The 114546-nt window shown below is 60.0% G+C and carries 114 protein-coding genes and 5 tRNA genes (1 of these 119 only partly in view); 35 read left to right on the top strand and 84 right to left on the bottom strand.

Features of this window, described 5'->3' with window-relative positions:
* From alr to coaA, 3 genes are all read right to left on the bottom strand, one after another.
* Positions 1-405, bottom strand: the beginning of a protein-coding gene (gene alr, locus HED64_RS06275; RefSeq protein ID WP_342590676.1) for an alanine racemase. Its footprint begins 711 nt before the window's first position; only the first 405 of its 1116 coding nucleotides appear in the window; its start codon is at positions 403-405; its stop codon lies beyond the left edge, outside the window.
* A 240-nt stretch (positions 406-645) separates the two neighbouring features.
* Positions 646-1044 carry a large conductance mechanosensitive channel protein MscL gene (mscL, locus tag HED64_RS06270; protein ID WP_168151231.1) on the bottom strand — a complete coding sequence of 133 codons (399 nt, stop codon included), beginning with the start codon at positions 1042-1044 and terminating at the stop codon, positions 646-648.
* Positions 1045-1138: 94 nt separating this feature from the next.
* The gene (coaA, locus tag HED64_RS06265; protein ID WP_168151230.1) at positions 1139-2098 is read right to left on the bottom strand and encodes a type I pantothenate kinase; all 960 of its coding nucleotides are present in this window, start codon (positions 2096-2098) and stop codon (positions 1139-1141) included.
* 148 nt (positions 2099-2246) lie between these two features.
* On the opposite strand from coaA, the gene glmS reads away from it, so the two are divergent.
* Complete coding sequence (gene glmS / locus HED64_RS06260) at positions 2247-4118, top strand: glutamine--fructose-6-phosphate transaminase (isomerizing) (RefSeq protein WP_168151229.1); 1872 nt, start codon at positions 2247-2249, stop codon at positions 4116-4118.
* 78 nt (positions 4119-4196) lie between these two features.
* Here glmS and HED64_RS06255 read toward each other — a convergent pair whose 3' ends face one another.
* The gene (locus tag HED64_RS06255; RefSeq protein ID WP_168151228.1) at positions 4197-4778 is read right to left on the bottom strand and encodes a mycothiol transferase; all 582 of its coding nucleotides are present in this window, start codon (positions 4776-4778) and stop codon (positions 4197-4199) included.
* A gap of 110 nt (positions 4779-4888) precedes the next feature.
* On the opposite strand from HED64_RS06255, the gene HED64_RS06250 reads away from it, so the two are divergent.
* A complete protein-coding gene (locus HED64_RS06250; RefSeq protein ID WP_168151227.1) occupies positions 4889-5239 on the top strand; it encodes a holo-ACP synthase in 351 nt (116 codons plus the stop codon).
* Entirely contained in the window at positions 5199-6848 is a 1650-nt protein-coding gene (locus tag HED64_RS06245; RefSeq protein WP_168151226.1) for an NAD(P)H-hydrate dehydratase, read from the top strand. Before HED64_RS06250 ends, HED64_RS06245 begins: the two co-directional genes overlap by 41 nt.
* 103 nt (positions 6849-6951) lie before the next feature.
* Here the strand turns inward: HED64_RS06245 and HED64_RS06240 are convergent, their stop codons facing one another.
* The 4 genes from HED64_RS06240 to rplM all read right to left on the bottom strand — a co-directional run bounded on the left by HED64_RS06240 (position 6952) and on the right by rplM (position 10943).
* Positions 6952-8295, bottom strand: coding sequence for a UDP-glucose dehydrogenase family protein (locus HED64_RS06240; protein WP_168151225.1), 1344 nt, complete (start codon positions 8293-8295; stop codon positions 6952-6954).
* 140 nt (positions 8296-8435) lie between these two features.
* The gene (gene glmM / locus HED64_RS06235) at positions 8436-9782 is read right to left on the bottom strand and encodes a phosphoglucosamine mutase (RefSeq protein ID WP_168151224.1); all 1347 of its coding nucleotides are present in this window, start codon (positions 9780-9782) and stop codon (positions 8436-8438) included.
* 180 nt (positions 9783-9962) lie between these two features.
* Positions 9963-10463, bottom strand: a complete 501-nt coding sequence (gene rpsI, locus HED64_RS06230; RefSeq protein ID WP_168151223.1) for a 30S ribosomal protein S9 — start codon at positions 10461-10463, stop codon at positions 9963-9965.
* 36 nt (positions 10464-10499) lie between these two features.
* The gene (gene rplM, locus HED64_RS06225; protein ID WP_132358632.1) at positions 10500-10943 is read right to left on the bottom strand and encodes a 50S ribosomal protein L13; all 444 of its coding nucleotides are present in this window, start codon (positions 10941-10943) and stop codon (positions 10500-10502) included.
* A gap of 469 nt (positions 10944-11412) precedes the next feature.
* Between rplM and HED64_RS06220 the strand changes: the two genes are divergently transcribed.
* Positions 11413-12237 carry a GDSL-type esterase/lipase family protein gene (locus HED64_RS06220; protein ID WP_168151222.1) on the top strand — a complete coding sequence of 275 codons (825 nt, stop codon included), beginning with the start codon at positions 11413-11415 and terminating at the stop codon, positions 12235-12237.
* An 82-nt stretch (positions 12238-12319) separates the two neighbouring features.
* Here the strand turns inward: HED64_RS06220 and HED64_RS06215 are convergent, their stop codons facing one another.
* The 37 genes from HED64_RS06215 to rpsL all read right to left on the bottom strand — a co-directional run bounded on the left by HED64_RS06215 (position 12320) and on the right by rpsL (position 40265).
* The gene (locus HED64_RS06215; protein ID WP_425351790.1) at positions 12320-13204 is read right to left on the bottom strand and encodes a tRNA pseudouridine synthase A; all 885 of its coding nucleotides are present in this window, start codon (positions 13202-13204) and stop codon (positions 12320-12322) included.
* Positions 13205-13445: 241 nt separating this feature from the next.
* Positions 13446-13958, bottom strand: coding sequence for a 50S ribosomal protein L17 (gene rplQ, locus HED64_RS06210; RefSeq protein ID WP_132358637.1), 513 nt, complete (start codon positions 13956-13958; stop codon positions 13446-13448).
* A 95-nt stretch (positions 13959-14053) separates the two neighbouring features.
* Positions 14054-15061, bottom strand: a complete 1008-nt coding sequence (locus HED64_RS06205) for a DNA-directed RNA polymerase subunit alpha (RefSeq protein ID WP_132358639.1) — start codon at positions 15059-15061, stop codon at positions 14054-14056.
* 171 nt (positions 15062-15232) lie between these two features.
* A complete protein-coding gene (rpsK, locus tag HED64_RS06200) occupies positions 15233-15634 on the bottom strand; it encodes a 30S ribosomal protein S11 (RefSeq protein WP_132358640.1) in 402 nt (133 codons plus the stop codon).
* A gap of 42 nt (positions 15635-15676) precedes the next feature.
* Entirely contained in the window at positions 15677-16051 is a 375-nt protein-coding gene (gene rpsM, locus HED64_RS06195) for a 30S ribosomal protein S13 (RefSeq protein WP_132358642.1), read from the bottom strand.
* 148 nt (positions 16052-16199) lie between these two features.
* Positions 16200-16313, bottom strand: coding sequence for a 50S ribosomal protein L36 (rpmJ, locus tag HED64_RS06190; RefSeq protein ID WP_071894985.1), 114 nt, complete (start codon positions 16311-16313; stop codon positions 16200-16202).
* 84 nt (positions 16314-16397) lie between these two features.
* Positions 16398-16619: a translation initiation factor IF-1 gene (gene infA / locus HED64_RS06185; protein WP_068731548.1), complete on the bottom strand. Its 222-nt coding sequence runs from the start codon at positions 16617-16619 to the stop codon at positions 16398-16400.
* A 233-nt stretch (positions 16620-16852) separates the two neighbouring features.
* Entirely contained in the window at positions 16853-17683 is an 831-nt protein-coding gene (gene map, locus HED64_RS06180; protein ID WP_168151220.1) for a type I methionyl aminopeptidase, read from the bottom strand.
* A 109-nt stretch (positions 17684-17792) separates the two neighbouring features.
* Positions 17793-18365 carry an adenylate kinase gene (locus tag HED64_RS06175; protein WP_132358646.1) on the bottom strand — a complete coding sequence of 191 codons (573 nt, stop codon included), beginning with the start codon at positions 18363-18365 and terminating at the stop codon, positions 17793-17795.
* Positions 18362-19666, bottom strand: coding sequence for a preprotein translocase subunit SecY (gene secY, locus HED64_RS06170; RefSeq protein ID WP_168151219.1), 1305 nt, complete (start codon positions 19664-19666; stop codon positions 18362-18364). The genes HED64_RS06175 and secY overlap by 4 nt, the downstream gene beginning before the upstream one ends.
* Before the next feature lie 287 nt (positions 19667-19953).
* Positions 19954-20409, bottom strand: coding sequence for a 50S ribosomal protein L15 (rplO, locus tag HED64_RS06165; protein WP_132358650.1), 456 nt, complete (start codon positions 20407-20409; stop codon positions 19954-19956).
* A 2-nt stretch (positions 20410-20411) separates the two neighbouring features.
* Positions 20412-20618: a 50S ribosomal protein L30 gene (gene rpmD / locus HED64_RS06160; protein ID WP_132358652.1), complete on the bottom strand. Its 207-nt coding sequence runs from the start codon at positions 20616-20618 to the stop codon at positions 20412-20414.
* 2 nt (positions 20619-20620) lie between these two features.
* Positions 20621-21328 (bottom strand): 30S ribosomal protein S5, encoded by a 708-nt coding sequence (gene rpsE / locus HED64_RS06155; RefSeq protein ID WP_132358654.1) that lies wholly within the window; start codon positions 21326-21328, stop codon positions 20621-20623.
* Positions 21325-21696 (bottom strand): 50S ribosomal protein L18, encoded by a 372-nt coding sequence (rplR, locus tag HED64_RS06150; RefSeq protein WP_168151218.1) that lies wholly within the window; start codon positions 21694-21696, stop codon positions 21325-21327. Before rplR ends, rpsE begins: the two co-directional genes overlap by 4 nt.
* Positions 21697-21698: 2 nt before the next feature.
* Complete coding sequence (rplF, locus tag HED64_RS06145; protein WP_168151217.1) at positions 21699-22235, bottom strand: 50S ribosomal protein L6; 537 nt, start codon at positions 22233-22235, stop codon at positions 21699-21701.
* A gap of 21 nt (positions 22236-22256) precedes the next feature.
* Positions 22257-22655 (bottom strand): 30S ribosomal protein S8, encoded by a 399-nt coding sequence (gene rpsH, locus HED64_RS06140; RefSeq protein ID WP_007271041.1) that lies wholly within the window; start codon positions 22653-22655, stop codon positions 22257-22259.
* A gap of 62 nt (positions 22656-22717) precedes the next feature.
* The gene (gene rplE / locus HED64_RS06135) at positions 22718-23287 is read right to left on the bottom strand and encodes a 50S ribosomal protein L5 (RefSeq protein ID WP_132358660.1); all 570 of its coding nucleotides are present in this window, start codon (positions 23285-23287) and stop codon (positions 22718-22720) included.
* Positions 23287-23631, bottom strand: a complete 345-nt coding sequence (gene rplX / locus HED64_RS06130; protein WP_132358662.1) for a 50S ribosomal protein L24 — start codon at positions 23629-23631, stop codon at positions 23287-23289. Before rplX ends, rplE begins: the two co-directional genes overlap by 1 nt.
* 2 nt (positions 23632-23633) lie before the next feature.
* The gene (gene rplN, locus HED64_RS06125) at positions 23634-24002 is read right to left on the bottom strand and encodes a 50S ribosomal protein L14 (protein WP_071212943.1); all 369 of its coding nucleotides are present in this window, start codon (positions 24000-24002) and stop codon (positions 23634-23636) included.
* A 359-nt stretch (positions 24003-24361) separates the two neighbouring features.
* On the bottom strand, positions 24362-25324 hold the full coding sequence (locus HED64_RS06120; protein WP_168151216.1) for an endonuclease/exonuclease/phosphatase family protein: 963 nt from the start codon (positions 25322-25324) through the stop codon (positions 24362-24364).
* Positions 25325-25507: 183 nt separating this feature from the next.
* The gene (gene rpsQ / locus HED64_RS06115) at positions 25508-25795 is read right to left on the bottom strand and encodes a 30S ribosomal protein S17 (protein WP_113762234.1); all 288 of its coding nucleotides are present in this window, start codon (positions 25793-25795) and stop codon (positions 25508-25510) included.
* Positions 25795-26064 (bottom strand): 50S ribosomal protein L29, encoded by a 270-nt coding sequence (rpmC, locus tag HED64_RS06110; protein ID WP_132358668.1) that lies wholly within the window; start codon positions 26062-26064, stop codon positions 25795-25797. Before rpmC ends, rpsQ begins: the two co-directional genes overlap by 1 nt.
* Positions 26065-26066: 2 nt before the next feature.
* Positions 26067-26483 (bottom strand): 50S ribosomal protein L16, encoded by a 417-nt coding sequence (rplP, locus tag HED64_RS06105; protein WP_132358670.1) that lies wholly within the window; start codon positions 26481-26483, stop codon positions 26067-26069.
* Positions 26484-27314: a 30S ribosomal protein S3 gene (gene rpsC / locus HED64_RS06100; protein ID WP_132358672.1), complete on the bottom strand. Its 831-nt coding sequence runs from the start codon at positions 27312-27314 to the stop codon at positions 26484-26486. It lies immediately after the preceding gene.
* Between the two features lie 2 nt (positions 27315-27316).
* Positions 27317-27679 (bottom strand): 50S ribosomal protein L22, encoded by a 363-nt coding sequence (gene rplV / locus HED64_RS06095; RefSeq protein WP_168151215.1) that lies wholly within the window; start codon positions 27677-27679, stop codon positions 27317-27319.
* Positions 27680-27736: 57 nt separating this feature from the next.
* Entirely contained in the window at positions 27737-28018 is a 282-nt protein-coding gene (rpsS, locus tag HED64_RS06090; protein WP_068731512.1) for a 30S ribosomal protein S19, read from the bottom strand.
* 12 nt (positions 28019-28030) lie between these two features.
* Positions 28031-28870, bottom strand: a complete 840-nt coding sequence (rplB, locus tag HED64_RS06085) for a 50S ribosomal protein L2 (protein ID WP_132358674.1) — start codon at positions 28868-28870, stop codon at positions 28031-28033.
* 30 nt (positions 28871-28900) lie between these two features.
* Positions 28901-29203: a 50S ribosomal protein L23 gene (gene rplW, locus HED64_RS06080; RefSeq protein ID WP_007271029.1), complete on the bottom strand. Its 303-nt coding sequence runs from the start codon at positions 29201-29203 to the stop codon at positions 28901-28903.
* The gene (gene rplD / locus HED64_RS06075; RefSeq protein WP_132358676.1) at positions 29200-29802 is read right to left on the bottom strand and encodes a 50S ribosomal protein L4; all 603 of its coding nucleotides are present in this window, start codon (positions 29800-29802) and stop codon (positions 29200-29202) included. Before rplD ends, rplW begins: the two co-directional genes overlap by 4 nt.
* 4 nt (positions 29803-29806) lie before the next feature.
* On the bottom strand, positions 29807-30457 hold the full coding sequence (gene rplC, locus HED64_RS06070; protein WP_132358678.1) for a 50S ribosomal protein L3: 651 nt from the start codon (positions 30455-30457) through the stop codon (positions 29807-29809).
* A gap of 20 nt (positions 30458-30477) precedes the next feature.
* Positions 30478-30786: a 30S ribosomal protein S10 gene (gene rpsJ / locus HED64_RS06065; protein ID WP_003803825.1), complete on the bottom strand. Its 309-nt coding sequence runs from the start codon at positions 30784-30786 to the stop codon at positions 30478-30480.
* A gap of 577 nt (positions 30787-31363) precedes the next feature.
* On the bottom strand, positions 31364-31492 hold the full coding sequence (locus HED64_RS20030; RefSeq protein ID WP_281069207.1) for a hypothetical protein: 129 nt from the start codon (positions 31490-31492) through the stop codon (positions 31364-31366).
* A gap of 82 nt (positions 31493-31574) precedes the next feature.
* Positions 31575-35582 carry a hypothetical protein gene (locus HED64_RS06060; protein WP_168151214.1) on the bottom strand — a complete coding sequence of 1336 codons (4008 nt, stop codon included), beginning with the start codon at positions 35580-35582 and terminating at the stop codon, positions 31575-31577.
* 213 nt (positions 35583-35795) lie between these two features.
* Positions 35796-36986: an elongation factor Tu gene (tuf, locus tag HED64_RS06055; protein WP_132358690.1), complete on the bottom strand. Its 1191-nt coding sequence runs from the start codon at positions 36984-36986 to the stop codon at positions 35796-35798.
* Between the two features lie 238 nt (positions 36987-37224).
* A complete protein-coding gene (gene fusA / locus HED64_RS06050) occupies positions 37225-39339 on the bottom strand; it encodes an elongation factor G (RefSeq protein WP_168151213.1) in 2115 nt (704 codons plus the stop codon).
* A gap of 81 nt (positions 39340-39420) precedes the next feature.
* Complete coding sequence (gene rpsG / locus HED64_RS06045) at positions 39421-39891, bottom strand: 30S ribosomal protein S7 (protein WP_132358694.1); 471 nt, start codon at positions 39889-39891, stop codon at positions 39421-39423.
* On the bottom strand, positions 39891-40265 hold the full coding sequence (rpsL, locus tag HED64_RS06040) for a 30S ribosomal protein S12 (RefSeq protein ID WP_068731493.1): 375 nt from the start codon (positions 40263-40265) through the stop codon (positions 39891-39893). The genes rpsG and rpsL overlap by 1 nt, the downstream gene beginning before the upstream one ends.
* A gap of 516 nt (positions 40266-40781) precedes the next feature.
* Between rpsL and HED64_RS06035 the strand changes: the two genes are divergently transcribed.
* Positions 40782-42533, top strand: coding sequence for an HNH endonuclease signature motif containing protein (locus HED64_RS06035; RefSeq protein ID WP_168151212.1), 1752 nt, complete (start codon positions 40782-40784; stop codon positions 42531-42533).
* A 379-nt stretch (positions 42534-42912) separates the two neighbouring features.
* Here HED64_RS06035 and HED64_RS06030 read toward each other — a convergent pair whose 3' ends face one another.
* Together HED64_RS06030 and rpoB are read right to left on the bottom strand one after the other, a co-directional pair.
* Positions 42913-46806, bottom strand: a complete 3894-nt coding sequence (locus HED64_RS06030; protein ID WP_168151211.1) for a DNA-directed RNA polymerase subunit beta' — start codon at positions 46804-46806, stop codon at positions 42913-42915.
* 189 nt (positions 46807-46995) lie between these two features.
* Positions 46996-50502: a DNA-directed RNA polymerase subunit beta gene (gene rpoB / locus HED64_RS06025; protein ID WP_168151210.1), complete on the bottom strand. Its 3507-nt coding sequence runs from the start codon at positions 50500-50502 to the stop codon at positions 46996-46998.
* A gap of 494 nt (positions 50503-50996) precedes the next feature.
* On the opposite strand from rpoB, the gene HED64_RS06020 reads away from it, so the two are divergent.
* The gene (locus HED64_RS06020) at positions 50997-51488 is read left to right on the top strand and encodes an aminoacyl-tRNA deacylase (RefSeq protein ID WP_168151209.1); all 492 of its coding nucleotides are present in this window, start codon (positions 50997-50999) and stop codon (positions 51486-51488) included.
* Here HED64_RS06020 and HED64_RS06015 read toward each other — a convergent pair.
* The 8 genes from HED64_RS06015 to HED64_RS05980 all read right to left on the bottom strand — a co-directional run bounded on the left by HED64_RS06015 (position 51463) and on the right by HED64_RS05980 (position 57846).
* Positions 51463-52656 carry an acyltransferase family protein gene (locus HED64_RS06015; RefSeq protein ID WP_168151208.1) on the bottom strand — a complete coding sequence of 398 codons (1194 nt, stop codon included), beginning with the start codon at positions 52654-52656 and terminating at the stop codon, positions 51463-51465. The two genes, HED64_RS06020 and HED64_RS06015, sit on opposite strands and share 26 nt — an antisense overlap.
* Positions 52657-52848: 192 nt before the next feature.
* Positions 52849-53220, bottom strand: a complete 372-nt coding sequence (gene rplL / locus HED64_RS06010) for a 50S ribosomal protein L7/L12 (protein ID WP_168151207.1) — start codon at positions 53218-53220, stop codon at positions 52849-52851.
* A gap of 68 nt (positions 53221-53288) precedes the next feature.
* Complete coding sequence (gene rplJ / locus HED64_RS06005) at positions 53289-53843, bottom strand: 50S ribosomal protein L10 (RefSeq protein WP_132358706.1); 555 nt, start codon at positions 53841-53843, stop codon at positions 53289-53291.
* Between the two features lie 1302 nt (positions 53844-55145).
* Positions 55146-55853 (bottom strand): 50S ribosomal protein L1, encoded by a 708-nt coding sequence (gene rplA, locus HED64_RS06000; RefSeq protein ID WP_132358708.1) that lies wholly within the window; start codon positions 55851-55853, stop codon positions 55146-55148.
* A gap of 160 nt (positions 55854-56013) precedes the next feature.
* Positions 56014-56445 carry a 50S ribosomal protein L11 gene (gene rplK, locus HED64_RS05995; protein WP_132358710.1) on the bottom strand — a complete coding sequence of 144 codons (432 nt, stop codon included), beginning with the start codon at positions 56443-56445 and terminating at the stop codon, positions 56014-56016.
* 132 nt (positions 56446-56577) lie between these two features.
* Positions 56578-57333: a transcription termination/antitermination protein NusG gene (gene nusG, locus HED64_RS05990; RefSeq protein ID WP_168151206.1), complete on the bottom strand. Its 756-nt coding sequence runs from the start codon at positions 57331-57333 to the stop codon at positions 56578-56580.
* A 57-nt stretch (positions 57334-57390) separates the two neighbouring features.
* Positions 57391-57657 (bottom strand): preprotein translocase subunit SecE, encoded by a 267-nt coding sequence (gene secE / locus HED64_RS05985; protein WP_132358714.1) that lies wholly within the window; start codon positions 57655-57657, stop codon positions 57391-57393.
* A 116-nt stretch (positions 57658-57773) separates the two neighbouring features.
* Positions 57774-57846 (bottom strand) — tRNA-Trp (locus tag HED64_RS05980).
* A gap of 173 nt (positions 57847-58019) precedes the next feature.
* Here HED64_RS05980 and HED64_RS05975 point away from each other — a divergent pair.
* Together HED64_RS05975 and HED64_RS05970 are read left to right on the top strand one after the other, a co-directional pair.
* Positions 58020-58598, top strand: a complete 579-nt coding sequence (locus HED64_RS05975) for a hypothetical protein (RefSeq protein ID WP_168151205.1) — start codon at positions 58020-58022, stop codon at positions 58596-58598.
* Positions 58599-58738: 140 nt separating this feature from the next.
* Positions 58739-59938 (top strand): pyridoxal phosphate-dependent aminotransferase, encoded by a 1200-nt coding sequence (locus tag HED64_RS05970; RefSeq protein ID WP_168151204.1) that lies wholly within the window; start codon positions 58739-58741, stop codon positions 59936-59938.
* A gap of 81 nt (positions 59939-60019) precedes the next feature.
* On the opposite strand, the gene HED64_RS05965 is transcribed toward HED64_RS05970, so the two are convergent.
* The gene (locus tag HED64_RS05965) at positions 60020-60694 is read right to left on the bottom strand and encodes a LuxR C-terminal-related transcriptional regulator (protein ID WP_168151203.1); all 675 of its coding nucleotides are present in this window, start codon (positions 60692-60694) and stop codon (positions 60020-60022) included.
* Positions 60681-61958, bottom strand: a complete 1278-nt coding sequence (locus tag HED64_RS05960; protein WP_168151202.1) for an ATP-binding protein — start codon at positions 61956-61958, stop codon at positions 60681-60683. Before HED64_RS05960 ends, HED64_RS05965 begins: the two co-directional genes overlap by 14 nt.
* Before the next feature lie 126 nt (positions 61959-62084).
* On the opposite strand from HED64_RS05960, the gene HED64_RS05955 reads away from it, so the two are divergent.
* From HED64_RS05955 to HED64_RS05935, 5 genes are all read left to right on the top strand, one after another.
* Positions 62085-63410 carry a PspC domain-containing protein gene (locus HED64_RS05955; RefSeq protein WP_168151201.1) on the top strand — a complete coding sequence of 442 codons (1326 nt, stop codon included), beginning with the start codon at positions 62085-62087 and terminating at the stop codon, positions 63408-63410.
* Complete coding sequence (locus HED64_RS05950) at positions 63407-63634, top strand: hypothetical protein (protein ID WP_168151200.1); 228 nt, start codon at positions 63407-63409, stop codon at positions 63632-63634. Before HED64_RS05955 ends, HED64_RS05950 begins: the two co-directional genes overlap by 4 nt.
* A gap of 99 nt (positions 63635-63733) precedes the next feature.
* On the top strand, positions 63734-63982 hold the full coding sequence (locus HED64_RS05945; protein ID WP_132358724.1) for a PspC domain-containing protein: 249 nt from the start codon (positions 63734-63736) through the stop codon (positions 63980-63982).
* A gap of 275 nt (positions 63983-64257) precedes the next feature.
* A complete protein-coding gene (locus tag HED64_RS05940; protein ID WP_168151199.1) occupies positions 64258-65286 on the top strand; it encodes a 6-phosphofructokinase in 1029 nt (342 codons plus the stop codon).
* A 67-nt stretch (positions 65287-65353) separates the two neighbouring features.
* Entirely contained in the window at positions 65354-66082 is a 729-nt protein-coding gene (locus HED64_RS05935) for a GNAT family N-acetyltransferase (protein WP_168151198.1), read from the top strand.
* Between the two features lie 80 nt (positions 66083-66162).
* Here the strand turns inward: HED64_RS05935 and ygfZ are convergent, their stop codons facing one another.
* From ygfZ to HED64_RS05920, 3 genes are all read right to left on the bottom strand, one after another.
* Positions 66163-67233 (bottom strand): CAF17-like 4Fe-4S cluster assembly/insertion protein YgfZ, encoded by a 1071-nt coding sequence (ygfZ, locus tag HED64_RS05930; RefSeq protein WP_210149332.1) that lies wholly within the window; start codon positions 67231-67233, stop codon positions 66163-66165.
* A gap of 3 nt (positions 67234-67236) precedes the next feature.
* Complete coding sequence (locus tag HED64_RS05925) at positions 67237-67836, bottom strand: heme-binding beta-barrel domain-containing protein (RefSeq protein WP_168151197.1); 600 nt, start codon at positions 67834-67836, stop codon at positions 67237-67239.
* A 231-nt stretch (positions 67837-68067) separates the two neighbouring features.
* Entirely contained in the window at positions 68068-68805 is a 738-nt protein-coding gene (locus HED64_RS05920; protein ID WP_168151196.1) for a hypothetical protein, read from the bottom strand.
* A 246-nt stretch (positions 68806-69051) separates the two neighbouring features.
* Between HED64_RS05920 and HED64_RS05915 the strand changes: the two genes are divergently transcribed.
* The 12 genes from HED64_RS05915 to asd all read left to right on the top strand — a co-directional run bounded on the left by HED64_RS05915 (position 69052) and on the right by asd (position 80429).
* Positions 69052-69750, top strand: coding sequence for a winged helix-turn-helix transcriptional regulator (locus tag HED64_RS05915; RefSeq protein ID WP_132361059.1), 699 nt, complete (start codon positions 69052-69054; stop codon positions 69748-69750).
* A gap of 26 nt (positions 69751-69776) precedes the next feature.
* Positions 69777-70745: a mycothiol synthase gene (gene mshD, locus HED64_RS05910; protein ID WP_168151195.1), complete on the top strand. Its 969-nt coding sequence runs from the start codon at positions 69777-69779 to the stop codon at positions 70743-70745.
* A gap of 83 nt (positions 70746-70828) precedes the next feature.
* Positions 70829-73042, top strand: a complete 2214-nt coding sequence (locus HED64_RS05905) for an RNA degradosome polyphosphate kinase (protein WP_168151194.1) — start codon at positions 70829-70831, stop codon at positions 73040-73042.
* A 4-nt stretch (positions 73043-73046) separates the two neighbouring features.
* Positions 73047-74012, top strand: coding sequence for an NUDIX hydrolase (locus HED64_RS05900; protein WP_168151193.1), 966 nt, complete (start codon positions 73047-73049; stop codon positions 74010-74012).
* Between the two features lie 85 nt (positions 74013-74097).
* Positions 74098-74421 carry a GNAT family N-acetyltransferase gene (locus tag HED64_RS05895; RefSeq protein WP_168151192.1) on the top strand — a complete coding sequence of 108 codons (324 nt, stop codon included), beginning with the start codon at positions 74098-74100 and terminating at the stop codon, positions 74419-74421.
* A 103-nt stretch (positions 74422-74524) separates the two neighbouring features.
* The gene (locus tag HED64_RS05890) at positions 74525-76357 is read left to right on the top strand and encodes a hypothetical protein (protein WP_168151191.1); all 1833 of its coding nucleotides are present in this window, start codon (positions 74525-74527) and stop codon (positions 76355-76357) included.
* Entirely contained in the window at positions 76354-76734 is a 381-nt protein-coding gene (locus tag HED64_RS05885) for a GntR family transcriptional regulator (protein ID WP_168151190.1), read from the top strand. Before HED64_RS05890 ends, HED64_RS05885 begins: the two co-directional genes overlap by 4 nt.
* Positions 76735-77149: 415 nt before the next feature.
* Positions 77150-77953: a thymidylate synthase gene (locus tag HED64_RS05880; RefSeq protein WP_168151189.1), complete on the top strand. Its 804-nt coding sequence runs from the start codon at positions 77150-77152 to the stop codon at positions 77951-77953.
* A gap of 59 nt (positions 77954-78012) precedes the next feature.
* On the top strand, positions 78013-78522 hold the full coding sequence (locus HED64_RS05875) for a dihydrofolate reductase (protein WP_425351789.1): 510 nt from the start codon (positions 78013-78015) through the stop codon (positions 78520-78522).
* Positions 78519-78764, top strand: a complete 246-nt coding sequence (locus HED64_RS05870) for an NF038396 family protein (protein WP_210149330.1) — start codon at positions 78519-78521, stop codon at positions 78762-78764. Before HED64_RS05875 ends, HED64_RS05870 begins: the two co-directional genes overlap by 4 nt.
* Before the next feature lie 14 nt (positions 78765-78778).
* On the top strand, positions 78779-79252 hold the full coding sequence (locus HED64_RS05865; protein ID WP_168151187.1) for a hypothetical protein: 474 nt from the start codon (positions 78779-78781) through the stop codon (positions 79250-79252).
* 58 nt (positions 79253-79310) lie between these two features.
* Positions 79311-80429 (top strand): aspartate-semialdehyde dehydrogenase, encoded by a 1119-nt coding sequence (asd, locus tag HED64_RS05860; protein WP_168151186.1) that lies wholly within the window; start codon positions 79311-79313, stop codon positions 80427-80429.
* A 171-nt stretch (positions 80430-80600) separates the two neighbouring features.
* On the opposite strand, the gene HED64_RS05855 is transcribed toward asd, so the two are convergent.
* The 8 genes from HED64_RS05855 to HED64_RS05820 form a co-directional block, all read right to left on the bottom strand.
* Positions 80601-81740, bottom strand: a complete 1140-nt coding sequence (locus HED64_RS05855) for a winged helix DNA-binding domain-containing protein (RefSeq protein WP_168151185.1) — start codon at positions 81738-81740, stop codon at positions 80601-80603.
* Positions 81741-81759: 19 nt separating this feature from the next.
* Positions 81760-82836: a UDP-N-acetylmuramate dehydrogenase gene (locus tag HED64_RS05850; RefSeq protein WP_168151184.1), complete on the bottom strand. Its 1077-nt coding sequence runs from the start codon at positions 82834-82836 to the stop codon at positions 81760-81762.
* Between the two features lie 12 nt (positions 82837-82848).
* On the bottom strand, positions 82849-84015 hold the full coding sequence (locus HED64_RS05845; protein WP_168151183.1) for an MFS transporter: 1167 nt from the start codon (positions 84013-84015) through the stop codon (positions 82849-82851).
* Positions 84016-84056: 41 nt separating this feature from the next.
* The gene (locus HED64_RS05840; protein ID WP_168151182.1) at positions 84057-84497 is read right to left on the bottom strand and encodes a MaoC family dehydratase; all 441 of its coding nucleotides are present in this window, start codon (positions 84495-84497) and stop codon (positions 84057-84059) included.
* Positions 84497-84946, bottom strand: a complete 450-nt coding sequence (locus HED64_RS05835; protein ID WP_168151181.1) for an FAS1-like dehydratase domain-containing protein — start codon at positions 84944-84946, stop codon at positions 84497-84499. The genes HED64_RS05840 and HED64_RS05835 overlap by 1 nt, the downstream gene beginning before the upstream one ends.
* Positions 84947-85035: 89 nt before the next feature.
* Complete coding sequence (locus tag HED64_RS05830) at positions 85036-85320, bottom strand: hypothetical protein (protein ID WP_168151180.1); 285 nt, start codon at positions 85318-85320, stop codon at positions 85036-85038.
* Positions 85321-85353: 33 nt separating this feature from the next.
* Positions 85354-86289, bottom strand: coding sequence for a DUF2797 domain-containing protein (locus tag HED64_RS05825; RefSeq protein ID WP_168151179.1), 936 nt, complete (start codon positions 86287-86289; stop codon positions 85354-85356).
* Positions 86290-87297, bottom strand: coding sequence for a MinD/ParA family ATP-binding protein (locus HED64_RS05820; RefSeq protein WP_168151178.1), 1008 nt, complete (start codon positions 87295-87297; stop codon positions 86290-86292).
* On the opposite strand from HED64_RS05820, the gene HED64_RS20025 reads away from it, so the two are divergent.
* Positions 87290-88015, top strand: a complete 726-nt coding sequence (locus HED64_RS20025) for a hypothetical protein (protein ID WP_210149328.1) — start codon at positions 87290-87292, stop codon at positions 88013-88015. The genes HED64_RS05820 and HED64_RS20025 overlap by 8 nt on opposite strands.
* Before the next feature lie 732 nt (positions 88016-88747).
* Positions 88748-89377 carry a DedA family protein gene (locus HED64_RS05810; RefSeq protein WP_245325781.1) on the top strand — a complete coding sequence of 210 codons (630 nt, stop codon included), beginning with the start codon at positions 88748-88750 and terminating at the stop codon, positions 89375-89377.
* Positions 89378-89448: 71 nt separating this feature from the next.
* Here HED64_RS05810 and HED64_RS05805 read toward each other — a convergent pair.
* The 6 genes from HED64_RS05805 to HED64_RS05780 all read right to left on the bottom strand — a co-directional run bounded on the left by HED64_RS05805 (position 89449) and on the right by HED64_RS05780 (position 94415).
* Positions 89449-89520, bottom strand: a tRNA-Thr gene (locus tag HED64_RS05805).
* Positions 89521-89668: 148 nt separating this feature from the next.
* Complete coding sequence (locus HED64_RS05800) at positions 89669-90370, bottom strand: VTT domain-containing protein (protein ID WP_342590675.1); 702 nt, start codon at positions 90368-90370, stop codon at positions 89669-89671.
* 164 nt (positions 90371-90534) lie between these two features.
* Positions 90535-90608: transfer RNA gene (locus HED64_RS05795), tRNA-Met, on the bottom strand.
* A 72-nt stretch (positions 90609-90680) separates the two neighbouring features.
* Positions 90681-90752 (bottom strand) — tRNA-Thr (locus HED64_RS05790).
* A 587-nt stretch (positions 90753-91339) separates the two neighbouring features.
* A complete protein-coding gene (locus HED64_RS05785) occupies positions 91340-93382 on the bottom strand; it encodes a DEAD/DEAH box helicase (RefSeq protein ID WP_168151449.1) in 2043 nt (680 codons plus the stop codon).
* A 349-nt stretch (positions 93383-93731) separates the two neighbouring features.
* Positions 93732-94415: an MOSC domain-containing protein gene (locus HED64_RS05780; RefSeq protein ID WP_168151177.1), complete on the bottom strand. Its 684-nt coding sequence runs from the start codon at positions 94413-94415 to the stop codon at positions 93732-93734.
* 175 nt (positions 94416-94590) lie between these two features.
* Here HED64_RS05780 and HED64_RS05775 point away from each other — a divergent pair, with 175 nt between their 5' ends.
* Positions 94591-95028, top strand: a complete 438-nt coding sequence (locus HED64_RS05775; protein ID WP_168151176.1) for a hypothetical protein — start codon at positions 94591-94593, stop codon at positions 95026-95028.
* Positions 95029-95137: 109 nt separating this feature from the next.
* On the opposite strand, the gene HED64_RS05770 is transcribed toward HED64_RS05775, so the two are convergent.
* Both HED64_RS05770 and HED64_RS05765 read right to left on the bottom strand, forming a co-directional pair.
* A complete protein-coding gene (locus HED64_RS05770) occupies positions 95138-96295 on the bottom strand; it encodes a cystathionine gamma-synthase (RefSeq protein WP_168151175.1) in 1158 nt (385 codons plus the stop codon).
* 17 nt (positions 96296-96312) lie between these two features.
* Positions 96313-97689 carry a cystathionine beta-synthase gene (locus HED64_RS05765; RefSeq protein WP_168151174.1) on the bottom strand — a complete coding sequence of 459 codons (1377 nt, stop codon included), beginning with the start codon at positions 97687-97689 and terminating at the stop codon, positions 96313-96315.
* A 96-nt stretch (positions 97690-97785) separates the two neighbouring features.
* Between HED64_RS05765 and HED64_RS05760 the strand changes: the two genes are divergently transcribed.
* The gene (locus HED64_RS05760; RefSeq protein ID WP_168151173.1) at positions 97786-98778 is read left to right on the top strand and encodes a DNA-3-methyladenine glycosylase family protein; all 993 of its coding nucleotides are present in this window, start codon (positions 97786-97788) and stop codon (positions 98776-98778) included.
* 10 nt (positions 98779-98788) lie between these two features.
* On the opposite strand, the gene HED64_RS05755 is transcribed toward HED64_RS05760, so the two are convergent.
* Complete coding sequence (locus tag HED64_RS05755; protein ID WP_132358782.1) at positions 98789-99160, bottom strand: thioredoxin family protein; 372 nt, start codon at positions 99158-99160, stop codon at positions 98789-98791.
* Between the two features lie 340 nt (positions 99161-99500).
* Between HED64_RS05755 and HED64_RS05750 the strand changes: the two genes are divergently transcribed.
* Entirely contained in the window at positions 99501-99914 is a 414-nt protein-coding gene (locus tag HED64_RS05750; protein ID WP_168151172.1) for a hypothetical protein, read from the top strand.
* Positions 99915-100059: 145 nt separating this feature from the next.
* On the opposite strand, the gene HED64_RS05745 is transcribed toward HED64_RS05750, so the two are convergent.
* Positions 100060-100141 (bottom strand) — tRNA-Tyr (locus tag HED64_RS05745).
* A gap of 159 nt (positions 100142-100300) precedes the next feature.
* On the opposite strand from HED64_RS05745, the gene HED64_RS05740 reads away from it, so the two are divergent.
* Complete coding sequence (locus HED64_RS05740; protein WP_132358786.1) at positions 100301-100789, top strand: YajQ family cyclic di-GMP-binding protein; 489 nt, start codon at positions 100301-100303, stop codon at positions 100787-100789.
* Positions 100790-101043: 254 nt separating this feature from the next.
* Here the strand turns inward: HED64_RS05740 and efeB are convergent, their stop codons facing one another.
* From efeB to HED64_RS05715, 5 genes are all read right to left on the bottom strand, one after another.
* Positions 101044-102333 carry an iron uptake transporter deferrochelatase/peroxidase subunit gene (gene efeB, locus HED64_RS05735; RefSeq protein ID WP_425351780.1) on the bottom strand — a complete coding sequence of 430 codons (1290 nt, stop codon included), beginning with the start codon at positions 102331-102333 and terminating at the stop codon, positions 101044-101046.
* Between the two features lie 15 nt (positions 102334-102348).
* On the bottom strand, positions 102349-103497 hold the full coding sequence (efeO, locus tag HED64_RS05730; protein WP_168151170.1) for an iron uptake system protein EfeO: 1149 nt from the start codon (positions 103495-103497) through the stop codon (positions 102349-102351).
* A 32-nt stretch (positions 103498-103529) separates the two neighbouring features.
* The gene (gene efeU / locus HED64_RS05725) at positions 103530-104381 is read right to left on the bottom strand and encodes an iron uptake transporter permease EfeU (RefSeq protein ID WP_168151169.1); all 852 of its coding nucleotides are present in this window, start codon (positions 104379-104381) and stop codon (positions 103530-103532) included.
* Positions 104382-104887: 506 nt separating this feature from the next.
* Positions 104888-105760: a zinc metalloprotease HtpX gene (gene htpX / locus HED64_RS05720; protein WP_168151168.1), complete on the bottom strand. Its 873-nt coding sequence runs from the start codon at positions 105758-105760 to the stop codon at positions 104888-104890.
* A 110-nt stretch (positions 105761-105870) separates the two neighbouring features.
* Positions 105871-107151: an MFS transporter gene (locus HED64_RS05715; protein WP_168151167.1), complete on the bottom strand. Its 1281-nt coding sequence runs from the start codon at positions 107149-107151 to the stop codon at positions 105871-105873.
* A gap of 69 nt (positions 107152-107220) precedes the next feature.
* Between HED64_RS05715 and HED64_RS05710 the strand changes: the two genes are divergently transcribed.
* Positions 107221-107649, top strand: a complete 429-nt coding sequence (locus HED64_RS05710; RefSeq protein ID WP_168151166.1) for a Fur family transcriptional regulator — start codon at positions 107221-107223, stop codon at positions 107647-107649.
* A gap of 57 nt (positions 107650-107706) precedes the next feature.
* The gene (locus HED64_RS05705; protein WP_168151165.1) at positions 107707-109203 is read left to right on the top strand and encodes a catalase; all 1497 of its coding nucleotides are present in this window, start codon (positions 107707-107709) and stop codon (positions 109201-109203) included.
* A gap of 174 nt (positions 109204-109377) precedes the next feature.
* Here HED64_RS05705 and HED64_RS05700 read toward each other — a convergent pair whose 3' ends face one another.
* Entirely contained in the window at positions 109378-110775 is a 1398-nt protein-coding gene (locus HED64_RS05700) for an FAD-dependent oxidoreductase (protein ID WP_168151164.1), read from the bottom strand.
* Positions 110776-111109: 334 nt separating this feature from the next.
* Here HED64_RS05700 and rarD point away from each other — a divergent pair, with 334 nt between their 5' ends.
* A complete protein-coding gene (gene rarD, locus HED64_RS05695) occupies positions 111110-112060 on the top strand; it encodes an EamA family transporter RarD (protein WP_168151163.1) in 951 nt (316 codons plus the stop codon).
* Between the two features lie 272 nt (positions 112061-112332).
* Positions 112333-114513, top strand: coding sequence for an RNA polymerase recycling motor ATPase HelR (gene helR, locus HED64_RS05690; RefSeq protein WP_168151162.1), 2181 nt, complete (start codon positions 112333-112335; stop codon positions 114511-114513).
* The last annotated feature ends 33 nt before the right edge of the window (positions 114514-114546 follow it).

Genomic DNA, 114546 nt, shown 5'->3' with positions numbered 1-114546 from the left:
TAATTCTTCCCACTGTGCCGCGGTGCTGCCGTTGCGTCCCAAGCCCGTATCAATTTTGAGATGAACTCGTGCCGGTTGGGCCGCTGCCTGTGCGGCATTGGCTACGTGGTCAAGTTCCCAACCAGAAACGGCCAAATCGATGTTGGCGGAGATGGCTTCCTCGAACGGGGTTCCATCGGTATGCAGCCATGCGAGCAGAGGTGCTTCTAGACCTGCTTCGCGTATTTTCAGTGCTTCGGTGACATGTGCGCAGCCTAGCCAGGAGGCACCAGCCTGGATTGCGGCCCGACTCACGGCAACGGCTCCGTGCCCGTAGCCATCGGCCTTGACCACCGCCATGACCGCTGCGGGAGCAACAAGTTCGCCCACCCGCTTCACGTTTTCCCGAACGTTGGCCAGGTCGATAACGGCTCGGCGTTCCCAGTGAGACTTCGTTGTCTCATCCGCGGTGGGATATGAATTTTCGGACTGGTGGGAAGTTTGTGCGCTCACGCATCCATCATCCCACTTTCAACGCGGAGCTTGATTCATTGGCACGCTGTCGGCAACCGAGCTGTCCGATCGGGTACACAAATGGCGATGCCCCGGTGCGCTGATCATGATGATCAGCGCACCGGGGCATCGCCGTGGTGGTTTGTAGATGGACTAGGAAGTTCGACTACGCAATTCGTCGCGAATTTCGGCCAGCAGTGCAAGCTGCGGGTCAACTTCCGCTTCCGGCTCTTCGACACCAAGACGGGCATCACGCATGTCGGCGAGGTGCTTCATCGGTACGACGACGAAGAAGTAGATTGCGGCAGCAACGAGAATAAAGTTCACCAGAACGGTCAGGAAGGCACCGATCTTGATGGCGACTCCGGAACCGATCGTGATAACCAGGAAGTTATCGAAGTTCGGCGAACCCACCAAGGCTGCGATCAATGGCATGAGAATGTTCTCAACCAAGGCGGTGATCACGGCGCCAAAAGCGGCACCAATGACGACGGCGACGGCAAGGTCAACGACGTTGCCTTTCATTATAAATTCTTTGAATCCCTTGAGCATGTGCCTAGCTTTGCACACAATGTCACTGGTCAACAGGTAATGCACCGGTATTTTTCAGTTTATTTGCTTACCATTCATCGTTCGTTTTGATCGATCAGATCTTGCGCAGCAACATGCGACGGATCGAGTGATCTCCCGATTTACTCAAAACGAGTTGCGCACGACCACGTGTGGGAATCACGTTTTCTCGCAAGTTTGGTTCGTTAATGCGCTTCCAGATACCGTGTGCGGTCTCCCGTGCTTCCTCATCACTGAGCGAGGCGTAGCGGTGGAAGTAAGACGCGGGATCCGAGAACGCTCCGGAACGAAGTCTCATGAAACGGCGGATGTACCACTCTTCGATGTCAGCGGTCCGCGCATCGACATACACCGAGAAATCGAAGAAGTCACTCAATGCCAGACCAGCTGTGCCATCAAGTCGTGCGCGGGCTGGCTGCAACACGTTCAGGCCTTCAACGATCAGCACCTGCGGGGATCGCACCACAACTTCTTTTCCGGGAACGATGTCGTAGCTCAGGTGCGAGTACCAAGGTGCACGAACCTCCGGGGCACCCGATTTGACCTCGGAGACAAAACGCAGCAATCGACGTCGATCGTAGGACTCCGGAAAACCCTTGCGGTGCATGATGCCGCGCTGCTCCAGATCCGCATTCGGATACAGGAAGCCGTCGGTGGTGATCAGCTGCACATCGGGGGTGTCGGGCCAGCGCCGCAATAGTTCCTGCAGCACGCGGGCAGTGGTGGATTTACCCACGGCCACCGAGCCAGCAACACCGATAACAAAGGGGGTGCGTCGCGTTGATTCACCAAGGAAGGTATTGGTGGCCTGATGCAGCGAGGCCGAGCCCTGAACGTAGAGGTTTAACAATCGTGAGAGTGGTAGATAAACCTCGCGCACCTCGGAAAGATTCAGTGTTTCACCGAGCCCACTGAGACGCATCAAGTCCGCTTCATCCAGGGGTTGCTTGATCTCATTCGACAATCGCGCCCACGTTTGGCGGTCCAATTCAACGAAGGGTGTTGCACTGTAGTCGACCGCTCGCTGTCCATTCACGCCTTGAATTGTGCCAACAACTGACCCGTAATCCCAAACTTCATGAATTAGCCATACCTTGTTGGCGTGGTTATACCCACATGTCTTTTTAAGCTATCAGCGGGGCAAATGCACCCGGTACATCCCGGGGCACGGTAATCTTTTCCTCATGTGTGGAATCGTTGGATACGTAGGTAATGCTGGCCGAGCAGCCAATCATGGTGCGCTCGATGTGATTCTTGAGGGCCTGCGACGCCTCGAGTATCGCGGATACGACTCGGCCGGACTTGCCGTAGTCACCGATGCGGGAATCAGTTCGCGCAAAAAGGCGGGCAAGCTCGTCAACCTCGTCGACTCGTTGGAAGCAGATGCTCTGCCGGCATCTCTGACCGGAATTGGCCACACTCGTTGGGCCACCCACGGCGGCCCAACCGATGGCAATGCCCACCCTCACCTGGCCGATGAAGGCAACCTCGCGTTGATTCACAACGGCATCATCGAAAACTTTGCCGAGCTCAAGGGCAAGCTGCGCGCCGACGGCGTCGAATTCCTTTCCGAAACTGACACCGAAGTTGCAGCAGCACTGCTCGGATCCGTCTACCGTGGCGAAGGCGCCGGTGACCTCACCCGTTCCATGGAGCTCACCGCCCGCCAGCTTGAGGGTGCCTTCACCCTGCTGGCCGTCCACGCCGAGCACCCCGGCGTCGTTGTCGCCGCCCGCCGTAACTCCCCGCTGGTATTGGGACTGGGCGACGGCGAGAACTTCTTGGGTTCCGATGTGTCGGGCTTCATCGACTTCACCCGCCGCGCCGTAGAACTGGGTCAGGACCAGATCGTCACGATCACGCCCGATTCCCACACCATCACCGACTTCGCTGGCAACCCGGCCGAAGGCAAAGAATTCACCGTTGATTGGGACGCTGCCAGCGCCGAAAAGGGTGGCTTTGGTTCCTTCATGGAGAAGGAAATCTTCGACCAGCCAGCCGCAGTTGCCGACACCCTGCTGGGTCGCTCGGACGCCTTCGGACGCCTGACCCTTGATGAACTGCGCATCTCCCCCGAGGAACTGGCAGCAGTCACGAAGATTGTTGTGCTCGCCTGCGGTACCTCCGCCTATGCGGGTTCGGTAGCCAAGTACGCCATCGAAAACTGGTGCCGTATCCCGGTCGAGGTCGAGTTGAGCCACGAATTCCGTTACCGCGATCCGATCGTGGATGCCAATACCCTGATCGTTTCCATCTCCCAGTCGGGCGAAACCATGGATACTCTCATGGCAGTGCGTTACGCCAAGGAGCAGGGCGCCAAGACTCTGGCCATCTGCAACACCAACGGCTCCACCATCCCGCGTGAATCCGATGCCGTGCTGTACACCCACGCCGGACCGGAAATTGCCGTCGCCTCCACCAAGGCGTTCCTGGCCCAGATCACCGCCACCTACCTGTTGGGTCTGTACCTGGCTCAGTTGCGTGGCAACCTGTTCTCCGGACAGATCAAGGACATCCTGGCCGATCTGGGTAAGATCCCTGCCAAGATCCAGGACATTCTGGACCGCAGCGAAGAGATCAAGTCGCTGGCACGCTCGATGAAGGACAACGAGTCGGTGCTCTTCCTGGGCCGCCACGTGGGCTACCCCGTCGCCATGGAAGGCGCGCTGAAGCTCAAGGAAATCGCTTACATCCACGCGGAAGGCTTTGCCGCTGGCGAGCTGAAGCACGGTCCGATCGCCCTGATCGAGCAGGATCTCCCGGTCTTCGTAGTGGTTCCATCACCGCGCGGCCGCGACTCGTTGCACTCCAAGGTGGTTTCCAACATCCAGGAAGTGCGCGCCCGTGGCGCCAAGACCTTGGTCATTGCGGAAGAAGGCGATGAGTCGGTTCGCGATTACGCTTCGTTCGTCTTCTACGTCCCGGAGACCCCGGTGCTGTTGATGCCGCTGCTGTCCACCGTTCCGTTGCAGCTCTTCGCCTGCGAACTGGCCTCGGCCAAGGGCCTTGACGTTGATCAGCCGCGTAACCTGGCCAAATCGGTCACCGTCGAGTAAATCAACGGTTCTTTCTTCGCGTCGTCACTGCGTGGTGCAGGAGCTTCCCCTTTGGGGCGGCACCTGCACCATCGGTGCTTAACGCCCGTTTTGGCTCAACGCGTCCTTGTGGATACCCTGCAGGAATTGTGCCTGCGCCAGGTGCGCCGTCACCTCACCTAAGATGCTGACCAAGCGTGTCAGGGCCGTCACCTCAGGGTTCCAGCGCCGATCAATGACCGTATCAAGGTCCTGCTCGGTGAGGCGGTCAAGGACGCTCATCGTCAGTTGATGGACGTCTTGGTGATAACCGAGCAGGTATTCACCGTCGTACATCCCGAAGTCCGCCACGGCGTCGATGCCCTGCCCATACCCAGTTTCCATTAACGGGTAGGACAGATTAAACGTGGTGGCCCAACCCTTTGAAACCCAACACTGCTCGAGTGATTGCTCCTGGCCCAGGCTCAGGGCCAGATGCGTGAAGTGGTCATCTTGAACTCGACTCAGGTGCCAGATCAGCCATGCCATCGAGTTGCTATTTTCACTGGCCCGGAATCGGAGCATTCGCGGTTCGGCCGCTTCCAAGAGTTCCTCCAGGCTTTCTTGTGCGCGAGAAAATCCGTCCCGCAGCAGGGCTATGGCTCGCGATTCGCCCTCGTTTGGCTGGTCTGTGCTGCCCATGATTCACGGTTCCTTCCACCGCCTACCGGGTGCAAGCGGTGCCAAGAAGCCTACGCCCCATTCATCGGGTGCGGATCGGGCGCTGCATCACGCCAGCTAAACTCGAAGGCATGATCGTGGGAATTGGTGTTGATGTTGTTCAGGTGTCGAGGTTCAAGGCGCAATTGGAGCGGACCCCCGCCCTCCTAGAACGGCTTTTTGTCCCGGATGAGCGCGATCTACACGTGCGCTCCCTCGCTGCACGTTTTGCGGCCAAGGAAGCCATCGCCAAGGCCCTTGGCGCACCGGCCGGTATGAACTGGCAACATTGCACCATCAAGAAGGACGCTGCGGGTGATCCGTATGTGGTCCTCGACGGTTCGGTTGCCGAGGCCGCCGAGGCCAAGGGCGTGGTGCACTGGCACCTGTCGATGAGTCACGATGGTGACCTGGCCACCGCCATGGTGGTTGCCGAACGATAAGAACACCTTGGTTCCGGCGCGAAGCGCCGCTGCTGACCTGCAAGAATTTGCGCTCACGGTTGGGTATTCTGAACGTATGATCCCCGTCTATGCAGGTTCCCACGTTCGAGATGCCGAGACCGCACAGCTCAAGGATGCAAACGACACCACATTGATGCGTCTGGCCGCCGATGCGCTGGCACATCAAGCCGTTTTGATGCTCAAGAGTGATGGCGGACGTCTCTACGGCGCCCGAGTGCTGGGACTGATCGGACCGGGAAACAACGGCGGGGATGGACTCTTTGCCCTGGCCGCACTGGCCAAGCGCGGGGTACGTGCCACTGCCGTACTGCTCGCCCCTCAGGCGCACGCTCAGGGCCTTGCCGCGCTCGTGCGCTCCGGAGGACGCACCACGACCGCCAAGCACCTAGACGAGCTCCTGGTGGATACCGACTTGGTTGTTGATGCCCTCTACGGCACCGGATTACGCCCCGGCGCCGAGCTACCGAAAATCCCGAGCCAGGTGCGGGTGCTGGCCGCCGATATCCCCAGCGGCGTGGATGCAAACACCGGAGCAGCAGCTCCCAGCGTGATTCGCGCGGATCGCACCGTATGCTTCGGCGCCCTGAAGACCGGTCTGGTGGTGGGCTCCGGGCACCTGGTCTCCGGAAGCATCCACATCACCGATGCCGGATTAACGGATCACCTGCCGAAACCCGATGCATGGGTGGTGCAGGGGGATGATCTAGAGCTTTTGTTGGATCGTGATCAGAGTTGGGCAGCGGCCGGCGCGCACAAGTATCAGCGTGGCGTGTTGGGGCTGCTGGCAGGATCCGCGAAATATCCCGGTGCTGCGGTACTCAGCGCCCGCGCCGCGGTCGCCAGCGGCCTCGGTCTGCTGCGCACCGTGGTCCCGGAGGCGGTCGCCACGGCACTGACCACACAGGTCCCCGAATCTGTCCCGCTGAACACCGAAGAGCTCACCGCCCTATTGGCGCGGAACCGCCGCAACGGACGTGCCGGAGCGACCCGCATTTCGGCCTGGGCCATCGGCCCGGGTCTTGTTGACAACGCCGAGACGCGTCAGTACCTGGACCAGATCCTCGAAGCCAACAATCCGTGTGTGCTTGATGCTGGTGCCCTGGCGATGCTGGAGCCGGGCGAACACCACCAATTACGCATTCTTACCCCGCATGCCGGGGAGCTGCACTCACTGCTGGCTAAGGCCGGCGTCCGGGTCAGCGCGACCGACATCGCCACCGACCCGATCCGCTGGGCCCGCTGGGCGGCGGTGGCCTATGACTGTGTCATCTTGCTGAAGGGTTCGGCCACCATTTGCACCGCGCCCGATGGCTACGCGCTCATCGTCCATGCCGCGACCCCGGATTTGGCCACGGCCGGCAGTGGGGACGTACTCACCGGGATCTTGGGCACGCTGCTCGCGGCTGCCACCTTCCCGTCGATGACCGGAGCCGACGAAGTGACCCAGAGTCACCGCCTGACCGAATTGGCCGCAGCGGGGGCGCTCATCCACGCGCATGCCGGTGCCCTGGCCGCGGCTGAGGGCACACTCAGTGCCGTAGATCTTCTGCAGGAACTCCCCCGCGCCGCTCGCCAGCTAGGACTCTAAGCTAGCGACGCGTTACGACAAGACAAGGCAAGGGGCCAGTTCCATGAACTGGCCCCTTGCCTTGTCTTGGGGTACTGCGGGGACTGGCTACTTAGCTCGTGTCCTAGAGCTGGCCGTCCAGCGGAGTGTAGTGCTGGCCCATGCCCACCAGTTCCCACCCGGCGGCTTCCCATCGAGAACGGTTGAGCACATTGCGCCCGTCGATGATCTTGCGCGCACCGACCAGGGGCTCCAGGTCCGCTGGCAGCAAGGTCTTGAACTCATCCCATTCGGTCAAGAGCAGGACCAGGTCCGCATTCTGCACCGCCGCGGCAAGATCCGGGGCGTAGTTCAGGCGCGGGAAGCGGGCGGCGGCGTTGGTATTGCCCTTAGGGTCGTACACCGACACCTCGGCTCCAGCGTTAAACAGCCGGACGGCGATATCCAGTGCCGGTGAATCGCGAACGTCATCGGAGTCCGGTTTGAAGGTGACACCCAGAACCGCAATCTGCGCCCCGGCCAGTTGGTCCTTGAGCATGGTCTGTGCCAGCCGCACCACGCGTTCGCGCCGGCGCAGGTTGATCTCATCGACTTCGGCCAGGAAGCCCATGGTGTGGGTCAGCCCGAGTTCGCTGGTGCGTGCCTGCAAGGCTCGGATGTCCTTGGGCAAGCAGCCACCGCCAAAGCCCACCCCGGCGTTGAGGAATTTTCGCCCGATGCGGGCATCGTAACCCAGTGCATCTGCCAGTACGGTGATGTCACCGCCGATGGTCTCGGTGACCTCGGCGAAGGAGTTGATAAAGGAGATCTTGGTGGCCAGGAACGCATTGGCAGCGACCTTCACCAGTTCGGCGGTTTCGAAGTCGGTGACGATCAGCGGCGTGTTGGCCTCGAGGGCTTGGGCGTAGATGACGCGCAGGGTCTCTTCGCTGTGCGCGTCGGTGCAGCCAATGACCAAACGGTCAGGGGACATGGTGTCCTTCACGGCGAAGCCCTCACGGAGGAACTCGGGGTTCCAGGCCAACGAAATCTGTGCGTCGGGGTGTGCGTGGGTGCCAATGATTGACTCAAGGCGCCGCGCTGTTCCCACCGGCACGGTTGACTTGCCCACGATCAGTGCCTTGCCCCTGATTCTGGTGGCCAGTTCGGTGACCGATGCATCAACAAAACGCATGTCGGCCCCGTGGCCGTCGGCGCGTTGCGGGGTTCCGACGCCGATGAAATGAACATCGGCCCAGGAAGCAACCTCGTCGTAGTCGGTCGTGAAGCGCAGCCGACCGGACTCAACGTGCTTTTCCAGCAACCGATCCAGACCGGGTTCATGGAAAGGCAATTTTCCGGCCGAAAGGGCTTTGATCTTGGCCGGATCAACGTCAACACCAATGACCTCAAAGCCCAATTCCGCCATGCAGGCAGCGTGTGTAACACCGAGGTAGCCGGTGCCCACCACCGAAATCTTTAAGCTCATAATCCCCGAGTACACCCTTCAAGAATGGTGGGGTCACGGCGTCGTGGCCGTAACCCTTAGGACAAACACCACCGAGTCTAGAAGCAGCTTCCGCTTGGCGCCGTTTCTAGACTCGGTGTGTTGTACAGCTGGTGTGGAATTTAGAGTGCGAGTTCTTGCGAAACAACTTCGGCCAGCGATGTGGCCAGGGCCTGCGCTACGTCGTGCGAGGTGGCTTCCACCATCACGCGAACCACCGGTTCGGTGCCCGAGGGGCGCAACAGTACGCGCCCGCTCTCACCCAGTGCTGCTTCGGCCGCGCCGATCGCGGAATTGAGCACCGCGTTCTGCGGTGCTGCAGCCTTGTTGACGCCCTTCACGTTGATCAGTACCTGTGGCAGCACGGTCATCGCGCTGGCAAGTTCTTTTAGCGTTTTGCCCGTCGCCTTGACGCGTGCGGCAATGAGCAGGCCCGTCAGAACGCCGTCGCCGGTGGTGGCGTGATCGGCAAAGATCACGTGGCCGGACTGTTCTCCACCGAGGTTGAAGGCGCCTTCGCGCATGCCCGCTAGAACGTAGCGGTCTCCGACGCCGGTTTCTTTGACGGTAACTCCTGCTTCACGCATCGCGATTTTCAAGCCTAGGTTACTCATCACCGTGGCGACCAAGGTGTTGTCCTTCAGGATGCCGCGTTCCTTCATGTCGGTGGCCATGATCGCCATGATCTGGTCACCGTCCACGATGTTTCCTTCGTGGTCAACGGCCAGGCAACGATCGGCGTCGCCGTCGTGGGCGATGCCTAGGTCGGCACCGTTATCCAACACTGCCGCCTGCAGACGTTCGAGGTGGGTGGATCCGTAGCCGTCGTTGATGTTGATTCCATCGGGCTCTGCGCCGATGACCACCAGCTGGGCACCGGCTGCGTTGAAGACCTCCGGTGAGCAACCGCTGGCCGCACCATGGGCGCAGTCAAGGACAATTTTCAGCCCCTCCAGACGGTTAGGCAACGCCTGCAACAGGTGCATCACGTACCTGTCCTCGGCATCGGCGAAGCGGGAAATTCGTCCCACATCACCACCGACCGGGCGGTATACGGGCTTCTCCAGCTGGGCCTCGATCGCATCCTCAAGAGCGTCGTCAAGCTTCTTGCCACCTCGGGCCAGGAACTTGATGCCGTTATCGGGTGCGGCGTTGTGCGAAGCCGAAATCATGACGCCAAAGTCGGCACCAAGATCCGCTACCAGGTATGCGGCTGCAGGGGTCGGCAAAGTGCCGGCGTCGTGGACGTCTACGCCCGAAGCCGCCAGCCCCGCCTCAATTGCAGCGGAAATAAAGTCGCCGCTGATCCGAGGATCTTTGGCCACCACCGCCACGGGCCTGCGCCCATCGTCTATTTGTTCATGACCCAATACCACCGCGGCGGCCTGTGAAAGCGCCATCGCCAGCTCGGGGGTCAGAAGTTCGTTTGCTTTTCCGCGGACACCATCGGTCCCAAATAACCTTGCCATCGTGTTCCATCATAGGGCCACAGACACAAACTTATGGGAAGTGTCGCCCTAATCAAGGCACTTTCACACAGTGATTTGCCATACCGTCTCCCAAACGACGCATCGGCCGTTAACGAGCGAAGGGCCCCGACACGAATGTCGAGACCCTTCGGTGCTGGGCAAAAGCCCAGCGCAAGCGATTTAGCGCTTGGAGAACTGCGAAGCCTTACGAGCCTTCTTGAGACCAGCCTTCTTACGCTCGATGACGCGAGCGTCACGAGTCAAGTAGCCGGCCTTCTTGAGGGCCGCACGGTTGTTGTCGCGGTCGATTTCGTTCAGCGAGCGAGCAATGCCCAAACGCAGTGCACCGGCCTGGCCCGAGGGGCCACCGCCGTGGATGCGAGCGATAACGTCGTAAGCGCCATCGAGTTCGAGCAGCTTGAACGGCTCGTTAACATCCTGCTGGTGCAGCTTGTTCGGGAAGTAGTTCTCCAGCGTGCGACCGTTCAAGGTCCACTGGCCGGTACCCGGAACGATGCGAACGCGGGCGATTGCCTGCTTGCGACGGCCAACGGCTGCGCCGGGCACGGTCAGTGCCGGACGTTCCTTGACAACAACGGCCTCGGCCGGTGCGGACTCCGAGGTGTACGAGGCCGGAGCTTCGGCCTCTGTTTCGATGATCTCTTCAGTGTTCTGAGCCACGATTATCTCCTAATGTCTTTTTCTCGGGGCCCAGCGCTACTGCGCGACCTGGGTGATTTCGAAGGCAGCCGGCTGCTGTGCAGCGTGCGGGTGCTCTGCACCGCGGTATACCTTCAACTTGGACAGCTGGTCTGCGGCCAGCGAGTTCTTCGGAAGCATGCCCTTGATGGCCTTCTCCACTGCCTGAACCGGGTTCTTTTCAAGAAGCTCGGCGTAGGTAACGGACTTCAGGCCGCCCGGGAAACCCGAGTGACGGTAAGCGCGCTTGTTTTCGAGCTTGGCGCCGGTGAGGGCAACCTTCTCGGCGTTGATGATGATGACGTGATCGCCCATGTCCATGTGGGGGGCGAAGGTAGCCTTGTGCTTGCCGCGCAGCAGGGTTGCGGCCTGGACGGCGAGGCGACCAAGTACAACGTCGGTGGCATCAATGATGTGCCACTGGCGGGTCTGGTCAGCCGGCTTTGGAGTGAACGTACGCACTGTAATTGCCTTTGTTTTATTGGTTACTGGTCAAGCACAGTTCCAAACAGGGGCTGTGAGATCCACTGTCGTCCGTGTGCTGTGTTCGATGCGCTGTAACCAGTTCGCCAGGTGAGGACTGAAAAGACCGGCCGTCCATGAATGTTCGCAATCCCAGCAGACCAGTGGCTCTGCAACTGAGCCGTCACGCGGAGAAGGTTGTGTCGAACAAAGGACACGCACAACAGCCCATAGTCTATCGGATTAACCCCGGCACTACCAAAGCGAGGACCGTGACCCTGCCAACAGATGACATTGAGGGGCCGGGCCGAGCACTAACCAACGGATAAGGGGTCAGCAAATTGGTCGGCATGAGTCCTTGAGGAGGGGATCTCGAGATCTTGTAACACCCTCCGCCTCTCTCCCCCAGAGAGCCCGGGTGGCGGTATCGCTAGACTGTGAATATTTTCGGTGGTCTACAGGGGGAATCGTGCACCAGAAGATCCGTGAGCCCCTCGGCTCGGGAACGACCAAGATCATCGGGGTAATCGTGCTGGCCGTGAGTGTGGTGCTGCTCGGTGTGTTCGTGATTGACAGCAACTCCCCCGGACCCACCGGAATGTTACACGCTGATGGTTCATCATCCCCCAGCTCCACCGACGCTCAACCACCTGCCACTAAGGACTCATCAAATCCCACGGTCGCATTCATCGGAGATTCCTACACCGCCGGAGCTGGCGCGTCGCCCGGACATACGTGGCCGGAAATTCTCGCGCTGAGCCGCGGGTGGGATTCGTATAGATCCTTTGCTCACGGCGGCACGGGGTATGCGACCTCCGTGAGGGAAAATGCCACTCGTGTGTGCGGACTTGATGCCTGCCCTAGTTACGTTGAGGTTCTTCCCGCCGTCATCGCTTACGCACCAACGCTGGTTATTGTCTCGGGCGGACGCAACGACACCGGAAAGACACTGGATCAGGTGGCGCTCGGTGCCAGCACCCTTTTTGATTCCTTGGTGCTGGCGCTACCAGAATCGAGCATCGTGGTCACGAGTCCGATCTGGGATGCTCGGCAACCGCCGGCAACGTTGGACGGAATCTCGCGCGTTGTTCGTCGGGCCGCCGAAAATTCGAACGTTTACTATCTGGATCTAGGTCAACCGTTTGCCGGTCGCCCGGCGCTCATCACCGGCGATCTGGTTCACCCCAATGATCAAGGTTATGAGCTGTTGTCCAATGCTGTTTCCCGCGGATTGAGTGAAGCAGGAGTCCCCGCAGCACCAAACGAATCAGAACTCGACAATGCTGAGGGTTAAGTTGCGCGAAACACCGCCGAGAAAACCAGCTTGCAGATGATCGTCGGCATCCGGCGTGTCCAGCAAGAGAAAGCCAAGATTTCTAACGGCTGCGCGGGGCTGATTGGGGTTGAACGGTACTCACGTCGTGGGGCTTGCGCCGGGTTCGAGTGAGTTCTGCGCGGCGGGCGATTTCATGCGCATCGTCGGGATACGCAATTTCTTCGAGAACTAGGGCCCGTGGCTCGGCCAAAATGATCCGCGAGTCGCGCACGGCCTCGGCGAGCCGGATGGCTACCCAGCCCGGGGCTTCACGACCGTCACCTACCTTAAGGCAGCCGCCGATCACGGCCCTGACCATATTGTGGCAAAAGGCGTCGGCTTTGAGGTGAGCGACGATGATGCCCTGAGCGTCACGCACAAATTCAAATTCCGTCAGCGTGCGGATCGTCGTGGCGTGTTCACGCGGTTTGCAAAAGGACAGAAAATCATGACGGCCCAGGAGGCTCGCGGCTTCCGCGTTCATCAGCTCGAGGTCGAGTTCTGCCTTGTGGAACATGGTGAAGGCCCGAGTCAACGGATCAAAGCGATCCGGACCGTCTGCGATGCGATAGGAATAGCGGCGCCACAACGCAGAAAAACGCGCATCAAATCCTGGTGGAGCAAGCCAAACGTCGTGGACCTGAATCGCTCCACCTTCACGGCTGAGCAGACCTCGCAGGCGGCGCAGCAGCGCCTGGCCCGGTTCAAGATCAGCACCGCGAGCAAGTGAAGCTACTTCAGTTTCCGTCAGATCCAAGTGCGCGATCTGGTTTCTGGCATGCACGCCGGCATCGGTGCGACCGGCAACGACAGTACGAATACTTCGCCGTAACATGAGGGCTAACCCGTCTTCCAGCACTGCCTGCACGGTGGGCAGCCCGGGCTGCAGCGCCCACCCGTTGTAAGCGGTTCCGTCGTAACCGAACCTCATGCACAGACGAATCATGGCAGGTTCGGTGGCGCTGCCCCGCGGCGCTAGGCCGGGATGCTGAACCTCGGTGGTGGAAGTATTCATCGTGCGATCCTCATTCGGTTACTGCCCGGACGATTAAGTCTATGGTTCCTCCCCCGCGCGTTGATACCGGAAAGACACGGGATTCGCTGGGGGAAATGTGAGCAGTTAAACCATTGGCCCGGTGCATAAGTGCACCGGGCCAATGATTCAGCTATAGCTGAAGAGACAAGGACTAAGCCTTGTTCTCCTCTGCTGCTTCGGTCTCTACGACCTCTGCGGTTTCGGTTGCTTCGGTCTCAACGACCTCTTCAACCGGAGCAGCCACTGCGGCAGCCTTTTCGGCTTCCTTCACAACGGCCTGCTTCGGGGAAACCGGCTCCATTACCAATTCGATAACAGCCATCGGAGCGTTGTCGCCCTTACGGTTGCCAATCTTGGTGATGCGAGTGTAGCCACCCGGGCGCTCGGCCATGAGCGGTGCGATGTTCTCGAACAGCTCGTGAACGATCGACTTGTTGGTGCGGCTGCGTGAGGCAATAACTGCCTGTACGCGGCGACGTGACGCCAGGTCTCCGCGCTTAGCGAAGGTGATCAGGCGTTCTGCGTGCGGACGAAGGCGCTTGGCCTTGGTCAGCGTGGTGGTGATGGATTTGTTCTCGAACAGCTGCGCGGACAGGTTCGCGAGCATCAAACGCTCGTGAGCTGCGCTGCCGCCGAGACGCGGACCCTTGGGAGGGGTAGGCATGGTGTTCTCCTAGTATGGTGGCCTTTGTGCCCGCTACCCGGGAAGGGTCCCGGGCACAAAGGTTTTAAGTTCTGTAGCTGGTGGAGTCCGAAGTCTTAGACTTCGTCGTCACCGTAAACGTCATCGTCGCCGATGGCTGCGGCACGTGCTGCAAGATCGAAGCCTGGAGGGGAATCCTTCAGAGCCAGACCCAAATCGATCAGCTTCGCCTTGACCTCATCAATGGACTTCGCACCGAAGTTACGAATGTCCATCAGGTCGGCCTCGGAGCGAGCTACGAGTTCACCCACGGAGTGGATGCCCTCACGCTTGAGGCAGTTGTACGAACGAACTGTCAATTCGAGGTCTTCAATCGGCAACGCCATGTCAGCGGCGAGGGCGGCGTCCGTCGGGGACGGGCCGATCTCGATGCCTTCAGCGGCGGTGTTCAGCTCACGTGCCAGGCCGAACAGTTCAACCAGGGTGGTGCCGGCGGATGCAACTGCATCGCGCGGAAGCATCGAATCCTTGGTCTCAACATCGACGATGAGCTTGTCAAAGTCGGTGCGCTGCTCAACACGGGTGGCCTCCACACGGAAGGTCACCTTCAGGACCGGCGAGTAAATCGAATCCACAGGGATGCGACCGATCTCAGCGTCCACGTTCTTGTTCTGCGCTGCAGAAACATAGCCGCGGCCACGTTCGATGGTCAGTTCCATGTCGAACTTGCCCTTCGCGTTCAAAGTCGCGATGTGCAGATCCGGATTGTGGAATTCAACGCCGGCCGGCGGGGTGATGTCGGCCGCGGTAACGACGCCAGGACCCTGCTTGCGCAGGTAGGCGACGACCGGTTCGTCATGTTCGGAGGAAACCGAGAGGTTCTTGATATTAAGAATCAGCTCGGTGACATCTTCCTTGACGCCGGCCACGGTGGTGAACTCGTGCAGTACTCCGTCGATCCGAACACTGGTGACAGCTGCACCAGGGATGGAGGACAGGAGGGTACGGCGAAGCGAGTTACCCAAGGTGTAACCGAAGCCAGGCTCCAGAGGTTCAATGACGAACCGGGAGCGATTCTCCGCTACGACTTCTTCGGTCAGGGTGGGGCGCTGTGCAATAAGCACTTACATTTCCTTTCAGCGCGCGTCCGCTATATGACGCAACACAGGGGGTGGAAACGACGTAAGCCTCGTCGGCGTTCGTCTGGTTCGGTCTGGCTTGCCGTGGCGATCATGCCGCCGCGCCCAACTCCCTTACGGAAGAAAGACGCGGCGGCAAGAAAGCCAGACAGTCAATTAGACGCGGCGACGCTTTGAGGGGCGGCAACCGTTGTGTGCGCTTGGGGAAACGTCCTGAATGGACCCAACCTCCAGGCCAGCGGCCTGCAGCGAGCGGATCGCGGTTTCGCGTCCCGAGCCCGGGCCCTTGACGAAAACGTCAACCTTGCGAAGTCCGTGCTCCTGTGCGCGCTTTGCAGCAGCCTCGGCGGCCATCTGTGCAGCGTACGGGGTGGACTTACGCGAACCCTTGAAGCCAACCTCGCCGGCCGAGGCCCACGAGATTACAGCACCATTGGGATCCGTGATGGAAATAATGGTGTTATTGAAGGTGCTCTTAATGTGCGCCTGGCCGAGCGGGATATTCTTTTTGTCCTTGCGACGCGGCTTGCGAACCGCTCCACGAGTCTTGGGGGGCATGCTTACTCCTACGAGAAATTTGGCTTAGTGACGCCGCTAGATTTAGCGGGTCTTCTTCTTACCGGCAACGGTGCGCTTCGGGCCCTTACGGGTACGTGCGTTCGTCTTGGTGCGCTGTCCGCGGACCGGCAGGCCCTTGCGGTGGCGAATGCCTTCGTAGGAGCCGATTTCAACCTTGCGGCGAATGTCAGCTGCCACTTCACGACGGAGGTCGCCCTCAACCTTGAAGCTTCCTTCAATGAAGTCACGCAGCTGAACCAGCTCAGCGTCGGTCAGATCCTTCACGCGAGTATCCGGGCTGATCCCGGTCTCGGCGATGGTCTGTTCTGCACGGGTCTTGCCCACGCCGTAGATGTAGGTGAGCGCAATGATCACGCGCTTTTCGCGCGGGATGTCTACGCCAGCTAGACGAGCCATATGCTGTCTACCTTTCGATATGCGGAGGTCTAAAACAGTACATTCCCGGTAATCCCGGTCCACGGCCTCCGTGCCGTGGGTATGCATCGCGCGGTGGATGCTGTACTGCCAATTTCATTACTACGCGCAGGGGTTCCCGTGAAGGGAATTAGCCCTGACGCTGCTTATGGCGTGGGTTTTCGCAGATCACCATGACTCGACCATTACGTCGAATCACCTTGCACTTATCGCAGATCGGCTTCACGCTAGGGTTAACCTTCACGGCTTACTCCTTTTGCGGTTGCGGTTTCAGTGGAGCGTAAATATCTTTGTCGCCCTTCCAAAAGGAAGGATGAACAAAAAGTCTTTACTTGTAGCGGTAAACGATACGTCCGCGGTTGAGGTCATACGGACTGAGCTCAACCACTACGCGATCCTCTGGGAGGATTCGAATGTAGTGCTGACGCATCTTTCCCGAGATAGTTGCAAGTACAACGTGCCCGTTGGGCAGCTCAACACGGAACATCGCGTTGGGCAGAGCCTCTGACACAGTGCCTTCTACCTCGATGACACCCTCTTTCTTGGCCATATCCTCCGCTAACTTTTGTTGTCGGCAACATTTTGTCACAGACAGATTTATGGACTTGGCTCTCATTCCGAGAAGCACCTTAAGCGTGAGCTTTTGGGCACCAAGGAACAGACAACCAACAGTCAAGCCTACGCGGTAGAGGGCTTAAAGGGAAATCCGTACGAGCAACTTGTTTTGTTAGGTTGCGCACAGTGTTTCACTCTGCCGCCGGCGCGCACGCCGAGGTAAAACGATTAGGCCTGAAGAGGACTGGGAACGACTCCGAAGGGCGCCAAACCGGCGACTCCCCCGTCGTGGGCGGTAAGGACCCAGATGCCACCCATGTGCACTGCCACGGTGTGTTCCCATTGCGATGCACGGGCGCCGTCAACCGTGACAACCGTCCAGTCGTCGGCCAAAACCTTCGTTTCGAGCCCGCCGCGCACCAGCATCGGTTCGATGGCCAGGCACATACCCGGCTTCACACGGGCACCACGGTGTCCCGTACGGTAGTTCAGCACATCCGGAGCCATATGCATCTCCGTGCCAATCCCGTGGCCCACGTAGTCCTCGAGGATGCCCAGGGGTGCGCCAGGCACACCGGAGACGTAGTCATCGATGGCGTCACCGATCTGGCCAACGAAGCGAGCCTCGGCCAGTGCAGCGATGCCGCGCCACATGGCTTCTTGGGTCACGTCAGAGAGTCGCTGATCTTCCGGTGCCGCGGTACCGAGAATGACGGTGCGTGCCGAGTCGGCGTGCCATCCTTCGATGACGGCTCCGCCGTCAATCTTCAGTACGTCGCCATCTTTCAGGACATAGTCGCTGGGGAAACCGTGGACAACCTCTTCATTAACCGAGGCGCAGATGGTGGCCGGGAAGCCGTGGTAACCCTTGAAGTTGCTGATGGCGCCGTGGCGTTCAAGCACGGCAGCGAACACCGAATCGATGTGGGCGGTGGTGACACCAATTTGAGCAGCGGCAACGGCCTCGTCCAAGGCCTCAGCCAGCACCAGACCGGCCGCTCGCATCTTCAGGATCTGGCCGTTGGTCTTGTATTCAATTTTTCGTTGGCCTAAAGCCATGGTGGTTGTCCCTTTCAAAAAGACGGTACTACTGGCCATTATCGCAAAAAACCGCGGGGATGATGGCACTGGTGTGCCTCTCCCCGCGGTTCATGCTGGCCGATGTGATCTAGACGTTCTGACCCAGCGCATCCATGACACGATTGGTGACTTCGTCGATTTCGCCGATGCCATCGACGAGGCGCACGATGCCGCGCTCCTGGTAGCGGTTGACGACCACTGCGGTTTCCTCGTGGTACAGCCCCAGACGGTGACGGATGACTTCTTCGTTGTCATCTGCACGGCCTTCGATTTCCGCACGCTTGAGCAACCGGGCGACGAGCTCGTCGTCATCGGCGGTCAGCTGCAGCACGGCGTCAAGCTCAACGCCGGCGTCGGCCAGAATCGAATCCAACTCGTCGACCTGTGCGCTGGTGCGCGGGTAGCCGTCCAGGAGGAAGCCGTCCTTGACGTCATCCTGAGCCAGACGGTCGCGGACCATCGAGTTGGTGACCGAGTCGGGAACGAAGTTCCCGGCGTCGATGTACTTCTTCGCCTCAACACCCAGCGGGGTGCCGCCCTTGACGTTGGCGCGGAAGATGTCGCCGGTGGAGATGGCCACAACATTGAGTCGTTCGGAAATGCGGTCCGCCTGAGTGCCTTTGCCGGCGCCGGGAGGTCCAATGATCAACAGTCTTGTCATCGCAGAAGTCCTTCGTAGTGTCGCTGCTGCATTTGTGCGTTGATTTGCTTGACAGTCTCAAGACCCACACCAACCATGATGAGGATCGAGGTGCCACCAAATGGGAAGTTCTGATCGGCGTTGATCAGCACAAAGGCGATCAACGGGATCAAAGCCACGAAGGCCAAGTAAATGGCTCCGGGGAAGGTGATGCGGCTCAGTACGTATTCGAGGTACTCGGCCGTGGGGCGTCCTGCGCGGATGCCCGGGATGAAGCCGCCGTACTGCTTCATGTTGTCGCTAACCTCAATGGGGTTAAACGTGATGGCAACGTAGAAGTAGGTGAAGCCGACGATCAGCAGGGCGTAGGCCACCATGTACAGCGGGGATGATCCGGAGAAGTGAGTCTGGATCCACAGCGCCCAATCGGGCAGTGTTCCATCGGACCGGGTATTGAATGAGACCAGCATGTTCGGCAATGCCAGCATGGAGGATGCGAAGATCACCGGGATCACGCCGGCCATGTTGACCTTGATCGGGATGTAGGTGGATGTGCCACCCACGGTACGGCGTCCGATCATGCGCTTGGCATATTGCACCGGAATGCGTCGCTGGGACTGCTCAACGAAGACCACCAGCGCGATGACCGCAAAGCCGATGAGGATGACGCCGATAAATACGCCCCATCCCTGAGAGGTAGCGATGGCGCCCATGGCCGAGGGGAACCCCGAGGCGATGGAGGTGAAGATCAACAGCGACATACCGTTGCCGACGCCACGTTCGGTGGCCAGCTCGCCCATCCACATGATCAGGCCGGTGCCTGCTGTGAGGGAGAGGATCATCAGGACGATGACCCAGATGCTGTCGTCGGGGACAACCGGTAGCTGGCAGGAGGGGAAAAGCATTCCGCTGCGGGCCAGAGAAACCAGCGTGGTTGCCTGGAGCAGACCAAGTGCAATGGTCAGGTACCGGGTGTACTGGGTCAGGATGGCCTGTCCCGACTGGCCTTCCTTGTGCAGCTCCTCGAAACGAGGGATCACCACGCGCAAGAGCTGGATGATGATCGACGCCGTGATGTACGGCATGATGCCCATGGCAAAGATGGAAACCTGCAACAGGGCACCGCCACTGAACAGGTTGACGAACTGATACAGTCCGCCGGCGGTATTTCCCGCGGCAAGACACTGCTGAACGTTTGAATAGTCCACACCGGGTGCGGGGATATACACACCGAGACGGTAGATCGCAATAATGGCGAGCGTGAACAACAACTTGCGTCGCAGGTCAGGCGTCCGGAATACCCGGGCAATGGCGCTGAACAAGCGTCCTCCTGATTGGTGGTGGCCGGGGGTACCCGGGGGGTTGACCTATCGATTCTAGCCCGTGGTGTGCGTTACTCACCAAATGCGCCGCGGCAAATGGTCTAAATAACGCCGAGTGATCGATATTTACAGCGGCCCAACACCCCGTGTTTCGCGGATTCCATGAAAGAATCCGCGACGAATACAAGAAGTTTACGCGGAAAGAAAAAGGGGTGTCCCCGGTGAATCCGCTAAGCGAATTCACCGGGTCCACCCCTTTTCACTAGATGATCAAAAGACCAACTAGCTTAGAGCTCTACTGCAGAACCGCCGGCTGCGACGATCTTTTCCGCTGCGGAGGATGAGAAGGCGTTGACCTTGACATCGACCTTGACGGTCAGTTCGCCGGAACCAAGGACCTTGACGGGCTCGTTCTTGCGAACTGCACCCTTCGCGATCAGTGCCTCAACGGTGACGTCGCCACCCTCGGGGAACAGTTCCGAGATCTTGTCCAGGTTTACAACCTGGAACTCGACGCGGAACGGGTTCTTGAAGCCGCGAAGCTTCGGAAGGCGCATGTGCAGCGGCAACTGGCCACCGGCGAAGCCGGCCTTGACCTGGTAGCGCGCCTTGGTGCCCTTCATACCGCGACCAGCGGTCTTACCCTTGGAACCTTCGCCACGACCCACACGAGTCTTGGCTTTCTTGGAACCTTCGGCTGGACGCAGGTGGTGTACCTTCAGTGCGTTTTCTTTTTCAGCCATGATTACTTCGCCTCCTCAACCTTTACGAGGTGCGGAACCGTGTTGATCATGCCAACGGTCACGGCATCGGCGGTACGGAACACGGTGTGTCCGATGCGCTTCAGGCCGAGCGAGCGAAGGGTATCGCGCTGGTTCTGCTTGCCACCAATGGTGGACTTGATCTGGGTGATTGCCAGCTTAGCGTCGCTAGGGACAAAGTTCTTCGCCACTATTACGCACCTGCCTTCTGGTTTTGGATGTTGCGAAGCATCTGAGGCGACACAACTTCGTCCAACGGCAGACCACGGCGGGCTGCAACTGCTGCAGGCTCTTCAAGAGCCTTCAGTGCTGCAACGGTGCCGCGAACAATGTTGATCTGGTTGGTCGAGCCCATGGACTTCGACAGAACATCTTGGATGCCAGCGCATTCCAGTACGGCGCGAACCGGACCGCCGGCGATAACGCCGGTACCCGGCGATGCCGGACGAAGCAGGACAACGCCTGCAGCGGCTTCACCCTGCACCAGGTGCGGGATGGTGGTGCCGATGCGCGGAACGCGGAAGAAGGACTTCTTGGCTTCTTCAACGCCCTTAGCGATTGCTGCCGGAACTTCCTTGGCCTTGCCGTAGCCGACGCCAACGAGACCGTTGCCATCGCCAACGACGACGAGAGCGGTGAAGCTGAAGCGACGACCACCCTTGACGACCTTGGATACGCGGTTGATAGCTACAACGCGCTCAAGGAACTTGTCCTTGTCTTCGTTGCGGCTGTCCTTCGAATCGCGGCCACGGCCACGACCCTCGCCACGTCCACGGCCTTCGCCGCCACGTCCACGGCCTTCGCCGCGAGCAGCGCCAGCCTTGTCAGCGGCAGGAGCAGCCGAGGCTGCCTCAGTAGCTTCAGACACCTGAGTTTCCTTCTTGTTAGTTGCTTCGCTCACAGTGCCAGCCCACCTTCGCGTGCACCATCAGCAACAGCAGCCACGCGACCGTGGTACCTGTTACCGCCGCGGTCGAAGACCACGGACTCGATGCCTGCAGCCTTGGCGCGCTCGGCAACGAGCTCACCAACGCGCTTAGCCTTGGCGGACTTGTCGCCGTCGAAGCCACGAAGATCGGCTTCCATCGTCGACGCGTAAGCAACGGTGATGCCCTTGCTGTCGTCAACGACCTGAACGAAGATGTGTCGTGCCGAGCGGTTGACGACCAGGCGCGGACGCACCTCGGTGCCGGTGATGCGCTTACGAACACGCAGGTGACGACGGCCGCGTGCGGCTGCCTTACTCTTACCCTTGATTCCGAGAGCCATGGTTACTTACCAGCCTTTCCGACCTTGCGGCGGATGATTTCGCCAGCGTACCGAACACCCTTGCCCTTGTACGGGTCAGGCTTGCGGAGGCTGCGGATGTTGGCGGAAACTTCGCCAACCTGCTGCTTGTTGATACCCGAAACGGTGATCTTGTTGTTACCCTCAACCGTGAAGGCAATGCCCTCAGGAGCGGAGACAACAACCGGGTGCGAGTAGCCAAGAGCGAACTCGAGGTTCGTGCCCTTCGCTGCAACGCGGTAACCGGTACCGTGGATTTCGAGCTTCTTTTCGTAGCCTGCGGTGACACCGATGATCATGTTTTCGATCAGGGTACGGGTCAAGCCGTGCAACGAACGCGAATCGCGCTCGTCGTTCGGGCGTGACACGGTCACAGTGTTCTCTTCGAGAGCAACAGTGATCGGGCTTGCTACGGTGATGTTCAGTTCGCCCTTGGCGCCCTTGACAGCGACAACGTCGCCATCAATCTTGAGCTCAACGCCGGCAGGAACAGTGATCGGAAGACGTCCAATACGTGACATGGTTTCTTTCTCCCTTTCCCGTTACCAGACGTAGGCGAGGACTTCCCCACCTACACCCTTCTTGGCTGCCTGGCGGTCAGTAAGCAGACCGGAGGACGTGGACAAGATTGCAATGCCGAGTCCACCAAGGACGTGCGGCAAGTTGGTGGACTTTGCGTATACACGCAGGCCCGGCTTTGAAATACGGCGAACGCCAGCGATTGAACGCTCGCGGCTCGGGCCGAACTTCAGGGTGATGGTCAGCTTTTTGCCGACCTCTGCTGCTTCCTCAACGAACGAGGCAATGTAGCCCTGTTCCTTCAGGATCTGGGCAACGCGTACCTTGAGCTTGCTCGACGGCATGGAAACCGTGTCGTGGTAAGCCGAGTTGGCGTTGCGCAGACGAGTCAGCATATCTGCGACAGGATCTGTCATTGTCATGTGGGCTTCTGCCCTTCCTCGCTACGGTTTCCGCGCAAGCGCGGACCTGTAACGTAGTTGATCTAGTTGGCGGTCTTGAACGGGAAGCCCAGTGCCTTAAGCAAGGCACGACCTTCGTCGTCGGTCTTCGCGGTGGTCACTACTGTGATGTCCATGCCGCGTACGCGGTCAATGGAATCAACATCGATTTCGTGGAACATGGACTGTTCCGTGAGACCGAAGGTGTAGTTGCCGTTGCCGTCGAACTGCTTCGGGCTCAGGCCACGGAAGTCACGGATACGCGGCAGAGCCAGCGTAACCAAACGGTCCACGAATTCCCACATGCGATCTCCGCGCAGAGTAGCGTGGGTACCAATCGGCATGCCTTCGCGCAGTTTGAACTGTGCGATCGACTTGCGTGCCTTGGTTACCAACGGCTTCTGGCCGGTGATGGCGGTGAGGTCGCGAACTGCGCCTTCGATGAGCTTGGAGTCTTTGGCGGCTTCGCCGACACCCATGTTCACAACTACCTTTACCAAGCCCGGAACCTGCATCGGGTTTGAGTAGTTGAATTCGCTCTTCAAGGTTTCGCGGATTTCGGCGTTGTACTTGGCCTTCAGGCGTGGCTGGATGTTCACAGCTGCTTCAGTCATTACAGTGCCTTTCCGGAAGACTTGGAGAAACGAACACGGACGGTCTTGGACACGCCGTTCTTCTCCACGGTTTCCTCGCGGAAGCCAACGCGAGTCGGCTTCTTGGTTTCCGGGTCAACGATCGCAACATTCGAGATGTGCATCGGGGCCTCAACGACCTCAATACCACCCGTCGTGGTGCCACGCTCGGTCTGACCAGCCTTGGTGTGCTTGGTGACGCGGTTAACGCCCTCAACAAGAACGCGCTGTGCTGCGGGGAAAACCTTCAGCACCTTGCCCTGCTTGTTGCGGTCGGAACCGGTGATGACCTGAACGAGGTCACCCTTCTTAATCTTTGCACCCATGGTTACAGTACCTCCGGAGCCAGGGAAACGATCTTCATGAACTTCTTATCGCGAAGTTCACGACCCACCGGACCGAAAATACGGGTACCGCGGGGCTCACCGTCAGCCTTAAGGATGACAGCTGCGTTCTCGTCGAACTTGATGTAAGAACCGTCGACGCGTCGACGTTCCTTCTTGGTGCGAACGATGACAGCCTTGACGACGTCACCCTTCTTTACGTTTCCGCCCGGGATTGCATCCTTGACGGTGGCGACGATTACGTCGCCGATGCCTGCATAGCGACGGCCAGAGCCACCGAGAACACGAATGGTAAGGATTTCCTTAGCACCGGTGTTGTCGGCAACCTTCAGTCGCGATTCCTGCTGAATCACTTTTTACTCCTGTCGTCTCGCTGGTTCTCCTAGGGAGCCTTGCGGAACGGATATGGTCCATCTCAGCTTCTGCTTACCCCCACCTCCAAACACAATGTTCACAACACACGAATGCGCAATAACATGATGCTGGGGAAGCAGGGCCGAGGCTTAGGCTCAGAGCTATGCCGCACAACCTTCTGGGCCCGTAAAAAACCCTCCGGCTGCACTATGCGTGATGCAGGAGGTGGATAGTCCCCATACATAACGCGCACAGAAAATAAAGTCTACCGCAAGAATGCGGGATCCCGAAACCCTGTGGTAGTGCCATGTTCGTGGTGCTTGGTCACATTTGGCCCAGAATCATGCGCATCACACGCTCAGCGACATACCGCTAGTCGGGCAACGATGCCGTGGTGATCCGTACCAGACACGTCGATTCGCGTCGCTTCAGTGGGGGCGAAACCTCGAACCAATATGTGGTCAATGCGCACCATGGCAGGAATGGCGATGTCGGCCGGCCAGGTGCCCGCGGGAAGCGGACCCAACAACGGCACCGCATCTTGAAAGTGGTCCGCCAGTTCCCTGAATTGTGGATGTGCGCGGGTGGCGTTGAAGTCCCCCGCCAGGATCAACGGGGTTGCGTCTTGGCGCAGTTGCCACGCATCAATGCCATGCAGCGTGGCGGCCCATGACGTGGCGCCATGTGTTGGAGGTATGGGGTGAATGCCGGCAATCCGAAGTGGGCCGAGATCGGGGTGCTGGATCAGCGCCACCGGTGCATCAAAGAGGGCACCCTCGACTTGGCTCACGGCATCTGGCTCTTGGCTCAGTGGGAACGTGGAGAGAATGACGGTATCAACGCTCCCGCCAAAAACTACGGACTCGGTTCGATAGCGATAGGCTCCGCGAACGAGTTCGGCCTTGAGTGCCTCGATCATGGGCTCGCTGGTTTCCACCAGAACGAGCACCGTGGGATCTGTCTTTCTGATGGCTTCGGCCAGGTCCCTGACCTCGGCGTTACCTCGTCCAGCATTCAGTGAGAGTACGCTGAGCTGCGCAGCGTCCGAACAGTCACGTGCCGGAGCCTGAGGCAACAGGGGTAGCAGCGCCAGGCCACCGAAGACTAACAAGATGGCAGCAGCGATAAAGGCCCGGCGCAGACACAAGATCAGGGACAACACCAGAGCACCAATAAGCAGTATGGGAAGCACCGCTTGCGCCATCGCAACGACGGGTGGGCTCACGACTCTCACGTGCGGCAGCATGGCCAGCGCGGCACCCAGAACTGCCACGAGGGCAAGGGCCGGGGTGCTTCGTGCTCCGCTCCGCCGACTTCTCATCTACTCCCCCGCCACACCGTGATAGTTTTCCGGTTCTCTGTGTCTCTGTCACAACCGAAACCTACACACTACCCCTGGGAACTCTCGCCAACGCAAAACACCCCCGGAGGCCGACTGGATAAATCCAGCGGTTCCGGGGGTGTTTTGTTTGGTTCACGTCAGAGTGAAAACCAGCGAAAGAGCTTACTTAGCCTTTTCGAGGATTTCCACGAGGCGCCAGCGCTTGTCAGCAGACAGCGGGCGGGTCTCGGCGATGAGAACGAGGTCGCCGATACCGGCGCTGTTCTCTTCGTCGTGAGCCTTGACGTTCTTGTTGCGACGCATGACCTTGCCGTAAAGGGCGTGCTTAACACGGTCCTCTACGTCAACGACGATGGTCTTCTGCATTTTGTCGGAAACCACGTAACCACGGAGGGTCTTGCGGTCGTTGCGCTCTGCAGCTGCATCCACGACGTTATCCTTCTCGCTCATTACTTGGCTTCCTTGCTCTTCTTGGTCTCTTCGACCGGCACTACAACCTCGGCACGAAGGCCAAGCTCGCGTTCGCGAAGAACGGTGTAGATACGAGCGATGTCACGCTTGACAGACTTCAAGTTGCCATGCGATTCAAGCTGACCGGTGGCCGACTGGAAACGGAGGTTGAACAACTCCTCCTTGGCCTTCTTGAGCTCCTCGACCAGACGGGCGTTATCAAAGCCGTCCAGTGCTTCGGTTGCTAGATCTTTAGATCCGATTGCCATTCCTATTCACCACCCTCACGACGCACAATGCGTGCCTTCAACGGCAGCTTGTGGATTGCAAGGCGCATTGCCTCGCGTGCTACCTCTTCACTAACACCGGAGATCTCAAAGAGAACTCGTCCCGGCTTGACGTTTGCGACCCACCATTCCGGAGAACCCTTACCGGAACCCATGCGGGTTTCGGCCGGCTTCTTCGTCAGCGGACGGTCAGGATAGATGTTAATCCAAACCTTGCCACCACGCTTGATGTGGCGGGTCATGGCGATACGAGCTGCCTCGATCTGGCGGTTGGTAACGTAGGCCGGTGTAAGGGCCTGGATACCATACTCACCGAAGGCTACCGTGGTACCGCCCGATGCTGCGCCACTCCGCTTGGGGTGGTGCTGCTTACGGTACTTTACGCGGCGTGGGATAAGCATTTAAGCCTGTCCTCCTTCTGCGGCTGCAACCGGAGCTGCCTCGGCAGCCGGAGCTGCTTCCGCTGCCGGTGCAGTGTTGCGGTCGTTACGACGACGGCGTTCGCCACCTTCGGGACGTCCAGCTGGACGTCCGCCCGGACGATCGCCGCGGCCACGGGCCGGAGCTGCTGCAGCCTGAGCTGCCAGTTCCTTCGAAGTTACGTCGCCCTTGTAGATCCAAACCTTCACGCCAATGCGGCCGAAGGTGGTCTTGGCTTCGAACTTGCCGTAGTCGATGTTCGCACGCAGGGTGTGCAACGGCACACGGCCTTCGCGGTAGAACTCCTTGCGGGACATTTCTGCACCGCCAAGACGACCGGAGCACTGAACGCGGATGCCCTTGGCACCAGCGCGCATTGCCGACTGCATAGCCTTCTTCATTGCGCGGCGGAAAGCCACACGTGAAGCAAGCTGCTCTGCAATACCCTGGGCAACAAGCTGAGCTTCGATCTCGGGGTTCTTGACCTCGAGGATGTTCAGCTGAACCTGCTTGCCGGTGAGCTTTTCGAGCTCGCCACGGATGCGATCGGCTTCGGCGCCGCGGCGACCGATAACGATGCCGGGACGTGCGGTGTGGATATCCACACGAACACGGTCACGGGTACGTTCGATCTCCACGCGAGCGATGCCGGCGCGTTCCATGCCAACAGTCATTAGTTCGCGGATACGGATGTCTTCTTTTACGAAGTCCTTGTATCGCTGACCGACCTTGGTGCTGTCGGCGAACCAGTGCGAAACATGGTCGGTAGTGATACCGAGTCGGAACCCATGCGGGTTAACCTTCTGTCCCATTGTTATTCCCCACCCTTCTTAGGGGTTGCGACGACCACAGTGATGTGGCTCGTGCGCTTCTTGATTTGGTATGCCCGACCCTGAGCACGCGGCTGGAACCGCTTCATGGTCGGACCCTCGTCAACAAACGCTTCGCTGATGAACAGCTCGTCTTCGTTGAACGCGACACCCTCGCGGTCTGCGGCGGCACGGGCGTTAGCCACTGCCGATGCTACAACCTTGAACACTGGCTCTGAAGCTGCCTGTGGGGCAAACTTCAGGATCGCCAGTGCTTCGTTCGTCTGCTTGCCACGAACAAGGTTGACGACGCGCCGGGCCTTCATAGGCGTCACGCGGATATGGCGCGCAATTGCCTTGGCTTCCATTGCTTTCCTTCTCTCGTCTCTCGAAGAAGTGCTAAGCACTCGCTGAACCCTTGCGGGTTAGCGGCGCTTGCCCTTCTTGTCGTCCTTCACGTGGCTGCGGAACGTCCGGGTCGGGCTAAACTCGCCGAGCTTGTGCCCGACCATCGACTCGGTTACAAACACGGGGATGTGCTTACGTCCGTCATGTACGGCGATCGTGTGCCCGAGCATGTCGGGGATGATCATCGAACGGCGGGACCACGTCTTAATGACGTTCTTGGTGCCCTTTTCGTTCTCAGCAGCGACCTTAACAAAAAGGTGCTGATCGACGAAGGGGCCTTTCTTCAGGCTGCGTGGCATGTTTCCAGGCTCCTATCGCTTGTTCTTGCCGGTACGGCGACGGCGGACAATCAACTTGTCGCTGTCCTTGTTCGGACGACGAGTGCGTCCTTCGCGCTTGCCGTTCGGGTTGACCGGGTGACGGCCACCGGACGTCTTGCCTTCGCCACCACCATGCGGGTGATCAACAGGGTTCATGGCAACGCCACGCACGGTCGGGCGTACGCCCTTCCAGCGCATACGGCCGGCCTTTCCCCAGTTGATGTTCGACTGCTCGGCGTTTCCGACCTCGCCGACGGTTGCGCGGCAGCGCACGTCAACGTTGCGGATTTCGCCGGACGGCAAACGCAGCTGAGCGAAGCGACCCTCACGGGCCACCAGCTGAACCGACGCACCTGCGGAACGAGCCATCTTGGCACCGCCACCGGGACGCAATTCCACGGCGTGGATAACAGTACCCACTGGAATGTTGCGCAACGGAAGGTTGTTGCCAGGCTTGATGTCGGCGTTAGCGCCGGCTTCAATGGCATCGCCCTGGGCGAGCTTGTTCGGTGCAATGATGTAACGCTTGGTTCCATCAATGTAGTGAAGAAGCGCAATGCGGGCAGTACGGTTCGGGTCATACTCGATGTGAGCGACCTTCGCCGGCACGCCGTCCTTGTCGTGACGACGGAAGTCGATCAGACGGTACTGGCGCTTGTGTCCGCCACCCTTGTGACGAGTGGTGATCTTACCGGTGTTGTTACGTCCGCCAGTTTTGTGCAACGGGCGAAGCAACGACTTTTCCGGAGTCGATCGCGTGATTTCTGCAAAGTCGGCTACGCTCGAGCCGCGAAGGCCCGGGGTAGTCGGCTTGTATTTACGGATTCCCATAGTTTAATTCCTCGTTAAAGTGGTCTCCGCTTAAGAAAGCGGACCGCCGAAGATGTCAATCGAGCCTTCCTTCAGGGAGACGATTGCACGCTTAGTAGCCTTGCGCGTCCCCCATCCGAATTTGGTGCGCTTGCGCTTGCCGGCACGATTGAGGGTGTTTACAGAATCAACCTTGACCGAGAAGATGGCTTCCACGGCGTTCTTGATTTCCGTCTTGTTTGAACGCGGGTCAACGAGGAAGGTGTACTTACCTTCGTCGATCAGACCGTAGCTCTTTTCCGAGACGACGGGTGCAATGACCACGTCGTGCGGAGCCTTGGAGAAGTCGCTCATTTGGCTTCCTCTTTCTGGACCAGGGCATCAAAAGCGGCCTTGGTGAAGACAACGTCGTCCGAAACCAGCACATCGTAAGTGTTGAGCTGATCTACGTACAGAACGTGTACTTCAGCGAGGTTGCGTGCCGAAAGGGCTGCAACATCGTTGGCGCGCTCGATGACTACGAGCAGGTTCTTGCGCTCGGAAAGAGCGCGCAGGGTAGCCATAGCTTCCTTGGTGGACGGCGCAGTGCCGGTAACCAGGGATTCAATGACGTGAACGCGGTTGTTGCGAGCGCGGTCAGACAGGGCGCCGCGCAATGCAGCAGCCTTCATCTTCTTGGGGGTGCGCTGGCTGTAATCGCGAGGTGTCGGTCCGTGGACAACGCCACCACCGGTCATGTGAGGAGCACGGATTGAACCCTGACGGGCGCGGCCGGTGCCCTTCTGTGCGAAAGGCTTACGACCGGCACCGGAAACTTCGGCGCGGTTCTTGACCTTGTGCGTACCCTGACGAGCAGCTGCGAGCTGGGCCACAACGACCTGGTGCAGCAGCGGAACGTTAGTCTGAACGTCGAAGATCTCCGAGGGGAGTTCTACGTTAAGTGCCTTAGACATTTAGTTATGCTCCCTTCACAGCGGTGCGTACGAGAACGACGCGTCCGCGGGCACCGGGAACGGCACCCTTGATCAGCAGGAGGTTCTTCTCTGCGTCCACAGCGTGAACCGTGAGGTTCTGCGTGGTGACGCGGTCAACACCCATACGACCAGCCATCTTCTGACCCTGGAACACGCGTCCCGGAGTCGAAGCGCCGCCGATGGAGCCCGGCTTACGGTGGTTCTTGTGAGCACCGTGCGATGCCGGAGCACCGTGGAAGCCGTGGCGCTTCATGACGCCAGCAAAGCCCTTACCCTTGGAAGTACCTACGACGTCGACCTTCTGGCCAGCGGCGAAGATTTCGACGGAGAGTTCCTGGCCTGCGGCGTAGGACTCGGCGTCTGCAGTGCGCAGCTCAACAACGTGGCGGCGCGGGGTAACCCCTGCTGCCTCGAAGTGGCCGGCGAGCGGCTTGGTGACCTTGCGCGGGTCGATCTGGCCGTAGCCGATCTGAACCGCGGTGTAGCCATCGCGCTCGGCGTTGCGCAGCTGAGTGACGACATTGCTGTCAGCCTGTACAACGGTTACAGGAATGAGATTGTTGTTTTCATCCCAAACCTGGGTCATGCCGAGCTTCGTGCCCAGCAGGCCCTTTACATTACGGGTTGCGGTCATAGTTTTCTCGCCACCTCCCCTTAGAGCTTGATTTCGATGTTGACATCCGCCGGCAGGTCGAGACGCATCAGCGAATCTACGGCCTTCGGGGTCGGATCGATGATGTCGATCAGACGCTTGTGCGTGCGCATTTCAAAGTGCTCACGGCTGTCTTTGTACTTGTGAGGCGAACGGATAACGCAGTAAACGTTCTTCTCCGTCGGCAGTGGCACTGGGCCAACTACGGTTGCGCCTGCGCGCGTTACCGTCTCAACGATCTTCCGGGCAGAAACGTCAATGACCTCGTGGTCATACGACTTCAGCCGGATGCGGATTTTTTGTCCCGCCATGGCTTGATGCCTCTTTCTAATTAGCACTCTCTGTACAGTTACTGTGCCCTACGGGCCCCTTACGGGACCGGCACGCCTCGCATCGAACTGAATCCGGATAAAATCCGGGTTCCTCAATCCGCCGAGGCCGACCCCCGCGGTCGGGCGTGTCGCTTTTGAAAGCGATACTAAACCTTATAAATCCTTGGGGGACATTGTTCGTGGTTTCAAAAAAATCTGTCGTACCGCTCCCTAGCCCCGGGCATTATCCCGAGTGAGACACGATCTCAGTTGAAAACCCTTACCCCGGTCTCGGTTTCCCGATCAGCAGGCATGAGCCATTGAAATTCTCACGAACAACTTGTCTAGTCTGGCAGGTTTCGGGCCAAAACACCAAATCACCTGTTTCCAGCAAATCTCCCGGCAGCGCGGCACTCCCCCGCGCCCCAGCCATCAGCTCATCCTGCGAGCGGGAAAATGCCGGGATTTCGGGCCTGATTTCTCGCGCGTTCTCAGACGAGCTGTACACAGGCTGCTTGTCCAGAACTCTTCGCGTGAGTAAAGCCACAGCTGCTGGGGCCGTGGTTGTTGATCGGGGCTACAGATCCTCCTGGTTGGAGCGTTTGATGTTCTTCGCCCGGTCAATCTCGTTGGAGAACTGTTTGCGCAGGCGCAAGATAACAACCACGACGACGACAACGATCAGCATAACTATCAAGAACTTCATGAGCCCAGCCTAGCGCCCCACACCGGAGAGGTCACGGCCCACCCGGGAAGAAGGAAATGCTCAGAGCCATCACCCAACGGGATTAGCGCTGATCCTCCGGCTTCCTTCCGGGATCCGTGGTCGTTGCCGGCGGGCTCTGCGGCAGGGGCGGATTTCCGTTGGGTTGTGGTGCCGGCCCGCTCGTATCTCCGCTGTTCCCCGAGGGACCCGGCTCCGTTGGCCTGGGGAGTTGGTTGCTCTGCACCTGCCATGGCATCGGAATCGGGGCGGCTTGCGGTTGCTGGAGGATGGGTTCGTTTTCTGGGGCTACTGCACTGCGGTTCATTTTGCCCAGACGCCACAGCGCCAAGACAATCAAGCCCACGGCGATAAGCAGGAGAAGCAGGAAGGTGTACCCACGCAAGAACCACAACACCGCCACGGCAATCCCAACAGCTCCCCAAATCGTAAAGATCTTGCGATTCGTCAGCAGCCCAAAAACGAGTAGTGCGGTGAATCCCATGAGCAGTATCAATTGCTGGCTCAGCGTCGAGGTGAGGAACGTTCCGACTCCGGTCAGCGATAGCAATAACGCGGCCGCTCCCATGATTAGGGTCCCGCGCTGCTCGCGTTTGCGTGAGAATTCGTAGCCAGCCAGTATCGCCAGAACTACAACCCAGTACGTGCAAGCGGTGAAAATGCTCGTTCCGTCAACGGCAACCCACCAACAGCGGTGGATGACCGCGGCTGCGACCAGAGCCGCAATCTCGTAGGCACTTTCGCGCCAGCGCAACGGCACCTCGAGTGCTGCCGCGGAGAAGACCGCCACCAGCACAGCCGTTCCCCCAGTAAACACGTAGGCCGATGAGTCGTGCGTCAGCCCAAGCAATCCGGACAGGGACAATCCCAGCAGTGCCGCGGCGAAAACTACGCGGCTATGAGCTGGGCTCCAGCCCTGCGTCCGCTTGGCCAGTTCACCGAATCGCGCGGGTTCTGATCCGAATCGACCGCCAACCACCGCAACGATGGACAAGATGATGACCGTTAAGACAAGAGCGAGCATGGTGTCCAAGGGTTCACTCCCCCGCTGCCCGGCCAATGAGCGTACCGCTTCGATTCCACTATGCGCGGCCCGAGCCACCAACGCCGAAGCACCAAGCATGAGCAAAGGAATCCCCCACGTGATGGCAAAGACAACTGCGCCCGCTGCACCAAGTACCCCGGCAACAATCTCCCACTCCGAGTCGAAACGGAAAGCAACACCCATCAATGCCACCCAGTACAAGAGTGCAACAGCAGCCCTGACCCACCGTTGAGCTCTTCCTCCCAGGCCACGGAGTTCAGCGACGATACAGCCGGCCAACAACACCGAAATCAGCGTCCCGGCAACACGTTGGCCCCATAGCGGGCTCGGTAGCCAGCCACCTGTCCGCAATGAATCACCCAGTGTCGGTGCTAATACCAAGCCCAAAAGCCCCAGGGCGCCTGGAATGGCAATGTAACGGTAAAGCTCGGTATTCTGCGACGTCGTGGCGAAAACGACGATGCAAAAGACCAGCAGGCAGAGGTTTTGAATGAGCAAACTGGCCTGATCAAGGCCACCGGCAATACCGCTGAGGTAGGTTAACGGCAAGAACAGCAGCACTGCGAGTGCAGCATACGTCAGCAGATGACCCGCGCCGAAAGACTTTGTCTCGTGGCGATGGCGGCTCATGATGGCGCGGGCAGATTGAGCCGAGGCAACGGTGAAGGCCAGCAGCGCGTACTGCCCATGAGAATCCATATCAAATCTGTCGGCAATATGCCATGCCGTCCCGGAGAAGAGCAGCTGCGCCAGGATCCCGTAGCCCACCCGGATACTGCGCGTTGTAGCGCTGATTGCTCTGGCTCCCACGTAAATGAGCCCGAGAGCCGCCACAATTTCCACCAGCCACGATGGTGAGTGGCCCGCGCTGATCCCCAGAGCGCCAGCCAAAGCCGTTAATCCGCCCAGGTGCACGAGTGTTGCAGAAACACCGCTCAGCTTTGCTTGCGGAGCTGAAGTTCGGAAGCCCAACACCATTGTCGTCCCTACCAAACCCACCACCAGTAAGAGCCACATCAGGATGATGTCCCATTGATAGCCGACCCACAGCACGGTACCGAAATTCGGCGTCGCACCGGCCAACGCGGCGACGGATGCACTGCTGTCGCTGGCCAACAATACGCGCAGCGACCACGTGATGAGGGAGGCGCCCAACAGTCCCCCGGCGAAGAACGAGGCTTCGCCCAGTACCGGCAACCCGGAACTATTAAGATTGTCATTTCCCGTAGTTCGCCGAGTGTGGTGGAGCAGCTGACGTACGGCATAAGCTACCTGGACCAGTAATGCCAGCCCAATGCCTACCAGTGTTGCCACATCAACAACCACATCGGGGAGCTGTTCGTTGATACTTCCGCCGGATAAGGACAGCGGAAGATGGGCCGACCGTGCGGGATTCAGCGACCATCCCGATGCCGCTAGGGAGAAGAACGCTCCCACGCCAGCTATAAAAAGCACTCGTGCTGCCCAGCCCAGCAGCAAGCTGTCCTTGGGCAACGCCGAACGTGACAGCCACCAGGTAGCCAGCAAAGCCCCCACGAAGATGAATGCCTGGCGGCCCAAGTTCCCGTTGCTGGGTTCGATGAGCACCAAAATCGCCGCACCCACGGGAATCCATCGGAAGTAACCACCCCGTTTGATCCCCACCACCAAACCGGTCACAACCAGCAACGCCAGCGCCCAGTTTAGGTCCAGTTCACCGCCTCCGCCAGTGATCCGCCAATCAGTCAGCAGACCTTCGGCACCCAAGAGGGTGCTGATGGCGGCGGTGCCGACCAGGATCCAGCTCTCGATGGTGACTCGCCGCTGGTGGACCCGGAGTTTGGACATGTAGCTGTGGCTCAGTTGGGCCAGTACCACCAGTTGGATCATCAGTGCCACTGCCAGAACCCTGAAGACGGTTGTTAATGGGACCTCGGCTGCGTGGAGGAATGCGGCAAGGGCAACCATTCCACTGAGCCGCGCGGCGGCGAGATGCCAGAAACGTTCGGCCGGTGGAACGGCAAAAAGCGCTACAACGTAGTAGGTGCAAGCTGCGGCAAAAAGCCAACCATAATCGCTGGCCCGAAGGACGGCTGCCGAACATAGTCCTGCACCTACGGTGGCGGGAACCAAGTATCGATGTGCCACGGTGAAGGACTGAAGATAAATATTCGAGACCCAACGCGGCTTCTTAAATCCGACCAGCGTGATAACGGTGGCCAGTAACATGCTGAAGAAGAAGTAGAAGATCAACCCGCGGTTGAGCACTGCCCCGCCGGAGTATGCGGTCGAAACGAGGAATGTGGTTGCAAGTCCCGCGACGACTCTGGACTGCAGCTTCCCTGCGGCGTAGACAAATGCGGCAGTGCCAATGATGGAGGTCACGAACCAGCTCGCACCGGGAGTTGTGGACAGAAGTACAAAATGCGCTAGGCCGGTCATGGGAATCAGGGCGAGGCCGGTGGCGGTGAATGCCGCAGCGGCCGGACGCAACCGTTCACTGCGCGCGTGCATGACGAGACCAACAACGTAGAATCCGGCCGCGACGATGGCCAAACCTACCACCTTGGCAGCGGCGGGTAGCGCCAGCGCGATAAACAAGGATGCGGCGGCAACGAGCAGAAGAGCCGCAACGTACAAGGTGATGTTGATATTTCGCAGGGCGCGCACGCGTGGGTCCACTGGCGCGGGAGGTGCTGGAGCCGGTGCTACCGCGGCCTGCGTCTGGCTCGCCCACGCGATAATGGGTACGCGTTGTTGCGTGGTGGGCTGAGCGATTGTTGGCTGTGCGACGGCAGCAGGATCAATCGCACTTGGCGGTGCAGCCGGTTGGCTCTCCCCCACCGGAGTCAGCAAATTGTTGGCTCCAGTAACTTCGGTTTGTACCCGAGAAGCTGCGTCAAAGCCTTGTTGCCAGGCCTGTGCCTGAGCTTTGCGAGCAGATTCGCCAAGGGCGGCTTGGAGTTTAACCGTGGCCCGGTGTCGGCCCAGATAGAATCCGACAACAAAAAGCCCAATCGCAACTACGACTAGTGCAAACTCGCCCATGGTTTCTTCTCTCCACCCCTTTTTACGCGTCAGCCGTCAGCGACGACAATACCCAGTGACCTAACCTTACCCCATTCAGGCTAATCGTTTGATAAAAGAAGTGGGCGAAACATGAGCCCGCTTGACGGCAACAAAAAAGGCCCTTGTTGCATCGTCGAAACGATGCAACAAGGGCCTTCTCTAGGCTGTTAGGCCAAAATCAGCGAAGTAAACTTACGCGGTGATCTTGGTGACCTTGCCTGAACCAACGGTGCGGCCGCCTTCGCGAATTGCGAAGCCGAGGCCCTCTTCCATGGCGATCGGCTGGATCAGCACGACAGACATTTCGGTGTTGTCGCCAGGCATAACCATTTCCGTGCCTTCCGGCAGGGTGATAACGCCGGTAACGTCCGTGGTGCGGAAGTAGAACTGCGGGCGGTAGTTCGAGTAGAACGGGTTGTGACGTCCGCCTTCATCCTTGGACAGGATGTAGACGTTAGCCTCAAAGTCGGTGTGCGGGGTAATGGAACCCGGCTTCACGATGACCTGACCACGCTCTACGTCTTCGCGCTTGATGCCGCGAAGAAGCAGACCACAGTTCTCGCCGGCCCATGCCTCGTCGAGCTGCTTGTGGAACATCTCGATACCGGTAACCGTGGTCTTCTGGACCGGGCGGATACCAACAATTTCGATTTCCGAGTTGATCTTCAGGGTTCCACGCTCGGCGCGGCCCGTAACAACGGTGCCACGACCGGTGATGGTGAAGACATCCTCAACCGGCATCAAGAACGGCTTGTCCTTGTCGCGGATCGGATCCGGAACGTGGTTATCCACGGCTTCCATGAGCTCTTCGATGGTCTTGACCCAAACCGGGTCGCCTTCGAGTGCCTTCAGGCCGGAAACGCGGACAACAGGTGCCTCGTCGCCGTCGAAGCCCTGCGAGGAAAGAAGTTCGCGAACTTCCATTTCCACAAGGTCAAGAAGCTCTTCGTCGTCAACCATGTCGGACTTGTTCAGTGCGACCAGCAGGTAGGGAACGCCAACCTGGCGGGCGAGCAGAACGTGCTCGCGGGTCTGAGCCATCGGGCCGTCAGTGGCGGCAACCACGAGGATTGCACCGTCCATCTGTGCAGCGCCGGTGATCATGTTCTTGATGTAGTCAGCGTGACCCGGTGCATCAACGTGCGCGTAGTGGCGCTTCTCGGTCTGGTACTCGACGTGAGAGATGTTGATGGTAATGCCGCGCTGGCGCTCTTCCGGTGCAGAGTCAATCTGCGAGAAGTCGCGCTGCTCGTTCAAATCCGGGTACTTGTCAGCAAGCACCTTCGAAATGGCGGCCGTCAACGTGGTCTTACCGTGGTCAACGTGACCGATGGTGCCGATGTTGACGTGCGGCTTGTTCCGCTCGAACTTTGCCTTTGCCACAGGTTCCTCCTAGAAACGATTACAGAAGACGTACCTCGTCCACACGGTTCGCGGACGAAACTTGTACAAGTCTACTGGGGGCTTAGTGAAATGTTAAAATCATGGTTAGCTGCGGGTTCCGGCAAAGGATCCGTTAGCTGGCCTGGCGGGGCCGGATTGAATTTCTTCGCACCGGCCCCAACCTGCGGCCCTTCACCCGAGAATCGGGTTTAGGGCCAATTTTTGGTCCTAAACGAGATTACTCGCCGCGGGACTTCTGGATGATCTCGTCGGCTACTGCCTTCGGGACCTCGGAGTAGCTGGAGAACGTCATCGAGTACACGGCACGGCCCTGAGTCTTCGAACGCAGGTCACCAATGTAACCGAACATTTCAGACAACGGAACCGTTGCACGAATAACCTTCACGCCTGCAGCGTCTTCCATCGAAGCGATGGAACCACGGCGGGAGTTCAAGTCACCAATGACATCGCCCATGTACTCCTCAGGAGTACGGACTTCGACATCCATAACCGGCTCAAGGATGATCGGCTGGGCGCGACGTGCGCCTTCCTTGAACACCTGTGAACCAGCAATCTTGAACGCCATTTCCGAGGAGTCAACGTCGTGGTAGGCACCATCAAGGAGGATAGCCTTCACGCCAACCATCGGGTAGCCGGCCAGGATACCGAACTGCATGGCGTCCTGGATACCAGCGTCAATCGACGGGATGTATTCGCGAGGAATACGGCCACCGGTAACGCTGTTCTTGAATTCGTAGATGACACCGTCAACAACTTCCAAGGGCTCGAACGAGACCTGGACCTTTGCGAACTGACCCGAACCACCGGTCTGCTTCTTGTGGGTGAAGTCAACCTTCTCCACAGACTTCTTGATGGTTTCGCGGTATGCAACCTGCGGCTTGCCAACGTTAGCTTCAACGCGGAATTCGCGACGCATGCGGTCCACCAGGATATCCAGGTGAAGCTCGCCCATGCCGCCAATTTCGGTCTGGCCAGTGTCTTCGTTGAGGGAGACGGTGAACGTCGGGTCCTCGGCCGAAAGCTTCTGGATAGCCGTTGAGAGCTTCTCCTGGTCACCCTTGGTCTTGGGCTCAATGGCCACGAAGATCACGGGATCAGGGAAGGACATCGACTCAAGAACGATCGGGTTTGCCGGATCGCACAAGGTATCACCGGTGGTGGTGTCCTTGAGGCCGATCACTGCGTAGATGTGGCCGGCGTGGACCTCGTCTACTGGCATTTCCTTATTGGCGTGCATCTGGAAGAGCTTGCCAATACGTTCTTTCTTCTGCTTCGTCGAGTTCAGCAGCTGAGTACCCGGAGTTGCCTTACCGGAGTACACGCGGATGAAGTTCAACTGACCGAAGAACGGGTGAGTTGCGATCTTGAAGGCCAGAGCCGAGAACGGCTCAGTCTCGTTCGGCTCGCGGCGAATCTCGATCTCTTCGTTCTTCGGATCGGTACCGATCGTCGCGCCAACATCCATAGGATTCGGCAGGAAGTCGATAACAGCATCCAGCATCGGCTGAACGCCACGGTTCTTGAAAGCAGAACCACAGAAGACCGGGTAGATCTCGGAGTTAACAACCATCTTACGAATGCCGGCCTTGAGCTCAGCAACGCTGATCTCTTCGCCTTCGAGGAACTTCTCCATGAGCTCGTCAGAGCCCTCGGCAACGTCCTCTACCAGCTTGGCGCGGTATTCCTCGGCCTTTTCCAGCATGTCTGCCGGAATTTCGCGAGTATCGTATGCTGCACCCATGGTGACGTCGCCCTTGGCGTCGCCTTCCCAAACGAGTGCCTTCATGGTCAGAAGGTCAACGACGCCGACGAAGTCGGACTCGGAACCGATCGGAAGCTGCATAACCAACGGCTTAGCACCAAGGCGCTTGATGATGGTGTCGACGGTGAAGTAGAAGTCTGCACCCATCTTGTCCATCTTGTTGACGAAGCAGATACGCGGAACGTTGTACTTGTCAGCCTGGCGCCAAACAGTCTCAGACTGCGGCTCCACGCCTTCCTTGCCATCGAACACAGCAACTGCACCATCGAGGACGCGCAGTGAGCGCTCAACCTCAACGGTGAAGTCAACGTGGCCCGGGGTGTCAATGATGTTGATCTGGTTTTTGTTCCAGAAGCAGGTCACGGCGGCAGACGTGATAGTAATGCCGCGCTCCTTTTCCTGCTCCATCCAGTCAGTCGTCGAGGCACCATCGTGCGTCTCGCCGAGCTTGTGGTTCACACCCGTGTAGAACAGGATGCGTTCCGTAGTAGTGGTCTTACCGGCGTCGATGTGAGCCATGATGCCGATATTGCGGACCTTATTAAGGTCGGTAAGCACTTCCTGTGCCACAATGTCTCCCTAAGTCGGTGATGCCCGAAACGCTGGTGGAACCGATCAAAGATCAATTCCACCAGCGAAACAGAACGCTTTTTACCAGCGGTAGTGGGCGAAGGCCTTGTTGGACTCTGCCATCTTGTGGGTATCTTCGCGACGCTTTACAGCAGCGCCAAGACCGTTGGAAGCGTCGAGGATCTCGTTCATGAGACGCTCGATCATGGTCTTCTCGCGGCGAGCCTTCGAGTAACCAACGAGCCAGCGAAGTGCAAGAGCGGTCGAACGACCGGGCTTGACCTCAACGGGAACCTGGTAAGTTGCGCCACCAACACGGCGGGAACGAACTTCGAGGGCCGGGCGGATGTTATCCATGGCCTTCTTCAAGGTAACCACCGGGTCAGCAGCGTTCTTGGCTGCAACACCTGCGAGTGCACCGTAAACGATACGCTCGGCTGTGGACTTCTTACCATCGACCAAAACCTTATTGATCAGCTGGGTAACAAGCGGGGAACCGTGTACCGGATCCGAAACGAGTGGGCGCGCGGGCGCCGGACCCTTACGAGGCATTACTTACCTTCCTTCTTGGCACCGTAGCGCGAGCGAGCTTGCTTACGGTTCTTCACACCCTGGGTATCGAGGGCACCACGTACGATCTTGTAGCGCACACCCGGAAGGTCCTTCACACGACCACCGCGAACGAGCACGATGGAGTGTTCCTGAAGGTTGTGACCAACACCAGGAATGTAAGCGGTAACTTCAACGCCACCGGCAAGGCGCACACGTGCGACCTTACGAAGTGCGGAGTTAGGCTTCTTCGGGGTCGTGGTGTACACACGGGTGCAAACGCCACGACGCATCGGGTTGCCCTTAAGGGCTGGGGCCTTGGTCTTTTTGACCTTCGGCGAGCGGCCCTTACGGACCAGCTGCTGAATAGTAGGCACTTTCGTGTCCTTCCATTGTCTAAGTTTGTCGGCACCACAATCGGACTCTAAAGTGCCAGATTATGGAGCTAGCTGCTTGCTTTACCGAACACCGGAACGAAAATGCTCTAGGCGTGCGAAAGTGTGGCATCTGTTGCGCAACCTACCCGCAACCCGGACCGTGTCCATTTGCCACACATGAAAAACAATTACCACTAGCTTAGCACGGCCTTCGCGCGGATCTGGACGGGTTGACGGCCTTGGCCTCCCGGTGCATTCGCACCTTCCGACCATCTAGTGAACGAATCCACGAGATTTACCGGGATTTAGGCACTTTTACCTGCATTGGCGAATCAGTGGTGCTTCTTGATGAAGGGCAGGTCACTTAATTTTGGCATCCGCGCCTCGCATCGTTCGGCACGAGTTCATACGTGGCTCACCTTCTGGGCGGTTCTCCTGCGTGAAAAGTTATCCACCATCCCGCGGCATGCTTCTGGGCGAAGTCCCTTATGGGGTCACGCTGGGTTTATGAATTCCATGGCGGCACTCACCACTGCCGGGCTGGCTGAATTACAGCAAGTCTTGGCACCGTCCATAGAGACCCCGGATGAGTCTATCTCCGAGGTACCTGTGGACGACAAGCTGCGTCTGCTTGCCTTACTGAATCCAGTCCTCAAGCGGTTAGTTGATGATATCGCCGCCGAACTTGGAAGTTCGGCCGTGCGGTCGCTACTTCTAGCAATGCTTGCCGAAGATTTATCGAGGACCACTGGACGTGCCCAGATTGTTGCTGCCGGCAAGGTAGACGATACCAATGCTCACACTATGACCCAGGAACCTCTAAGCGAACTTATTGAGCTCCATAACCATCTAGAAAATTTCATCGGTGGTGCCTCAACTCTGCCCACGGACCACTACCACTCCCCCAGCACAAAGATGCTTTTCCGAGATTCGCACGATCTACTCAAAGACCGCTTGCACCTCTCATACACGGCGGCCAAAAAACGACTTCTAACCCGAGACCTTCTTCTTCCACACGCAGGCTTTAACGGTGCACTCATTTCCCCTCGTTATAAGGAACTCGGAAGGGTATTCAACGACGGCACGGCCGATCCGCTGGAAGCCGCAGGTACCGCTCGGCGGCTCCTAGCCCTGCAACCGGGCATCGATGCCCAGCAGGACCCTGACTCGACAGCGGAACGCATTGAAAAACAGGTGGCCGATTCCCTGACTTCACGGAATCAGAGCGGCACCGGACAGTTGCTCAAGCTCATTTCTTCGCAGCTCGACGACACTGCCCTCGAACGCTCCGAGAAACAGATGGAGGACCATTTTGGCCTAGAGTTCAAAGGCAAGCGACCCCACGGGTTCATCTGGGAACTATGCACTGGGACATCCGGTCACGAATTACTCACAACATTCTCTGACGAGCTAAGCAACCCGCGGTCCAAATCCGGAAGCACATCCGAAGCCCAAGAAGCACTCGAGCAGCCGGCGCTTCCGGGGATGGACAGTTCCCCCCAGCTCTCCCCCGAACCGAATATCATCCCAGCTTGGGCAGTAAGCCCAGATATGCCGATGGATGAGCGACCCCGTGCCGAGTTCTCCGATCTGGGTCAGGTGCCACCGGCCGATATTCAAGGTACCCAGATCCCGATGCTTCCCGGTGAGACGTTGGCTGCGGCTCGATCGCGTTCCAAGGCCAGGAACTTACTTCAGGCATTCTTTGACGCCATTCGTTGCACCATGAACCGAGATCCGGATCCCACGGGAAATCTCCCTATGAAACCCAATATCGATTTGGTCGTGACCATTTCGTGGGATTCGCTGATTGGCAAGCTCAACGATCCGGGAATCTCCAATCACGGACATCTGGTGTCTGCTGGCTACGCTCGACGGCTGGCCTGCGTCGCCAACGTTCTCCCCGCGGTGCTCGGGACCGAATCGCAGCCCTTGGATCTGGGCCGAACCCAGCGTTTCTTCAGTCGGGCGCAACGCCGGGCCATGGCACTTCGGGACCGCGGATGCATCAACCCAGGTTGCACCATGGCCGCACACCGTTGCGAAGCGAACCATATCCAACCTTGGTACCTCGGCGGCAAGACAGATTTGTCCAATGGGGCCCTATTGTGTCCGATCTGCCATGCATCCTTCCACGCCGGACACTTCAAGATTGTCGTGCTCAAGTCGATCCCTTATGTTCTACAAGACAAGGTCCTTGACCCCGAACAACGACTCAGACGCAATTGGTTCTTTCACCCTCAAAGTGACTCCATCCACGTGTCCTAAGGCATCGGAACATAGCCTCCCAGCGGACTTCATCTAGACAACTTATCTACTAGAAACTTAAGCATCCATCCGCCGTGAACGCCCTGAAATCATGGGCATTGGCGCCCCTTTGATATCAACGGCGACTCTTAGTTCAATCGATTCCTTAGATGAGCAATCACCCAGTATCAGTGAGTGATCGTCCGTCGACATGGGTGCTGGATTTTTGGTTCATACTGCGTGTTCGGCTCTTCCGTACGCAGCCACCACATTACGAGCACAAAAAAGATCGGCCCGTGCCGCGTTTCCCGCATTCCTCTTTCGAGGTTGCGAGACGCTGCACGGGCCGATCTTGTTACGCGGTCTTCTCCCCGGTCAAGCCGGGGAGAAGAGTTACGCCTTAGCGGAAATCGTTGCCGAGATCGTAGTCATCCATGGCGATGGCGTGAAATTCCGGGCTGAGGCCCGGCTCCAAACCTTCGTAGTCCATGCCGGTGGAGAAGGCGGACTGACCGGTGAACAGCGAAGCCTTCGCTGCCTCGGTCGGTTCCACGTTGACCTGGGTGTAGCGATCAAGGCCGGTACCGGCCGGGATCAGCTTACCGATGATCACGTTTTCCTTCAGGCCGAGCAATGGATCGGACTTGCCTTCCATTGCAGCCTGAGTCAGGACACGCGTGGTCTCCTGGAAGGAAGCAGCCGAGAGCCATGAATCGGTAGCCAAGGAAGCCTTGGTAATACCCATCAATTCGTCACGACCTGAAGCCGGACGCTTACCTTCGGAAACAGCCTTGCGGTTGGCCGACTGGAAGCGTGCCTTGTCAGCAAGCTCGCCCGGCAGCAAGTCGGTTTCGCCCGACTCGATGACGGTGATGCGGCGAAGCATCTGGCGAACGATGACTTCCACGTGCTTATCGTGAATGCCAACACCCTGGGATTGGTACACTTCCTGGACTTCGCGGACGAGGAACTTCTGTGCCTCTCGCGGGCCAAGAACTCGCAGTACCTGCTTCGGGTCAATCGCACCGGCGACCAGCTGCTGGCCAACGATGACGGACTCGCCCTCAACAACCAACAGACGTGCACGACGCAAAATCGGGTAAGCGATTTCTTCGTCGCCGTTGTCCGGGGTGATCACGATGCGGAGCTGCTTTTCGCTGTCCTCGATCGTGACACGACCCGCAACCTCGGAGATCGGGGCAACACCCTTAGGTGTACGTGCCTCGAAGAGCTCCTGGATACGGGGCAGACCCTGGGTGATATCTTCCGCGGAAGCAGCACCACCGGTGTGGAAGGTACGCATGGTCAGCTGGGTACCGGGCTCACCAATGGACTGTGCGGCAATAATGCCCACTGCCTCACCGATGTCAACGGTCTTGCCGCTGGCCAAGGAACGACCGTAGCAAAGTGCACAGGTTCCAACGGCCGATTCACAGGTCAGCACGGAGCGAACCTTGATCTCGGTGACGCCGGCTGCGAACAGTTCGTCGATGAGCACGTCGCCCACGTCGGATCCACCCTCTGCCAACACGGTGCCCGAAGCATCGGTCACGTCAGTGGCCAAGGTGCGGGTGTACGCCGAGTTCTCAACGGTTTCGTGCATACGCACGGTACCGATTTCGTCGGTGTAAGCAATCGGCACGGTCAGACCGCGGTTAGTACCACAGTCCTGTTCGCGAACGATGACATCCTGCGAGACGTCCACCAGACGACGGGTCAAGTAACCCGAGTTGGCGGTCTTCAGCGCGGTATCAGCCAGGCCCTTACGGGCACCGTGAGTCGCGATGAAGTACTCGAGAACGGACAGGCCTTCACGGTAGGAAGACTTGATCGGACGCGGGATGATCTCACCCTTAGGGTTAGACACCAGACCACGGATACCGGCAATCTGGCGCAGCTGCAGCCAGTTACCACGAGCCTTTGAGGTCACCATTCGGTTAATGGTGTTCAGCTCTTCCATGCCGTTCTTCATGGCCTCGGCTACCTCATCGGTGGCCTTGGTCCAGATATCGATAAGGTCCTGACGACGCTCGGTGTCGGCGATCAGCCCCTTGTCGAACTGCGACTGCACACGACGTGCCTTCTCCTCGTACGGAGCAAGGATTGAAGCCTTGTCCATGTTCGAGGTGATGTCGGAAATGGCAACGGTGACGCCCGAGAAGGTCGCCCACTTGAAGCCCGCATCCTTCAGGTTATCCAGCGTTGCCGCCGTAACAACCTTCGGGTAGCGCTCTGCCAAGTCGTTGACGATCTCAGAGAGAGCATCCTTGCCTGCAACGCGCTCAACCCACGGGTAATCGGCCGGAAGGGTGTCGTTGAAGAGCACCTGTCCGAGCGACGTCGGGATGATAGCTTCTTCGCCCGCTACCCAACCTTCCGGTGCCGGCTGATCCTCGGACGGGACAAAGCCCGAGACGCGGATCTTAACCGGTGCGTTCAGGTGGAGTTCTCCGCGATCCATGGCCATGAAGGCCTCGGACGGAGTGGTGAACGCACGACCGGCGCCCGTCTCGTCCAGACGCTTAGTGGTCAAGTGGTGCAGACCGATGATCATATCCTGTGAAGGCAGAGCAACCGGGCGACCATCCGAAGGCTTCAGAATGTTGTTGCTCGAGAGCATCAAGATTCGGGCCTCGGCCTGAGCTTCGGGGCTCAGCGGCAGGTGAACTGCCATCTGGTCACCGTCGAAGTCAGCGTTGAAAGCGGCACAAACCAACGGGTGCAGCTGAAGGGCCTTACCTTCAACCAGCTGAGGTTCGAACGCCTGGATGCCCAAACGGTGCAGGGTAGGTGCACGGTTAAGCAACACGGGGTGCTCGGTGATGATCTCTTCGAGAACATCCCAAACCTGCGGGCGGTAACGCTCGACCATGCGCTTAGCGCTCTTGATGTTCTGTGCGTGGTTGAGGTCAACCAAGCGCTTCATCACGAACGGCTTGAAGAGCTCCAGAGCCATCTGCTTAGGCAGACCACACTGGTGCAGCTTCAGCTGCGGACCAACCACGATGACCGAACGGCCCGAGTAGTCAACACGCTTGCCGAGGAGGTTCTGGCGGAATCGTCCCTGCTTGCCCTTGAGCATGTCGCTCAGGGACTTCAATGGACGGTTACCCGGACCGGTTACCGGACGGCCACGACGACCGTTATCGAAGAGCGAGTCAACAGCTTCCTGCAGCATGCGCTTTTCGTTGTTCACGATGATTTCCGGCGCGCCCAAGTCCAACAAGCGCTTGAGGCGGTTGTTGCGGTTGATGACGCGACGGTACAGGTCGTTGAGGTCGGAGGTCGCAAAGCGGCCACCGTCGAGCTGAACCATCGGGCGCAGTTCCGGCGGGATCACTGGAACGGCATCCAAGACCATGCCCAACGGGGAGTTGGTCGTGGTCAGGAACGCGTTAACAACCTTGAGGCGCTTCAGGGCACGCGTCTTGCGCTGGCCCTTACCGTTCTCAATGATGTCGCGCAGGATCTCGGCTTCTGCTTCCATGTCGAAGCCCTGAAGGCGCTTCTTGATGGCTTCGGCGCCCATGGAGCCCTCGAAGTACAGTCCGTAACGTTCGCGCAGCGAACGGAACAGGCCTTCGTCTCCCTCAAGGTCAGCGACCTTGAGGTTCTTGAAGCGGTCCCAGACCTGGTCAAGGCGTTCGATGTCGGCGTCGGCGCGCTTACGCACCTGAGCCATCGTCTTATCGGCCAGGTCGCGGGTCTTCTTCTTTTCCGCTGCCTTGGCACCTGCGGCCTCGAGGCCAGCAAGCTGGTCCTCGAGTTCACGGGCAATCGCGGCAATGTCGGAGTCGCGGGTGTCAACGAGCTGCTTGCGTTCCAGATCGTGCTGGGCCTGGAGGTTCGGCAGTTCTGCGTGACGGCGCTCTTCATCAACGGAAGTGACCATGTAGGCAGCGAAGTAAATGATCTTTTCAAGATCCTTCGGTGCCAGGTCAAGCAGGTAACCCAAGCGCGAGGGAACGCCCTTGAAGTACCAGATGTGGGTCACGGGAGCGGCAAGCTCGATGTGGCCCATGCGTTCGCGTCGTACCTTGGCACGGGTAACTTCGACGCCACAGCGTTCGCAAATGATGCCCTTGAAACGCACGCGCTTGTACTTACCGCAGTTACATTCCCAGTCACGAGTCGGACCGAAGATCTTTTCGCAGAAAAGACCGTCCTTTTCCGGCTTTAGGGTGCGGTAGTTGATGGTTTCGGGCTTCTTTACCTCGCCGTAGCTCCACCCGCGGATCTCTTCCGCTGTTGCCAGGCCGATGCGCATGAGTCCGAATGAGGATTCGCTGGACATATGGTCCTTATCTCTCTTCTAAGTTCTCTGAAGTCTAAATTGGTGAGGTGTTCGTTGAACCCGTAGGTTCAACGCTCACCGTGGGTCTGGAAGATATCCAGCTCCGCAATCGTGTCTTGGCGGCCGGAGGAGCGCTGCGCTGGTGTTGCCACCGTCACCGCTCCCCCAACCACAAGGCACATATTGGAACTAAACCTCTTCGACGGAGTTCGGTTCCGACCGGGAAAGGTCGATACCGAGTTCTTCCGCTGCCCGGAAGACTTCTTCGTCCGAGTCTCGCATTTCGATGGTCTGACCGTCGGTTCCGAGGACCTCGACGTTCAAGCACAACGACTGCATTTCCTTGATCAGAACCTTGAACGATTCCGGAACGCCAGGTTCCGGGATGTTCTCGCCCTTGACGATTGCTTCGTAGACCTTCACGCGACCGTGAATATCATCCGACTTAATCGTGAGCAGTTCCTGCAAGGTGTAAGCGGCACCGTAGGCCTCCAGGGCCCACACTTCCATCTCACCAAAGCGCTGGCCACCGAACTGTGCCTTACCACCCAGCGGCTGCTGCGTGATCATGGAGTACGGACCGGTCGAGCGTGCGTGGATCTTGTCGTCCACCAGGTGGTGAAGCTTCAAGATGTACATGTAACCAACGGATACCGGATCCGGGAAAGGCTGACCGGAGCGGCCGTCAAACAGACGAGCCTTACCGGAGTTGCCGATCAGACGAACGCCGTCGCGGGTCACGTTGGTGTGATCCAACAGGCCGCGGACTTCGTCTTCCGACGCGCCATCGAATACCGGGGAGGAGACCAGCGTGGAAGGAGATTCGCGCGGTAGATCCGGCAGGTTCTTCACCCAAGCCGGTTCGCCCTCGATCTTCCAACCCTGCTTGGCTGCCCAACCGAGGTGGATTTCCAGAACCTGGCCGACGTTCATTCGACCCGGAACACCCAAGGGGTTCAGGACGATGTCAACCGGAGTTCCATCTTCCAGGAACGGCATATCTTCGATCGGCAGGATCTTGGAAATGACGCCCTTGTTACCGTGACGGCCAGCGAGCTTGTCACCATTGGTGATCTTGCGCTTCTGGGCCACGTAAACGCGAACCAGCTGGTTCACGCCCGGAGGCAGGTCATCGTCGTTGTCGCGATCGAAGATGCGAACACCAATGACCACGCCGGACTCGCCGTGCGGCACCTTCAAGGAGGTGTCACGCACTTCGCGGGACTTCTCACCGAAGATGGCGCGCAGCAGGCGCTCTTCCGGAGTCAGCTCGGTCTCGCCCTTAGGCGTGACACGGCCAACGAGGATGTCGCCAGCTTCAACCTCGGCACCGATGTGGATGATGCCGCGCTCGTCGAGCTGCGCCAGGATCTCTTCGGATACGTTCGGGATGTCGCGGGTGATTTCCTCGGCACCAAGCTTGGTGTCGCGGGCATCAACTTCGTGCTCTTCGATGTGAATCGAGGTCAGCACATCGTCGGAGACCATGCGCTGGGAGAGGATGATCGCATCCTCGAAGTTGTGACCCTGCCAAGACATGAAGGCAACCAACAGGTTCTTACCCAGGGCGAGCTCGCCCTTGTCGGTGGAGGGACCATCGGCGATGATCGAGTTGTAGTCAACTCGGTCGCCTTCGGAAACCATCACGCGCTGGTTGTATGCGTTGCCCTGGTTAGAGCGCGCAAACTTCATGATCGGGTAGGCCGATTCGGTGCCATCATCGTTCATGACGGTGACGAGGTCAGCCGACACCTCGGAGACAACGCCTCCGGTGGATGCGATAACCGAGTCGCCGGCGTCAACAGCCGCGAACTTCTCCATACCGGTACCCACGAATGGGGACTCAGAGGCCAGCAACGGCACAGCCTGACGCTGCATGTTGGCACCCATGAGTGCGCGGTTAGCATCGTCGTGCTCGAGGAACGGAATCAGGGCGGTTGCCACAGACACCATCTGGCGCGGGGAAACGTCCATGTAGGCGATCTCGTTGGGCTCAACGATGACGGGCTCGCCGCCACCACCCTTTTCACGAACGAGTACGCCGTCTTCGATGAAGTGACCATCTTCGCTCAACGGCGCGTTGGCCTGTGCGATGAAGTGGTCAAGCTCGTCGTCAGCGGTCAGGTAATCGATCTGACCGGTGACCCGACCATCAACGACCTGGCGGTACGGAGTTTCGATGAAGCCGAAGGCGTTGATGCGACCGTAGGTAGCCAACGAACCGATCAGACCAATGTTCGGGCCTTCAGGGGTTTCAATCGGGCACATACGTCCGTAGTGGGACGGGTGAACGTCTCGAACTTCCATGCCTGCACGGTCACGGGACAGACCACCCGGGCCCAGCGCGGAAAGACGACGCTTGTGCGTCAGACCGGCGAGCGGGTTGTTCTGGTCCATGAACTGCGAGAGCTGGGAGGTACCGAAGAACTCCTTGATCGCCGCAACAACCGGACGGATGTTGATCAGCGTCTGCGGAGTGATGGCCTCGACGTCCTGGGTGGTCATGCGTTCACGCACAACACGCTCCATGCGGGAAAGACCCGTACGGACCTGGTTCTCGATCAATTCGCCAACGGCGCGGATGCGACGGTTGCCGAAGTGGTCGATGTCATCGACACTCACGGTCAAAGCGACAGGCTTGCCGTCGCGGATACCCGGGGTGTTCTTCTCGCCGGCGTGCAGCGCGACAAGGAACTTGATCATCGCAACAATGTCGTCGATGTTCAGGACCGATGCGTCGGGGCTGTTCAGCGGGGTGTCAACACCGAGCTTGCGGTTGATCTTGTAACGACCAACCTTTGCCAGGTCGTAGCGCTTGGCCTCGAAGTAGAGGTTCTTGAGCAACGCCTGAGCAGCATCGACCGTCGGCGGCTCGCCCGGGCGAAGCTTGCGGTAGATATCCAGGAGGGCTTCTTCCTGGGTATCGGTGGTGTCCTTCTCAAGGGTGGCGCGGATCGAGTCGTACTGTCCGAACTCCTCGAGGATGCGACCTTCGGTCCAGCCAAGAGCCTTGAGCAGAACCGTAACCGACTGCTTGCGCTTACGGTCAAGGCGAACGCCGACCTGATCACGCTTGTCGATTTCAAGTTCAAACCAAGCACCACGCGACGGGATGATCTTCGCGGTGAAGATGTCCTTGTCACTGGTCTTGTCTGGGGTGCGCTCGAAGTAAGCGCCCGGGGAACGAACGAGCTGGGACACCACGACACGCTCGGTGCCGTTGATGATGAAGGTGCCCTTGTCGGTCATCAGCGGGAAGTCGCCCATGAACACGGTCTGCTGCTTGATTTCGCCCGTGTTGTTGTTCATGAACTCGGCCTTAACGTACAACGGAGCCGCGTACGTAGCGTCGCGGTCCTTGCACTCGGCCATGGTGTACTTCGGGTCAGCAAATTCAGGCTCAGAGAAGCTCAGGGACATAGTCTCCTGGAAGTCTTCAATGGGGGAGATCTCTTCAAAGATCTCGGCAAGGCCCGAAGTGCTGGCTACACTGGTGTCACCAATGGTCTGGGCGTAGGCCAGACGGTTCTTCCAGCGCTCATTGCCGATGAGCCAATCAAAGCTCTCGGTCTGCAGCGCCAAGAGGTTTGGAACGTCCAGTGGTTCGTGAATCTTTGCAAAAGAAAGTCGGCCAGCATATTCCGCGGTGCGGGCCGAACTAGCGGTTTGGTTGTTAGAGGTGCTCGAGGCGACCAAGATGGATCCTTCCACAGACCGTCAGGTTTCCGGCGTCGTCTCTCTGCGAAGAGTTTCACTGTTCACAGCACCGCTGAGCAGGCCTACCGCTATATGAAGGCCGGAGATGAAAAGAGAAGACGCAAATCTCAACGTTACACCATCGGACCTACCATGTCTACCGTCCGGCATGCAACCCAGCAGCCCAGGCCCAGTTTTTGCTGAGATTTACATCACGCGCAAGTTTGTGGGGGGTGCTGGTGCAGACCAGAGGCACTAGCCTAGAAACACTCAACTTGGCCTCGCGTGTTCCCAGAAAGTGAGTATCTGAACGTGTACTTATCCAGAGACAACACGGCAATTTCTCATGCACCTAGAGCTGCCCTATCCCCCGCTATCGGAATCTGTGCACGAGATTCCCGGCCACGCCACCCATTACGGGTCCACGCCGCGGCGGGCACCAATGGGCACAATGCTGACGGTATTTCGCACGTGAGATTTGGGGCCTAATCGCCATGGACATCATCTTGCCGCCTGGGGTCGAACGCATGAAACTCGATGCCGCACAGCGCGGTCTTGACATCGAGGTGGTGACTCGGGGCCCGGCTTCGAGTCTCACGGAGGCTGCGGCTCTCTTGGGGATTCTTCCTGAAAAGATCGTGAAATCCTTGGTCGTAAAACACAAGGACGGCAGTTTTCTCTTTGTCCTGATTCCCGGTGACCGCGTGATCTCGTGGCCCAAACTTCGCGCGCTGCTGGGGGTCAATAAGTTGTCCCTGCCACACGCCGACGTCGCGTACACGGCCACAGGGTATGAACGCGGCACCATCACGCCGCTGGGCTCAACAACGCAGTGGCCCGTTTATGCAGATCTAGGCATCGACGGCGGTCAAATCTGCCTCGGCGCCGGCGCCCATGGCCACTCAGCATTCGTGGATTCAACGAAGTTGATCCACGCATTGAAGGCAACCCTGGCAGATATTAGCGACCCAGAACCGGCTCGTTAGATTTCTTCAGATCCCTGATTTTCGATCCAACACGGCTCAGCGCGTTGGTGGTGGCCGTTGCAAGTGGTTTAGCCAGTGGACGTTCGATGAAGCGTTGAATCAGGTACGCGGCAGCAAATACCGTAGCGATCACCAGCGGGAGCGTGACGTACTTTCCGAGTACCGGATTCAAATGGTCAATCAGCCACCATCCCCATACCTGGTGCAGGAGGTAGACGGGGTAGGTAAGGGAGCCCAAGAGCGCCAGAAACTTCCACTGGATGTTGCGTAGTGGGCTCAGTGTCAGAAGTGCGATGACGGTGAACAACCCCACCACAATGACCCAGTAGTTCCACGCAGGAATGTCGTATCCGACCAGTTCCATGGCCTCTACTGGGCCCTTCAATCCAGTGAAATAGGCGGCGATCCCGACGTTCATGACCAGCAGGGACCAGCGAAGAATGCTGTGACCGAATCGGTAGATGAGGAAGATCAGGATTCCGCCACAAAACAGCGGCGCGTAGTCACTCATCAGGTCCGTTGCGACCTGGGCATTACCGCCGAGATGGGCTGCCAGTCCAAGGACTGACCAGGTAGCGGCAAGAATGGTGATCCCACGAATGGTCAACAGGCGCAGAACCATAAGAACGAGAATGAGCAGATAGAAACGCATTTCCACCCAGAGCGTCCAGTAAACGCCGTCAATATGTCGCAGCTCCATGGCTGGGTGGAACATGGTCAGGTTGGCCAGCAGTTCTTTCACCCCTAGCCCCGCACCCACCTGCGGCCACATGACTATTACCAGATATCCAGTGGCCAGCACCGCTACCCAATAGGCAGGATATAGACGACCTATACGGGATCCCACGAATCTTCCGGCACCCTTACCGTAGGCGGAGAGCAGGATGACGAATCCGCTGATAATGAAAAAGAGCTGGACGCCCATGTTCCCATACACGCTGATTCTCGATAGTACCGGCCATGCATCCTTGGCCTCGGGGGTCCCCCAATATCCGTGGTGCCATGCGGTGTAGTGGAAAAGGAGCACCAACAATGCTGCTGCAAAACGTAACGCATCAAGTAGCCCCAGCCGCGGCGCCTTCTTGGCGACAACTGGGTGATCTACCGGGTTTGAGATCCGGTCGGTTTCATGTACGGCTTCAAGTACCGCCGTGCCATTTCCCGCCATGCATTGACCCTAACCATTTTCGCGTTCGTTATCTATCCGTTATCTACGATAGCAAGGAACATTGGTTAAGTTCAGTCGGGAGGCGATAAGTCATGAAACACACAGCAAATCACAGGTTTGAAATCAAAGTTAAAAGACCGCTGGCCCGCAAAACCAAACGGTTTTGCGGGCCAGCGGCTAAGAAGCGAAGAGTTACTTGACAGTAACGGTAGCGCCGGCAGCCTCGAGGGCTTCCTTTGCCTTCTCTGCGGCTTCCTTGGTGGCGCCTTCCAGGACAGCCTTAGGAGCCGAATCAACGACCTCCTTGGCTTCCTTCAGACCCAACGAAGTCAGGGCGCGAACTTCCTTGATAACTGCGATCTTCTTGTCGCCGGCTGCTTCGAGGATAACGTCGAATTCAGTCTGCTCTTCGGCTTCAGCGGCACCAGCGGCCGGGCCGGCAACTGCAACAGCAGCTGCGGAGACGTCGAAGGTCTCCTCGAAGGTCTTTACGAACTCGGAGAGTTCGATGATGGTCATTTCCTTGAAGGCTTCCAAGAGCTCTTCGGTGGACAGCTTAGCCATGATGGGCAGCCTTTCCGTCGGCGGCACTTACGCGCCGCAAGTTACTTGAGTGAGGGGTTGAAGAAAGCTTAGGCTTCTTCGGTGGCGGCTTCGGCAGCAGGTGCCTCGGCCTCGGCAGGTGCTTCAGCAGCGCCACCGTTTGCTTCTTCGAGCTTGACGCGCAGTGCTTCGATGGTGCGGACAGCGGCGGATGCCGGAGCCTGCAGCACACCGGCAACACGTGCCAGCTGGAACTCACGGGATTCAAGGGCAGCCAGGGCGGCAACCTCGGTTGCGTCAAGGGCCTTGCCCTCGAAGTAACCGGTCTTGATGATGAGCTGCTTGTTGTCCTTAGCGAAATCCGTGAGGCTCTTAGCGGCAGCAACTGCGTCGCCCTTAATAAAGGCGATTGCAGTCGGGCCAGCAAGCTGGCCTTCGAATGCTTCGATGCCGGCTTCCTTTGCTGCGAGACCAGTCAAGGTGTTCTTCACAACCGCGTACTTGGTATCTGCACCAAGTGAGCGGCGAAGCTGCTTGAGCTGCGCAACAGTAAGCCCACGGTATTCGGTCAGGACAGCGGCGGTCGACTCCTTGAAGTCGGCGGTGATTTCCTCTACTGCGGAAACCTTAGTCGGCGTTGCCATAACACTCCTTCCGGGGTATAGATCTGATAACCAGTCGATCCAGCCCGGCCAGGAGTACTGACATAAAAAACGCCCCATGCAGATGCACGGGGCGGAAAGCACGCAAATACTTGCGAGAAATTCACTTCGTTCACCTGCGCAGGTCGTCCTTTGTGGGACTTTCAGAGTCTCACCGCATAAGCAGTAATTCTCGACCGACGGTCTTCGGTATTCACAAGCCTAGCAGTGTGCCAGCGACGGAACAAATCGGTGAGAGGTGTTCCGCGTTACCCCTCACGGACCTAATTGTTAAAAGCGGTAGGCCCCTCGGGTTCCGCAACTTGGGGGATAGCGGAAGGGAGGAGCCTACCTGTGCAGCAATGCAACTTGGGGGAACGCATTGCTGCGGTAATGTGCTCGGGGCGGGGCTTGGGGTCTCCGCCATGGAGCACATGGTGAACGAATCACCCGTCACGATCAAATCGTGACGAATCAACTCTATCATTCAAGGGCATACGCACAATCACCTCGGCGGAAAGCATGGACATCGATGACAGGGAAGAAGCCACACGCCGTTGCGACTATCCAAAGGCGAGGCTTCTCGAAGCCTCACCACTCCCCCGGCACCAAGCGAGCGCACGGGCTATTCAGGAAGTCTTTCGGGAAATTGTGCCGCCCCTGGTGATACTTCGAACCAACAGGTCAACCCCGCCATTCTAGGGCGCCGGCACGTAGGTGGTCCGTGACGGCCGATGAAGATCTTCGCCGTGGCTGGCACTGGCCGATACGAGACCGCTGGCCAGCTCAGATTCACGACGATCACGTCCTGAAGGAACCTGCCAGGGCTAGGAATCTCACGACCGCTGACCTCGTTCCGAGGTTTGGTCATGACCAGCACGGCCGAGCGCCCAATCAGCCCGCTGCTTTAGATTCGAGTTAGGTCTCACTGGAATTCGCAGGTCCACCGCCAGCATGGCCGACCTGCGAGGCGCCGATGGCCAACGCTCAGCGTCACGGTGCGACGTTAGGCGGTGCATTGGCACGATGCACCGTGGAGGCGGACGCACGGTGGAGGCTATGGGCGGTAGCAGTGCCTCATGGAGCTACTTGGAGCGCTACAGCAACGGAACGTGTAGCTCGTGGTGGTGCGCAACCAGCCGGCGAACCAGCCGGGCTAAGGGATACGGCCAGCGAACGCGTGGGACATGTCGGGCACACGAGTCAGGACCCGCGAATTGACTCCGATTCGGTGGTTAAACGACCGAACCCGGTACCAATCCCCCAAAAGGAGGTTGGTACCGGGTTCGAAACGATGAGGCGTTATTATGCCTCGGAAAGAACGCGGGTTACGTTCGAATCGACCGGGATGCCCGGGCCGAAGGTGGAAGCAACGGTAGCCTTGGAGATGTAGCGGCCCTTGGAAGAGGAAGGCTTCAAACGAAGCACCTCGTCCAGTGCTGCTGCGTAGTTCTCTGCGAGCTTCTGAGCATCGAAAGAAACCTTGCCGATGATGAAGTGCAGGTTCGAGTGTTTGTCGACGCGGAAGTCGATCTTGCCACCCTTGATCTCGTTGACGGCCTTGGCGACATCCATGGTCACGGTACCGGTCTTCGGGTTCGGCATCAGGTTACGAGGACCCAAGACCTTACCCAAACGGCCAACCTTGCCCATGAGGTCAGGGGTAGCAACTGCTGCGTCGAAGTCGGTCCAGCCGCCAGCGATCTTAGCGATCAGGTCGTCCGAGCCAACGAAGTCGGCGCCGGCTGCGATTGCAGCTTCTGCCTTTTCGCCGTTTGCGAAGACAACCACGCGGGCGGTCTTGCCGGTGCCGTGCGGAAGGATTACGGTACCGCGAACCATCTGATCGGCCTTGCGGGGATCAACGCTGAGGCGGAATGCAACCTCAACGGTCTCGTCAGCCTTCGAGAAGGCGATCTCCTTGGCCAGGGCAACTGCCTCGGCCGGAGCGTAGAACTTGTCTTCTTCGATCTTAGCCGCGGCGGCTACGAATGCTTTACTGCGCTTTGCCATCTGCTTTTTCTCCTTATGCAGTCGTGGTCATCATTGGATCGCGCTGGACCCTGCCACTTGCGATGAGGGGCACCGGATGATTCCGGATGATTCCACATCGTCTTCTTTGTCATGGGGTTGCGTTACTAGAAAACTAGCGACGCGGGTGTAAAAGGCGGAATTAGCCTTCTACGGTGATGCCCATCGAGCGGGCGGTGCCGGCGATGATCAAGGCTGCAGCCTTGATGTCGTTGGCGTTAAGATCTTCCATCTTCACAGCGGCGATCTCTTCGGCCTGAGCCTGAGTCAGCTTGGCAACCTTGACGGTGTGCGGGGTAGCTGAACCCTTGGTGACGCCTGCAGCCTTTTTGATGAGCTCGGCTGCCGGAGGAGTCTTGGTGACGAAGGTGAAGGAACGGTCTTCGTAGACAGTAATTTCAACCGGAACCACGTTGCCGCGCTGCGACTCGGTGGCGGCGTTGTACGCCTTGCAGAATTCCATGATGTTGACGCCGTGCTGACCAAGCGCCGGACCAATCGGCGGTGCCGGGTTGGCGGCGCCTGCCTGGATCTGCAGCTTGATGAGTCCGGTGACCTTTTTCTTGGGGGCCATGTCGGGTCCTTCTTCTATTGCGTGGCCCCGTTGCACAGGAGCGTGCCTCGGGGGGTTGATCGCCGTGGCGCGGCGATCAGAACCGTGTCATACCCCGGTAAAGCATCCGGGGATAGGCACGAAGTTTAAATGTTACGCGATCTTGGTGACCTGGCTGAACGACAGGGTCACGGGGGTCTCACGTTCGAAGATCGACACCAGAACGACCATCGTGGAGGATTCGAGCTTGATCTCGCTGATCGTTGCCGGCAGCGTTTCAAACGGACCGTCGTTGACGATGACGGATTCGCCAACCTCAAAGTCGACGTTGACCTCGGTGATCGGGGCGCGGCCCGCCTTCGAGTGCTCGCCTTCTTCTTCGGTCACGATGGTGTGAGCCAGCATCGAGAAGACTTCCTCGAGGCGCAGCGGATCCGGGTTGTGAGCGTTGCCCACGAAGCCGGTAACACCCGGAGTGTGTCGAACGGCACCCCACGAGGCGTCGGTCAGTTCCATACGGACCAGAACGTAGCCGGGGATACGAACACGGCGCACGATCTTGCGTGTGGTGTTCTTGATTTCCACAACTTCTTCCATGGGGACCTGAATTTCATAAATGAATTCGTCCATGCCCAGGGTCTGGATGCGGGTTTCAAGGTTGACCTTGACGCGGTTTTCGTAACCTGCGTAAGAGTGGATGACGTACCAGTCGCCGGGCTGACGGCGAAGCTGCGTACGGAATTCTTCGATGGGATCCACGGCCGGGGTTTCCTCGGCTGCTTCAACCTCGGGAGCCTGCTCGGCGTCCTCGGAAACGACGGAATCGATCGACACCTCTTCGGTATCAACCTCTACGGCCTGGCCTTCGAGATTCTCGGTGGCCTGCGGTTCGAGTTCCTGCTCGGACACTGCGGTTCCTGCTTTCTGTTACTGGTTCACCAGAAGTTTGGGGCGAATGCTCGCGCGTTACTGTTCGGGCGAATTGGTGAAGATCAAAATCGATCCGTTGCCGAACACGAAGTCCAGAGCGGAAATGATCACCATCATCAACACCACGAAGCCGATGACAACCAACGTGTAGTTGACTAGCTCGCTGCGGGTCGGGGTGACGACCTTCTTCAGTTCAGAAATCATCTGTCGGAAGAAGAGAGCAAGACCCGCAAAGAAACCGGCCTTGGACGGCTTCTTATTGTGTCCAGCGCCATGCGAATCGCTCGCAGTCGTTTCGGTCACGGTTCCTCGTTTCAGATTATCCCACTTGAAACAGCCACGGTGTGCTGCAGCCGTATTGACCACAACACACCGTGACGTGAATATTCGCCGAGCAACCGTAGATGATTGCTACTGCGCAGGGCAGACAGGACTCGAACCTGCAACCTGCGGTTTTGGAGACCGCTGCGCTACCAATTGCGCCACTACCCTTCGAGCGAGATGCTCGTGAACCACTAAAATCCTTATCGGACTTGGTGATCCAGATGTTTTCCAACACCGAGGAACAAGTCTACTCAAAGAATGTGCTGATTGTCGAACCGAGGTGTTCAAGCACGAAATCTCGGTCTTTTTTACTGCCTCGTACTCACTGTTAGGTTGAGTACATGCTCCCCACCAAACCACAGGCCCTCGGCCCTGGCCAGTCCATTGCCCTGGTTATTTTTGTCTTTGCGGGCGGTTCGGTGCTTGATGCGATCTTGAGGATCACCGCCCGCTATTCCAGCGCAGAGGCACTATTGCCGCATCTGCTATTGGCCGCCGTCCCGCTGCTGATCGCCGCCGGTCTGTGGGTGGCTCTGCGCGGACGCAAGGAACTGCGCGGGATCATGGTCCTGCAATTGTTACTGGCGGCGAGCGTGTCGGTGATCTCCTTCCGATCTGCCCTTCCTCTGTCCTGGTACCTGGGCATCGGACTGATCATCTGGGCCATGCGCCTGAGTACCAACCTGCTGATGTGGGTGGGAACCAGCCTGCTGGTGCTCACCGCCGGGGCCCAATTCGGCATGATCGCCTATGACGGAGTGCTGTTCCTTCCCTTTGTCATCACCCCGGTGGTATTCCTGATGTCCGCAGCCTATTTCCAGTGGCACCAGGTGAAAAACCAGCAACCCGAACGCGATTCAGCGCTCACGGCGGCCAACGAGCTACATCGCTCGCGCTATGGCAAGGAAATCGGCCAGTAGCCTCCGTCGCTGACTCCGCGCCGGGCCCCTTCATACTCCCGGCTGTTACAACCATTAATCGCGCTGCCACCTCGCTGCCGACTAAGCTGAGTCCATACGTATTTCCACCACCTTTCCTCATCCCTTCAGGAAGCGACGACATGGCACGCATTTCCCGACGTATCGGGTCCATTGCAGAATCCGCAACTCTGGCCGTAGACGCCAAGGCCAAGGCACTGAAGGCGGCGGGGCGTCCCGTCATCGGCTTTGGTGCCGGTGAGCCGGATTTCCCCACCCCCGATTACATCGTTGAGGCAGCAGTTGCCGCGGCCCGTAACCCCAAGTACCACCGCTACTCCCCCGCGGCCGGACTGCCGGAGCTACGTGCCGCCATTGCCGAAAAAACCATGCGTGACTCTGGTTACCAGCTTGATGCGTCCCAGGTGATGGTGACCAATGGTGGCAAGCAGGCCGTATACAACGCGTTTGCCACGCTGCTGGATCCGGGAGACGAAGTCATTCTGCCGGCCCCGTACTGGACCACCTACCCGGAGGCCATCCGTTTGGCCGGCGGCGTGCCCGTTGAGGTATTTGCCGGGCCGGAGCAGGGTTACAAGGTCACCATCGAGCAGCTTGAGGCCGCGGTAACCCCGAAGTCCAAGGTGTTGCTCTTTGTTTCGCCGTCAAACCCGACCGGTGCGGTGTACTCGCCCGAGCAGGTTGCAGAGATTGGCCGCTGGGCAGCATCGAAGGACCTCTGGGTTATTACCGATGAGATTTACGAGCACCTGACCTATGACGACGCGGTCTTCACGTCGATCGCCACGGCAGCACCGGAGCTGGGCGACAAGGTCATCATCCTGAACGGTGTGGCGAAGACCTACGCCATGACCGGCTGGCGCGTGGGATGGATGGCCGGGCCACTTGATGTCATCAAGGCCGCCACCAACCTGCAGTCACATGCCACCTCGAACGTCTCGAACGTCTCGCAGATCGCAGCTCTGGCCGCCGTCTCTGGTCCGTTGGACGCCGTGGCGCAGATGCGCACCGCCTTTGACCGTCGTCGCAAGGCCATGGTTTCGGCCCTGAACGCCATCGACGGAGTGAATTGCCCGGTGCCCGAGGGTGCTTTTTACGCCTACTCGGATGTCCGCGGCCTGCTCGGTCGCGAAATCCGTGGCATCGTTCCGGCCACCAGTGCCGAGCTTGCCGCGCTGATCCTGGAACAGGCCGAGGTTGCGGTGGTCCCGGGTGAGGCCTTCGGCCCCTCCGGCTACATCCGCATGTCCTACGCACTCGGTGACGAAGATCTAGCCGAGGGTGTGGGCCGACTGGCAGCACTGCTGGGCGAAGCCAAGTAGTTTCGGCACCCAAGGTCGGTATGGCTGCCTCCATTGATGGAGGCAGCCACACCGACCTTTTTGTTACCCGGGGGCTGGGGCTCAGAGGATCCGGCGGTCCACTGCCCAACGGGTGAGTTCGTGACGATTCGAGAGCTGGAGCTTGCGCAGCACCGATGACACATGGGTTTCCACGGTTTTCACCGAAATGAACAGGTCCTTCGCGACCTCCTTATAGCTGTAGCCGCGCGCAATCAGGCGCATGACCTCCAGCTCCCTGGCACTGAGCAAATCCAGTTCCTCATCGGCGCTGATCGCGGCTTGAGTCCCAAAGGCATCAAGCACAAAACCGGCCAACCGTGGGGAGAACACGGCATCTCCGCCGGCAACCCGCAGCACGGCATCGGAAATCTCCTGACCGGAAATTGACTTGGTCACATACCCCCTGGCACCGGCGCGGATCACCGTGACCACGTCCTCCGCGGCATCCGACACACTCAGGGCCAGGAACTTCACACTCGAAAAAACGTCGGCACAGCCGGCCAGCACCTCTGCCCCGCCGCCTCCGCGTCCACCGGGCAGGTGTACATCCAGCAGCACCACGTCGGGAAGCTGGCTGTGCACCACGGCGATGGCGCTCTCCACGCTGGCGGCCTCACCGACCACGCTCAGGCGCTCGTCCAGGTCTGCCTTGAGCCCGGACCGGAAGATCCCGTGGTCATCAACCACCACCACGCGCACCGGGGTACCGGCGGGGGCATTTTCACTGCTCGTCATGCTCGTCTCCAATTTTTGCCTCCATGAACAGCTGCACCTCGGTGCCATCCTGATCACTCTTGATCGTAGCCGTGCCACCGTTGCGGTTGATGCGCCCGATGATCGATTCGCGCACCCCGTGCCGATCCGCCGAGACGGCGCCCGGGTCAAAGCCGGCACCGCGGTCACGGACAAAGACCTCGATGCCGGTCGCGTCCGCCTCGATATACACCGAGATGGTGCCCCCGGCATGTTTTGCCGCATTGGTCATGGCCTCACGGGTCGCCTGTAAGAGGGCATCGTGCCCGGGCACCCCGATCCGTTCACCGACGGCCACCACATTGATGGACACCAGATACAGTTCCTCAATTTCCTCCGCCGCGGCACGTATTGCGGCACTGATCCCGTCCTGGCTGGGTTCGGGCTCGGCATAAAGCCAGGTGCGCAGCTCTCGTTCCTGGGCGCGGGCCAGTGTCAGCACCATGGCCGGATCGGTCGAGCGCTTCTGGATCAGTGCCAGGGTCTGGAGGACCGAATCGTGGAGGTGAGCGGCGATGTCTGCTCGTTCCGCCGCGCGCTCACGGTTGCTGCGTTCGGAGACAAAATCGCGCCAGAAGCGCAGCGCCCAGGGCAATAACACCAGTACCAGCCCGGCAATCACGGCCAGCGCGACCACCAGCCCGGAGAGCAGCGCGCTAATGCCCACGGTGCCACTGAGCAGCAACAGCAAGCCGAGTACCACCAGCAAAACGCCCGACAACAGCCGGGTGATACCGGCAGCCCCGATGGTTCCGCTGCTCTTGCGCAGCCCCGCGCGGCCGCCCTCATCGAGCTGTATCCAGGCGATCACCGCGCCGCCAATCACCGCGGCGAGCGGCCAAATCACGTTCCAGCGGATCTCGAAGGCACCCACAAGTTGGGCAGCGCCCAGAGCGGCGATGAGCAACAGCCCGATCCCCACCACGATCTGGCGCCACAGTCCCTGCCGTGAGCTGCCTCTAACATCGGCGGAGGGCTCGGGATTGGCCAGTTGTTCGGCCAGTGAGAAGCGTCGGGTTCCGGTACTGCGCTCGGCATCACGCCGTGCGTCGCGCGCGCTGGGAACAAAGATCCACAGCCAGGCATAAAGCACCACCCCTGCTCCGAGCAACGCGGTGGCCAGCATAAATCCAATGCGCACCAGCCGTACGCTCAGCCCCAGGTGGCGCGCCAACCCGGCGGCGACACCGGCAATGATGCGGTCATCTCCGCGCGTCAGCTCGGGGCGCGGTGCTGTTTGGTTCATGTATCCATCCAAGCACGCCTACACGGGCTTTGGTGCCGGTACCAAGCGATCCCGGGGTTCGGTTCAGGGTTCAATCAGGGCTGACCCCCATAGCGGGGGTGCCTGCCCAGCGACGAGGATAGAAGCATGAACGAAGCAACTAAGGAACACGGGTTTTTCCGCTGGGTACGAGAGCTGGGTCTGCAACGCAGTTCCGAGAGCTGGGTCGGCGGCGTTGCCGGCGGAGTGGCACGACGTTTTGGGCTCGCCCCCATCTTGGTGCGCGGCATTGGCGTGGCGCTATGTTTTGTTGGCGGCATCGGCGTGCTGGCCTACGGTCTGGCCTGGGCGGTACTTCCCGATGAGGACGGCCGGATCCATGTGCAGGAGGCCATTGTCGGGCGGTGGAGCAGTGGAATGAGCGGCGCGCTGATCCTGAGCATCATCGGGGCGGTGAGCTCCCCGTCCCTCTTTGGTTGGTGGGACGGCGGCTTCTGGACCCTGCTGGTGATCCTGGGCATCGGCTTCTTGATCTTCTCCCGTCGTGGCAGCGTACCTGCCCGCACCCCAGGAACCTCCGAGGTGTATGAGCGTGAAGCTGCCACTGCCTACCCCGACGGATTTATTGGGCCGCGGCCGATGAGCAGCAACGATTCTTCGCCCGCAGCTCCGGCCGTCTTCACCGGTAGCACCGCGGTACCGCCCGACGCGTTGGCCGCCGATGCGCCCACGACTCCCCTTTCCCACCAGTTCACGGAGGGCACCATGCCGATTCCCACCCCAGGTTCCCCGGCCCCAGCCGCGGGGTTCACCCCACCAATCCCACCGATCAGCAAACCTCGGGCGCCACGCAATAAGTCGGTACCCGGGTATGTCGCCACCATCGTCTTGGGACTAGCCGTACTGGCCTTTGCCATGGTCGTGGGGTTGGCGCAGCTGAACATGCTGCAAATCAACGTGAACGCCGCCGCGGTGGGCTTTGCCATCGCGCTGATCATTATCGCGCTGGGGATCATCGGTGCGGCGCTGAAGCACCGCACCGGCGGCGCACTGGTGGGTTTTGGCATCGTCGCACTGGTCTTCGCGTTGATCTGGGGAGGTAACTCACTGCGCGATACGCAGGGCGCGATGATCATCCCCGGGATCGTTTCTACGGATTCCGGCGGACGGGAGAACGTTTTTAGCTCCGGTGCCATGGATCTGCGCTCCTACTCGAACATCACCGAGGACACCGAGGTGCAGATCGATAATGTCTTTTCGTCGATGACCCTCACCGTCCCGGACAATATCCCGGTCGCCATCAATACCGACGGAGTCTTCTCCTCGCTCACCGTCGATGGGCAGTCCGCCTCGATGGGCGAGGGGCAAAGAATCCTCAATGCCGACGCCGTCGGTCCCACCCTGGAATTGCAGCTGGATGGCGTCTTCAGCAGCCTCACAATCAACGTAGCGAAAGCGGAGGTGGCACCATGAGCCAGCACACCGAAGAACACCACGATTCACCGATTCCCACCGCAAACTTCCCCACCGGGACCCTGGTCTTCGGACTGATCCTGTTGGCCATCGGGTTGGCGCTCCTGGCCTCGCTGCTCTTGGCCTTCCAGATCAGCGCACCGTTGCTCTTCATTTCCTTACTCGGAGGTGCCGGAGTGATCCTGATCATTTCCGGCATCGCCGCGGCACGCCGCTCCGAGTGAACCGCACGCGCTCAATAACCCGCTCTCGGTGAAGTCACCGCGAATCAGCAGCGGAATGACAGCCCCATCAGCCCCTAGAACATGAAAGACTTTGACACCATGGACACCTTTTTTAATTCCTTGCGATCGATCCCCTTCCGCCGCGGCCCCAAGCGTTTAGTTGGTGGCGTCGCCGGCGGCATCTCCGATAAGTTCGGCTGGGATGTCACCCTCGTGCGCATCGGCCTGCTGCTCAGCTTCCTGCTGCCGGTCCTGGGCATCGGCGCCTACGTGGTGGCCTGGCTGTTGCTGCCGGCCCAAGATGATTCGATTCCGCTGCAGAAGATGATCCGCGGCCTGAACAAGTAATAGATCCCCCTGCAGCCGGTAGCTACCGACTGCAGGGGATCCGGATGATTTTTCACCCGCGTCCCGCGGCGCACCGTTTCAACCGGTGCACCGCGGGACGCGGCCCTTTTTTATGGCAGAACGTCGTCACCATGGACTACGTGTTGGTCATCACAGCATTGCCGTGGCTAAACTGGATGTTGGCGAGCCCAATGTCGCGCTCCGATATCACCACCACAGCCGTACTCGCTCTCGCGGGCTCGGCCGATCGAGCAGCGAAAAGGAATTGAGCGAGCATGCGCATTGGGATCATGACCAGCGGCGGAGACTGCCCTGGGTTAAATGCCGTCATCCGTGGGGCAGTCCTGAACGGTATCAAGAGCTACGACCACGAGTTTGTTGGCTTCCGCGATGGCTGGCGCGGGGTCAAGGACGGGGACACCGTGGAGCTCTCGCGCACCGCCGTCCGCGGTATCTCCAAGCAGGGCGGCACCATTCTGGGCACCTCACGCACCAACGCGTTTGAGGGCGAGAACGGTGGAGCAGCAAACATTGCCGCGACGCTGAAGCGTGTGGGCGTGGACGCGATGATCGCCATCGGTGGAGAGGGCACCTTGGCCGGGGCCAAACGGCTCACCGATGCCGGGCTGAAGATCGTCGGAGTTCCCAAGACCATCGACAACGATCTGGATGCCACCGATTACACCTTCGGCTTTGATACGGCCAACCAGATTGCCGTGGAGGCCATCGACAGACTGCGCACCACCGGGGAATCCCACCACCGTTGCATGATCGCCGAGGTCATGGGCCGGCACGTGGGCTGGCTGGCACTGCATGCGGGTATGGCGACCGGCGCGCACGCCATCCTCATTCCCGAGCAATCAACCACCATGGAACAGATCTACGCGTGGGTTTCCGAGGCCCACGACCGCGGGCGTGCCCCGCTGGTGGTCGTGGCCGAGGGCTTTGTCCCCGAGGGAGCCGAGGGAGCTTTCTCCGAGCGCGGCCTGGACGCTTTCGGCCGTCCCCGCCTCGGTGGCATCGGAGAGCAGTTGGCCCCGTTCATCGAGGACGCCACGGGCATTGAGACCCGGGCGACGGTGCTCGGGCACATTCAGCGTGGCGGGGTGCCCAGCGCCTTTGACCGCGTCTTGGCCACTCGTTTGGGCATGGCCGCGGTAGATTCGGTGGCCGACCAAGCCTGGGGCACGATGGTCTCGCTGCGCGGCACCAAAATCAACCGGGTACCGTTCCAAGCGGCGCTGAATAACCTCAAGGCCGTCCCGCAGGAACGTTACGACGAGGCCAAGGTGCTCTTCGGCTAGGCCAGTGCCCCACCCCCGCGTGCCGCCACGGTTCATCGGCACCACCGACCTGCACTAGGCTCAATACGTGAATCTAGAATTTGGCACGCGCGCCATCATCGCGCTGGCGTGGGCCCGTGAATTTTCCGTCCCCGACACCGCGTTGCAGCCCGATAGGGAGGGCGCAAGCTTCTTTGTCCCGTCCCTGGGCAGCAACCGTGTTGAGGTATTGCGCCTGGGTGAACATCAGGTGGTGCGTGCGCCGGCAGATATTTTGTCGCTGCTGAGCGATGATCCGCAGGCACGTTTCCTCGATGACCGGGCGCTGCTGGGGCTCCTGCGTGCCAGCGGCTTGGCCCCTTCGGTCCGCTCGTTGGGGATTGACGCCCTGACGTATCTGGACTCACCCTTTGAGATCGTGGATTCCGAGGCCATCACCGTTTCAACCGACGTGGATGATTTGGCCGAGCTGCGCGAGAATTCTCCGCATGACGATGCAGCAAGCACCACGCTGGATGGCTGCGATCAATGTTTTGTACTCTTTTCCGACACCGGGTCGGACCCGGTCGCGGGTGCCGGTTATTGGGCTCCGGGCGGCCTGCTGGCGGAGACCACCGTGCTCACGCATCCCGGCTTACGTCGCCACGGGCTGGGCCGTTATGCCGCGGCGCTGGCCGTGGATGACGCGCTGAGCGAGGGACTGATTCCACAGGCACGTATCCGCGAAGGACAGGATGGTGCCGGCGTCTTGGCCACCTCGCTGGGCTTTGAACGCCTCGGCTCACTGCTGACGCTGAAGCTGCACGACGGTCTCTAAGAGAGACGCGCTGACTTTAGTGCTTAGCGCGACCGACCTAGCGCCGCTGACTTAGCGCTCGCTGGCCCAACACGGCTTCCTTAGCGCGGTGGGCGGATGAATCCGGTGAAGCGCCCAGCGGTCTGCCCCGCATCGGTGCTGACGATAACCTCTTGCTTGGCCGCGTAGCGCTCGGCGCCATCAACAACCTCCAGCTCGAGGTCCGGGTCGATGTTGCGCTTGATCAGGGCCAGCCCGATGGGTCCCGCCTCGAAGTGCGATGCCACCGAGGTGAGCGTACCGAGCACCTTCTCTCCCACGCAGATGGTGGAGCCGAGGGCCGGAAGGGTGTGCATAGAACCGTCAAGCTGCAGGAACACCAGGCGCCGCGGCGGGCGACCAACGTTGTGCACACGAGCAACGGTTTCCTGGCCCTTGTAGCAGCCCTTGTCCAAGTGAACGGCGGTGCGCACCAAATCGAGCTCGTGCGGAATGGTTTTATCATCGGTCTCAAAACCAAAACGTGGACGCCATGCGGCGATGCGTAAGGCCTCCACCGCCAGCATGCCGGCGAGGTCCAGCGACGCTACCGCGTCCTGCAATTGCGTCACGGGAACGATGTATTCAAACCACGGGCGTTCAACACCGGGGTGCTCCGGTGCCGAGTAGGCGTAGCCGCCACCGATGACCTGGGGCCACGGATCGATCCACACCGGGTAGGCCTCAAGGGCCGGCTGCGGGGCGCAGGAGCCCACCAGCGCGAAGTCCGCCGAGACATCGGTAATCTCAACACGCAGCATAAAGCGCATGCGTTGGAGCCATGCGGTCAGCGGAGCTCCCTGGCCCGGTTCCACCAAGAGCCACAACGTCTCGGGGTCAGCGAGCACGCGGATGTCAAAATCTATGCGACCCTGAACGCTCAGCAGCAGAGTTTGGGTGCTTTGACCCGGGCGCAAGTCGATCAGTGCCTGACTGGAAAGAGTATTCAGCCAGGAGATCCGGTCCTCGCCGGCAAGCTTCACCACATCAAAGTGGGACATATCTGCCACGGCGGTGCCGTTGAGCAGGGTGCGTTGCTCCTTGGCCAACTCGCCGTAGTGGGCAGCAACGCCCTCATCGATACCTGCCCCGGCGACTGCGCCGGGTCGTGTCAATAGTGGCGAAAGCGCCATGACTCAGTCCTGTTTCTTGAGGGCGGCCGAGGCGTGAGCCTTCAGGTCGTTGGCGCCGGTGGAGACATCCCAGCGCCAGTAGAGCTCACCGTTGACCAGACCGTAGATTCGGGTCGCAGAGGCATAGGCCTTGGCGTTGGTGCCGCGCATGACCAGGTCGGTGGCGAGCTGGATCTGCGGGCCGGTGATGACACCATAGTAAAGTTCGGAGATCGCCCCGGGATGCGCGATGTTGGCCTGAATTTTGAAGCCGCCTTCTGCGGTGCGCAGGTCTTCAACGTCCTGTGCCGAGCGCAGAGCCGGAACAATATCGCCGGGAGTCATACCCGGGCCAAGATCCGCATCCTCCATGGGGCGTTCTAAGGACCAGAAACCGGATTCGCAGGTGAGTGGGCGCAACTTCACGCCGTTCTCGTCGGTGATCCACGTTTCTGACCGGTATTCCAAAAACGGCAAGCCGTTCTGGGTGAAGCTCACGCGTTGCCAGAAGAATTCGTCATCCGCTTCGCCTTCGCCGAGTCGGCCGGCGCCTTCCCACGAACCGATCAGCCATGACAGCGGTACCAGTTCGGGGGTCAGATCCGTGGGAATTTCAATTGGCATAACGTGTGCTTCCTAGAGTCGTTATTTACTTCTGGCCCTTGAAAAGCCGTGCGACAACAAGTCCGGCGAAGCCGGCCATGCCCAGGCCCGCGAGGGTCAGCAGCGAGAGGAAGAAGATTTCGAGTCCAAGGTATTCGTTCATGCCACCATCCTAACCGCATTTGCTGGCCCAAAAGCTCTTTCATGACGCCGGCCACTCCTGTGCCCCGGCTTGTAGCGCCGGCCGCGGATCTAGAGCAGCAGGAGCAGCACGTACCAGGTGACCGAGCCCGCTACCAGCAGTGGGGCCAGTGCCGCGGCCAGAATTTGGGTGAAGCTCTTGGGCCCGCCCAGCGAGGTGATCATGGCGCGTGCACCAACCACCACGAGTCCACACAGGGCTCCAACTACCATCGCCACCGGCAGCGATACCTCGTCGCTGAGCAAGCTTGCGGCACCACCGGCGAGCACGGCCACGATGAAGCCCAGCGGGAAGACGATCCGGTCCGGCAAACGAGTAGCGGCAGGGATCGCTGCACCCATGATTCCAATGCCGGCCATTAGCGCGAGCGTCGGGCCACCGGGCTGGGCACCCAGTACTGCCCATCCGGCGCCGCAGGAAGCGATCAACATTCCGGCGCTACCAACGGCCACGGAGTCCAGGCGCTTTTGCGCATCCGTGCCGCGGACCAACTGGGTGAGAAACATCAGGATGATGCCCACTCCAAGACCGGGGGCTACCCAGAGCAGGCTGGGACCGCCCGGCCCCCAAAGTCCCAACAGCGTGGCAGCCGCCGAGACAACAAAAATCACCAACGACACCGGCAGCGGTGCGGGCAGTGCCAAGAGTCGCGGCCAGCCCAGGGCAAAAATTGCCAGGAGGACCAGCGTCACCGATGGCACCAGCCACGCACCGGCGCCGGAGAGGAAGCCGGCACCTATCAACAGGGCCAGCGTTATGGTTCCGGTGCTCAAAACTTTAAGTCTCACGGGTTCCATCCTGCCTTATTACGTACATTGCACCACTCTCGCCCCGCCCGCTACGCCCCGTTGTACCGGGCAGAAACGCAGTTGCCTGGCCGCGAGTGCGGCCCGCGTCACGTGCCGGAAATGTGATCGAAACCCACGGCAATCTATACTTTCTACGTACGCATCGATTCAATGCACCGTTCCCCACACCGGGAATGCGGCCGTGAATCGGCAAATCAAACAAGAAGAAGACGGGTGAAGTTCTCGATGGCCATCATCGCGCTGTTGACCAACACCCCGGGCCCCGAGGGCGATATTCTGCCCTCCTTGGGCCTGCTCTCCCACGAGGTGCGTGTCCTTCCCGCACAGGGAAACGCCATGCTGGCCGCCGACGGTGCCCAGCTGGTGCTCGTGGATGGACGCAAAGACTTAGCCGCATCACGCACCTTGTGCCAGCTGCTGCGCACCACCGGTGTCTCCAGCCCCCTGTTATTGGTGCTCACCGAGGGCGGGATGGCAGCGATTAGCGCCTCCTGGCAGGTTGATGACGTGATCCTTGATACCGCGGGACCAGCGGAGGTCGAAGCCCGCCTGCGCCTGGCACTGGCTCGTTCCTCGCACACCGAGGCAGATACCAGCGCACCGATCCGGGCAGCCGGTGTGCTGATCGACGAGGCCAGCTACACCGCCAAGGTGCACGGCGAACCGCTGAACCTGACCTACAAGGAATTTGAGCTGCTGAAGTACCTCGCGCAGCACCCCGGACGGGTCTTCACCCGTGAGCAATTGCTGCACGAAGTCTGGGGCTACGACTACTACGGAGGCACCCGGACCGTGGACGTCCACGTGCGTCGTCTGCGTGCCAAGCTGGGCACCGACCATGAGCAGCTGATCGGCACCGTGCGTAACGTCGGCTACCGTTTCGCCTCACAACGCAACGAAAACCCCGAGGTCGTCGACGCTTAGGTGCCGCTGCGGCTATCTTTGGGAGTATGAGCGCTGCGACGAATCCCGAAGTCAGAATTGAGATCAACCACGGTTCTCCGGAACCCGATGCCTTGCGCGCGCTGCGCGAATTGGCCACCACCGCGGAGGAAGCCGACGGCAACCCGCCCTTAAGCGAGCAGACGCTCGTGGAATTGCGTAGCACCGCGGATCCCGACGTATTGATCGGCGCCTACGCCTACCTCGTTCAGGGGCCGGCAACAAATTCGGGTGAGCTGGTGGGTGTTGCCATCGCCGTGCTCGGGGACCCCGGAACCCTGGAAATGGTCGTGGACCCGGCCTTCCGCGATTCGGGCATCGCCGGTGCCCTGCTTGAGGCGCTGGGGCAGCACACCGAATTGGGCAAGCTGCGGGCGTGGGCCCATGGCAATCACGAGGCCGCCGCCCGGCTGGCCGAGACCAACGGCTTTGCCCCGGTGCGTGAGCTCTGGCGCATGCGCATGATCACCGGCACCCCGGTACCCGCCGCCATCGTGCCCGAGGGCATCAGCATCCGCGCCTTTAATCCGGACAGTGATGGCCCGGGCTGGATCGCTGCCAATGCCGCGGCCTTCGCTCATCACCCCGAACAGGGTTCCATGACGCTTGATGACTTGGAAGCGCGCATGGCCGAAGACTGGTTTGACCCCGCCGGCTTCCTGCTGGCAGTAAATGCGCAGGAACAGATTGTGGGCTTCCACTGGACCAAGGTGCACCCGGCGCTCTCCTCCCCCGTGACCGGGGAACATCAGCGCATTGGCGAGATCTACGTGGTGGGTGTGATCCCCGAGGCACAGGGCACCGGGCTGGGCAAGGTCCTCACCCTCGCGGGCATCACGCACCTGAATTCCTTGGGGCTGCCGGCCCTGATGCTCTACGTGGATGCCGACAATGTGGCGGCCGTCTCGCTATACCGAAAATTGGGCTTCACCAAGTGGGATGTCGACGTCATGTACGCCCCGGTTTCGGTAAGGTAGTAGGCAACGCGATGCCGCGCCCCGACGGCCTGCCGTTGGCGCGCGGCTTATGAACCTCACCATCCACGCTAGGGGCAACAGCCATGGAACCGCACCCAGTCACATCAGCATTGGGCATCACCGATGTGCCCGCGGCCCGGGCCACCCAGGACCGGATCGAGCTGCCCGAGTTTGCACCGTCGCTGCTTCCCGAGGGCGACTTCGCTGACGATCGTTTTCTGGACCGGGAACTGAGCTGGCTGCACTTTAACGCTCGCGTCTTGGAGCTGGCCGAGGATCCGGAATTGCACCTGCTGGAGCGGGTCAATTTCCTCTCGATCTTCGCCTCCAACCTTGACGAGTTCTTCATGGTGCGCGTCGCTGGCCTCAAGCGTCGTATTGCCACGGGCCTCGCGGTGCCATCAACGACCGGCATTAGCCCGATCGATCAGTTGGAGCGGCTGCTGGCCGACGCGCACGCCCTGCAAGTACGTCATGCCGAAGTTTTTGCGCTCCAGGTCCGCCCCGCCCTGGAGGAAGAACAAATCCTGTTGGTGGGCTGGAAGGACCTGGACGAGCGGGCGCGTGAGGAACTGCGTCGCTGGTTCATCGACCAAGTCTTCCCGATCCTCACCCCGCTGGCCGTGGACCCCGCCCACCCCTTCCCCTACATTTCCGGACTTTCGCTGAACCTGGCGGTGGTGGTGCGCAACCCGGTGAGCGGCAAGGAGCTCTTTGCCCGGCTCAAGGTCCCGGACATGATGGCCCGGTTGATCTCCGTGGATGGACCGCGCGCCGGAAACTCCGCCGGACGCATCGCCCGCTTCATCACGCTCGAAGATGTCATCGCCGTGCACCTGGAACTCTTGTTCCCGGGCATGGACATCGTTGAACACCACTTCTTCCGAGTCACCCGCAACGAGGACCTCGAGGTGGAGGAAGACGACGCGGAGAACCTGCTCAAGGCCCTAGAGCAGGAACTGCTGCGCCGGCGCTTCGGTCCCCCGGTGCGCCTTGAGGTCGTTGAGGATATTAGCCCCAACATTCTCGCCCTGCTGGTGCGCGAGCTGGGCATCGAAGAGGACGAGGTATTTGCCCTCCCCGCCCCGCTGGATTTGCGCGGAATGGGTGTCATTGCCGGCATTGACCGAGCAGATTTGCACTACCCCAAGCAGCTGGCCCACACCTCGCGCTTCCTCAACGAGTCCGAGACCTCCAAGGCCGCCAACGTTTTTGCCGCGATGCGCCGCCGCGACATCCTGCTGCACCACCCCTATGACTCCTTCTCCACCTCGGTTCAGGCATTCTTGGAGCAGGCGGCCAATGATCCCAAGGTCATGGCCATCAAGCAGACCCTGTACCGCACCTCCGGCGACTCCCCGATTGTGGATGCGCTCATTGATGCCGCCGAGTCCGGCAAGCAGGTGCTGGCGCTGGTAGAAATCAAGGCACGCTTTGATGAGCAGGCCAACATCACCTGGGCCCGGAAGTTGGAACAGGCCGGTGTTCACGTGGTCTACGGCATCGTTGGCCTCAAGACCCACTCCAAGCTCTCCCTGGTGGTTCGCCGCGAGGGAGATAAGCTGCGGCGCTATTGCCACATTGGCACCGGCAACTACCACCCGCGTACCGCTCGTTACTACGAGGATTTGGGGCTGCTCACCAGCGACGACGCCGTGGGCGAGGACCTATCGCGTTTGTTCAACCAGCTTTCCGGCTTTGCTCCGCGCTCAACTTTCAAGCGTTTGTTGGTCGCTCCGCGCTCGCTGCGCAGCGGGCTGATCGACCGCATTGAGGCGGAGATCGCCAACCGCAAGGCGGGTCTTGCGGCCCGGGTGGTCATCAAGGTTAACTCCATGGTCGATGAGGCCATCATCGATGCGCTGTACCGTGCTTCACAGGCCGGGGTTCAGGTCGATGTCATTGTCCGCGGCATCTGCTCCTTGCGTCCCGGCGTGCCGGGCCTGAGCGAAAACATTCGGGTTCGCTCCGTCTTGGGCCGGTTCCTGGAGCACTCCCGCGTCTTCTGCTTCGCCAATGCCGGGGAGCCGGTGATCTTCATCGGTTCCGCCGATATGATGCACCGCAACCTGGATCGACGCGTCGAGGCACTGGTATCGCTGAGCAGCCGTGAGGACATCAGCGAACTGGTGGCACTGCTGGATCGGTACATGGACCCAGGAACGGCCAGCTGGCATCTTGACTCCGAGGGCGACTGGACCCGACACCACACCGATGAAAATGGCCAACGACTCCTAGACATTCAGTCGTGGCTGATCGAGTCTCGCACCCGCCAGCGAACCGCGGTCAGGCGCTAGGGGCGTGGAGTTAGTTCGTTCTAGTGATTCGGAAGCCATCCGAGGTGCAGATTTTGCCGTTCGCGCGGCCGGTGCTTTGGTGTGGCGGGTCAACGGTGCAGGGCTCGAGGTGTTGATGATTCACCGCGAACGATATGACGATTGGTCATGGCCCAAGGGCAAGATCAATCCCGGGGAAACCATGCCCGAGTGCGCCACCAGGGAAGTCCTTGAAGAGATCGGTCTGGACATCACCTTGGGCATTCCACTGCCCGCGATGAGATATGAGGTCAACTCCGGGCCCAAGGTTGTCTACTATTGGGCCGCGCGTTCCCCCGGCACCACGCCGGTGCCAGATGGCAAGGAAGTTGATGCGGTGCGTTGGGCCACCCCAGAATTGGCGCGCACGTGGCTGACCAATCCGGGTGATCTGGAACCGTTGGATGCACTGGTGGCCGCCCACCAGGCCGGCGAATTGTTCACCGTGCCATTTGTGGTCATCCGCCATGCCAAGGCGAAGCCGCGCTCCAATTGGACGCGGGAGGAAGGCAAACGCCCCTTGGCTGCCACCGGGCAGCGTCAGGCGCTGGCTGTCTCACGCTTAGTGACATCGTGGCGTCCGACGCGCGTCGCCTCCAGCCCGTGGATTCGTTGTGTGCAGACGGTGACGCCCTACCTCAAGGAACAGCATCTGCCGTTGAAGCTGCTCGGTTCGATCACCGAACACGAGGCAAAGCGTCACCCGGGCAAGGCGATGCGCGCCGTGGCCAAATTGCTGAATAAGCATCGTTCCCAGGCCATGTGCACGCATCGTCCGGTGTTGCCGCTGGTGCTGGAGGAGTTACGCAAACGCATGAGCTCTCGGCTCCGGGCGTTCTTACCGGCTGAGGATCCTTTCCTGCGACCGGGTTCGATCATCGTGGTTCACCAACCGGTATCTGGCAAGGGAAAACTTGTTTCGGTTGAAGTTTACGAAGCATTTGAGGACTAGCGCGCACTCTTCGCTGTAGTCTCTTGGTAGGTGAGCACATACGCGGCACCACAAGAGATTTTCGAGCCTCGACAAGGAGTGCATCATGATCCAGAAGAATCACGGCACGGCCCCGGAAAAGATTGCGCACCAGGGTCTGCGCTTGGACCATGACGAGGATCGCGGCCGCTACTCCCTCTGGCACGGGGCGACGTATGTGGGTTTCCTGGGCTACAGCGTTGAGGGGAATGTTGCCACGCTGCAGCACACCATCATCAATGAGGAATATGGGCGTCACGGCTACGCCCGCGCACTGGTGACCTTGGTCTTGGAGCAGATGCGCCAACGCCAGTTGAAGATCATCCCCGAGTGCTCCTACGTTCAGGATTACCTTCGGCGCTACCCGGAGTACAACGACCTAGTTCTCTGATAACAATTCGGCACTTTTTCGCTTCATGAGCCGATCCCCCTCGAACTTTGTCTCAAAGACTTGATACATTGATACAAAGTTCGAGGTTTGGGAGCACCACTTCATGATCAATGCACTGACATCCGTCGGTTTCGGCTTGGCGATATCCGCCGCGCTGATCTATGTCCTCTTGCGCTTTTTCGTGGCAGCACCAAACGCGACAAACACCACCGAAGCCATTTCACGCCATGCCTTCTGGACGGCACTGATAGCGTTTTTCGCCTCAGGAACCTCCGGCCTGTCGAATCTGTGGGCCATCGCCCCCGATGCAGGCACCGGGATGATGGTCGATACTCAACCCACCACCATGCTGATGCATGCCGCAGCACCCGGCCTGTGGCTGACGCTTGTTTACATCCTGGGCCAATTCACCTGGCCCCGGCATCTAAAGCCGGTGCGTAGCGCCTCACTCGAAGTACGCAGCGTCAAGACGTTGGTGCCAAAATTCTTAGCAAGCCTGCTCTTGGTCTGCACAGTCATCAGCACGGTGGCCATCATTTTTGTGTGGAATGACCCCGGCGCTCCGCACCGGGAAGGTAGCGACTCGAGTTCAAGCTCGCAGGAGATGAGCTACGACGGCGAGACCGATGACTTCGGGAACCCCGTTGACGACGACGGAAACCCGATAGATCTCGATTCCACCGACGCCAAGGGCAATTCCCCCTATATTTCTTCCATCACGGGAACTCGATCCGGCAACGAGGTGGGCCCCTACCTCATGGGCGGCATGGCCTTGGCCCTACTGGGTAGCGCCGGAGCAGCGGCAGTCATTGTCCGGCGTCCGCCGCTCGATGCCCTGGACGCTGGGGAGAATTCCATCCTGCGTTCCGTGTGGATCAATCGGCTCTTGCGTACCGCATCGATAGTAATTGCGGGCTTTGGCGCCGCCTCCGCGTCATACCTCGCCGAAGGCATCCGAGCCCGGGCCGATTGGGCCCTGCCGATCACGGCCAGTGGTCCCTCCTTCAGCGAGAGTGCACAAAACCATGCCAACGTGTTGAACCTGATAGCGAGCATCAGCTTCCTTGCACTGATCATCGTGGTCGTGAGCTGCTCCCCTCCGAAACTTGTCGATATTTCTCCCAACGCGCTCGTCGGAAGCTCGGCACCGTCCCGCTCATTTTCCACGGCACGAGACTTCCTGCTGCTGACCCACTGCATCGGACTTTTGGTGATGTTCCTAGTTGTCATGTTCATGGGGATGCAAGCCACGGGGTCCGTTTACAGCACGACAACCTCCGCCGACGGGACCCAAACCTTCTCCTTTGATTCCACCGACCCCACCCGCCTGCAAACCATGGGGAACCTAGCTCTGACGATCGTGCTGGCTGCGGGCAGCTATCTGCTGCTGAATCTACTGGCGGCATGGGTGATCTCTCGCCGAGTCGGTGGGCCGAGCCTCGAGACCCCCCGCCGGGGTCTGCTCCCGGGGTGGTTCCTCACGGTGCTGGTTCTGGCAACAACGCTCGGAGTCACATCGGTGATCAACTTTGCGGTTGCTGGCCCGCCCGCTCTTCGGGAGATCGTGTGGTGGGCAGCCGCGATACTCGTCATCGTCGCGGCGCTCGCTGGTGTGCTATATCGCAGTGCGACCCACAGTGCACTGCGGGCTGACGCCAGCAGGAGCGAAGACACCAAGATCCGATTATTGCTGGCTCAGCGCGGCGCTCGGATGCTCGGTGGAGTTTCCTTGCTGCTCACGTCGCTATTGGGAGATCCAACATTTTGGGCGCCCAGCGGACATGGTTATGGCGAGGGTATGTACTACGACCAGGATCCTTCCGGCTTCCAGCTCATCACCTTGGTCCTGGGTATCATTCTGTGTCTGCTTCCGGCGGCCACCGTTTATCGTGCACCGCGGCCAACCACGCAATATTCCACGCCGAGCAACCATTGAGCATCCAAATTGCCGTTGACCTTCGCGATGCAACTCCCCCGTTTGAGCAGATCCGCACCCAGATCGCTTCCCTCATCGCCGTCGGGCGGCTGGCCGACGGCGCACGTCTACCCACCGTTCGGGCGCTAGCCACCGACCTTGGTGTCGCCACCGGGACCGTGGCTCGAGCGTACAAGGAGCTCGAGGCCGCGGGCTTGATTCAGAGCAGGCGACGACTGGGGACCATGGTGACCCACGCACCGGCGGACTCTACTCGTGCGGCGGATGAACACCTTCAGGTCAAAATCGCTGATCTGATCGCCGCCTCCCGGGAAGCGGGCATCACCGATGAGACCTTAGTGTCGCTGCTCCAGGGCCGGCTGAGGAACACCGACTAGATTCGCTCGCCGAGCACCGGTCCTTGGGGACAAGGCCGATGCCATCGGCACGGCGCGTGGGATCCCCGTCGTTCCTCTTGCGTCAAATCTCTTGCTGCCGCAGGGCCAACGGCCACTTCATGGTGTGGATTGAGATTCGACTCGCCGCAGGCTCGTTCCCGAGCTGGGGATCACACCGCGTGCCGCCGCGACGCTCTGCGGCAGCACACCAAGGGCAGGATTTCTGAGCACAGCGGCCCCACGCCGACACCGACTTTGCGCCCGTGCACGCGGGAAAGCGGCCGGGAATCCACTCGACACCTCCAGCAAGCATGAGGTGTTGACTGAGCATCATTCGGCACCGACCCAAGGAGTCGGTGCCCACTCGAGGACTTCCTCAGCAGTCGATCGCGCGGCCAGCGTTTAGACTGGTTCAGTGACGATTCCAACCCCTTACGAGGACCTACTCCGCGACGTTCTTGCCCATGGCACTGCCAAGGGTGATCGAACCGGAACCGGCACCTCGAGTGTTTTTGGCCGCCAGATACGCTTTGACTTGGCGGAATCCTTTCCGCTGATCACCACCAAGCGCGTCCATTTTAAGTCTGTCGCCGTGGAGCTTCTCTGGTTCCTACGCGGGGACTCCAATACCTCATACTTGCGCGAGAATGGCGTGAAGATCTGGGATGAATGGGCAGATGAAGATGGCGAGCTGGGCCCGGTCTACGGCGTCCAGTGGCGATCCTGGCCCACGGCCGATGGCCGCCACATCGACCAAATCGCACAGGTCATGGACTCCTTGCGAGAAAATCCAGATTCACGTCGCCATATCGTTTCGGCCTGGAACGTCGCGGAGATCCAGAACATGGCGCTGCCTCCCTGCCACGCGTTCTTCCAGTTCTACGTCGCCGACGGCAAACTCTCTTGCCAGCTCTACCAGCGCAGCGCCGACATGTTCTTGGGCGTTCCGTTCAACATTGCCTCCTACGCGTTACTGACCGCCATGATGGCCGACCAGCTCGGCCTAGAGCTCGGTGAATTTATCTGGACCGGCGGCGATACCCACATTTACGACAACCACGTGGAGCAGGTCACCGAACAGCTGACCCGCGAGCCCTACCCGTATCCACGCCTGCGCATCACGCGCACCCCCGATTCGATCTTCGACTACACGATTGATGATTTCGTGATCGAGGACTACCAACACCACCCGACGATTAAGGCCCCCATCGCCGTATGAGCAACTCACAGCAGAGCGCCGGACACCGCGCCGAAACCACCACCACTGAGCGCATCGGCATGATCTGGGCCGAAGCCGCCGACGGCGTCATTGGCGCCGACGGCTCCATGCCGTGGTCCCTTCCCGAGGACCTGGCCCACTTCAAGCGCACCACCAACGGTCACCCGGTCATCATGGGACGCAAGACCTGGGAATCATTCCCGGAAAAGTTCCGCCCGTTGCCCGGGCGCACCAACATCGTGATTACCCGCGATGCGGATCGCCACGAGGCCTTGCGTACCGCCGGCGCCGTACCGGTGGCCAACACCGCCGAAGCACTGAGCGCAGCTCGCACGGCTGCCGGTGCCGAGGAGATTTGGGTCATCGGCGGCGGAGAGATCTACGCCGCCCTCTCCCCCCAGGCTCACCTGGCCATCAAAACCGTCATCAATGCCTCGCCGACGGGTGACACCACGGCGCCGAAACTCGATGGATCGTGGACCAAGTCCCTGTCCGATCCCGAGACCGGATGGGCCACCGGTGCCAACGGCACCCAGTACCGCGTCGAAGCCTGGGAGCAGAAGGCATGAAGGACGCTATCAAGGCACTGAAGACCAGCCCCGAGGGACTTTTTGTGCTCGGCTACATGTTCTTTCCGCTCTTCGCGCTGATCTTCGCCGGCCTGGGCCTGTTTATGGTGCTGACCGGGTCGAAGATCATGGGACTGGTGTTGCTGCTGGTCTTCACCCAGATCTTCGCCTTCGGCTCGCTCAAGCTGGTGGGCATGCGCAAGGCGCTGCTGGCCGGACAGGCTGAGAAGCCGGGCAAATGAGCCAGACTCCCCCGGTGCCGCCCAAGCCCAAAAAGAGCATGTTCAACTATTACGATCCAGAACGTGACAAACGCGACATGGTTGTCATGCTGGCCCACAAAGAAGCGGTCGATGCGGGCGAAAAGCGACTACTGGTGCGCACTGTTCAGGGTGAACTGTTCAGCTACAAACGAGAAGAAATCGGCTTCACCACCGGCGGCGCCGGTGCCAAAATCACCACCGGCGCGGGCATGCTCTTCGTCGGCACGCTGTGCTGGATCGCTGTCCTGGCGCTGTTCGTCTACATGTTTTTTATCCAGGACGCCACCGCCGGGGAATGGGCGGGACTGGTTTTTGTCGAGCTGTTCATGGCCGCCATCGCTTGGTATTTCATGCATCTGGGGCTGGCCGAGCACCGGGCCCGGAAACTGCGCAAGGCCCGCGGGCTGCCCAAGCCAAATCTGCTGTCGCCCAATTCTTGGCCGACGAAAAACAAAGACATCGTGTGATCAAGCACGGCGCGTAACCGACTCCCCTGACGGGGCGCCGACCCCTTAAGCTTGAACCATGACTTCTTCCGTTGGCTTTGTGGGTTACCGCGGCATGGTCGGCTCCGTCCTGATGCAACGCATGCAGGACGAGGGCGACTTCGCGAACCTCGACCCCGTGTTCTTTTCCACCTCCAATGCAGGAGGTGCCGCCCCGGCCTTTGCCGAGGGCGCCGGCGCCCTGCAGGACGCCTACGACATTGATACCTTGGCCAAGTTGCCGATCATCGTCACGGCCCAGGGTGGGGACTACACCACCGCGGTGCACTCGCAATTGCGCTCGCGCGGCTGGGATGGCCTGTGGATCGACGCGGCCTCCACGCTGCGAATGAACGATGACTCGGTGATCGTGCTTGACCCGATCAACCGCAACGTCATCGATGCCTCCCTGGCCTCCGGCACCAAGGACTTCGTGGGCGGCAACTGCACCGTCTCCTGCATGCTCATGGGTCTGGGCGGGCTGTTCAAAAACGGTCTGGTCGAGTGGGGAACCTCGATGACCTACCAGGCTGCCTCCGGCGGCGGCGCGCGGCACATGCGCGAACTGCTGACCCAGTTCGGTGAGATCAACAACCACGTCGCCTCGGAGCTGGATGACCCGGCCTCCGCCATCTTGGAAATTGACCGCAAGGTCTTGGCCGCCCAGCGCGGCGGTCTGGATGCCACCCAGTTCGGCGTGCCACTGGCCGGTTCGCTGATCCCCTGGATCGACGCGGATCTGGGCAATGGGCAGTCCAAGGAAGAGTGGAAGGCCGGGGTGGAGACCAACAAGATCCTGGGCAACACCGAGGCCAACAAGGTCATCGTTGACGGACTGTGTGTGCGCATCGGCGCCATGCGCTCGCACTCGCAGGCACTGACGCTCAAGCTCACCGAGGACCTCTCGGTGACCGAGATCGAGAAGCTGCTGGATGCGGATAACCAGTGGGCCAAGGTGGTTCCGAACACCAAGGAAGCCACCGTCGACGCGCTGACCCCGGTTGCCGCCTCCGGCACCCTGGACATCCCGGTGGGACGCATCCGCAAGCTGGAAATGGGCCCGAACTACATTTCCGCCTTCACCGTGGGCGACCAATTGCTCTGGGGTGCCGCCGAACCGCTGCGCCGCATGCTGGCCATCGCGCAGGGCCGCCTCTAACACCACGAATTTGCTGTCCTTCGGGACACACGAGACAAGCCGGTCACTATCCCGCAGGGGTATGGTGCCCGGCTTGTGTGTTGTGTGGGCCAAACCCTGAGCGTTGCTAGGTCGGTGCGAAACGAGGTCTGTGCGGTGTTTAGCCCCGTCGTGGTTAAGGGAACACGAGTCCTAGGAGTCGCGGAACCTCAAATAGTCGTTCATCCTTGATTCGATGGCGCCGTGGCGTGCCGCCGAAACCGTTATCCCGGAGAAGGGCACAAAACGGGCCACTCGAATCTTGCCCTTCGATTCCACCTCCCACGTACCGATGGTTTCCCCACCGGCGGCAACGGTCCGGCGGAAAAGTCCGTTCTTCCCCGGAGTCACAACCTCCGCGAATTCCGCCGCTAGGGTTGCCGAACGATCCTTATAACCGAGGATGAACTCGTCAAATCCGGGCAGGGCAAGCACGGAGCGGGCGCCGGGCGGCGTCTCGAAGCGATCTCGGTGACTTGCCGCGAAAAAGTAGCGCTGAGAACCCAGCTCCACACTCGCCAGCGTGTCAGCGGCACGCTGCACCGCCAGCCGAACAGGAGTCAGTGGCAATCCGAGCCACCAGGCACAATCGGCAACGGTCGCCGGGCCGTGCGAGGCGAAGTAGATGCGCACCAACTCATCCAACGCCTGCTCCGGATCGAGGGTAGCAGCCGGTTCCTTCACCCATTCCGAGGCCTCCATGAAGAGCTGCCGGGTGCTACTTCCGGGTTCCATCGGTCCCTGAACTATGGCACCGCGCAACGCCACGGCAACGATCAGATGGTACCCGCGCTGTCCGGCGATGCTTGATCCTGCGGCACTAAAGGCGGCCAGTAGCTGCGCGCGAGTTGCCCCCTCTGGCCCACAACAGGCGCGCGCAACATCGGCAAGGGCATCGATTTCGGCATCGGTGATAGCTTCTGCGGCCCGCGTGGCGCGCATCTGAGTTTCCATCCGCGCGCCGGTCACCGCAAGCAGGGTGCGGTAGAGCCGGGGCACGATCAGCATCAAGGTGCCCCGAGCACTCCAGGTGCGGATGATTGACCCACGGGCCAGGGCGTCGTGAATCTCGGTGAGTCTGGCGCCGGGAAGCCGAACACCGATGCCCCAGCATCCCTGGGGCAGGTCTTGAGCCTGGATCATGCCGAGCGCCGCCACCACCTCTTGGGGAGTGCTGGCGCTGCGCGTCATGGCCGCGGGCCCACATTCGGGCGCTAGCCCCTGGGCTCCCAGCCGCAGCCTGGAGATGCTGCTGCGCTGCCGGGGACTCAGGCCCGGTGTGGATGCCGCCATGGTGTGTTGCTCCCCGGTTTTAGAGTTCGCAGCCGATCAGCAGCGGCTCATTGTGAAGTTCGATGCCAAAACGGTCCTTGACCCCGGCCCGCACGGCCCGAGCAATGGCCAGAATATCTGCGCTGCTGGCCTGCCCGCGGTTGGTGATCGCCAGGGTGTGCTTGGTGGATAGCGACGCCCGCCCGCCACTGAGCTTCTCCCCCGCCGTGCCGGTCAATCCGAAGCCCTTGGCGAAGCCGGCTCGATCAATCAGCCAAGCGGCGGAGAGCTTGACCATCCCGGGGGTATCCACCGGGAAATTCGGAGCGTCGGCCGGTAACGACGCCAAGGCGCTCGCGGGAACGATGGGGTTGGTGAAGAAGGAACCGGTGGAGCAGCTGTCCCGATCCGTAGGGTCAAACACCATGCCCTTGGAGGCTCGCAGGGCCAAGACCGTCTCCCGCACGGCGCGCGCATCTGCCCGTTCGCCCACGCCAACGCCCAGCGAGCGGGCCAGTTCTGCGTAGCGGATCGGAGCCGATTGGCTGCTGGCCTCCAGCGCGAAGGACACGGAGAGCACCACAAATTCTGGTGATCCGTTGGTGGTGGTGCGCTTGAGCAGCGAGTCCCGGTAGCCGAAGCCCAGCGCTGCGGTACCGAAGTTACTCACGGTTCCGGTGCTGCGATCGAAGACGGTGGCTTCGAGGAAGGTGTGGGCGACCTCGGAGCCGTAGGCGCCGACGTTCTGCACCGGCGTTGCACCGGCCGATCCGGGGATCCCGGAGAGCGCCTCTAGGCCGCTGAGACCCGCGGCAAGGCTCTGGGCCACCACGTCGTCCCACGGGTGCCCCGCGGCAATTTCTACCCGGACACGACCATCGCTGAGCGTCTTGCCAATGTGCACACCCGTCGTGGCGATCTGCAGGACGGTGCCCGGGAACCCGGAATCATCGATCAACAAATTCGAGCCTCCGGCCACCAGCAAGAGCGGGGTGCCGGTGGCATCGGCGGCGCGGATGGTGGTGATGATCTGCTCATCGGTGGTGGCTCGCACCAAGGAATTGGCAGCTCCGCCCACACCAGTGGTTGTCAGCTCTGCCAGCAAGGAGGTGTTCACGGGGTATCAGCCTTAGTTTTTGGGAGTTGATTTAGCCGGCCCTGCGGCCGGGGAAAGGACGAAAGAAAGCACAACGAGAATGCCAACAAATGCGAGAGCGTTCAGCAATCCCACCACATCGGCCAGCAGGCCCAGCAGCGGAGGTCCGCCCAGGAAGGCACCGTAACCGATGGTGGAGACCACCGAGACGCGCGCTGCGGCGCGCATGGGATCATCCGATGCAGCGGTCATCGCCACCGGGAAGCACATGGCCACGCCCAAGCCCCAGAATACCAAGGCCGCAAAGGCGGTAATCAGGGACGGACCGTAGACAAAAAGCAGCAGCCCCATCAACGTGCTGGCGGCGGAGAGGCGGATCACCGTGACACGTCCACAACGTTCCAGGATGCGCCCGCCGCCGAGCCGGGCGACGGTCATCGCCGTGACAAAAACGCCGTAGCCGATGGCGCCCAGGGAATTGATGGCGCCGTAGCCGTCGGCCAAGGCAAGGGCTACCCAGTCCCCCGCCGCGCCCTCAGCCAGCGCCATGCCCAGCACCAGTACGCCCAAAAGTACGGTGCGCGGTTCGCGCCAGGCTTGGGCGAGCAGCGCCTTGTTTGAACTTCCGCTACCGGTGGAAGAGGTATCGGAGCGGAAAACGCGGGTCCCGGTGTGGATCAGAACCAGCACCACCGCCGAGACGAGCGCAAAATGCCAGGCGATGGACAGGTGCAGCGCCGCGCCCAGGGCGCCGGCCGCGGCCCCCACCACCGTGCCCACGGAGAAGAAACCATGAAGCACCGGCATGATGGAGACACCGAGGGCGCGTTCCATCGCGGCGCCCTGCACATTTGATGCAACATTCCAGGCCGCGGCCCCGGCACCCTGAAACGCCAGAGCCGCCCCGGTCACCGGCAGCGAGTGCAAACCCACCGCTCCCAGACCCACCACGGCCAGCGAAATGGCCGCCAGTGAGGACCCCCCAACCAGGGTGCGCTTGGAGCCCAGACGCATGACCAGGAATCCTGAGACGGAAACCGAGACGAAGGACCCCGCCGTCATGCAGAGTAGCAACAGCCCAATTTCTCCGTGCGTAAGTCCCAGCGCGTCGCGCAGCGATGGCAGTCGTGAAACCAACGCCGAGAGGATCAGCCCGGAGGCAAAGTACAGGGCGATGACGCCGTTACGCCAGGGCAGCACCTCGGCGTTGGCACTGCGGGTGGGAAGACGTGGTCCCTTTTTCAGAGTTGCACCACGGCTTGGGCTTTCACCAGGACCTTGGTCCCGGCCACCAGAACGCTCAGATCTACCCGGGCGGTGCGAGCCTCGGCATCAAGGGCACCGATGGCGCCGGTGATCTCGATGGCGGTGCCCGGGGTTTCTGACGGGTTGCTGCCGGCCGGATCGTCCACGGGAACGGGCTTGGTGAAGCGCGTCTGGTAGTCGATGACCGCTGATGGGTCTCCTACCCAGTCGCTCACTAGCTGTACGGCTGCACCCATGGTGAACATGCCGTGGGCGATGACGCCGGGCAATCCGACCTCGGTGGCGAAGCGCTCGTTGAAGTGGATGGGGTTGAAGTCTCCGGAGGCTCCGGCGTAACGCACCAGATCCGCGCGGTTCACGTACACGGTGGTGGAGCCGATCTGCTGGCCCTTTTCGAGGGTGTCAAAGTCGATCATTACTGGTCCTCTCCGCGTACCAAAATCGAGGAAACGGTGGTGGCAACCGGTTCGCCGGCCACCGTGGCGATTTCGGCGCGGGTGCTGATCATGGCGCCAGAGCCCATGGCGCGCACGGTGTCCACGTGCAGCGTTGCTACTAGTTCATCGCCCGCGATGATGGGCCGGTGATGGGTGAAGCGTTGGTCGGCGTGGACCACACGGGAGAAGTCGATGCCGCTGTCCGGATCGTTGACCAGCAGCGCATCCGCGCGCTGCGCCACGATGATGGCGAAGGTCGGCGGAGCCAACAGATCATCATGGCCCAGCGACGCCGCGGCATCCAGATCGAAGTGGGCACGGTGGGTGGCCTTGACTGCCGTGGCGAATTCGCGGATCTTCTCGCGTCCCACCACGTAGGGTTCCTGGGCCGGGTAAACCCGACCTGCCAGCTCGGGGTTAATGCTCATAACTGCTACCGCTCCTGTGTGGGACGAATGCTAGAAAAATGTGGTCTTAAACCGGGGGGATGACCCGGCAGAGCACCAAGGTACCGGTGTTAGAGGGTGTCTTTGGACGCGGATTTTCCCCGCTTGGGTGCCCGCGGTTTCACCAATCCTTGGGCGACGCGCCAGGTCCTGGCGTCACGGGCACGCACTGCCATCCCGCCGAGGTGTCCAAGCAACCCGATGCCGATCACTACCATCGCCGTATAGAGCAGTGCCGTGTTCTGCGTGCCGGCACCGATGATGGCCATCACGATGCCGATGGCTTCAACGCCCATCGCAGAGAAGGTCAGTTTCTTGTACAGTCCGGAAGAAGCTTCCCAGGGGGTATTGGTCATGTCCCAATCCTATATTCAGTGGGTCGATTCGGCTTAGAACAGGGCACTTTGCACCGGTGGTGCCTTGGTCACATGAGGACCAAATTCAAGCTTTCGGCCCTTAAGCAGGGCTGCGTTGGCAACAAAGAGTCCCGATTGCCCCTCGATGCTCACGCCGATCACCTGCCCCAGCACGGAAATACTGGTGAATCCATGTTCGGCGGTCGTGAGATCCGCCGGGTAAGGCTGCAAGCTCTTGGCATCCAGACCCGCCAGCAATTCCATGCTGGGCTCCGGGACGTGCCAGCTCTCCTCCACGATGCGGGAGGTGGAACCGGAGGCGCCGAGATGTTCGGCCAGCAAGGAGCGCGCCGAGGTAGCCGCCTCGGCATTTAGCCGATCCAGCTGCTGCGTTGAGGTGTGGCCCTCCAGCAGGCCACGAACCTTGGAATTCGCCCTCACCTGCTGGGTGATGCCTAATCCGCTGCTCAGGGCATCTTCGAGTCGACGCACGCTGGCTCCATCGGGACACCAGGCAACGAATCGTGCGACGATGGAACCTTGCTCGGCCAGCCGGCGCCATTTGCTGGGGTTCGCGGCGGTACCCACCTTGGTGACACCGTGAGCAAACGTGGCGATATAGAGCCAGTGTGGTTGATTCAAGTAGTCGCGGAGTCCGGGACTGGCCCGATCGCTCCGGTGGAAGTCATGCATCGCTCGAGTCTGGTCCGCGGCTTCGCATAACTCACACTGGGTGCCACTGGTGATCAGGGCCTGACGTGGGCATGGCACCAAAGTTCGATGGTCCTTGTCCGCCACGAGTTGATGGCCCAAACACCAGCGCCCGGGCAGCACCCGGAAGCCAATCCGGGTGCCCCGCGCCAGCTCTACGTCCCGACTTCCCTGCTGCGCGTCGTCCAGGCTCAGCTGCGGTGTTCCCGGGGACGCTGGCCAGCGGATGCCGCGGCAGAGCAAAGCTAAAGCCTCCACTTAGTCGTGCAGTGCCCCGGCGACGGCTGCGGTCGCGTGCAACCAAGCACGGCGGGTGGCCGGACGCAGCTGCTCAAACCGAATCTGCCCCTTGACCAAGGCAGCATCGTAGGGAACCGTAACGACCGAGCGGGCCAGACGGGAGAACCCGTGAGCGATACGGTCCAACTGTTCCCTGTTGCCATGTGGCTGGTGCTGCGAGACGATCACGACGGAATTCTTGGCCAGTTCCGCATAGTGGCCGCCACGCTTGGCCAGAGCCTCGAGCAGCAGGGCTCCCGCTTCGGCGTGTTCCTCCACCGTGGTGCTGGCAATGACCAGCTGATCGGTGTGGTCGATCATACGCATCCAGCGCTCGGCCGATTCATCGTTGCCCGAGTCAACGATGGTCAGCGCGAAGAAGCGCGAAACGATCCCATGTAGTTCGTCGAAGTTTTCCGCGTTGATGAACTGCTCACTGGCCAGCAGTGTGGGGTCGGTGCGCAGCACGCTGTAGCAATCTTCGGGCTGGTAGTGCGTGTAGTTGTGGATGACCGGGTCACCGACCTTGACTTCCTTGAGCCTCGGCGCGGCAGCGAGCAAGTCCATGGAATGGGCGGCATGCGGTCCCTGCACGGTGCGCCAGCCAAGGGTTCCGCGGGTTCCGTTGTTATCCCAGACCAAGACCGGGTCACCGGAGTTTCGGCCGAAGACCGCGGAGAGAAGGACGGCGGTGGGCGTCTTGTTGGCGCCACCCTTGCCGTTGACCACGGAGATGGTCTTGGGTTCGTTCAGGCGTGTTCCCACGAGTCGGCGCCATTGGCGTTCTTCGACTTCTTCTGCCGAGGGCTCCATGTTGAAGCCCAGACGTGCCAAAAAGCCGCGGAAGCCGCGCTCGGCACGGAAGGTCGTCTCGTCCTCGGGGCGCAGGAAGGTATCGCGGGCTCCTGCGGCCGGGTTCATTTCACGGAAGGCCTGGCGTCGACCCTCGGGAGTGGTGAGGTCCTCGGAGGCTCCGTCGTTGGACACGGCAGCAGGAGTCTTAGCCGCAGTGGATGTGGATTCCGCGGGCTTGACCGTTGCTGCGTTGTTGGCTGCGTCCTGTTTCGGTGCAGCTGGCTTGGGCGCAACCGGCGCTGGCTTTGCAGCAGGCTTTGCTGCGGCCACCGGTGTACTGGCTTTTGCTGCAGGAACTGGGGGCTTAGTGACGACTGGCGCTGGCTTCGCGCTCGGTGCCGACGCAGCCTTGGAAGCGGGTGCAGGTGCAGCAGCGGGCTTCGCTGCAGGCGTTGGTACCGGCTTGGCTGCTGGAGCTGGTGTTGCTGCGGGCTTCGCGCCCGGCGTTGCCGCTGGTGCAGGCTTTGCAGCAGGAGTTGGCGTTACCGCTGGCTTGGCCGCCGGGGTTGGTGTTGCTGTTGGCTTTGCAGCCGGGGCCGCTGCGGGTTTTGCCGCAGGCGCTGGTGTTGCTGCTGGCTTCGCCGCTGGTGTTGCCGCTGATGCAGGCTTTGCAGCAGGAGTTGGCGTTGCTGCAGGCTTAGCTGCTGGTGCAGGCTTTGCCGCTGGTGTTGCTGCGGGTTTGGCCGCCGGTGTTGCTGCGGGTTTGGCCGCCGGTGTTGCTGCTGCCGGTGCAGGCTTGGCAGCCGGTGCCACCGCCGGCTTTGCTGCGGGAGCGGGCTTGGCGGCTGACGCTGGTGTCGCTGCGGGGGCCGGTTTTGCCGCCGGTGTCACAGCGGGCTTTGCAGCCTGAGCTGGAGCAGGCTTGGCGGCCGGAGTCGGAGTCACCTTGTGGGCAGCTGACGAGGACGCAGATTTTGCCGTCGGTGCTGATTTTGCAGCCGCGGGCTGAACCTCTGGCTTAGCAGTGGGCACCGGATGTGGCTTGGGAGCCGGCATGGACGGCTTCGCTTCGGCCGTTTTAGCGGCTTCGTGCGCGCCGCGAGCGGGGGAAGCCGCTGCGGTCTTGGTCTCGGCGCCCGAAGCTGGCTGATTAGCTGCCGCGGGTTCGCGGTTCACGGACGCTGAACTCGGCTTGCTCAGCAGCGGGTTGGAACCGGCAACCCTACCCTCAGGGACGTCATCGAACTCATCGGTCTCCCCCGGCTTAGCCACGGTCTTCTTTGCATCGGCCTTAGCCTTTTGCTCAGCTTCCAGCTCGGCCTGACGAGCGCGCCGCAACGAGGCACGGGTAGGGAAGTCTTGGTTGAAGTCCGCCTTGGGCATGGGCCTCGTCCTCTCCTGAAGGTTCGTGGTCAAAATCTGCGAATACCTTCAATACTTCCACCCCTAAGGGCAGGACTCGTAAGGTTACGGTTTTCACACTTTCGTCAATCCTATCGGGCAACCCCATAAAATCGCCGGATTGAGTCGGTTTGATCACATCTCAAACCAAAGTAGGAAATGGTATTAGTCATGACTAGCCTTGAACCACAAGCCCATGTTTGTCGAGTTCGGCCGGGGCAATGAACGAACAGGATCTCACTTGGACTTTATATCCACCGCATCGGACGCGTTGAGCAACTTTGTCCTCGCCGCAGCCGGGAACCCGTTGTCGTATTTCGTGGTCTTCGCATTCTGCGCCATCGATGGATTCTTCCCACCTGTCCCGAGCGAATCGTTGGTTGTGGCGCTGGCTTCACTCATTCCAACGCAGGGAAATCCAAATCCGTGGCTTTTGGGATTGGTTGCAGGCCTAGGCGCCTTTGTGGGCGATAACGTGGCGTACCTACTGGGCCGCTCGATCGGTACCACCCGATTTGCTTGGATGCGCCGCAAACGCCTTCAACATGCTTTCGCATGGGCTGGCTATGAATTGCGCCTTCGTCCGGTGTCATTGATCCTGGTGGCGCGTTTCGTTCCCATCGGACGCGTCGCAGTCAATCTGGTGGCTGGGGCTACGGGATTCTCGCACCGCACCTTCGTCATCCTGACGTGTTTTTCCAGTCTCGGGTGGGCCAGCTACTCGGTTTTGATCGGTGTGCTGGCGGGCCAATGGTTTAAGGAACACCACTTGCTCGGAATCGTGATTGCCGTGGCGGTTGCCATCGGCATCGGGGTGTTGATCGACCGCATCGTTTCCCGTGTCAGCGGCAATACATCACTTCGAAAGTAGCCGCTGAGTACTGAACGAAAAAGAACCGCGGTTGATCCCATTTCTGGGATCAACCGCGGTTCTTTTTTCAGAGCCCCCCACCGGAATCGATCCGGTGACCTCGTTCTTACCAAGAACGCGCTCTACCACTGAGCTAGGGGGGCAACGAGAGAATACTCTACACAACAATCGACCCATATTGCACATCGAGGGGCAGTTTCATGACGAACACCACACTGAGAACATGCCGCCAGCACCATGAGGCACTGGCGGCATGTTTTCGGCGGGCAATTTAGAGCCAGCAAACTCGAGTCATGAGTGACCCTCGGTGGTCTTACGGCTTCTGGCCTTCAGCAATTCAATTCCGACCGGGATGACCGAAAGTAGGACAATAACGATGAAAATGAGGTCGATGTTGTCTCCGACCCATGTGTATTGCCCCAACCAGAATCCAAGCATCGTCACGCCAACGCCCCAGAGCAACGCGCCCAACAAGTTGTAGAGCGCAAAGACGCGGTAACTCATATGAGCCACCCCTGCGATTACGGGCACAAAAGTCCTCACCACCGGGACAAACCGTGCCAATACGACGGCACGTCCCCCGAAGCGTTCGAAGAAGCCATGAGCCTTTTCAACATATTCTTGGCGGAAGAATCGAGAGTTAGGCTTGTTGAAGATCGCAGGTCCGGCTTTCCGCCCGATGAAGTAGCCTGTCTGATCGCCAACAAAAGCCGCAATGAAAATCAGCGTAGCGAATAACGGCAGGCTCACATCCAGTGCGCCAGTGGCGACCAAGAGGCCGGCCGTGAACAACATTGAGTCGCCTGGCAAGAAGAAACCGACCAGCAGCCCTGTTTCAGCAAATACGATTCCGCAGATCAACAAAATGACCCACGGACCCAACGCGGGATTGCGGAGAAATACGTCCGGATTCAGCCAATCCGGTAGGAAACTGGCAGACACCGGACGTACTGCGATGGCAGCTATCGTCGTTTGCAAATTTAGAATAGAAATCACCGCATAACCTTACGACAGACGTCGTCGGCGCACTTGTCTTCGCAGCACAATACCTACAGATTCTCAGCCGACTCCCGGTCAGGGCTGGGCGTTAGTTCTGCGCACTCGCATCAGGGCATACGAAAAAGTCCCCGCCTCCAAAGGAGACGGGGATCATTCTGTAGCGGCTCCGGGACTCGATCCCGGGACCTCACGATTATGAGTCGTGCGCTCTAACCAGCTGAGCTAAGCCGCCACGAATGGTGAATACCCACGTCCGCATCAGGATCTTTTTCAAGAAGATTCAGGCGCGGGTCATTCCATTCAGAGCCCCCCACCGGAATCGATCCGGTGACCTCGTTCTTACCAAGAACGCGCTCTACCACTGAGCTAGGGGGGCAACGAGAAAATACTCTACCAGCATTTTTGGGCCGCGTGAAATCGAGATGCACTTTTGTGGCGGACGGCACACAATCCACCGAAAGGTGCATGCCAGAGGGTGGTTTGCCGACTCCATTCGTGATGCAACTCACCGGAACTATTCATCAGCTCAGACGATGAATAACCGCAGCATCACAGCCGAGCGCTCCAGCGCCGCTTGGTACGGTCGCAGGAGAATGATCTCGAGAGATCCAGGGCTCATTGAAGCAGCCCTCCCCACCTTCTCGGCAGTATTTCGAATAGTGAGCATGCGAGGTCACCAGATCCCTACGAGCTCTAGCTACCGCTAGCGAATGCGGGCAGGGATACCAAAGCCTGTGGGCGTCCCGCTGCCGCCGCACAGGGGGCCGTCATGCCCGTGATGGGGCGTGCGCGGCGCTAGGTCTCCCCCACGGTAGAGATCACCTCTCATGACGCCCGTGCACTATGGTGCGAAAGTCTCGCCCCGGTCGCGGCAGAAGCTGCTTCGGGTAAGACAAAACCCCCGGTGGTTGTCCTTCCTGTTTCCAGGATGAACAACCACCGGGGGTTCGGTCTATTTAGTGCTTAGTAATCGCGGCGGCGCGGGCCACCGGTCGTGCGAGGCTTGCGTGAGGAGCCGCCGAAGCTGCGCTCTCCGCCACCTGCGTTGCCGCGGTAGCCGCCACCGGCGTTGCCACCACGGTCGCGGTCGAAGCCGCCCTCGGTGGCGCCGCCTTCACGACGTTCGTTCGAGCCACGGTAACCGCCACGGTCTCCGCCGCCGCTGTTGCCGCCACGGTAACCGCCACGGTCTCCGCCGCCGCTGTTGCCGCCACGGTCTCCGCCGCCGCTGTTGCCGCCACGGTAACCGCCGCCGCCGCCGTTGCCACCGCGGTAGCCTCCGCCTTCGCGGTCGGACTTCGGGCTGCGACCGTTGTCGAGCTCGAGGTGAATCAGCTCGCCGCCGATGCGAGTGCGGGACAGTGAACGGAGCTGATCTGCGGAGAGATCTACCGGCAGTTCCACCAGGGTGTGATCGGCACGGATGTCGATGCCACCGATCTGAGCGGAGGTCAGGCCACCTTCGTTGGCAAGTGCGCCAACGATGGAGCCGGGCATGACGCGCTGGCGACGGCCAACCGCGATGCGGTAGGTGGCGTTGCCTTCGGTCAGTGCGCGGGACGGGCCACGAGAGCCGAAGCCATCCTTGCCGCCGCCGGCAAGGCGTGCCTGCTTGGCCGGAGCCGCTGGCATTTCCTGCATGAGCAGCGGGCGGCCGCCCTGTGCCATGTGTGCCAGTGCGGCAGCGATCTGAACTTCGTCGATGTCTTCGTGCTCGGCGGAGAACTTCTCGACCAAGTTACGGAAGATCGTCAGATCCTGAGAGGTGATGGTCTCACCGATCTGGTCGGCGAACTTCGCGAGGCGCTTGTCGTTCACTGCGTCAACGCTCGGCAGGTGCATGTGCTCGACCGTCTGGCGGGTGGCCTTTTCGATCGCACGCAGCAAGTACTTTTCGCGCGGGGTCATGAAGAGGATGGCGTCGCCGGAGCGGCCGGCACGGCCGGTGCGGCCAATGCGGTGCACGTAGGACTCGGTGTCGTGCGGGATATCGAAGTTGATCACGTGGGACACGCGCTCTACGTCGAGGCCACGAGCTGCAACGTCGGTGGCAACCAGGATGTCGATCTTGCCATCGCGAAGGTTCTCGATGGTGCGCTCGCGCTGCTGCTGCGGGATGTCACCGTTGATGGCTGCAGCGGTGAAGCCGCGGGACTTGAGCTTGTCAGCCAGGTCCTCGGTTGCCATCTTGGTGCGAACGAAGGCGATAACGCCCTCGGACTTCTCGGATTCCAGGATGCGAGTCATGGCATCGAGCTTGTGGGCTCCCATGACCTGCACGTAGCGCTGGCGGATGTTGGTGCCGGTCGAGGTGTTCGACTTGACCGAAATTTCCTGCGGGTTGCGCAAGTACTGCTTGGAGATGCGGCGGATCGAAGACGGCATGGTGGCCGAGAACAGCACGACCTGCTTCTCTTCCGGGGTGGCTTCCAAGATCTTGTCGACCTCTTCGGCGAAGCCCATGCGCAGCATTTCGTCGGCCTCATCCAGAACCACGTACTGCAGGTCCGACAGGTCCAGAGAACCCTTGTTGATGTGGTCGATGACGCGACCCGGGGTGCCTACAACAACCTGAGCGCCGCGGCGCAAGCCGGCAAGCTGCGGGCCGTAAGCGGATCCGCCGTAGACGGGAAGGACGGTGAAGTCACCCATGTGCTTGGCGTAGGAGGTGAAGGCCTCGGCAACCTGGAGCGCGAGCTCGCGGGTCGGAGCAAGAACCAGAACCTGGGTCTTGCGTGCGGTGCCATTGAGATCGGCGAGCTCTGCCATCTTCGACAGTGCGGGAAGGGCGAACGCGGCGGTCTTACCGGTACCGGTCTGTGCAACGCCAACAACGTCGCGGCCTTCGAGCAGCAGCGGGATGGTGGCTGCCTGAATCGGGGAGGGCTTTTCGTAGCCCAAGTCGGCAACGGCTGCGAGGACGCGGCCATCAAGTCCAAGATCGGTGAAGAGAATCTCGTTCTCTTCGGTCTTGGTATCGGCGGATTTGGTCTGGGTTTCGGGCATGTCAGTAGACAAAAAGAATTTCCTCATTCATAGGGGCGGAATAGACCCCGTATCAACGAGGTTCCGCAGCACAATCGGACGCAATCACTTTGGTCCGGCGACTCCCCTATGAAAGGAACAACCCGCATAATTTGCGGGCTCACACACGACGAGCTTTTGCCTCAAAAATTGGGCAAAATGCGAGGGAAGCCGGATACAGTGAACACCTAATACTATCGCCCCACCGTCGAATTGGGTCAGTTAATCCCGGTGAGGTTGCGCACACGGCCTCGCCAAGGCGCAAAAACTATGCCTAGAGAATCACCATCATGACCCAAGAAACCCCGGAATGACGGGCCTCCAAGCGGAGTTAGACCGTCGGCAGGGTGCGCAATACCTTGGCCGGAATCTCCGTTTCGGTACTCCGTGCGTGCTCGAGCAGTGCTTCGGCGGCCTCGCGGCTGGGTCCCACAAAGATTTCCCGCACAGTGACCCCGTGTTCCGGCCGGGACATCACCGTAATCTTGTCCCCTGCGGCGATCTTCCCGGTGCGGATCACCTTCAGGAAGCAGCCAACGTCGCCGCGATCGGTGAACCTCTGCACCCAATTCTCTTCCCGAAGGTACCGTGCAAACGTCGAGCAGGGAATGCGTGGGCTGGTCACTTCCACCACCACATGCGCACCAATTTTCCAGCGTTCGCCGACCACGGCGTTGGTGGTCTCGATGCCCACTACGCGCAAGTTCTCGCCAAAGAGTCCCGCCGGCACCGGTTTGCCCAACTCATCGCTCCAGCGCGCCGCCTCGGCAGCACTGTAGGCGTAGATGGCTTGATCATGCCCTCCGTGGTGCTCGCGGTCTACCTGGGTATCTGCGTAGAGGCCCATTTTGCGTACCTTGACGGCACCGTCAACCGGACGCTTGTCGATCGCGGTGATGCCCACGGCGCCGGGATCCATCCGCAGCGCGTGCACCACACACACCGCTTCCAACGTTCCGCTGGCGATGGGGTTGGAGTCAGATTCGAGCCGCTTGGCAGCAGGGGAAACGTTCATGTCCATCATTCTAAGGGCCTCGGTGAAGCGCCGTGAATCAACGTATCGGCAGTGTCTAGCGGTACCTCGCTAGCTGCAGTGCTGGTTCCTACTCCCCTGCCGAATCTGCCAGCGAGCGGAGATCGGGTAACCTGCGGAATATGGATCAGCCCCTTTTCTCCCCCGCGGCCGCCGGATGAATACCACCAAACCGACTCTCCCCGCCACGTTGCTAGCGGCTCGCTGGTGGTGGACGGCAACTGCCCTGTCCGCGCTGGCCTTTGCCGGTGGTTTCTTCCTCAACGCCAACTCGCGTCCTGCCTCCGAGTCCGCAGGATTCTGGGGCGCGGGTATTGCCTTGGTGGGGTTGGGTGCCGTGATCGCCTATTGCACGCTTCAGCTGTGGCGCGGCAAACTGGCCGGGCAGATCTCGCTGACTTGGTGTGGAATCATCGTTGGAATCCCCCTAATGACCCGAGGTGTACGGTTGGGCATCTTTGGGGCCCTACTGCTGGTGGGCGTCATCCTGTTGTGGACCCCGGGAAGCATTCGATACTTTGCCCCGCAGTCCAAGGCGGCCCGTGCCCGGCGCAAGGCCGAACGTCTGCGTCAGAGGTCCGCGAACTCGCGCTAATTCACCTCTGATTTCAACCCGCTAGGTTGAGAATTCAAGACGAGGGCCGCGGCTCTCTAGGACTTCGGTCCTAGAGAGCCGCGGCCCTCATGCTGTGCTGAGGAGATTTTTACAACTTGGAGAAGGCCTGCTCCAGGTCGGCAATCAGGTCAGCGGTGTCTTCGATTCCCACCGAGAGGCGCAACAGGTTCACCGGTACTGCCAGCTCGGTGCCCTTCACCGAGGCGTGCGTCATCTCCGAGGGGTAGTTCATCAACGATTCAATGCCACCGAGGGACTCGGCGAGGGTGAAGATGCGTGTCGCCTCGGCAATGGTGCGTGCCGCGTTCTCGCCGCCGGTGAACTGCACCGAGACCATGCCGCCGAAGTCGCGCATCTGCGATTTGGCCAGCTCGTGTCCGGAATGCGATTCAAGGCCCGGGTAGTGCACTGCCTCTACTTCGGGACGTGACTGCAGCCAGGTGGCCACCGCCATGGCGTTTTCCGAGTGGGTGCGCATCCGCACGCCTAGGGTCTTCAGGCCACGGGTGGTCAAAAACGCGTCCATCGGGCCGGACACGGCACCAACGGCGAACTGGATGAAGCCGATGGCTTCGGCCAGCGCAGGATCCTTGACCACAATCGCGCCACCCACGACGTCCGAGTGTCCACCGATGTACTTGGTGGTGGAGTGCACCACTACGTCGGCTCCCAGATCCAGGGGCTGCTGCAGGTACGGGGAAGCGAAGGTGTTATCCACCACCAGCAGGGCGCCGGCCTCGTGAGTGATGGCGGCGATGGCGCTGATGTCCGAGATACGCATCATCGGGTTCGACGGGGTTTCCACCCACACCAAGCGGGTCTTGTTGGCCACGATGGCTGCCTTCAGCGCCTCGTGGTTGGACATGTCCACCGGAGTGTTACCGATGCCCCAACCACCCAGGACGCGTGAAATGAGGCGGTAGGTTCCGCCGTACGCGTCGTTGCCCAGCACAATGTGATCCCCGGGCTGCGCCAGGGCACGAATCAGCGAGTCCTCGGCGGCGAGGCCGGAGGAGAAGGAGAAGGCGTGGGTTCCGTTTTCCAGGGCGGCTAGTTGCTCCTGCAACGCGTCGCGCGTGGGGTTACCGCCGCGGCCGTATTCATAACCGGAACGCAGGTTGCCGATGCCGTCTTGGGCATAGGTGGAGGAGAAGTGCAGCGGTGGAACCACGGCACCGGTGCGGGGTTCAAATGCCTGCCCGGCATGAACTGCGCGGGTGTTGAATCCTTGGATGTTTTCACTCATGTTGGGAGCCAACTTTCTTAGTGGGTGAGGTAGGTCAGCAGGTCATGGCGGGTGATAACGCCAACCGCTGCCCCGTCGTCGGTGACCAGCAGGGCGTCGTGCGTCGAGAGCTGCTCCTTGGCACGGTCAATGGTTTCATGGATGCCAATGAGGGGCAGTGCGGCGGTGACCATCGGGCCCACCGGATCGGTCAACGCGATCTCGTTGCGGAACAGCTTTTCGGTCAGGGTGCGCTCGTCAATGTAGCCGCGCACCTCGCCAATGCGTACGGGGGGTTCGGCGGAGAGCACCGGAAGTGCCGAGACGCCGTATTCATTCATGATCGCCACGGCGTCGCGCACCGTCTCGTTCATGTGGGTATGCACCAAATCCGGCAGGTCCGTCGGCTTCGCGGTGAGCAGGGCGCCAACCGTGTCGGCCGTGTCATCGCGCAGGAAGCCATAGGAACGCATCCAGTTATCGTTGAAGATCTTGCCCAGGTAGCCACGGCCGCCATCGGGAAGGATGACCACCACGATGGCGTCGGCGGGAAGATCCTTGGCCACCGACAGCGCGGCGACCACGGCCATGCCGGAGGATCCGCCAACCAGCAGCCCCTCTTCCTTGGCCAAGCGGCGGGTCATCGAGAAGGCATCGGCGTCGGTGACGGCGATGACCTCATCGGGCACCGAGGCATCGTAGTTGCCCGGCCACATGTCTTCGCCAACACCTTCAACGAAGTAGGGGCGGCCGGTGCCGCCGGAGTAGACCGAACCGTCGGGGTCGGCGCCGATGACCTTGACCGGTCCCGAGGCGCGGTCGGCAGAGATCTCTTTGAGGTAGCGTCCGGTGCCGGTGATGGTTCCGCCGGTGCCGGCGCCGATGACCACATGGGTCAGCGTGCCATCGGTATCGTTCCAGATTTCTGGACCGGTGGATTCGTAGTGGCTATCCGGGGCAGCCGGGTTGGAGAACTGGTCGGGCTTGTAGGCGCCTTCGATCTCGCGCACCAGGCGATCGGAGACGCCGTAGTAGGACTCGGGGGAATCCGGGGCCACGGCGGTGGGAGTCACCACCACCTCGGCTCCGTAGGCGCGCAGCACGTCACGCTTTTCTTCGCCGACCTTATCGGGGGTCACGAAGATGGTTTTGTATCCCTTGAGCTGACCCACCATGGCCAGTCCCACACCGGTGTTGCCACTGGTGGGTTCCACGATGGTTCCGCCGGGCTGCAGAAGCCCCTCTGCCTCGGCCCGCTCAACCATTTTCAGGGAAATACGGTCCTTGATGGATCCACCGGGGTTCAGGTATTCCAGCTTCACCAGAATCGTGGCATCGATGCCTGCGGTGACCGAATTTAGCTTGACCAGCGGGGTGTTCCCAATCAGGTCCAGGACTGTGCTCGCATACTTCATGCGCCCAACTCTACCGGCGGCGCGTCACAATATTGTCGCCGTTCGTAGTGAATCTTCATGCGTTGGAATTGCCCGCCTCGGTGAGAGTATGGAGCCATGAATGACGCACCGCATCCCTCTGAGGCCAGCGCCGAGGCGCAGGCTTCATGGAAGCCAGCTGCTGCCTACTCTTTACGCCAAACCCTGGGAATTCTGCAGCGTGGGGCCGGCGATCCCACGGTCCAACTCCATGATTCCAGCGCGTGGTTGTGCTTCCATACCACTGGTGGACCCGCAAGCGTTCTGGTGCGCAGGGTCCCGGAAGCAGGGGCCGGATTCACGATCTCCGCTTGGGGTGAAGGCGCCGGCCACGCGGTTGAGCGCGGTTTGCATTTGCTCGGTGCGTACGACGATTGGGAAGAATTCGACGTGGCAGAAAACCGGGAGGCTTTGCACCCGATCGTGGCCCAGAGCCGGAAATTTAATCCCGGGCTGCGGTTTCCCTCCACCGGACGCGTTTTTGATGCCTTGCTCCCGGCCATCCTTGAGCAAAAGGTCACGGTCCTCGAGGCGCATTTCGCATGGCGCTATATTTGCCGTGCCGTTGGCGAGATCCCTCCGGGGCCCACTCCAGAACTGATGCGTCTGCCGCCGACGCCCGCGGCGATCAGATCCCTGCAGCCGTGGCAATGGCACCAGGCGCGCGTTGATGCTCAACGTTCGTCCACCGCCGTTCGGGCTGCGGGCGCCGCAGCCAGCCTTGAACGCTGGGCCCTACTGGAGCTGGGCGCCAAGCGGGAGAACGTGATGGGAGCCGGGACCCTACAGGCCGCACTGGCATCGATACCGGGAGTTGGTCCCTGGAGCATCGCGGAGGTCTTGCAGCGCACCCATGGTTCACCGGACCATATATCGGTGGGCGACTTCCATTTGGCCGCATTTGTTGGTCAGGTACTCACCGGCAGGAGAGTTGACGATGCAGGGATGTTAGCTCTGCTTCAACCCTTTGCTGGGCATCGACAGCGCGTCATCCGCCTGATTGGGTTATCCGGTCAACGCAAACAGGCCTTTGGCCCGAGGTTGGCACCGATGGATCACCGACGCCGATAAAGCACAGAAGCTACTGGGCTTGAGCTTCTTGCTGCGCGATCTGCGCATGGACCTGCTGCATATCGATACCCTTGACCGCCACGACGAGGTCATCAAGTTGCGCCGCGTTCATGGCACCGGGCTGGGAGAAGACCAGCACCTTGTCCCTGAAGGCCATGAGCGTGGGAATCGAAGTGATGTTTGCCGAGCGTGCCAATCCCTGTTCCGCCTCGGTATCAACCTTTGCGAATGTCACCTCAGGGAATTTTTCCGAAGTTTTATCGTAGACCGGTGCAAATTGGCGGCAGGGTCCACACCACGCAGCCCAGAAATCCACGAAGACAATGTCATTTTCTTCCAACGTCGTCGTGAACTCAGACTCGGTGATATTGATAGTAGCCATAGTCCTACGGTACCGCGTGAAGCGGGACTCGCCCCATCCAGTACTCATTATTCGACCCTTCGGGGCATATTCGGGCCCAGTTTCCGCTCGCCCGCGGGCGGTTATCCACAGATTGATTACTCCGTCCCCACAAGTGCCCTCGCAACCGTATCCTCAGGATCAGGACGAACTGATAACGAGGAGGAAAACGGTCATCAATGGTGCTGGCGAATCCTGCATCATTCGCGGTTCTACGGAGCACCACACAAGTCGAGGCGGAACCAAAGATTTGCGATGCCAGTCGAGGAGAAAGGAAGCAACCGGTACGTGGCCGTGTGGGCGACCGACGGTTGATACAAAAATGACACGTTGCACCTTGTTGTTGATCACCAGCGGGCAGTCCGGTCGTAAGGCGCTTTCTGAGGGCATGCTGCTGGCAGAGCAATATGTTGATGGGCTGCCGATGGATCTGGAGATCCTTGAATCTACTCCATTCGCGTTGGCCCCTGCGGTGCGCATTCAAGAGCGGGTGTCGTTCCCGGTTCCATTGGAAGACCCCTCCGCCGCTGCCACTGCCGTTGGTCCCTTACAAGCCATCTGGAACGGCAATCGATGGCTAACCCCAGGGTCGTGTCCCCCAAAGCCACTGAGGGACAACGGCGCCACCGAGTGGCAGTGGGCTCACTACAAGGCTGTGTTGGACGCGCCAGCGGAATCCATCATGCTGCTGTGGGACATCTATGTGGTCCCGATGAGCGAGCAGCTTGCAGCGTAAAAGTTTTGCAAAAAAATCGTTTCACCATGAGCGAACAGGCGACCATCAAGATTTAAAGCGCCCACCACCTGCGACGATGCGTTTGGGCATGAAAAAAGCTCGTGTTCAAATCTTTTGGATTTGAACACGAGCTTCGTTCATTCGGTGGCAGATACTGGATTCGAACCAGTGAAGGCGTTGCCAGCTGATTTACAGTCAGCCCCCTTTGGCCGCTCGGGTAATCTGCCGAATGTTCCCTGCGGAACGAGTAGAAACTCTACATGACTATTTCCCGAGTTGGCAAATCGAGAGTTCGTGCGTGGGCGAAATGCCGGATTTTCGGGCTTTTGTGGCACCCCGGTACGCTTGTAGGCAAAGACCAAATTCTCTACACGTAGGAGGCTCACATGGCGAGCGATTCAACTTTTGATGTTGTCAGCAAGGTTGACAGCCAGGAAGTGTCCAATGCGATGAACCAAGCGCAGAAGGAAATTGTCCAGCGTTACGACTTCAAGGGCATCGGCGCCGAGATCGATTTCAGCGGCGAGAAGATTCTAATGAAGGCGAACTCCGAGGAACGCGTCAAGGCAGTTCTCGACGTTTTCCAGTCGAAGCTGGTCAAGCGAAACATCTCGTTGAAGTCGCTAGAAGCCGGCGATCCTTTCCCTTCGGGCAAGGAATACCGCATTGAAGCGGAAATCGTTGAGGGCATCGCCCAGGACGTGGCGAAGAAGATCAACAAGTTGATCCGCGACGAAGCACCCAAGGGCGTGAAGTCCACCATTCAGGGTGACGAACTGCGCGTGTCATCGAAGTCCCGCGACGATCTTCAGACCACCATGAATCTGTTGCGGTCCTTTGAAGAAGCAGACCTTCAGTTTGTGAACTTCCGCTAAACAAAAACGGTCCACGCACGAAGGCTCCGGCACGCTGAGATGCGCCGGAGCCTTCGTGCGTTTCAACCTTCACGAGATAATTGGTGATCTTCCTCACGGTTTCGGCGCCATGCGAATACAACTGAGCATCGAGTTGATCAAGAACGCGCTAGAATTTTGCGCACAGCGTTGCACAACGGGAGCTTGGTGTCGGTCACCTCGTCGGTGAAAACACACATCCAGTGGCGCGAAAGCTGCACCTCACCGTCGACGAGTTACGCGTCGAAGAGCGCCTGCCCCAGATACTGCCCTGGTTGAACGCCCGCAGGAATCGCGAAAAGTCCCGACCCAGTGTGCCGCAGGTACTCCGCCAACAGGTCGTTTTTGGCCATGGCTGACTGCATGGGGACATAGTGTGTTCTCGCATCGACTACGAAGGCAATAAAGAACAATCCCGCATCGAGCCGGCCCAGTCCGTCGGAACCGTCGGTGTAGTTGAACCCCCGCCGCAACATCTGCACACCGTTGTTCTTGGTGGGGTGCGCCATCGCGACATGCGAATCCACCGCAACCAGCGGCCCCTCGCGGCCCTGCAAATTGAAATCAGGCTCGGTGAACTCCTCACCACCCGAGAGCGGTGCACCCTCTTTCTTGGTGCGCCCGATGATATTTTCTTGGTCACGCATCGTCGACCTGTCCCAGGTCTCGATGTGCATGCGAATACGGCGAGCCACCATGTAGGTCCCACCATTCATCCACGTCTCGACGCCGGTGCCACCACGGACCCAAACGTGCTCATTGAGCAGGTCATTGTCCTCCAACTTGAGGTTTGCCGTACCATCCTTAAACCCAAAGAGGTTCCTCGGGGTGGCCTGGGTCGTGGAGGTAGAGGACGTGCGTCCGAAGCCGATCTGCGACCAACGGACCCGGGCTCGACCGAAGGCAATACGTGCCAGATTGCGGACCGCATGAACTGCCACCTGAGGATCGTCGGCACAGGCCTGAACGATCAAATCTCCCCCGCTGCGGGCGTCTTCCAACGCATCGGCAGAAAAATGCGGCAGTTCAATCAATGCCTCAGGCAAATGCTTGGACAGGTTGTATCTGTCCACACCGTCTAGCGTAAAGAGCGTCCGCCCGAAACCTATGGTGACCGTCAGGTGGCTGGCCTCCAGACCCAGTGCTTCCCCGGTGTCGTCCGGAGGCGAGTCATAGTTGCCGCCGGTGGCACCATCGCCGATCTCCGCGCCGCGGGTCAACGACTCGATGGCTTCGGTCCAGTCCTTGAGCAGGGATATCAGTGACTCCCTTGTGCTCGCGGTGACGTCGAATGCCGCAATGTGCATTCTGTCCTGGGCCTCGGTGGCGATCCCCGCTTGGTGTTCTCCGTAAAAGGGAACCACCGTGTCCGGGCTCTTGGGTGCCACCGCCGCATTCACTGCGCTGGTTCCCAAGGCACCAACAGCTAGGCCGATTCCGCCCGCACCGGCGGCAGTGAATAGCCCTCTTCTACTAATGCCAGTTGATTGTCGTGCGGTGTCGTCCGCGGTGGTTCTACCCATCATCGATTCCTTCGAGTGCTACTTAACTACCGCTGCGGTCAGCTTGGACAGTGGCTCGCTCAAGGCATCTACGGCCGCGCTGAGTTCCTGAATCTGAGCCTCGGTCAGCTCGGTGTAAAGCACAAAGCCGTCGCCCTTCTTGTACTGGTCCAGTAATCCCTGCAGGGTTGCGAAATTGGTTTCCAGTGCCTGATCCAGCTCGGAGTCGTTTTCCGTCAATAGCGGTTTGAGGTCCTCGTAGGCAATACGAGCACCATCGACATTGGCTTGGAAATCCCACAGGTCGGTGTGGGAGAAGGCTTCTTCCTCGCCGGTCACCTTTCCGGTGGCCACCTCGTCGAGGAGCTCCTTGGCACCGTTGGACAGCTTGTCGGCGGTGTAGGTCAGCTCCTGGGTCCGGCTGTGCAATTCAGCGGTATTGGCGACCATCTTGTCCGCGATCTTTTGTCGCTGAGCCTGCGTCATAGCGGTGTACCCCTTTGGTGCCCAGAGATCCTTTTCCGCGCGGTGCCAACCGGTGAAGTCGTCGCCCTTTTCAAGGTCGGCTTCTCGGGCATCAAGGATCGGATCAAGGTCACCGAAGGATTCGGCAACGGGCTCAATGCGTTCCCAGTGCATGCGAACTGCGGGGTACAACTCCTTCGCCTTTTTGACGTCACCTGCTGCAAAGGCGGTGGCGAACTCGGTGGTGCCTTCGACGAGCTGCTGTGTCTGGTCCTTAACATAGGCCGAGTACAAGTTCACAGCAGTTTCTTGCAGTGCCGCACGATCAGCGTTAACGCTCTGCCCGGCAGGTGCTGCCGTCACCGCGAAGGCAGCCCGGATGCCGTCGCCGACCATTCCCGGCTTGCAGGCCGTGAAGTAGTTCCCTTCCGGTGCAATGACTACGAGGTCACGGCTTAGGCCCGGCCCGACGTTCTCCACTTCACCCACAATCCGCAGACCGTCGTCGGCCAGCAGGTAGAACTCCGTCACCTTGTCGCTACCGTTGGTGACACTGAAGTTCAGCGTTCCGCCAGGTGCCGAAGTGGTCGAGACTTCGCAGGCGTCACTGGTGCTGTTGACCCTGATGGTGCCATCGGCCGATGCGTTATTGTCGGTGCAACCGGTGAGCAGCAGCGCTGCAGCGGCCAGGGCAGCAGCGGGTGCGAGAATACGAGTTTTCATGAAGGGTTTTTCCTTGCAGAGTGATCAGGGTCTTAGGCGCCAGCGGCGGACGGCACGGCAGCGGTGGGCCGCCGGCCGCGTGTGCCTTTGCGAACGCGTCGGAAGTAAAGGAATAAGACAGGAATGACGTAAAGCACCCATACGACCGCTTCGAGCCATGTCGTGGCGGGAGAGAAGTTGAAGACACCCTTGAGAATCGTTGCAACCCATCCGCTGGGTTCGATGACATGGGAAATATCGAAGGCCAGGTGGTGCAGTCCGGGCAGGACCCTGGCTTCTTGGAGATCGTGTACACCATAGGCGAGAACGCCACCGGCAACGATGACCAAGGCTGCCCCCGTCCACGTGAAGAACTTGGAGAGGTTAATTTTCAGCACGCCTCGGTGAAGTAACGCCCCCAGCCCCACGGCCACCAGGATGCCGAGGAAGGCCCCCACCAGCGGCTGCCAGGTTTCTCCCGTAGCTCTGGCGGCTGCCCAAATGAAGAGCGCGGTCTCAAGGCCCTCGCGCCCCACAGCCAAGGCCGCCACCAGCACCAATCCCCAAGCGCTGCCATCGGCGGTCTTGTCTATTTGCTGATGAAGGTCTGAGCTCAGTGACTTTGACGCTTTTGCCATCCAGAAGACCATCCAGGTGACAAAGCCAACCGCAATAATCGAAAGGCCACCGCCAATGAATTCTTGAGCTTCAAATGTCAGCCCACGTGGGCCGAAGGTCAAAAGGGCCCCGAACCCAAGGGAAATCAGGACGGCCAGGGATATTCCGGCCCAGACTCGTGGGAGGAGGTGACTACGACCGCTCTTCTTCAAGTAGGCAAGAAGCAACACCACGATCAGGACCGCTTCGAGTCCTTCGCGCAAGCCAATCAGGAAATTTCCGGTCATCGTTACCTTCAAATGTGGCCCGCATCGAGAACAACAAATTGTTCGGCTCGAGTAAGGCTGGGCTTCAGTCAATACGCAAACTGAAGTTGCGCATTCTCAGAGTAAACGCTGAGGCTAACCTAAACAAAACGCTTCACGGGAGGTAGTTGCGAGCTTTTTCTCGCTTCCGTGCACCCAACGACCATTGGCCTCACACCTCACTCATGTAAGCGCAGGTCAGATCGATTCGTCCACGTTTTTAGTGCGGGCACAATACTTCCTGGGCAAGTCGTATTGTTTCGAACCAATCCGTGGCGCACACCTAACCGCGCCTGTGGCTACCCCGCGGCTTCTCGCAATGGGTGGACGGCAGCCCAACGCTGCTCGGTAGTCAACTGCCGTCGTTGTGGCATGAAAAACTCCCCGAAATTATGGTTCTGAATTGTTCAGTCCAACTCTCGGGGAGCAGTGCATTCATTCAATTTTTACGGGGCCGCCCTCTATTTGTGTTCGGCCCCTAGCGCCCATCAGTAGCCGAGGGACTGGCCAGCCATCTTCTCCAACCGAGCGACGCGGTCGTCCATCGGCGGGTGGGTTGCGAAGAGTTTCTTGGCTCCTCCGGCGAAAGGGTTGGCAATCATCAGGTGCGAGGTGTTGACCAAGCGCTGGTCATCACTGGGCAGCGGAGCACGTTGCACGCCGCTCTCCAGCTTGCGCAGCGCTGACGCCAAAGCCAGCGGGTCATTAGTCAATTTGGCGCCATCTTCGTCCGCGTCGTACTCGCGCGTGCGGCTGATAGCCATTTGGATCACGGTGGATGCCAACGGCGCCAATAACGACATGGCGATCAACGCCAGTGGATTGACGTTGCGGCGGTCTCCTCCGCCAAAGAAGAGCAGGAATTGTGCGAGCGCGGTGATGACACCGGCAACGGCGGCCGCGACCGAGGACGTCAGGATGTCGCGGTTATAAACGTGCATCAGCTCGTGGCCCAGGACCCCGCGCAATTCACGTTCATTAAGCAATCCTAAGATTCCTTCAGTGCAACACACAGCCGCATTCTGCGGATTACGTCCGGTGGCAAAGGCATTCGGGGCCATGGTTGGCGAGACGTATAACCGCGGCATCGGTTCCTGGGCTGTCATCGATAGTTCGCGCACGATCCGATACATGGCAGGTTGCTCCGCTTCGGTGACCGGGTAGGCCTGCATCGAGCGGATAGCAAGCTTGTCACTATTCCAGTAACCGTAGGCCGTAGTCGCGACACCGATCAGCGCGAAGATCCAGATGAAGCTGCTGCTTCCCGTTCCGGATGCCAGCAGAGCACCAATGGCCAGCAGCAGAGCGAACATGCCGCCAAGCAATCCCGCGGTCTTCAGGCCGTTGTTGTGAGTGTGCACCGTCAGTTCTCTCCTCGATGTACGGTCCGGGAAGGTTCCGGAGCGTTGGTTTCTTCCAGTTTACTTAACGTCCCTGAGTGCGGCCTTTGTTCCCCCAGTGTCTTGGGACATTAGGGGCTGGGGCGCCGGGAGTCATAACGCAAGAAACCTGGTTCCCAGCGCATCAGTGCGCTTGCTGCCACAATGCAGGCCAGGCCGCCAAAGACTAGCGTCCACCCTTCGCCGATTCCCCCGGCGACACCACCGGAGAGCATTTCACCTAGCCGTGGCCCACCGGCGACCACCACGATGAACACGCCTTGGAGGCGCCCTCGCAGATGATCGGGGGTTGCGGATTGCAAAATGGTGGTTCGGAAAACTGACGAAACGGCGTCCGCCACACCAGCCAGAGCCATGCACGCGGCTGCCGGCCATATCCAGCCTCCGATCGATCCGTCCGAAGGGACCGGGCTGCGTGATGAGAGCACCACAACAACACCGAAGAGACCAATACTGGCTCCCCATAAACACACGCAGATAAACACCGCCAGGCCTTGGCGGTGAATCCGTCCGACGGGCCCGGAAAACATTCCCGCGAGGAAGGCACCCATCGCTGTGGCCGCCAAAAGCAGCCCCATGGTGAGTTCACCGCCACCAATGAGCACCGCACCAATGGCAGGTAGAAGTGCTCTGGGCGCGGCTAAGACCATGGCGGCGATGTCGATCAGGAAGGTCATCCGCACGTTGGGTTGGGTGCCGAGGAACTTAAAACCCTCGATGACCGATCGCAGGCCAGCCTTGGCAGGCGTTCCTTCCGGGGGAAGCGAGGGCAATTTGTAGACGGACCACACCGCCGCGGCATAGGTGAGCACATCGATGGTGTAGGTCCAGCCAAATCCGAGCTGAGCGACCAAAAGCCCGCCAAGCAGCGGACCAATCATCTGGGAGATGCCGAAGGTGACCATGTTGAGCGAGTTGGCCGCGGGCAGATTCTTGAGTCCCACAATTGCGGGGATGATGGCACCGCGGGCGGGCTGGTTGATCCCACCGGCAGCGGAGTGGATGGCCACCAGACCGTAGAGCAGCCACACGTTGTCCACGCCCAGCCATGCTTGCGCGGCGATGGCTGCGGTGGCAGTCCATAATACGAGGGCTGAAGTTAGCGCCACCTTGCGGCGATCATAGGCATCGGCGATAGCGCCGCCATATAGTCCAGCCAGCACCAGCGGTACCAGGGCGAAAGCTCCCAGTAGTCCAACGTAGAGGCTGGACCCAGTCAACGCGTAGACCTCGAGGCTGACAGCAACAAGAGTTAGTTGGCCGCCAACCGCCGACAGTGCGTTGCCGATCCATAATCTCTTGAAGGCAGGGCTTTCGCGCAAAGGGGTCAGGTCAGCAAGGAGTCGGGCCACGTGTCGAGTCTAGCGACTCTGGACAGCTTGCAGCTTCTTATCTTGACAGATTCAAATTAAGAGGGTGGAATGGATCACATGGACTATTCGGCTCAGATGCGCGATCTCGGACTGCGGGTTACCCGCGGCCGCCTTGCCGTGCTCGATGCCTTGGAAAGCCACCCGCATTCCTCTGCGGAGAGAGTTGTCATCGCCGTCCACCAGACGTTGCCGGAAGTTTCCATTCAGTCCGTCTACAACGTGCTTAATGATTTGACCGAGCAAGGCATGTTGCGCCGCTTCACTCCCCCATATTCCGCGGCACTCTATGAGACACGCGTTAATGACAATCACCATCACGCCTTGTGCACCAGCTGCGGCCGCATCGAAGACGTCGAATGCGCGGTGGGCCACGCCCCCTGCCTGACACCGTCGAACAGCCACGGCATGGAAATCCAGCTTGCCGATGTCCTCTACCAGGGCATCTGCGAAGACTGCAGGAAAACCGATGCGGCCTAGCGGCCCGCCGGTGAACCGGCAGAAGAGTTACCAACCCACAGGAAGAAGGAGAATCTCTTGAGCGAGAACTTCACCACCACACAGAGCGGTGCCCCCGTTGCCAGCGATGAACATTCACTGACCTCCGGCCCAGACGGCATCACAGCCCTCCACGATCGTTACCTCGTTGAGAAGCTGGCCTCGTTCAACCGCGAGCGTGTGCCGGAGCGCAACCCGCATGCCAAGGGCGGCGGAGCATTCGGTGAGCTCGTTATCACCGAAGACGTTTCGAAGTACACCCGTGCCGCAGTCTTCCAGCCCGGCGCGACCTCCGAGACGCTGCTGCGTTTCTCCTCGGTTGCCGGCGAGCAGGGTTCCCCTGACACCTGGCGCGACGTGCGTGGCTTCGCACTTCGCTTCTACACCACCGAAGGCAATTACGACATCGTCGGCAACAACACCCCGGTGTTCTTCATCCGCGACGGGATCAAGTTCCCGGACTTCATCCACTCGCAGAAGCGCCTTGGCGCTTCTGGCCTGCGCGATGCAGACATGCAGTGGGACTTCTGGACTCACTCCCCCGAGTCGGCACACCAGGTGACCTACCTGATGGGCGACCGTGGCCTGCCGACCTCCTGGCGCGAGATGAACGGCTACGGCTCGCACACCTACCAGTGGATCAACGCCGAGGGCGAGCGCTTCTGGGTGCAGTACCACTTCCGCTCCCGTCAGGGCGTGCACAACATGTCTAACGAAGAGGCCGAGAAGCTTGCTGGCTCTGACGCCGACTTCTACCGCCGCGACCTATTCGACAATATCGCCGCAGGCAACTTCCCGACTTGGGATGTTGCGGTTCAGATCATGCCGTACGAAGAAGGCAAGACCTACCGCTTCAACCCGTTCGACATCACCAAGACTTGGTCGCACAAGGATTACCCATTGATCCCGGTCGGCCACTTCACGTTGAACCGCAACCCGCAGAACTTCTTCGCCGAGATCGAGCAGGCAGCCTTCTCGCCGTCGAACCTGGTTCCGGGCATCGACATCAGCCCCGACAAGATGCTGATGGCCCGCGTGTTCTCCTACCCGGATGCCCAGCGCAACCGCATTGGCACCAACTACAACCAGCTGCCGGTCAACCAGCCGCATGCATCCAAGGTCAACACCTACATGCACGAAGGTGCCATGCAGTACACCTTCAACGCCCCCGAGGCCCGCGTATACACCCCGAACTCCTTCGGCGGCCCGGCAGCACAGCCGGAACGCGCAGGCGAGGGTAGCTGGGAAACCGACGGCGAGCTCGTTCGCGCCGCACAGACCTTGCGCTCCGAGGACGACGACTTCGGCCAGGCAGGAACGCTGTACCGTGAGGTCTTCAGCGCCGAGTCCAAGGAACGCTTCCACGCCAACCTGCTGGGCCAGTGCAACGGCATCACCATTGATTCCATCCGCGAAGGCTTCTTCCAGTACTGGACGAACGTCGATGCGAACCTCGGCCAGATCTTGCGCGACGGCTACGCGGCCGGCGTTGCGGGTTCAACCGACGGCGCTTCTGAAATGGCGGGCAAAGCCTAAACATCTGGCTGTTGCCACTAGCTGCTAAAAACCATGAGGTCCGATTCCCCGAAGGGAACCGGACCTCATGGTTTTGCTGGCACATTTCGCCTGGCTGACCGATCAGCCCTAAACAAAGACAAGGACCCGCAGTTTCCGCTACTTCGGAAAATACGAGCCCTTGCCACCTACAGCTTAGCCGCGTGAGATCTGAACCATTTCATCCCGGTCAACAATTTTGATGCGGGCCCGATCAACCGGACCCACAGACGTCTGCGTGGGGGACGCTGCCGTACCCAGTGAAATCTCGTGGGCATCAAGCTTCTTCCAGCCATCCCACGTCGTGTATTCAATACCGCGGGACTCCAGCAATTCGATGATCGCTTCTTCGCCGGGGCGGCTGGCCACCGGCAGTGAGAGTCGATCTTCCAGCAGATTCCCAATCGTCTCCAACGCGTCACCCTTGGTGTGGCCAATCAAACCGACCGGACCACGCTTGATCCAACCGGTGGTGTAGAGCCCTGGAATATGCGCGCCGTCTGCGTCCAGGACGCGGCCACCCTCGTTGGGGACAACACCCCGCTTTTCATTAAATTCGAGCTCAGCCAGTTCAGAACCGTGGTAGCCAATGGCTCGGTACACCGCTTGGACCGGGTAGTCGACAATTTCGCCGGTTCCCCGCACGTTGCCGGAGCCGTCTAGTTCTTGGCGCTCAAACTTGATGCCGGAGACCTTTCCGTCTTCGCCAACTATTTCAATGGGCGAATGAAGGAAGTGCAGGTGCAGTCGTCGCGAGGCGCCGGTATCTTGCTCCTCAACAATCCAATTGGTCAGGGTGTTGACCATGGTCTTGACCTGGTTATTTGACTTGATTAATGCATCCGAAGCCTCATCGAACTCGAAGTCTTCCGGGTAGAGGACGATGTCAACATCGCGGCTGTGGCTCAGTTCGCGCAATTCCAACGGTGTGAACTTCACCTGTGCCGGTCCACGGCGTCCAAAAATGTGAACATCCGTGACCGGTGAATTCTTCAAGCCCTCAAAGACATTCTCGGGGATTTCCGTCACGAGGAGGTCCTCGGCGTGCTTCGAGAGCACACGAGCAACGTCCAAGGCCACGTTGCCGTTTCCCAGGACGGCAATTTCCTTTGCCTCAAGCGGCCAGGTCCGAGGAACGTCCGGCTGCCCGTCGTACCAAGAAACAAAATCTGCTGCGCCGTAGGAACCCTCAAGATCAATTCCAGGAATATCCATGTTCGCGTCCTTGATGGCGCCGGTGGCGAAGATGACTGCGTCATACATTCCGCGGATATCACTCAAGGTGAGGTCACGACCGTAGGTCACGTTCCCCAAGAAGCGAATGTCGCCCCGATCGAGCACCTTGTGTAGCGCGTTGACGATTCCCTTGATCCGCGGATGATCCGGGGCAACGCCATAGCGGATCAATCCGTAGGGAGCGGGGTAGGCATCGAGCAGGTCGATGCTGACCTCAAATTCACGCTCGGCCTTGGTCAGAATATCGGCAGCGTAGACGCCGGCCGGACCTGCCCCGATAATGGCGACACGGAGCGGGCGAACTGCTGAATCGGACACGAAGGGTTCCTTCCGGAGAATGTTCACAAGATCATGCAAATAGCGCACGTCAGGCTAGTCTAATTGGCCTCACTCATCAAACGTGAATCGTTGTGGGGAGTCTCACCCTAACAACAACACCGTTTTCCGCAGAGCCGGTGACTCTGGGGTCACTCCGCAACATCGAATGACTTGGATGGGGCCGGCCACCGATAGGCTTGAAGAATTGGCAATCAACGCCTGAATGCGATGCCAAATAACCATGTTACCCGCGGGCAATCCTCACGCGCTTCCATGTTCTCCATCGCGTTGGCTTATCCGGAATGGAAACCATGCAATCTCAGTTGAAGTTCTCATGACCCAAATGCCCGCCACAGCAACAGCCACGACCACCGGCAACCCCACGATCGAACGCTCGAGGGGTTTGTTGCAGGGCCTCGGAGCCTACGGTCTTTGGGGAATCCTGCCGCTGTATTTCCTGACCATCGCCGCGGCCTCCCCGCTGGAAATCGTCGCCAGCCGCATCCTCTTTTCCTTGGTCTTCTGCGCGATCTTGCTCAGCGTGAGCCGGAACTGGAACTCCTTCTTCGAACTCGGCCGTGACCGCAGGGCCATGCTCCGGCTCACGCTCGCCTCGCTACTGATCGCCGCGAATTGGCTCACGTATACGTACGCGGTACTGAACGGGCATGCGGTGGAAGCGTCATTGGGTTACTTCATCAACCCTCTTGTTTCGGTTGCCCTGGGAGTCGTCTTCCTCAAAGAGAAATTGCGGAGGCTGCAATGGGTGGCACTGGGCTTCGGCCTTGCTGCGGTCATCGCTCTGACCTTTGCCTACGGCAACGTTCCCTACATCGCCTTGGTGTTGGCCTTTTCCTTTGGCTTCTACGGATTTGTTAAGAATCGCGTGGGACGCACTGCAAGCGCGCTGACGTCGCTCAGCATGGAAACGGCAATCTTGACCATTCCCGCGTTGGGATTCATGCTCTGGCTCGTGCTCTCGAATAAGGACACGGTGCTCTCATCCGGGGCCGGTCACTTCTGGTTGCTGGCAGCCAGCGGCATTGTCACCGCGGTGCCGCTCCTGCTCTTTGGTGCTGCAGCACGTCGACTCCCCTTGACGACCTTGGGGACCCTGCAATTCTTGGCCCCCATCTTGCAATTCATCATTGGATTGACGGTCTTCAGGGAGCCCATGCCGCCAGAACGCCTCATGGGGTTCTCGCTGGTCTGGGTTGCAGTGATTTTGCTCAGCATCGACATGGCTAGAGTGCCCCGCAGGCTGGCGCCCATCAAGGTGGGCTAGTTTTTCCTCGGGCACAAACGACCCGCAAAAACCACGAGGACCGGTGCGATTCGACGAATCCCACCGGTCCTCTTCTGTCTTTTGCAAGGGTAGAGGTGGTGGGCGGTCCCGGATTATCGTGCCTAGTTCCTATCCGGGAAAAAGGGTCACCCGCGTGCTTCCGGGTGCTCCTCCATTTCCAATATAGCGCGCACTGGGGGGCTTGCCGCAAGGCCCCCCATCGGGGCCACAATGATCAGGCACAAGCCGCATCACGGGATTGGATCCACCGCATGACTCAGCGACCAACAACTGCCACCAAGCCCACCCTTACATTCCCCGAAAGCGCCTTTATCCCAGAGTTCATCGGGACCGCGAAATCTGCTCCATCATTGATTAGCGGCGACGAACAGCATTTTTCCGCCATCGCGTCGACCCTCAAACAACGACTCTCCGAACTCTCCACCGCCCTTGATCGTGCCCGAAAGGGTCCGCGAGCACATGGTCAGGAGGCACTGGAACGAGATATGGAGGTGCACCGGCTGGCCACCCGCCTGCGCACTCTGAGCCGTTTCGGGCTTGATTTATGTTTGGGCCGGATGGAGGCTGCCGACGGTACGGAACCGATCTACGTGGGTCGACTCGGGCTCACCGATGATGACGGGCGTCGCTTACTGATCGACTGGCGCTCCCCCGCCGCGGCCCCCTTCTTCGCTGCCACTCATGCTCATCCGATGGGTCTTCTCGCCCGACGCCGGTACCGCTGGTCCGCGGGACTCATTAGTGACTATTGGGACGAGGTCTTCACCGCCGATCGTCTCGAATCCAATGCTGCGCTTGATGATCAGTCGGCGTTCATCGCCAGTCTGGGAGTTAACAGGTCGAGAAAGATGCGTGATGTGGTGAGCACCATTCAGGCCGACCAGGATGCGATCATCAGGGCACCCTCGCGCGGCGCCTTGGTGGTCGACGGAGGGCCGGGCACGGGCAAAACCGTTGTGGCTCTGCACCGCGCGGCTTATTTGCTCTATTCGGATCCGCGCGTTGGTCATCATCTGGGTGGGGTACTTTTCATCGGCCCGCACCAGCCATATCTTGCCTACATTTCCGATGTCCTGCCCGGACTGGGTGAAGAAGGAGTTCGAGTCTGCACGCTCAGCGACCTCGACCCCGCCGGTGAAACCGCCGTGCCCGAAGCTGATCGAGGACTCGCAGCGCTGAAGTCCAGTGTCGAGATGGTCTCGGCGATCTCCACGGCCGTCGGTTTCTTCCAGGAGCCACCCGCGCAGAGCACCATCATCAACACCGAGTGGGCGGAACTGGAGCTCGATGCGCGTGACTGGGCCGAGGCCTTCTCCGCGCCGGAGGACGGAACTCCGCACAATGAGGCCCGGGATGCGGTCCACGAGGCACTGCTAGACATCTTGGTCGACAAACTTGATGCCGAAACGCCCATCGACATGGCCCGTGCCGCGCTGGCGACTCATCCGGAACTGAGCACCGCACTTTCGGCGGCGTGGCCACTGCTGGAACCGGCCAACATCGTCGCCGGCATGTTCACTATTCCCACATTCCTGGCCATGTGCGCACCCTGGCTGAGCGAAGCCCAGATTCGCTCGTTACAACGCAGTGACGGGCTGGCCTGGACGGATGCCGATCTTCCGCTGTTGGATGCCGCACGGCAGCGTTTGGGCGACTCGGGTGCCTCGGCACGCAGGGCTCGCCGCAGGACGGAACTAGCGGCCAGACGCCAGGAGATGGCCGCCGTCATCGAGGAAGCTATCCTTGCCGATGATTCGGAATTACTCGTCAGCTCGATGCTCCGCGGGGAGGATATGGCCGAAAAACTTGACCAGGCAGCCGATTTGCCTGAGGAAAGTGCGGATCCGTTGGCCGGTCCCTTTACGCACATCGTGGTGGATGAGGCGCAGGAGCTCAGTGATGCTCAATGGCAGATGCTGCTGCGCCGCTGCCCGTCGGGTTCCTTCACCATCGTCGGGGACCGCGCACAGGCGCGGGAGGGGTTTGACGAGTCGTGGGAAGAACGCCTCACCCGGATCGGTTTGACGCGCATCAGCGTCTCCACCTTGTCCATCAACTACCGCACCCCGGCCGAGATCATGGTTCAGGCCCGGGCCGCCATCACCGCCGAACTACCCGATGCCAACGTGCCGCAATCCATCCGCACCGGTGGTGCGCCGGTTGAACGAGGCAGTGTCGCGGATCTGTCGGTGCGCCTTGAGGCGTGGTTGGTCCAGCATCCCACGGGGCACGCGGCCGTCATTGGGCACCCGAACTTCGCGCCACGTCCGCGGGTCGCCTCGCTGACTCCGGTGTTGGCGAAGGGACTGGAATTTGATCTGGTCATTGTGGTGAACCCGCAAGACTTCGGCACGGGAATCACCGGTGCCGTCGATCGTTATGTCGCCATGACCCGCGCGACCGGAACGCTGCTGATCTTGGAGGATCACTAGGGCAGCCGGGCATGAAGATGGCGGGCGGGTTTC

The organism is Paeniglutamicibacter terrestris (assembly GCF_012271785.1).
Taxonomy (GTDB): domain Bacteria; phylum Actinomycetota; class Actinomycetes; order Actinomycetales; family Micrococcaceae; genus Paeniglutamicibacter; species Paeniglutamicibacter terrestris.
Note: the sequence above shows the minus strand (reverse complement) of the source record. Positions and strands in the feature narration are given on the sequence as shown.

What these genes read in the sequence shown, in the direction of transcription:
- mscL (WP_168151231.1), bottom strand. Translation starts at nt 1,044, where the DNA reads ATGCTCAAGGGATTCAAAGAATTTATAATGAAAGGCAACGTCGTTGAC.
- glmS (WP_168151229.1), top strand. Translation starts at nt 2,247, where the DNA reads ATGTGTGGAATCGTTGGATACGTAGGTAATGCTGGCCGAGCAGCCAAT.
- HED64_RS06255 (WP_168151228.1), bottom strand. Translation starts at nt 4,778, where the DNA reads ATGGGCAGCACAGACCAGCCAAACGAGGGCGAATCGCGAGCCATAGCC.
- HED64_RS06250 (WP_168151227.1), top strand. Translation starts at nt 4,889, where the DNA reads ATGATCGTGGGAATTGGTGTTGATGTTGTTCAGGTGTCGAGGTTCAAG.
- HED64_RS06245 (WP_168151226.1), top strand. Translation starts at nt 5,199, where the DNA reads ATGGTGACCTGGCCACCGCCATGGTGGTTGCCGAACGATAAGAACACC.
- HED64_RS06240 (WP_168151225.1), bottom strand. Translation starts at nt 8,295, where the DNA reads ATGAGCTTAAAGATTTCGGTGGTGGGCACCGGCTACCTCGGTGTTACA.
- glmM (WP_168151224.1), bottom strand. Translation starts at nt 9,782, where the DNA reads ATGGCAAGGTTATTTGGGACCGATGGTGTCCGCGGAAAAGCAAACGAA.
- HED64_RS06215 (WP_425351790.1), bottom strand. Translation starts at nt 13,204, where the DNA reads ATGATTCGTCTGTGCATGAGGTTCGGTTACGACGGAACCGCTTACAAC.
- rplQ (WP_132358637.1), bottom strand. Translation starts at nt 13,958, where the DNA reads ATGCCTACCCCTCCCAAGGGTCCGCGTCTCGGCGGCAGCGCAGCTCAC.
- rpsK (WP_132358640.1), bottom strand. Translation starts at nt 15,634, where the DNA reads ATGCCCCCCAAGACTCGTGGAGCGGTTCGCAAGCCGCGTCGCAAGGAC.
- rpsM (WP_132358642.1), bottom strand. Translation starts at nt 16,051, where the DNA reads ATGGCTCGTCTAGCTGGCGTAGACATCCCGCGCGAAAAGCGCGTGATC.
- infA (WP_068731548.1), bottom strand. Translation starts at nt 16,619, where the DNA reads ATGGCCAAGAAAGAGGGTGTCATCGAGGTAGAAGGCACTGTGTCAGAG.
- map (WP_168151220.1), bottom strand. Translation starts at nt 17,683, where the DNA reads ATGGCTTTAGGCCAACGAAAAATTGAATACAAGACCAACGGCCAGATC.
- HED64_RS06175 (WP_132358646.1), bottom strand. Translation starts at nt 18,365, where the DNA reads ATGACAAGACTGTTGATCATTGGACCTCCCGGCGCCGGCAAAGGCACT.
- rplO (WP_132358650.1), bottom strand. Translation starts at nt 20,409, where the DNA reads ATGGCTGAAAAAGAAAACGCACTGAAGGTACACCACCTGCGTCCAGCC.
- rplR (WP_168151218.1), bottom strand. Translation starts at nt 21,696, where the DNA reads ATGGCTCTCGGAATCAAGGGTAAGAGTAAGGCAGCCGCACGCGGCCGT.
- rplF (WP_168151217.1), bottom strand. Translation starts at nt 22,235, where the DNA reads ATGTCACGTATTGGACGTCTTCCGATCACTGTTCCTGCCGGCGTTGAG.
- rpsH (WP_007271041.1), bottom strand. Translation starts at nt 22,655, where the DNA reads ATGACAATGACAGATCCTGTCGCAGATATGCTGACTCGTCTGCGCAAC.
- rplE (WP_132358660.1), bottom strand. Translation starts at nt 23,287, where the DNA reads ATGACTGAAGCAGCTGTGAACATCCAGCCACGCCTGAAGGCCAAGTAC.
- rplX (WP_132358662.1), bottom strand. Translation starts at nt 23,631, where the DNA reads ATGGGTGCAAAGATTAAGAAGGGTGACCTCGTTCAGGTCATCACCGGT.
- HED64_RS06120 (WP_168151216.1), bottom strand. Translation starts at nt 25,324, where the DNA reads ATGAGAAGTCGGCGGAGCGGAGCACGAAGCACCCCGGCCCTTGCCCTC.
- rpsQ (WP_113762234.1), bottom strand. Translation starts at nt 25,795, where the DNA reads ATGAGCGAGAAGGATAACGTCGTGGATGCAGCTGCAGAGCGCAACGAC.
- rpmC (WP_132358668.1), bottom strand. Translation starts at nt 26,064, where the DNA reads ATGGCAATCGGATCTAAAGATCTAGCAACCGAAGCACTGGACGGCTTT.
- rplP (WP_132358670.1), bottom strand. Translation starts at nt 26,483, where the DNA reads ATGCTTATCCCACGCCGCGTAAAGTACCGTAAGCAGCACCACCCCAAG.
- rpsC (WP_132358672.1), bottom strand. Translation starts at nt 27,314, where the DNA reads ATGGGACAGAAGGTTAACCCGCATGGGTTCCGACTCGGTATCACTACC.
- rplV (WP_168151215.1), bottom strand. Translation starts at nt 27,679, where the DNA reads ATGGAAGCCAAGGCAATTGCGCGCCATATCCGCGTGACGCCTATGAAG.
- rpsS (WP_068731512.1), bottom strand. Translation starts at nt 28,018, where the DNA reads ATGCCACGCAGCCTGAAGAAAGGCCCCTTCGTCGATCAGCACCTTTTT.
- rplB (WP_132358674.1), bottom strand. Translation starts at nt 28,870, where the DNA reads ATGGGAATCCGTAAATACAAGCCGACTACCCCGGGCCTTCGCGGCTCG.
- rplW (WP_007271029.1), bottom strand. Translation starts at nt 29,203, where the DNA reads ATGAGCGACTTCTCCAAGGCTCCGCACGACGTGGTCATTGCACCCGTC.
- rplD (WP_132358676.1), bottom strand. Translation starts at nt 29,802, where the DNA reads ATGTCTAAGGCACTTAACGTAGAACTCCCCTCGGAGATCTTCGACGTT.
- rplC (WP_132358678.1), bottom strand. Translation starts at nt 30,457, where the DNA reads ATGACCGCAACCCGTAATGTAAAGGGCCTGCTGGGCACGAAGCTCGGC.
- rpsJ (WP_003803825.1), bottom strand. Translation starts at nt 30,786, where the DNA reads ATGGCGGGACAAAAAATCCGCATCCGGCTGAAGTCGTATGACCACGAG.
- HED64_RS20030 (WP_281069207.1), bottom strand. Translation starts at nt 31,492, where the DNA reads ATGAAGTTCTTGATAGTTATGCTGATCGTTGTCGTCGTCGTGGTTGTT.
- HED64_RS06060 (WP_168151214.1), bottom strand. Translation starts at nt 35,582, where the DNA reads ATGGGCGAGTTTGCACTAGTCGTAGTTGCGATTGGGCTTTTTGTTGTC.
- rpsG (WP_132358694.1), bottom strand. Translation starts at nt 39,891, where the DNA reads ATGCCTCGTAAGGGTCCGGCGCCCGCGCGCCCACTCGTTTCGGATCCG.
- HED64_RS06035 (WP_168151212.1), top strand. Translation starts at nt 40,782, where the DNA reads ATGGCGGCACTCACCACTGCCGGGCTGGCTGAATTACAGCAAGTCTTG.
- HED64_RS06030 (WP_168151211.1), bottom strand. Translation starts at nt 46,806, where the DNA reads ATGTCCAGCGAATCCTCATTCGGACTCATGCGCATCGGCCTGGCAACA.
- HED64_RS06020 (WP_168151209.1), top strand. Translation starts at nt 50,997, where the DNA reads ATGGACATCATCTTGCCGCCTGGGGTCGAACGCATGAAACTCGATGCC.
- HED64_RS06015 (WP_168151208.1), bottom strand. Translation starts at nt 52,656, where the DNA reads ATGGCGGGAAATGGCACGGCGGTACTTGAAGCCGTACATGAAACCGAC.
- rplL (WP_168151207.1), bottom strand. Translation starts at nt 53,220, where the DNA reads ATGGCTAAGCTGTCCACCGAAGAGCTCTTGGAAGCCTTCAAGGAAATG.
- rplJ (WP_132358706.1), bottom strand. Translation starts at nt 53,843, where the DNA reads ATGGCAACGCCGACTAAGGTTTCCGCAGTAGAGGAAATCACCGCCGAC.
- rplA (WP_132358708.1), bottom strand. Translation starts at nt 55,853, where the DNA reads ATGGCAAAGCGCAGTAAAGCATTCGTAGCCGCCGCGGCTAAGATCGAA.
- rplK (WP_132358710.1), bottom strand. Translation starts at nt 56,445, where the DNA reads ATGGCCCCCAAGAAAAAGGTCACCGGACTCATCAAGCTGCAGATCCAG.
- HED64_RS05975 (WP_168151205.1), top strand. Translation starts at nt 58,020, where the DNA reads ATGCTCCCCACCAAACCACAGGCCCTCGGCCCTGGCCAGTCCATTGCC.
- HED64_RS05970 (WP_168151204.1), top strand. Translation starts at nt 58,739, where the DNA reads ATGGCACGCATTTCCCGACGTATCGGGTCCATTGCAGAATCCGCAACT.
- HED64_RS05965 (WP_168151203.1), bottom strand. Translation starts at nt 60,694, where the DNA reads ATGACGAGCAGTGAAAATGCCCCCGCCGGTACCCCGGTGCGCGTGGTG.
- HED64_RS05960 (WP_168151202.1), bottom strand. Translation starts at nt 61,958, where the DNA reads ATGAACCAAACAGCACCGCGCCCCGAGCTGACGCGCGGAGATGACCGC.
- HED64_RS05955 (WP_168151201.1), top strand. Translation starts at nt 62,085, where the DNA reads ATGAACGAAGCAACTAAGGAACACGGGTTTTTCCGCTGGGTACGAGAG.
- HED64_RS05950 (WP_168151200.1), top strand. Translation starts at nt 63,407, where the DNA reads ATGAGCCAGCACACCGAAGAACACCACGATTCACCGATTCCCACCGCA.
- HED64_RS05945 (WP_132358724.1), top strand. Translation starts at nt 63,734, where the DNA reads ATGGACACCTTTTTTAATTCCTTGCGATCGATCCCCTTCCGCCGCGGC.
- HED64_RS05940 (WP_168151199.1), top strand. Translation starts at nt 64,258, where the DNA reads ATGCGCATTGGGATCATGACCAGCGGCGGAGACTGCCCTGGGTTAAAT.
- ygfZ (WP_210149332.1), bottom strand. Translation starts at nt 67,233, where the DNA reads ATGGCGCTTTCGCCACTATTGACACGACCCGGCGCAGTCGCCGGGGCA.
- HED64_RS05925 (WP_168151197.1), bottom strand. Translation starts at nt 67,836, where the DNA reads ATGCCAATTGAAATTCCCACGGATCTGACCCCCGAACTGGTACCGCTG.
- HED64_RS05915 (WP_132361059.1), top strand. Translation starts at nt 69,052, where the DNA reads ATGGCCATCATCGCGCTGTTGACCAACACCCCGGGCCCCGAGGGCGAT.
- mshD (WP_168151195.1), top strand. Translation starts at nt 69,777, where the DNA reads ATGAGCGCTGCGACGAATCCCGAAGTCAGAATTGAGATCAACCACGGT.
- HED64_RS05905 (WP_168151194.1), top strand. Translation starts at nt 70,829, where the DNA reads ATGGAACCGCACCCAGTCACATCAGCATTGGGCATCACCGATGTGCCC.
- HED64_RS05895 (WP_168151192.1), top strand. Translation starts at nt 74,098, where the DNA reads ATGATCCAGAAGAATCACGGCACGGCCCCGGAAAAGATTGCGCACCAG.
- HED64_RS05890 (WP_168151191.1), top strand. Translation starts at nt 74,525, where the DNA reads ATGATCAATGCACTGACATCCGTCGGTTTCGGCTTGGCGATATCCGCC.
- HED64_RS05875 (WP_425351789.1), top strand. Translation starts at nt 78,013, where the DNA reads ATGATCTGGGCCGAAGCCGCCGACGGCGTCATTGGCGCCGACGGCTCC.
- HED64_RS05870 (WP_210149330.1), top strand. Translation starts at nt 78,519, where the DNA reads ATGAAGGACGCTATCAAGGCACTGAAGACCAGCCCCGAGGGACTTTTT.
- asd (WP_168151186.1), top strand. Translation starts at nt 79,311, where the DNA reads ATGACTTCTTCCGTTGGCTTTGTGGGTTACCGCGGCATGGTCGGCTCC.
- HED64_RS05855 (WP_168151185.1), bottom strand. Translation starts at nt 81,740, where the DNA reads ATGGCGGCATCCACACCGGGCCTGAGTCCCCGGCAGCGCAGCAGCATC.
- HED64_RS05840 (WP_168151182.1), bottom strand. Translation starts at nt 84,497, where the DNA reads ATGATCGACTTTGACACCCTCGAAAAGGGCCAGCAGATCGGCTCCACC.
- HED64_RS05835 (WP_168151181.1), bottom strand. Translation starts at nt 84,946, where the DNA reads ATGAGCATTAACCCCGAGCTGGCAGGTCGGGTTTACCCGGCCCAGGAA.
- HED64_RS05830 (WP_168151180.1), bottom strand. Translation starts at nt 85,320, where the DNA reads ATGACCAATACCCCCTGGGAAGCTTCTTCCGGACTGTACAAGAAACTG.
- HED64_RS05785 (WP_168151449.1), bottom strand. Translation starts at nt 93,382, where the DNA reads ATGCCCGAAACCCAGACCAAATCCGCCGATACCAAGACCGAAGAGAAC.
- HED64_RS05780 (WP_168151177.1), bottom strand. Translation starts at nt 94,415, where the DNA reads ATGAACGTTTCCCCTGCTGCCAAGCGGCTCGAATCTGACTCCAACCCC.
- HED64_RS05775 (WP_168151176.1), top strand. Translation starts at nt 94,591, where the DNA reads ATGAATACCACCAAACCGACTCTCCCCGCCACGTTGCTAGCGGCTCGC.
- HED64_RS05770 (WP_168151175.1), bottom strand. Translation starts at nt 96,295, where the DNA reads ATGAGTGAAAACATCCAAGGATTCAACACCCGCGCAGTTCATGCCGGG.
- HED64_RS05765 (WP_168151174.1), bottom strand. Translation starts at nt 97,689, where the DNA reads ATGAAGTATGCGAGCACAGTCCTGGACCTGATTGGGAACACCCCGCTG.
- HED64_RS05760 (WP_168151173.1), top strand. Translation starts at nt 97,786, where the DNA reads ATGAATGACGCACCGCATCCCTCTGAGGCCAGCGCCGAGGCGCAGGCT.
- HED64_RS05755 (WP_132358782.1), bottom strand. Translation starts at nt 99,160, where the DNA reads ATGGCTACTATCAATATCACCGAGTCTGAGTTCACGACGACGTTGGAA.
- HED64_RS05750 (WP_168151172.1), top strand. Translation starts at nt 99,501, where the DNA reads ATGACACGTTGCACCTTGTTGTTGATCACCAGCGGGCAGTCCGGTCGT.
- HED64_RS05740 (WP_132358786.1), top strand. Translation starts at nt 100,301, where the DNA reads ATGGCGAGCGATTCAACTTTTGATGTTGTCAGCAAGGTTGACAGCCAG.
- efeB (WP_425351780.1), bottom strand. Translation starts at nt 102,333, where the DNA reads ATGATGGGTAGAACCACCGCGGACGACACCGCACGACAATCAACTGGC.
- efeO (WP_168151170.1), bottom strand. Translation starts at nt 103,497, where the DNA reads ATGAAAACTCGTATTCTCGCACCCGCTGCTGCCCTGGCCGCTGCAGCG.
- efeU (WP_168151169.1), bottom strand. Translation starts at nt 104,381, where the DNA reads ATGACCGGAAATTTCCTGATTGGCTTGCGCGAAGGACTCGAAGCGGTC.
- HED64_RS05710 (WP_168151166.1), top strand. Translation starts at nt 107,221, where the DNA reads ATGGATCACATGGACTATTCGGCTCAGATGCGCGATCTCGGACTGCGG.
- rarD (WP_168151163.1), top strand. Translation starts at nt 111,110, where the DNA reads ATGACCCAAATGCCCGCCACAGCAACAGCCACGACCACCGGCAACCCC.
- helR (WP_168151162.1), top strand. Translation starts at nt 112,333, where the DNA reads ATGACTCAGCGACCAACAACTGCCACCAAGCCCACCCTTACATTCCCC.